This is a genomic window from Parendozoicomonas sp. 2304DJ65-17 (genome assembly GCF_058148445.1).
Genome location: NZ_JBYVJV010000001.1, coordinates 461,374 through 576,716 on the forward strand (window position 1 = coordinate 461,374; position 115,343 = coordinate 576,716).

Annotated in this window: 109 protein-coding genes (2 of these 109 only partly in view); 49 read left to right on the top strand and 60 right to left on the bottom strand. The window is 47.7% G+C overall.

Features of this window, described 5'->3' with window-relative positions; all coding sequences use genetic code 11:
* Together ACY2RR_RS02125 and ACY2RR_RS02130 are read left to right on the top strand one after the other, a co-directional pair.
* Positions 1-152 carry the 3' end of a flagellar biosynthesis protein FlhA gene (locus ACY2RR_RS02125; RefSeq protein WP_490106486.1) on the top strand. The gene continues 1,948 nt to the left of window position 1, outside the view, so only the last 152 of its 2,100 coding nucleotides appear in the window; its start codon lies beyond the left edge, outside the window; it ends in the stop codon at positions 150-152.
* 86 nt (positions 153-238) lie between these two features.
* Entirely contained in the window at positions 239-1,228 is a 990-nt protein-coding gene (locus ACY2RR_RS02130) for a DUF2608 domain-containing protein (protein ID WP_490106487.1), read from the top strand.
* Positions 1,229-1,239: 11 nt separating this feature from the next.
* Here ACY2RR_RS02130 and ACY2RR_RS02135 read toward each other — a convergent pair whose 3' ends face one another.
* The 13 genes from ACY2RR_RS02135 to flgB all read right to left on the bottom strand — a co-directional run bounded on the left by ACY2RR_RS02135 (position 1,240) and on the right by flgB (position 11,992).
* Entirely contained in the window at positions 1,240-1,707 is a 468-nt protein-coding gene (locus tag ACY2RR_RS02135) for a flagellar protein FlgN (RefSeq protein ID WP_490106488.1), read from the bottom strand.
* 36 nt (positions 1,708-1,743) lie between these two features.
* A complete protein-coding gene (gene flgM / locus ACY2RR_RS02140) occupies positions 1,744-2,157 on the bottom strand; it encodes a flagellar biosynthesis anti-sigma factor FlgM (RefSeq protein ID WP_490106489.1) in 414 nt (137 codons plus the stop codon).
* Positions 2,158-2,177: 20 nt separating this feature from the next.
* Positions 2,178-3,338, bottom strand: coding sequence for a flagellar hook-associated protein FlgL (flgL, locus tag ACY2RR_RS02145; RefSeq protein ID WP_490106490.1), 1,161 nt, complete (start codon positions 3,336-3,338; stop codon positions 2,178-2,180).
* A gap of 46 nt (positions 3,339-3,384) precedes the next feature.
* Positions 3,385-5,340, bottom strand: a complete 1,956-nt coding sequence (gene flgK / locus ACY2RR_RS02150) for a flagellar hook-associated protein FlgK (protein ID WP_490106491.1) — start codon at positions 5,338-5,340, stop codon at positions 3,385-3,387.
* Between the two features lie 23 nt (positions 5,341-5,363).
* The gene (locus ACY2RR_RS02155; protein ID WP_490106492.1) at positions 5,364-5,684 is read right to left on the bottom strand and encodes a rod-binding protein; all 321 of its coding nucleotides are present in this window, start codon (positions 5,682-5,684) and stop codon (positions 5,364-5,366) included.
* The gene (locus ACY2RR_RS02160) at positions 5,684-6,805 is read right to left on the bottom strand and encodes a flagellar basal body P-ring protein FlgI (RefSeq protein ID WP_490106493.1); all 1,122 of its coding nucleotides are present in this window, start codon (positions 6,803-6,805) and stop codon (positions 5,684-5,686) included. The genes ACY2RR_RS02155 and ACY2RR_RS02160 overlap by 1 nt, the downstream gene beginning before the upstream one ends.
* Entirely contained in the window at positions 6,802-7,500 is a 699-nt protein-coding gene (locus ACY2RR_RS02165; protein WP_490106494.1) for a flagellar basal body L-ring protein FlgH, read from the bottom strand. The genes ACY2RR_RS02160 and ACY2RR_RS02165 overlap by 4 nt, the downstream gene beginning before the upstream one ends.
* A gap of 16 nt (positions 7,501-7,516) precedes the next feature.
* Entirely contained in the window at positions 7,517-8,302 is a 786-nt protein-coding gene (flgG, locus tag ACY2RR_RS02170; protein WP_490106495.1) for a flagellar basal-body rod protein FlgG, read from the bottom strand.
* 142 nt (positions 8,303-8,444) lie between these two features.
* Positions 8,445-9,185 (bottom strand): flagellar basal body rod protein FlgF, encoded by a 741-nt coding sequence (locus ACY2RR_RS02175; protein ID WP_490106496.1) that lies wholly within the window; start codon positions 9,183-9,185, stop codon positions 8,445-8,447.
* A gap of 23 nt (positions 9,186-9,208) precedes the next feature.
* Positions 9,209-10,453, bottom strand: coding sequence for a flagellar hook protein FlgE (gene flgE, locus ACY2RR_RS02180; protein WP_490106497.1), 1,245 nt, complete (start codon positions 10,451-10,453; stop codon positions 9,209-9,211).
* Positions 10,454-10,479: 26 nt separating this feature from the next.
* Complete coding sequence (locus ACY2RR_RS02185) at positions 10,480-11,130, bottom strand: flagellar hook assembly protein FlgD (RefSeq protein WP_490106498.1); 651 nt, start codon at positions 11,128-11,130, stop codon at positions 10,480-10,482.
* Positions 11,131-11,152: 22 nt separating this feature from the next.
* Positions 11,153-11,581, bottom strand: coding sequence for a flagellar basal body rod protein FlgC (gene flgC, locus ACY2RR_RS02190; protein ID WP_490106499.1), 429 nt, complete (start codon positions 11,579-11,581; stop codon positions 11,153-11,155).
* Positions 11,582-11,608: 27 nt separating this feature from the next.
* Positions 11,609-11,992 (bottom strand): flagellar basal body rod protein FlgB, encoded by a 384-nt coding sequence (gene flgB / locus ACY2RR_RS02195; protein WP_490106500.1) that lies wholly within the window; start codon positions 11,990-11,992, stop codon positions 11,609-11,611.
* 226 nt (positions 11,993-12,218) lie between these two features.
* On the opposite strand from flgB, the gene flgA reads away from it, so the two are divergent.
* Complete coding sequence (gene flgA / locus ACY2RR_RS02200; RefSeq protein WP_490106501.1) at positions 12,219-12,932, top strand: flagellar basal body P-ring formation chaperone FlgA; 714 nt, start codon at positions 12,219-12,221, stop codon at positions 12,930-12,932.
* Here flgA and ACY2RR_RS02205 read toward each other — a convergent pair whose 3' ends face one another.
* From ACY2RR_RS02205 to ACY2RR_RS02245, 9 genes are all read right to left on the bottom strand, one after another.
* Complete coding sequence (locus tag ACY2RR_RS02205; RefSeq protein WP_490106502.1) at positions 12,933-13,886, bottom strand: flagellar motor protein MotB; 954 nt, start codon at positions 13,884-13,886, stop codon at positions 12,933-12,935.
* Positions 13,887-13,904: 18 nt separating this feature from the next.
* Complete coding sequence (motA, locus tag ACY2RR_RS02210; protein ID WP_490106503.1) at positions 13,905-14,756, bottom strand: flagellar motor stator protein MotA; 852 nt, start codon at positions 14,754-14,756, stop codon at positions 13,905-13,907.
* Between the two features lies 1 nt (position 14,757).
* The gene (gene fliA / locus ACY2RR_RS02215) at positions 14,758-15,483 is read right to left on the bottom strand and encodes an RNA polymerase sigma factor FliA (RefSeq protein WP_490106504.1); all 726 of its coding nucleotides are present in this window, start codon (positions 15,481-15,483) and stop codon (positions 14,758-14,760) included.
* A 15-nt stretch (positions 15,484-15,498) separates the two neighbouring features.
* A complete protein-coding gene (locus ACY2RR_RS02220; protein ID WP_490106505.1) occupies positions 15,499-16,002 on the bottom strand; it encodes a flagellar basal body-associated FliL family protein in 504 nt (167 codons plus the stop codon).
* A 17-nt stretch (positions 16,003-16,019) separates the two neighbouring features.
* On the bottom strand, positions 16,020-17,303 hold the full coding sequence (locus ACY2RR_RS02225) for a flagellar hook-length control protein FliK (RefSeq protein WP_490106506.1): 1,284 nt from the start codon (positions 17,301-17,303) through the stop codon (positions 16,020-16,022).
* 15 nt (positions 17,304-17,318) lie between these two features.
* Positions 17,319-17,630: a hypothetical protein gene (locus ACY2RR_RS02230; RefSeq protein ID WP_490106507.1), complete on the bottom strand. Its 312-nt coding sequence runs from the start codon at positions 17,628-17,630 to the stop codon at positions 17,319-17,321.
* On the bottom strand, positions 17,623-18,072 hold the full coding sequence (fliS, locus tag ACY2RR_RS02235) for a flagellar export chaperone FliS (protein ID WP_490106508.1): 450 nt from the start codon (positions 18,070-18,072) through the stop codon (positions 17,623-17,625). The genes ACY2RR_RS02230 and fliS overlap by 8 nt, the downstream gene beginning before the upstream one ends.
* A gap of 15 nt (positions 18,073-18,087) precedes the next feature.
* Positions 18,088-19,458 carry a flagellar filament capping protein FliD gene (fliD, locus tag ACY2RR_RS02240; protein WP_490106509.1) on the bottom strand — a complete coding sequence of 457 codons (1,371 nt, stop codon included), beginning with the start codon at positions 19,456-19,458 and terminating at the stop codon, positions 18,088-18,090.
* 150 nt (positions 19,459-19,608) lie between these two features.
* A complete protein-coding gene (locus ACY2RR_RS02245) occupies positions 19,609-20,850 on the bottom strand; it encodes a flagellin (RefSeq protein ID WP_490106510.1) in 1,242 nt (413 codons plus the stop codon).
* Positions 20,851-21,288: 438 nt separating this feature from the next.
* Between ACY2RR_RS02245 and ACY2RR_RS02250 the strand changes: the two genes are divergently transcribed.
* The 9 genes from ACY2RR_RS02250 to ACY2RR_RS02290 all read left to right on the top strand — a co-directional run bounded on the left by ACY2RR_RS02250 (position 21,289) and on the right by ACY2RR_RS02290 (position 30,346).
* The gene (locus ACY2RR_RS02250) at positions 21,289-21,558 is read left to right on the top strand and encodes a flagellar biosynthetic protein FliQ (protein WP_490106511.1); all 270 of its coding nucleotides are present in this window, start codon (positions 21,289-21,291) and stop codon (positions 21,556-21,558) included.
* 12 nt (positions 21,559-21,570) lie between these two features.
* Positions 21,571-22,347, top strand: a complete 777-nt coding sequence (gene fliR, locus ACY2RR_RS02255) for a flagellar biosynthetic protein FliR (RefSeq protein ID WP_490106512.1) — start codon at positions 21,571-21,573, stop codon at positions 22,345-22,347.
* Positions 22,340-23,476 carry a flagellar biosynthesis protein FlhB gene (gene flhB, locus ACY2RR_RS02260; RefSeq protein ID WP_490106513.1) on the top strand — a complete coding sequence of 379 codons (1,137 nt, stop codon included), beginning with the start codon at positions 22,340-22,342 and terminating at the stop codon, positions 23,474-23,476. Before fliR ends, flhB begins: the two co-directional genes overlap by 8 nt.
* A gap of 31 nt (positions 23,477-23,507) precedes the next feature.
* Positions 23,508-25,604 carry a flagellar biosynthesis protein FlhA gene (flhA, locus tag ACY2RR_RS02265; RefSeq protein ID WP_490106514.1) on the top strand — a complete coding sequence of 699 codons (2,097 nt, stop codon included), beginning with the start codon at positions 23,508-23,510 and terminating at the stop codon, positions 25,602-25,604.
* A gap of 150 nt (positions 25,605-25,754) precedes the next feature.
* Positions 25,755-26,735 (top strand): flagellar motor switch protein FliM, encoded by a 981-nt coding sequence (locus ACY2RR_RS02270; protein ID WP_490106515.1) that lies wholly within the window; start codon positions 25,755-25,757, stop codon positions 26,733-26,735.
* A complete protein-coding gene (fliN, locus tag ACY2RR_RS02275; protein WP_490106516.1) occupies positions 26,728-27,141 on the top strand; it encodes a flagellar motor switch protein FliN in 414 nt (137 codons plus the stop codon). The genes ACY2RR_RS02270 and fliN overlap by 8 nt, the downstream gene beginning before the upstream one ends.
* A 1-nt stretch (position 27,142) precedes the next feature.
* Positions 27,143-27,463, top strand: coding sequence for a FliO/MopB family protein (locus tag ACY2RR_RS02280; protein WP_490106517.1), 321 nt, complete (start codon positions 27,143-27,145; stop codon positions 27,461-27,463).
* Entirely contained in the window at positions 27,460-28,203 is a 744-nt protein-coding gene (gene fliP, locus ACY2RR_RS02285; RefSeq protein WP_490106518.1) for a flagellar type III secretion system pore protein FliP, read from the top strand. The genes ACY2RR_RS02280 and fliP overlap by 4 nt, the downstream gene beginning before the upstream one ends.
* Before the next feature lie 376 nt (positions 28,204-28,579).
* The gene (locus tag ACY2RR_RS02290; RefSeq protein WP_490106519.1) at positions 28,580-30,346 is read left to right on the top strand and encodes an N-6 DNA methylase; all 1,767 of its coding nucleotides are present in this window, start codon (positions 28,580-28,582) and stop codon (positions 30,344-30,346) included.
* A 47-nt stretch (positions 30,347-30,393) separates the two neighbouring features.
* Here the strand turns inward: ACY2RR_RS02290 and ychF are convergent, their stop codons facing one another.
* Entirely contained in the window at positions 30,394-31,485 is a 1,092-nt protein-coding gene (gene ychF, locus ACY2RR_RS02295) for a redox-regulated ATPase YchF (protein WP_490106520.1), read from the bottom strand.
* 171 nt (positions 31,486-31,656) lie between these two features.
* Between ychF and ACY2RR_RS02300 the strand changes: the two genes are divergently transcribed.
* The 7 genes from ACY2RR_RS02300 (at position 31,657) to ACY2RR_RS02330 (ending at position 39,671) form a co-directional block, all read left to right on the top strand.
* A complete protein-coding gene (locus tag ACY2RR_RS02300; RefSeq protein WP_490106521.1) occupies positions 31,657-32,811 on the top strand; it encodes a hypothetical protein in 1,155 nt (384 codons plus the stop codon).
* Between the two features lie 199 nt (positions 32,812-33,010).
* Positions 33,011-33,505, top strand: coding sequence for a (2Fe-2S)-binding protein (locus ACY2RR_RS02305; RefSeq protein WP_490106522.1), 495 nt, complete (start codon positions 33,011-33,013; stop codon positions 33,503-33,505).
* The gene (locus ACY2RR_RS02310) at positions 33,498-35,693 is read left to right on the top strand and encodes a xanthine dehydrogenase family protein molybdopterin-binding subunit (protein ID WP_490106523.1); all 2,196 of its coding nucleotides are present in this window, start codon (positions 33,498-33,500) and stop codon (positions 35,691-35,693) included. The genes ACY2RR_RS02305 and ACY2RR_RS02310 overlap by 8 nt, the downstream gene beginning before the upstream one ends.
* Before the next feature lie 11 nt (positions 35,694-35,704).
* On the top strand, positions 35,705-36,667 hold the full coding sequence (locus ACY2RR_RS02315) for an XdhC family protein (protein ID WP_490106524.1): 963 nt from the start codon (positions 35,705-35,707) through the stop codon (positions 36,665-36,667).
* A gap of 112 nt (positions 36,668-36,779) precedes the next feature.
* Positions 36,780-37,943, top strand: a complete 1,164-nt coding sequence (gene argE / locus ACY2RR_RS02320; RefSeq protein WP_490106525.1) for an acetylornithine deacetylase — start codon at positions 36,780-36,782, stop codon at positions 37,941-37,943.
* A 3-nt stretch (positions 37,944-37,946) separates the two neighbouring features.
* The gene (gene argA / locus ACY2RR_RS02325) at positions 37,947-39,263 is read left to right on the top strand and encodes an amino-acid N-acetyltransferase (protein ID WP_490106526.1); all 1,317 of its coding nucleotides are present in this window, start codon (positions 37,947-37,949) and stop codon (positions 39,261-39,263) included.
* Positions 39,264-39,308: 45 nt separating this feature from the next.
* Positions 39,309-39,671 (top strand): hypothetical protein, encoded by a 363-nt coding sequence (locus tag ACY2RR_RS02330; RefSeq protein WP_490106527.1) that lies wholly within the window; start codon positions 39,309-39,311, stop codon positions 39,669-39,671.
* 20 nt (positions 39,672-39,691) lie between these two features.
* Here ACY2RR_RS02330 and ACY2RR_RS02335 read toward each other — a convergent pair whose 3' ends face one another.
* Positions 39,692-40,591, bottom strand: a complete 900-nt coding sequence (locus ACY2RR_RS02335) for a LysR substrate-binding domain-containing protein (protein WP_490106528.1) — start codon at positions 40,589-40,591, stop codon at positions 39,692-39,694.
* A 101-nt stretch (positions 40,592-40,692) separates the two neighbouring features.
* Here ACY2RR_RS02335 and ACY2RR_RS02340 point away from each other — a divergent pair, with 101 nt between their 5' ends.
* Positions 40,693-41,559, top strand: a complete 867-nt coding sequence (locus ACY2RR_RS02340) for a DMT family transporter (RefSeq protein WP_490106529.1) — start codon at positions 40,693-40,695, stop codon at positions 41,557-41,559.
* Here the strand turns inward: ACY2RR_RS02340 and ACY2RR_RS02345 are convergent.
* From ACY2RR_RS02345 to ACY2RR_RS02360, 4 genes are all read right to left on the bottom strand, one after another.
* On the bottom strand, positions 41,556-44,585 hold the full coding sequence (locus ACY2RR_RS02345; protein ID WP_490106530.1) for a hypothetical protein: 3,030 nt from the start codon (positions 44,583-44,585) through the stop codon (positions 41,556-41,558). The genes ACY2RR_RS02340 and ACY2RR_RS02345 overlap by 4 nt on opposite strands.
* Before the next feature lie 73 nt (positions 44,586-44,658).
* A complete protein-coding gene (locus ACY2RR_RS02350; RefSeq protein ID WP_490106531.1) occupies positions 44,659-45,156 on the bottom strand; it encodes a dihydrofolate reductase in 498 nt (165 codons plus the stop codon).
* Between the two features lie 57 nt (positions 45,157-45,213).
* Positions 45,214-46,674 (bottom strand): tRNA uracil 4-sulfurtransferase ThiI, encoded by a 1,461-nt coding sequence (thiI, locus tag ACY2RR_RS02355; protein ID WP_490106532.1) that lies wholly within the window; start codon positions 46,672-46,674, stop codon positions 45,214-45,216.
* 102 nt (positions 46,675-46,776) lie between these two features.
* Positions 46,777-48,045: a hypothetical protein gene (locus ACY2RR_RS02360; RefSeq protein ID WP_490106533.1), complete on the bottom strand. Its 1,269-nt coding sequence runs from the start codon at positions 48,043-48,045 to the stop codon at positions 46,777-46,779.
* Positions 48,046-48,519: 474 nt separating this feature from the next.
* On the opposite strand from ACY2RR_RS02360, the gene glnA reads away from it, so the two are divergent.
* Complete coding sequence (gene glnA, locus ACY2RR_RS02365) at positions 48,520-49,926, top strand: glutamate--ammonia ligase (protein WP_490106534.1); 1,407 nt, start codon at positions 48,520-48,522, stop codon at positions 49,924-49,926.
* Positions 49,927-49,989: 63 nt separating this feature from the next.
* On the opposite strand, the gene ACY2RR_RS02370 is transcribed toward glnA, so the two are convergent.
* Positions 49,990-51,228 carry an SGNH/GDSL hydrolase family protein gene (locus ACY2RR_RS02370; RefSeq protein ID WP_490106535.1) on the bottom strand — a complete coding sequence of 413 codons (1,239 nt, stop codon included), beginning with the start codon at positions 51,226-51,228 and terminating at the stop codon, positions 49,990-49,992.
* A 63-nt stretch (positions 51,229-51,291) separates the two neighbouring features.
* Between ACY2RR_RS02370 and ACY2RR_RS02375 the strand changes: the two genes are divergently transcribed.
* From ACY2RR_RS02375 to ACY2RR_RS02390, 4 genes are all read left to right on the top strand, one after another.
* On the top strand, positions 51,292-51,861 hold the full coding sequence (locus ACY2RR_RS02375; RefSeq protein ID WP_490106536.1) for a DUF4124 domain-containing protein: 570 nt from the start codon (positions 51,292-51,294) through the stop codon (positions 51,859-51,861).
* A gap of 174 nt (positions 51,862-52,035) precedes the next feature.
* Entirely contained in the window at positions 52,036-53,259 is a 1,224-nt protein-coding gene (gene glnL, locus ACY2RR_RS02380; protein ID WP_490106537.1) for a nitrogen regulation protein NR(II), read from the top strand.
* The gene (gene glnG / locus ACY2RR_RS02385; RefSeq protein WP_490106538.1) at positions 53,256-54,722 is read left to right on the top strand and encodes a nitrogen regulation protein NR(I); all 1,467 of its coding nucleotides are present in this window, start codon (positions 53,256-53,258) and stop codon (positions 54,720-54,722) included. The genes glnL and glnG overlap by 4 nt, the downstream gene beginning before the upstream one ends.
* Positions 54,723-54,824: 102 nt before the next feature.
* Entirely contained in the window at positions 54,825-55,568 is a 744-nt protein-coding gene (locus ACY2RR_RS02390; protein ID WP_490106539.1) for a fimbrial biogenesis chaperone, read from the top strand.
* Between the two features lie 12 nt (positions 55,569-55,580).
* Here ACY2RR_RS02390 and ACY2RR_RS02395 read toward each other — a convergent pair whose 3' ends face one another.
* The 4 genes from ACY2RR_RS02395 to ACY2RR_RS02410 all read right to left on the bottom strand — a co-directional run bounded on the left by ACY2RR_RS02395 (position 55,581) and on the right by ACY2RR_RS02410 (position 60,533).
* Positions 55,581-56,432, bottom strand: coding sequence for a hypothetical protein (locus ACY2RR_RS02395; protein ID WP_490106540.1), 852 nt, complete (start codon positions 56,430-56,432; stop codon positions 55,581-55,583).
* 86 nt (positions 56,433-56,518) lie between these two features.
* Complete coding sequence (locus ACY2RR_RS02400) at positions 56,519-59,173, bottom strand: TcfC E-set like domain-containing protein (protein ID WP_490106541.1); 2,655 nt, start codon at positions 59,171-59,173, stop codon at positions 56,519-56,521.
* Entirely contained in the window at positions 59,170-59,769 is a 600-nt protein-coding gene (locus ACY2RR_RS02405) for a hypothetical protein (RefSeq protein ID WP_490106542.1), read from the bottom strand. Before ACY2RR_RS02405 ends, ACY2RR_RS02400 begins: the two co-directional genes overlap by 4 nt.
* A 149-nt stretch (positions 59,770-59,918) precedes the next feature.
* On the bottom strand, positions 59,919-60,533 hold the full coding sequence (locus ACY2RR_RS02410) for a hypothetical protein (protein WP_490106543.1): 615 nt from the start codon (positions 60,531-60,533) through the stop codon (positions 59,919-59,921).
* A gap of 79 nt (positions 60,534-60,612) precedes the next feature.
* Between ACY2RR_RS02410 and ACY2RR_RS02415 the strand changes: the two genes are divergently transcribed.
* Positions 60,613-61,059 carry a GNAT family N-acetyltransferase gene (locus ACY2RR_RS02415; RefSeq protein ID WP_490106544.1) on the top strand — a complete coding sequence of 149 codons (447 nt, stop codon included), beginning with the start codon at positions 60,613-60,615 and terminating at the stop codon, positions 61,057-61,059.
* Positions 61,060-61,143: 84 nt separating this feature from the next.
* On the opposite strand, the gene ACY2RR_RS02420 is transcribed toward ACY2RR_RS02415, so the two are convergent.
* From ACY2RR_RS02420 to ACY2RR_RS02435, 4 genes are all read right to left on the bottom strand, one after another.
* Complete coding sequence (locus ACY2RR_RS02420; protein ID WP_490106545.1) at positions 61,144-62,505, bottom strand: DUF1329 domain-containing protein; 1,362 nt, start codon at positions 62,503-62,505, stop codon at positions 61,144-61,146.
* Between the two features lie 12 nt (positions 62,506-62,517).
* Positions 62,518-64,308, bottom strand: coding sequence for a DUF1302 domain-containing protein (locus ACY2RR_RS02425; protein ID WP_490106546.1), 1,791 nt, complete (start codon positions 64,306-64,308; stop codon positions 62,518-62,520).
* A 276-nt stretch (positions 64,309-64,584) separates the two neighbouring features.
* Positions 64,585-65,790: an acetyl-CoA C-acyltransferase gene (locus tag ACY2RR_RS02430; protein ID WP_490106547.1), complete on the bottom strand. Its 1,206-nt coding sequence runs from the start codon at positions 65,788-65,790 to the stop codon at positions 64,585-64,587.
* A 54-nt stretch (positions 65,791-65,844) separates the two neighbouring features.
* The gene (locus tag ACY2RR_RS02435; protein ID WP_490106548.1) at positions 65,845-67,308 is read right to left on the bottom strand and encodes a carotenoid oxygenase family protein; all 1,464 of its coding nucleotides are present in this window, start codon (positions 67,306-67,308) and stop codon (positions 65,845-65,847) included.
* Positions 67,309-67,507: 199 nt separating this feature from the next.
* On the opposite strand from ACY2RR_RS02435, the gene paaN reads away from it, so the two are divergent.
* The 9 genes from paaN to ACY2RR_RS02480 all read left to right on the top strand — a co-directional run bounded on the left by paaN (position 67,508) and on the right by ACY2RR_RS02480 (position 76,951).
* Positions 67,508-69,193 (top strand): phenylacetic acid degradation protein PaaN, encoded by a 1,686-nt coding sequence (gene paaN / locus ACY2RR_RS02440; RefSeq protein WP_490106549.1) that lies wholly within the window; start codon positions 67,508-67,510, stop codon positions 69,191-69,193.
* Between the two features lie 18 nt (positions 69,194-69,211).
* Positions 69,212-70,450, top strand: coding sequence for a thiolase family protein (locus ACY2RR_RS02445; protein WP_490106550.1), 1,239 nt, complete (start codon positions 69,212-69,214; stop codon positions 70,448-70,450).
* Between the two features lie 3 nt (positions 70,451-70,453).
* Positions 70,454-72,016 (top strand): class I adenylate-forming enzyme family protein, encoded by a 1,563-nt coding sequence (locus ACY2RR_RS02450; protein WP_490106551.1) that lies wholly within the window; start codon positions 70,454-70,456, stop codon positions 72,014-72,016.
* The gene (locus ACY2RR_RS02455) at positions 72,013-72,468 is read left to right on the top strand and encodes a PaaI family thioesterase (RefSeq protein WP_490106552.1); all 456 of its coding nucleotides are present in this window, start codon (positions 72,013-72,015) and stop codon (positions 72,466-72,468) included. Before ACY2RR_RS02450 ends, ACY2RR_RS02455 begins: the two co-directional genes overlap by 4 nt.
* A gap of 49 nt (positions 72,469-72,517) precedes the next feature.
* Entirely contained in the window at positions 72,518-74,188 is a 1,671-nt protein-coding gene (locus ACY2RR_RS02460; protein ID WP_490106553.1) for a class I adenylate-forming enzyme family protein, read from the top strand.
* A 35-nt stretch (positions 74,189-74,223) separates the two neighbouring features.
* Entirely contained in the window at positions 74,224-75,150 is a 927-nt protein-coding gene (locus ACY2RR_RS02465) for a winged helix-turn-helix transcriptional regulator (protein WP_490106554.1), read from the top strand.
* Between the two features lie 52 nt (positions 75,151-75,202).
* Complete coding sequence (locus ACY2RR_RS02470; protein ID WP_490106555.1) at positions 75,203-75,667, top strand: tRNA (cytidine(34)-2'-O)-methyltransferase; 465 nt, start codon at positions 75,203-75,205, stop codon at positions 75,665-75,667.
* Positions 75,668-75,734: 67 nt separating this feature from the next.
* A complete protein-coding gene (locus tag ACY2RR_RS02475; RefSeq protein WP_490106556.1) occupies positions 75,735-76,145 on the top strand; it encodes a hypothetical protein in 411 nt (136 codons plus the stop codon).
* Positions 76,146-76,216: 71 nt separating this feature from the next.
* On the top strand, positions 76,217-76,951 hold the full coding sequence (locus ACY2RR_RS02480; RefSeq protein ID WP_490106557.1) for a fimbrial biogenesis chaperone: 735 nt from the start codon (positions 76,217-76,219) through the stop codon (positions 76,949-76,951).
* 30 nt (positions 76,952-76,981) lie between these two features.
* Here the strand turns inward: ACY2RR_RS02480 and ACY2RR_RS02485 are convergent, their stop codons facing one another.
* From ACY2RR_RS02485 to ACY2RR_RS02510, 6 genes are all read right to left on the bottom strand, one after another.
* The gene (locus tag ACY2RR_RS02485; protein WP_490106558.1) at positions 76,982-77,731 is read right to left on the bottom strand and encodes a M91 family zinc metallopeptidase; all 750 of its coding nucleotides are present in this window, start codon (positions 77,729-77,731) and stop codon (positions 76,982-76,984) included.
* A 220-nt stretch (positions 77,732-77,951) separates the two neighbouring features.
* Complete coding sequence (locus ACY2RR_RS02490; RefSeq protein WP_490106559.1) at positions 77,952-79,595, bottom strand: alkaline phosphatase D family protein; 1,644 nt, start codon at positions 79,593-79,595, stop codon at positions 77,952-77,954.
* A 120-nt stretch (positions 79,596-79,715) separates the two neighbouring features.
* Positions 79,716-80,741 carry a hypothetical protein gene (locus ACY2RR_RS02495; protein ID WP_490106560.1) on the bottom strand — a complete coding sequence of 342 codons (1,026 nt, stop codon included), beginning with the start codon at positions 80,739-80,741 and terminating at the stop codon, positions 79,716-79,718.
* 9 nt (positions 80,742-80,750) lie between these two features.
* A complete protein-coding gene (locus ACY2RR_RS02500) occupies positions 80,751-83,198 on the bottom strand; it encodes a TcfC E-set like domain-containing protein (RefSeq protein ID WP_490106561.1) in 2,448 nt (815 codons plus the stop codon).
* Positions 83,199-83,309: 111 nt separating this feature from the next.
* A complete protein-coding gene (locus ACY2RR_RS02505) occupies positions 83,310-83,873 on the bottom strand; it encodes a hypothetical protein (RefSeq protein ID WP_490106562.1) in 564 nt (187 codons plus the stop codon).
* A 55-nt stretch (positions 83,874-83,928) separates the two neighbouring features.
* Positions 83,929-84,912 (bottom strand): hypothetical protein, encoded by a 984-nt coding sequence (locus ACY2RR_RS02510; RefSeq protein ID WP_490106563.1) that lies wholly within the window; start codon positions 84,910-84,912, stop codon positions 83,929-83,931.
* A 270-nt stretch (positions 84,913-85,182) separates the two neighbouring features.
* Here ACY2RR_RS02510 and ACY2RR_RS02515 point away from each other — a divergent pair, with 270 nt between their 5' ends.
* Positions 85,183-85,917 (top strand): fimbrial biogenesis chaperone, encoded by a 735-nt coding sequence (locus ACY2RR_RS02515; RefSeq protein WP_490106564.1) that lies wholly within the window; start codon positions 85,183-85,185, stop codon positions 85,915-85,917.
* Here ACY2RR_RS02515 and ACY2RR_RS02520 read toward each other — a convergent pair.
* The 6 genes from ACY2RR_RS02520 to ACY2RR_RS02545 all read right to left on the bottom strand — a co-directional run bounded on the left by ACY2RR_RS02520 (position 85,895) and on the right by ACY2RR_RS02545 (position 91,433).
* Positions 85,895-88,369: a TcfC E-set like domain-containing protein gene (locus ACY2RR_RS02520; RefSeq protein WP_490106565.1), complete on the bottom strand. Its 2,475-nt coding sequence runs from the start codon at positions 88,367-88,369 to the stop codon at positions 85,895-85,897. The two genes, ACY2RR_RS02515 and ACY2RR_RS02520, sit on opposite strands and share 23 nt — an antisense overlap.
* Positions 88,370-88,404: 35 nt before the next feature.
* Entirely contained in the window at positions 88,405-89,292 is an 888-nt protein-coding gene (locus ACY2RR_RS02525; protein ID WP_490106566.1) for a hypothetical protein, read from the bottom strand.
* 55 nt (positions 89,293-89,347) lie between these two features.
* Positions 89,348-89,983 (bottom strand): hypothetical protein, encoded by a 636-nt coding sequence (locus ACY2RR_RS02530; RefSeq protein ID WP_490106567.1) that lies wholly within the window; start codon positions 89,981-89,983, stop codon positions 89,348-89,350.
* 222 nt (positions 89,984-90,205) lie between these two features.
* A complete protein-coding gene (secB, locus tag ACY2RR_RS02535; RefSeq protein WP_490107045.1) occupies positions 90,206-90,670 on the bottom strand; it encodes a protein-export chaperone SecB in 465 nt (154 codons plus the stop codon).
* A gap of 64 nt (positions 90,671-90,734) precedes the next feature.
* A complete protein-coding gene (gene grxC, locus ACY2RR_RS02540; protein WP_490106568.1) occupies positions 90,735-90,995 on the bottom strand; it encodes a glutaredoxin 3 in 261 nt (86 codons plus the stop codon).
* Positions 90,996-91,016: 21 nt separating this feature from the next.
* The gene (locus tag ACY2RR_RS02545; RefSeq protein ID WP_490106569.1) at positions 91,017-91,433 is read right to left on the bottom strand and encodes a rhodanese-like domain-containing protein; all 417 of its coding nucleotides are present in this window, start codon (positions 91,431-91,433) and stop codon (positions 91,017-91,019) included.
* Between the two features lie 258 nt (positions 91,434-91,691).
* On the opposite strand from ACY2RR_RS02545, the gene gpmM reads away from it, so the two are divergent.
* The 5 genes from gpmM (at position 91,692) to ACY2RR_RS02570 (ending at position 97,616) form a co-directional block, all read left to right on the top strand.
* Entirely contained in the window at positions 91,692-93,227 is a 1,536-nt protein-coding gene (gpmM, locus tag ACY2RR_RS02550; RefSeq protein WP_490106570.1) for a 2,3-bisphosphoglycerate-independent phosphoglycerate mutase, read from the top strand.
* A gap of 267 nt (positions 93,228-93,494) precedes the next feature.
* On the top strand, positions 93,495-94,688 hold the full coding sequence (locus ACY2RR_RS02555; protein ID WP_490107046.1) for a murein hydrolase activator EnvC family protein: 1,194 nt from the start codon (positions 93,495-93,497) through the stop codon (positions 94,686-94,688).
* A 61-nt stretch (positions 94,689-94,749) separates the two neighbouring features.
* Entirely contained in the window at positions 94,750-96,156 is a 1,407-nt protein-coding gene (locus ACY2RR_RS02560; RefSeq protein WP_490106571.1) for a S41 family peptidase, read from the top strand.
* A 22-nt stretch (positions 96,157-96,178) separates the two neighbouring features.
* Positions 96,179-97,015, top strand: a complete 837-nt coding sequence (locus ACY2RR_RS02565; protein WP_490106572.1) for a hypothetical protein — start codon at positions 96,179-96,181, stop codon at positions 97,013-97,015.
* A 40-nt stretch (positions 97,016-97,055) separates the two neighbouring features.
* Entirely contained in the window at positions 97,056-97,616 is a 561-nt protein-coding gene (locus ACY2RR_RS02570; RefSeq protein WP_490106573.1) for an LOG family protein, read from the top strand.
* Here ACY2RR_RS02570 and ACY2RR_RS02575 read toward each other — a convergent pair.
* Positions 97,596-97,988 carry a hypothetical protein gene (locus ACY2RR_RS02575; RefSeq protein WP_490106574.1) on the bottom strand — a complete coding sequence of 131 codons (393 nt, stop codon included), beginning with the start codon at positions 97,986-97,988 and terminating at the stop codon, positions 97,596-97,598. The genes ACY2RR_RS02570 and ACY2RR_RS02575 overlap by 21 nt on opposite strands.
* 96 nt (positions 97,989-98,084) lie before the next feature.
* Between ACY2RR_RS02575 and ACY2RR_RS02580 the strand changes: the two genes are divergently transcribed.
* The 4 genes from ACY2RR_RS02580 (at position 98,085) to ACY2RR_RS02595 (ending at position 103,667) form a co-directional block, all read left to right on the top strand.
* Complete coding sequence (locus tag ACY2RR_RS02580; protein ID WP_490106575.1) at positions 98,085-99,035, top strand: protein DA1; 951 nt, start codon at positions 98,085-98,087, stop codon at positions 99,033-99,035.
* A 149-nt stretch (positions 99,036-99,184) separates the two neighbouring features.
* Positions 99,185-101,911, top strand: a complete 2,727-nt coding sequence (locus ACY2RR_RS02585) for an autotransporter family protein (protein ID WP_490106576.1) — start codon at positions 99,185-99,187, stop codon at positions 101,909-101,911.
* 183 nt (positions 101,912-102,094) lie between these two features.
* Entirely contained in the window at positions 102,095-102,478 is a 384-nt protein-coding gene (gene grcA / locus ACY2RR_RS02590) for an autonomous glycyl radical cofactor GrcA (RefSeq protein WP_490106577.1), read from the top strand.
* Positions 102,479-102,584: 106 nt separating this feature from the next.
* Positions 102,585-103,667, top strand: a complete 1,083-nt coding sequence (locus ACY2RR_RS02595; RefSeq protein WP_490106578.1) for a sialidase family protein — start codon at positions 102,585-102,587, stop codon at positions 103,665-103,667.
* Here the strand turns inward: ACY2RR_RS02595 and ACY2RR_RS02600 are convergent.
* From ACY2RR_RS02600 to ACY2RR_RS02620, 5 genes are read right to left on the bottom strand one after another with little or no spacing between them, the layout of a single operon-like run.
* Positions 103,642-104,178 (bottom strand): DinB family protein, encoded by a 537-nt coding sequence (locus ACY2RR_RS02600; protein WP_490106579.1) that lies wholly within the window; start codon positions 104,176-104,178, stop codon positions 103,642-103,644. The two genes, ACY2RR_RS02595 and ACY2RR_RS02600, sit on opposite strands and share 26 nt — an antisense overlap.
* Entirely contained in the window at positions 104,175-105,416 is a 1,242-nt protein-coding gene (locus ACY2RR_RS02605) for a hypothetical protein (protein ID WP_490106580.1), read from the bottom strand. Before ACY2RR_RS02605 ends, ACY2RR_RS02600 begins: the two co-directional genes overlap by 4 nt.
* Positions 105,416-106,324, bottom strand: a complete 909-nt coding sequence (locus tag ACY2RR_RS02610; RefSeq protein WP_490106581.1) for a cyanophycin synthetase — start codon at positions 106,322-106,324, stop codon at positions 105,416-105,418. Before ACY2RR_RS02610 ends, ACY2RR_RS02605 begins: the two co-directional genes overlap by 1 nt.
* Positions 106,321-107,217, bottom strand: a complete 897-nt coding sequence (locus ACY2RR_RS02615) for a D-alanine--D-alanine ligase family protein (protein ID WP_490106582.1) — start codon at positions 107,215-107,217, stop codon at positions 106,321-106,323. Before ACY2RR_RS02615 ends, ACY2RR_RS02610 begins: the two co-directional genes overlap by 4 nt.
* 22 nt (positions 107,218-107,239) lie before the next feature.
* Positions 107,240-107,740 (bottom strand): hypothetical protein, encoded by a 501-nt coding sequence (locus tag ACY2RR_RS02620; RefSeq protein ID WP_490106583.1) that lies wholly within the window; start codon positions 107,738-107,740, stop codon positions 107,240-107,242.
* Positions 107,741-107,972: 232 nt separating this feature from the next.
* On the opposite strand from ACY2RR_RS02620, the gene ACY2RR_RS02625 reads away from it, so the two are divergent.
* The 4 genes from ACY2RR_RS02625 to parE all read left to right on the top strand — a co-directional run bounded on the left by ACY2RR_RS02625 (position 107,973) and on the right by parE (position 112,055).
* Positions 107,973-108,617 (top strand): YqiA/YcfP family alpha/beta fold hydrolase, encoded by a 645-nt coding sequence (locus tag ACY2RR_RS02625; protein ID WP_490106584.1) that lies wholly within the window; start codon positions 107,973-107,975, stop codon positions 108,615-108,617.
* 128 nt (positions 108,618-108,745) lie between these two features.
* Positions 108,746-109,597 (top strand): alkaline phosphatase family protein, encoded by an 852-nt coding sequence (locus ACY2RR_RS02630; RefSeq protein ID WP_490107047.1) that lies wholly within the window; start codon positions 108,746-108,748, stop codon positions 109,595-109,597.
* Between the two features lie 3 nt (positions 109,598-109,600).
* On the top strand, positions 109,601-110,047 hold the full coding sequence (locus tag ACY2RR_RS02635; RefSeq protein ID WP_490106585.1) for a hypothetical protein: 447 nt from the start codon (positions 109,601-109,603) through the stop codon (positions 110,045-110,047).
* Between the two features lie 118 nt (positions 110,048-110,165).
* Positions 110,166-112,055, top strand: coding sequence for a DNA topoisomerase IV subunit B (gene parE, locus ACY2RR_RS02640; protein WP_490106586.1), 1,890 nt, complete (start codon positions 110,166-110,168; stop codon positions 112,053-112,055).
* Between the two features lie 106 nt (positions 112,056-112,161).
* On the opposite strand, the gene ACY2RR_RS02645 is transcribed toward parE, so the two are convergent.
* The 5 genes from ACY2RR_RS02645 to ACY2RR_RS02665 form a co-directional block, all read right to left on the bottom strand.
* Complete coding sequence (locus ACY2RR_RS02645; protein WP_490106587.1) at positions 112,162-112,662, bottom strand: pilin; 501 nt, start codon at positions 112,660-112,662, stop codon at positions 112,162-112,164.
* Positions 112,659-113,492: a hypothetical protein gene (locus tag ACY2RR_RS02650; protein ID WP_490106588.1), complete on the bottom strand. Its 834-nt coding sequence runs from the start codon at positions 113,490-113,492 to the stop codon at positions 112,659-112,661. Before ACY2RR_RS02650 ends, ACY2RR_RS02645 begins: the two co-directional genes overlap by 4 nt.
* 181 nt (positions 113,493-113,673) lie before the next feature.
* Positions 113,674-113,877, bottom strand: coding sequence for a hypothetical protein (locus ACY2RR_RS02655; RefSeq protein ID WP_490106589.1), 204 nt, complete (start codon positions 113,875-113,877; stop codon positions 113,674-113,676).
* Complete coding sequence (locus ACY2RR_RS02660) at positions 113,870-114,799, bottom strand: hypothetical protein (RefSeq protein WP_490106590.1); 930 nt, start codon at positions 114,797-114,799, stop codon at positions 113,870-113,872. The genes ACY2RR_RS02655 and ACY2RR_RS02660 overlap by 8 nt, the downstream gene beginning before the upstream one ends.
* A 539-nt stretch (positions 114,800-115,338) precedes the next feature.
* Positions 115,339-115,343 carry the final stretch of an SDR family NAD(P)-dependent oxidoreductase gene (locus ACY2RR_RS02665; RefSeq protein ID WP_490106591.1) on the bottom strand. Its footprint extends 811 nt past the window's final position, so only the last 5 of its 816 coding nucleotides appear in the window; its start codon lies off the right edge, out of view — the gene reads right to left on this strand; its stop codon occupies positions 115,339-115,341.

Here is a 115,343-nt window from a genome sequence, read left to right on the forward strand (position 1 = left end):
CAAATACTCCTGCGGTTTTGCTGGTTACACCGCAACTTCGGCCAATGCTGGCAAGATTTTCCCGCCTGTCTGCTGTCAGAGAATTAACTGTGCTGGGATTAACGGAAATACCAGATGAATACCGAATAGAGATTATTGGTCAGCTTGGTTAGCCAAGAACGCAAGCAAAACTAACAATTACGGAACACTAAAGAGCCAACGCTCCCTAAGTAATATTGTGCATTAGGGGGAAGGAAGCATGGCTATATCATATCAACCGGGCTCATATACGTATCATCAAAACCGTTACCCACAACCCGGCGTTGAAGTCAGTAATGACTTTTATAACCCATCATTCAAAACTCGTTTAGTACAGGTTGAAGTTGACTGTCTATCACGCATTCCAGCAATGCTTCATGCTCGGGCGAAAAACGGTGAACGCGTTTTACCTTGTCTTGTACTGGTGGATATAGATGGAACATTTATTAATGAGCCAGGGTTTTCATCACGAATCCCACCGAAATCTCCCGAAACCGTGAAATGGCTTCTTGAGCAACGAGACATTCAGGTTGTTGCAGTAACCAGCCGGATGAAAGATTTAGCGGAAAGGACCGATCGGGAAACAAAGAGTCTTGGGGTTAAACTGGTCAGTGAAAACAACCCTAAATGCGTTGATGGCCTGGCAGGGGAAATCAAATCCCGTATCCCTCATGACCGCCAATCAAGCAAATTGTTTATCCAGAATAATGTTGTGTATACATCAGGTGAAGACAAAGGAAACTATGTAAACCAAGTGATTAAAGCTCTTGAGCGAAAGCAGGGGCAACCTTTTGGCTGCGTAGTTTTTGTAGACAACTTGTATCGTCAGGTCAAAGATGTTGCCGACGTTCTGTCCCAGTCAGAATTTGATCATAAAGACAAATGCCAGACCCAATTGTGTTGTTATTTCACCCCATCAAAACACTCAAAATCTAGTTGTACCTGTGAACTGCCAGAACATCTAGCCAATGTGGAACCTGTTAGACCAAAGCCTACGCAACCACAGTCGCAATCGACTAGAGGGTCATCTATGTCGAATGAAGCGCTACGAAAAATAAAAAAAGGGGATCGTTCAAGCTCAATGAAGCCGAAGCCAGAATCCTGCGAAACAGATTCAGGAGATGTTCGCCCAAGACCGATGCCCAGGCTAACACCTATTGATTATCCCGATAGAAGGCGAGGGAGACGTGTGCGCTGCTCAATTCTTTAGAAGAGTTGTAGCTAAGCATCCGAAATGCTTTTGGGGGTAGAAATTTTATCCATTTGCCCGGTGCGGTTATAGGCCCGCCCGGGAATCTGCCCCCAGATCATTTCCAGCAGTTTTGAGGTTACCGCGCGCAGACGTCCCTGCAGACGACCATTCACAATATTCAATTCCCGGCAACGACCGACTCTGGCTTCCAGATCCTGCCATAACTGTTCTGCAGTTTTCCTATGAGAACCTGATAGTGACGAGATGTAGTGGCGCATACCCGGTTCATCAGCAGTGAATCCGCCAGAAATTAATTTCTGGTTACGACGATGGGCATTCAGGCGAATTCTGTCCACATAAACTCTTAGTTGCTGGGCAGAGCTTTCCACTTCCACCATATTCCTTTCCAGCAGATGACGGTGCTGAGCCAGCAGAGAACTTTCCAGAGTTTCAAAAAGTGTACGGGCATCAAGAAGATTACGGGCAATAGCATCCATGCTTTTGGCTTCCGGTAATAGGATTGGAAATGGTTTTTATGAGTTGTCTTTATCTGCGGGCAGCTGGTTAAACAGCCACTGCATACGGTTGGCAAGCTGCTCATGATCTACAGGCATTTTTCCCTGCCGGATTACTTCCCGAACTTCTTCAACCTTTTCAAGGTCAACATCCTGAAGTTGCTCCAACTCTCCACCGAGAGCTTCGAGAAGTCGGGCACCGGTACTGAGTTCAACTTTGTCTGAATTGCCCTGACTTCGAGCCGCAGGCGCTGATGACTTGGAAGCAGAAGCAGAACCCGAAGCCGGTTTGCGTATCACTGACGCTGGCCCTGAGCGAGGCCTTATTCTGTCTGAATCACCCATGTCTGTTCCGGAGGTAGCACCCTTATAATTGCTCTTCGGACTATTTCCGGCAGGGCTTAAGCCTCCAGACAGATTTATTTCACTCATATGACAGATTTCCTACCGTTCTACAGGAAATTAAACAGGGACAACCCCTGAATTTTCACATAGGCCTGCTGGCTAGCCGTTAATGCTGTCTGCTGGAGGTTCAAGCGGGAAATAGCCTCACTGTAATCCAGATCTTCCAGTTCCGAACGCAAGACCTGATCCATCAACACAACATCGGAATGGCTGTTAAAGGTTGAGTCCAAGGTATTTAACCGTCCCCCAACTGCTGTCTGGGTCTGCCCTAAATTACCGATGGTTTTATCAATCACGCTGAGAGTTGTACTGATTTCCTGCTGCAAATTATCACTTCCGGATTTGAGAGCAGAGCTCAGCCGGGTAAGGGCTGTGAAGGTATCGAGATTTTCAATGGTGAATTGATCACCATTTGTAGGAGTACCAGTAAACTCTGCACTGACCAGCCCGCCAATATCTAGCTGATTACCTGAGGGCGTGACAGTAAGAGATGTTGTTGAGCCATCCCAGGCTGTAGCCGTTGCACTCCAGGTACCGGTGTTAAATGTCAGGGAAATATCGGAGTAGGCCTGAAACGCGGCCTTGTTTTCCACCTTTACACTGTTCAGCTCTGAACTATTGGACGGCAATGCCTCAGCTCGTATACCGGTGTTAAAGAAAAGATCTTGTCCGGAGTCATTGCTGGCTAGCTTTGTGGATGCGCTGATTGCAACAAACCTCTGCTGGTTATCTCCATCGTAGTAGAAGCGGTCAGGGGTCAGACTTTGGCGAACCGGCTCAACCAGAGTGTTACTTCCGGCAAACATATATTGCCCGTCAGCCAACCGGTAGTTAGCCAGACTCTTTAATTCCTGGATTTGCTCATCAATTTCACTGGCCAGCGATTCAAGATTGTTGGCATCGAAGGTTCCGTTACCCGCCAGCAGAACATTTTCTCTGGCCCGCTGAGTCACATTCACCATATTCGAGAGCAGGGTGTCTTCTTGCTGGAGCACGCCTTTCAACGCATTCACATTGGCAATGTATTGGTTGAGAGATGAAATTTCTTTGTTGAGATGCTGAATCTTTACAGTTGCCAGTGCGTCATCACTGGGCTGCTGAATACGTTTACCCGAACTGATATCACCAAAAGTTCTTGCCAGATCACTGCTCTGCCGCTGCATAACAGTCATCATCATATTACTGAACTGTGTTGTACTTACCCGCATGCGTCCGTGCTCCCGTGCAGTTCAACTGTTCCGGAATAACAATCTTTTAAAATAGCCTGAGCAATGTATCGAAGGTGCTCTGGGCAACGGAAATCACCTGAGCACTGGCGGCATAGGCCTGCTCTGCCCGCACCAGATTCATAGCTTCCTCATCCAGGTTTACACCACTGAATCCATCTCTGGCATCTCTGGCCTGCTCGTACAATGACTGACTGGTATCCAGTTCTGTTTTCACCTGAGAGGTCATAACAGCAACCCGCCCCACCAAACGTGTGTAGCCTTCTCCGAGGCTCACCCCGCCATCCACAACAGAGCCATTCACAACACCGTCACTCACCAGCCCTTTGTTCTGCAGGTCCACTATTTCCTGCAACTGTGTGTTGTCACCTGCGGAATCTGGGATAGATGCAAAAGCCAGAGCCCGAGCGTTATCAACGGCTACACCAATTTCATCGGCCGCTCTGCGGGAAGGCTGTATCAGATAGATATCACCATTCTGTAAATTGTTTTTGTTAACACTGATATCCAGCCCATCGAAACTCTGTAAATCACTGTTGGAACCAGCCGGAACCGCTGTCCAGGGAACAACCACTTTGCCATCACTTTCACGGGTTATCTGGTAATTACCACCATCAACCCTGAGTACATAATTGGTTGCCTGTAGTTTGCTGGAATCGTCCACAGCTACAAGCAAAGTTGCATCCCCCTGCGCAGCCAAAACACGGTCCGCAGCCGGAACACCGCTGAGAGGGAATGACACCTCAAAAGAATCGCCAGCGGCAAAACCTGCATCATGGACAGTAAATTCCAGCCCCTGAAATGTTTGCCCATTCAAAGAAGTCCAAGGCCCAGCTATCGTGGCGCCCGTGTCATCATGGAGAGTAAAGTTGGTGCCATCGTAACGAACTTCAAATGGATCACCGGTTAACGCCGCCATATCCGCAACATTGACGCTGAAACGAGCATTACCCGCATTACTGGCATTCGGGCTGACTCTGTCGTTTGCTGGCAACCAATTAATATCATTCATCAGCTGACTGGTTGCTTCTCCCTGATGACCATCCAGATCATATCCAGCAGCCAGTAACTTGTTCACATTGTCAGAGAAAACAATGGCAAGCCGACCAACTTCACTCTGAATCTGGGGAAGAACATTTGCCTGATAATCCTGCAAGCCACCAATAGCTCCGCCAAGATTACCGGCCAAAGGAATAGTTGAACTGGAGGTTTCCAGATACAAGCCAGCGATATTGGGATCAACGGGATGGTTGCCAACTTTCAAGGCGTTGGTCTGCGTACCAAGCACCAGAGGATGGCCGGACTGAAGATAAACATTTACCATACCGTCAGGCTGGGGAAGAACATTAATACCAGTCAGTGCCGCAAGATCCTGAATGGTTTTCTCCCGCTTATCCATCAGGTCATTGGGATTACTGCCACCGCTGAGAGCTTCCTGAATCTGTTTGTTATAGCCGGCAATTCCCTGGATATAGGCATTAGCCTCTGATGAGGCTGTTTCCATCTGTATGCTGAGCAATCGACTCTGGGAGTCCAGCTGTTCCTGTACCGTATTGAAGCGCTGGCTTAAAGAGACCGCTTCACTGATAACCTGCTGGCGGGCCGCCAGAGAAACAGGATCAACACTGGCTGCGTTGGCTGCGGCAAAGAATGTGTCTAGCCCTTTCGTTATTACCGAGCTTTCATTACCCAGGTAACTGTCTATCTGAGTCATGTACTGGGCACTGGTGGACTTTTGATTGTAGAGACTGGTGCTGTCCCTTAACTGTCCAATAAGAAAACTGTTGGCCAGTCGCCTGATATCGGTAACAAGCACACCGCTGCCAGCACTGGCTGATCCCGGAAAGTTTGTTGAGATAGACGTCAGTTGCACTTCCTGACGGCTGTAACCCTGAGTATTCACGTTGGCTATATTGTTACTGGTCACCGCCATAGTCTTCTGAGCAGCCAGCAGACCACTTATGCCAATATCAGTAAGACTCATAACACACTCCCTGTGTTATTGGTTCAGCTTTCTGTGTCCAGTAAGCTGCCTGTTTCACTTGTACCGCCCAGCTGTTTAACCAGCATATCGGCCAAACCAAATTTTCCGGAACTGCTCATTTCCTGTGCGATCTGACTGTCGAACAATGACTGGTACATATCCATTTGCGAGCTGCCCAGCAAACTGTTTTTTGCCAGTACCGCATTTGCTTCCCGAGCGCTCTTTAACATCATATTGATAAACAGAGATTCAAAAGCTTCTGCTGCTTCCCGCAAGTCTTTGGGATTATTTTTATTGCCCATTAAATCAACGCCTGATATCAGGGCACTGCTATCAATATTCATCAAATCACCACCAGTTCTGCCCGCAAAGCACCAGCTTCTTTCAACGCCTGAAGGATGGACATTAAATCTGTTGGGGAGGCGCCTACACCATTGATAGCGGTCACTATTTCCTGCAGAGACACACTTTCCGGAACATAGAACATCCGCCCTTTCTGCTCCTCTATTGCCACCTGACTTTCATCGGTTGTTTCTGTAGTACCCGACGCAAACGCATTAGGCTGACTGACATTCTTCGATTCCTGAATGGTCACAACCAAACTGCCGTGACTCACCGCAGCAGGCGAAACCCGAACATTCTGCCCCATAACCACGGTGCCGGTTCGTGAGTTAAATATGACTCGGGCGGGAGGAGCAGACGGAGTAATTTCCAACCTCTCCAGTACAGACATAAAAGTTACCCGCTGGCTGTTATCCACAGGCGCAGCAATAACTACCGAAGCCCCGTCGTGAGCCTTGGCTACATCTGGCCCAAAGTGTTCGTTAACCTTACGCACAATACGGCGGGCATTGGTAAAGCCGGGTTCTTTTAAAGTCAGAACAATTTCCCGGCCGCTGTTAAAACTGCTGGGAACAGTACGTTCGACAATGGCACCGTTGGGCACTCGCCCAACCGTTACAGTATTAATCGTCACCTTGGAACCACTAGCTCCACCTGCAGATGCCCCACCAACAACCATATTGCCCTGAGCAACGGCATAGATTTCACCATCAATACCTTTAAGGGGAGTCATCAACAGGGTTCCACCTTTCAGACTGGAGGCATCGCCAATTGACGACACTGTGACATCAATCTCCTGCCCCGGCCGAACAAAGGGAGGTAAAACTGCACTCACAGAAACTGCCGCAACATTTTTTAATGTCGGGTCATTAGCTCCCAATGTGATGCCAAACTCACGCAACATATTGACCAGAGACTGCGAGGTGAAATGGCCCTTCTTGGTTTTATCACCAGTACCATCCAGACCAACAACCAAGCCATAACCCAGCAATTGGTTGGTGCGCACACCCTGCACATCAACAATATCCATCAACCGTTCAGCTCTGGAGATTCCGGAGCTGAACAGAATAAAGAGGCCGAGTAATTTCAGGCATTCCTTGCCTTTCATAATCCCTCGCATCATAACGGAAACCATGGACTGTTCAGAGCTCGTGTCAACCAGCCCTGTCGGTGAAGATCCTGCTCTGGTCCCACGCCGGAATAAGTCACATTGGCCTGAGCCAGACGTTTGGAAGAAACTTCGTTATTGGTATCAATATCTTCCGGACGAATCAGGCCAGAAACCTGAACAAACTCGGCATCATTGTTAAGCCGAAGCCACTTTTCACCAGCAACTCTTAATGATCCGTTAGGTAGAACTTCAATGACCTGAACACTGATATAACTTTTTACAATCTCGTTCTTACGACTCAGATTTGATTTTCCGTTGAAGTTTCGTTGGGGTTGCAGGTTAAATCCCAGTGAACGCCCACCACCAAGTAATTGCGCTCCGGTCTTCCCGAAAATAGTCGGGTCGGGGATGGTAATGCCGCCATTCTTATCAAAGGTTGTACCAGAGTCCTTTTTGATTTCTGTTTTGTCTTCCAGAACTACAGTCAAGATATCCCCAACCCGGTAAGCCCTTCGATCCGAGAAAAGCTGCATGGAGTACGATTTCTGGAACAGGCTGTCTTTTACAGTCACTAATCCGCTTTTTACCGCAGGCATAGATGCCAATGGTGACTTATCAGTCACCGGCACTTTTTCCGGCTTATGATCCTGCATCACAGCGCAACCATTCAGCAGAACGATCAAACTTATCAACAGAGTGCGCATCATATTAGTGAGTCCTCTGTTAAAGGGTCTGGTTAGCGAATTGCAGCATTTCATCCGTGGCAGAAATCACCTTGGAATTCATTTCATAGGCGCGCTGCACGGAGATCATATTCACCAGCTCTTCCACAACCGTGACATTGGAAGTTTCCAGCGTGTATTGTTTGATATTGCCTAAGCCTTCAGCACCAGGAACACCTTCAACAGGGTCTCCACTGGCCGCTGATTGCACATAGGTGTTTCCACCTTTTGACTCCAGACCTGCCGGGTTCACAAAGCTCACCAGTGAGAACTGCCCCAATTCGAGAGGGTCAATCTGCCCGGGGATACTGGCCATAATCCGGCCATCCTCACTGATAGTGAGACTGGTTGCGTCGGGAGGAACAACAATATTGGGCTCTACCGGTTGGCCCGCAGCAGTAACAATGCTGCCATCGGTATTCAGGTGAAACTGTCCGTTACGGGTGTAACCTGCTGAGCCATCGGGCAGAGTGACCTGAAAAAAACCATTACCTACAATCGCCAGATCCAGAGCCTGACTGGTAGTTTGATAACTTCCTGGTGTAAATACTTTCTGGGTGCCGGTAATCCTTACACCACTACCTACCTGCATACCGGATGGCAGAGTATTCTGCTGATCAGAAAGAGCACCGGGTTGCTTTTCAATATGGTAAAAAAGATCTTCAAAACTCACCCGGTCCCGCTTAAATCCAACGGTATTCACGTTGGCCAGGTTGTTGGAAATGATCGACATCTGACGATCCTGTGCCGCCAGACCTGTTTTACTGATCCATAACGCCGGATTCATACGACCTCCTTGTCGTGTAATCCACATCGGTATTTTTCATAAGAATTGGAATGCTGTTGCTAATACCTGCCGCTCTCAGGTCATCCTGACCTTTGCAACAGCAACTCAATCCCTTTATACAACCACCGCTGTTCTAAAATTATTATTCGTCTCTAAGCATTCGATCGCCGCTGGCAGCCATCTGCTCTGTGCTCTGCATAGTCTTCAACTGCATTTCGTACTGACGAGTGAGGTTCATAAAATCAACCATCTCTTCCACCGCCCGAACATTGCTGCTTTCAAGGTATTCAGGCCGTAGCTGAACTGCTTCATCCTGATCGGCTTCTTCTCCGTCCAACCGGCGAAACAAGCCATCTTCACCTTTGGTAATTTCTCCAGGAGGAGGGTTAACCAGCTTTAACTGCCCGACCTGAACTAACTGATTGGTACCGCCACCAGCGGGCACAACACTTATCGTGCCATCACTGCCTATAAGAATTTTTCTATAGGGAGGAACATTGATGGCACCACCTGTTCCAACAATGTTATGACCTGCACCATTTTTTAAATCGCCTTCGGCAGACACTTGCAGATCACCAGCACGGGTATAAGCTTCATTGCCTTCACGATCTTCTACAGACAGCCAGCCTTCACCGGCGATCGCAACATCCAGACTACGGCCAGTGTGATCCACAGCACCGGCAGTCATACGACTGCCGACACCTTTAGGAACGGTCATTACCCGGCTGGTTAATCCATCGCCACCTAGATCTACATAATCGGAGATCACAAAGTCTGCGCGAAAGCCTGTGGTACTCATATTGGCAAGGTTATTGGCATGAACCAGCTGCGCCTTCATGGTGCGGCTGGCTCCCGACAACCCAACGTAAAGAGACTTATCCATTTATCCCGCCCTTAAATCGCTCATTAAATTATGTTCAGTAACGTCTGGGTCAGGTTGTTGGATGTCTCGATGGTTTTGGCGTTGGCCTGATAGTTTCTCTGGGCTTCAATCAAACGAACCAATTCAATAGAAAGGTCAACGTTAGATTGCTCAAGAGCTCCGGCCTGAAGTGCACCCAAGGTTCCGGCACCAGCCAGACCATAGAGAGGCGCACCGGACTCAAAACTGTTACGCCATAAACTATCGCCTATTGGAGTCAGCCCGCCTTCATTAGCAAAGCCTGCCAGAATCAGCTGTCCCTGAACACGAGTCTGGCCATTGGAATAGAGAGCACGTAAAGCACCGGATTCATCAACTTCAATCCCCGTTAACTTACCGGCCGGGTAACCATTCTGAAGAGCCTGGTTTACAGAAAACTCTGTACCTAGCTGAGTGAGCTTGCTGAGATCGAGATCAAAATCCAGATCAGCCACACCGCCAACAGTTAATCCGGTAATAGCGATATTACCACCGGATGCCAGGGTTCCATCGTTATTAAAAACCAATGGGCTTTGAGCAATGGCTGGAGGGGTTATCACCGAGCCACCAACGTTTGTTCCACTTGGTAAGTCAGTGCCATCAAACTGGTAATGCACATTCCAGTTGTTATCTGAAGTTTTGCCGAAATAGAGGCTGAGAATATGAGGATTACCCTGGCTGTCATAAATATTAAAAGCCATGGTGGAGTTATAAGATGCAGGATCGCTGGCATCAAACGGCGAGTTCGCAGGAACAGTATTCCGGGCATCAAGGTTTAACTGGCCAATCAATTCATTGGTTGCGCTGGCCTGCATATCCGCAGCACTAACCTGCAGATCCTGACGGGTACCAGTCAGAATGTTTCCGTTGGCATCAGCTGCAAAACCCTGCAACCTCAACCCTTGGTTGTTTACTAGATAGTTGGCCTGGTCCAGAGAGAAATAACCAGCCCGTGTATAAGCCTGCTGGCCATTGTCATTCAGTACAAAGAAGCCATTACCACTAATGGCCAAATCGAGAGCACTGTTGGTATAGGTCAGGTTGCCCTGACTGAATAATTGAGACGTGTTGGCAACCTTAACACCCGCTGCCTTACTGCTGCCTCCACTCAGGGAGGAAGCATACAAATCCGCAAACTCACTACGGGATGATTTAAAACCGACAGTGTTGGAGTTGGCAATATTGTTACTGACAACTTCCAGATCCTGCTTGGCGGCTTTCATTCCGCTCAAACCAATTCCGAATGACATAATTCAGCTCCTTCTGACTTCTGTCGTTATTCGCCAATCCTGGCAATCTGGGAAAGCGGCATGGCACCGATTCCAGCAATATTCACTTCAACTTCTGAACCACCTCCAGGAATTACCACACTTTCAACCTCTGAGGAGATAGCTACCGGTACTTTTAGCTGTTCGTCGCCATTACTGGCAATCGCCGAAATGGAATACACACCAGCATCAAGATCCAGGCTTGAGGTATCAAAGCTCACAAGACCTTTACTGGCTTTACCAAGATCAACTTCACCCACAATCTGACCATTGGCATCACTGACAATTACTCTCAGCTGGTCAGCATTAGAAGGTACAGCAACCTCACCAGATACAGACTTTCCTTCATCCACTTCAATAACACTGGTAGGAACAGTCACTGTTTTGCCAACCAGACCGGTCGCCTGCATAGCCTGGGAATACTGCATGGAATTCACCACACCGGTCATGGTTTTGTTCAGGCTTTCCAGATTTTCTACACTGGTGATCTGCGCCAGCTGGGCAACAAAGTCCGTGCTACTTTTTGGCTGTAGTGGATCCTGGTTATTCACTTCCGCCAGCAGCATCTGCATAAAGTCTTTCTGCTGGAGACCATTACTTTCCCCCAGCTGAACACCGCCGGTACTGGTTACGTTTTTGGAAATGCCGTTAACATCCATTTAACTGGCTCCGTTTTGATATTTATTGTCCAAGGGTCAGCAAACGCTGCTGCATCTTTTTGGCTGTGACCATAATTTCGATACTGGTTTGATAACTGCGAGAAGCAGACATCATGTCTGCCATCTCAGAAACAATGTTGACGTTGGGGTAATAGACATAACCATTCTCGTCAGCGTTGGGATGACTGGGTTCATACTGGCGCTGCTCTGTAGTCGCAGGAATGCGTTGGATATCGGAAACCTCAACCTGCATGGAAGTATTGCCCAGGCCACCACTTTGCAAAGCCTCGCCCTGAATCACAGAGAACACCGGTTTCATTACCTGATAGGCTTCTTCCGGTGTAGAGCCGGCACTGCTGGCATTGGCAAGGTTACTGGCCACAGTATTCAAACGAATTGTTTGAGCAGCAGCGGAAGAACCGGCTATTGAGAAAATCTGGTTTAACGACATTAAGCAATCCCTGCTTTGGTGTTCTTATCAGCGACCATTAATTGCCCGGGCCAGCCCCTGGAACTTCATATTTAAAAAGGAAAAGCTGGTCTGAAAGGCCAGTGCATTCTCTGAGTAATTAGCTTGCTCAACACCCAGCTCGACACTGTTTCCGTCGGTTGTTTGCTGCTGGGGAATACGGTATTTCACAGAACCATCAAAGCCCCGATCAATACTGCTAACGTGCTGCCCGGAGGTAGAAGCTATTCGACTGTTTTCCATTTCCAGTACTTCACCAAACTCAATATCTCTTGCCTTGTATCCGGGGGTATCCACATTAGCGAGGTTTCCCGCCAGCAGAGTTGCGCGCTGTACCCTGAACTCCAGCGCCCGCGGATGAATACCTAATGCATTTTCAAAACTGATCGCCACGTTCTCTTCCTTGAGTCACGTTACTAGCCGTTAACTATTTGCGATAACCGTGCCAGCTTTTATTTTTAGGATTTGTTTTTGAAGAGGTACCCGGCCAGAGCCTCTGATGACCTTGAAGAAACCCAGTGCTGGTTTAAGGTGAAGTAATAAACGACGAAAAGCGGAAGCCGCGTTCCGGTTTTAGCGGCATGACAATTCCGCCTCAAAAATAAGATTGGGGAAAGGGATGAAATATTGGGTTTTCAAATTAGCCGGAGCCTTTACGCTGGTTTCACTCAGCACCTTACTTCATGCGCAAACAGTCAATGAACAGGTCGAGCTGGCCGTTACCAAGCATTTAAACAAAGACGTAGCTGGTTATGCGAAGAGCCTTGGCAGTAAGAAATATTCTATTCAACTGGCTTCGCTTCCTGCCTTGAAACTCCCTTTATGCACTCACAAACCAGCCGTTAGCGCTATTGGTTCAAGCAGCAAAATAGCATCCAGAATGACGCGCAAAGTTTCCTGTGAAAGCCCGGTATGGTCTTTAAATGTCAGGGCAGAAGTTTTTATTTATCGCACCGTTGTGAAGAGCGTGAACAAAATTGAAAGGAACAGCAGGATTTCCGTAGCTGACCTGACTACCGAAGAAGAAAATATTCTGAAAGTTCGTGGCAAGTATTTCTCAAACCCTAGACAGGTTGCAGGGCTTAACAGTCGCAGACAGATCAGCCCCGGGAAAATTATCCAACCATCCATGACATCACAACCCGAGATGGTGGAACGAAATAAAGCCGTTCGCATTCAGGTGAAAAGTGCCGGGTTTCTTGTTTCCATGAAAGGACAGGCTCTGGAATCCGGCTCACTGGGAGATCAAATCCAGATTCGCAATACATCTTCCGGAAAAGTCATTACCGCAGAAGTGATAGGAAAGGGGTTAGTCAGCCTGGTTGGCCAGTAGTTACTCTGGCCTCAGAATTTTCGGGAGCTGATTGGAATGGGCTTCCTGATCTGCCGCATCAATATCTTCCTGAGGAATCAGGTTTTCTTTCGGTAAGCCATTGTCCTGAACCGGAGCAAAGAGTCTCTTAATCCGGGAAGCCATATTGTGATTCAGAACCATTAACTCAACCCTTCGGTTTGAGCCATCTTCTGGGTTATCAGGAATCCGCGGTTCATGGTCAGACAGTGCGGCAACCATGATAAACTGCTCATCAGTCACACCACCAAAACTCAGGATTTTCTGTGCAACCAAAGCCCGCTCGCCAGAAAGGTTCCAATTGCTATAGCGATAAATATTTGTTTTGGTTGCATCGGTATGGCCACTGACCATAATCGGGTTGCTGATCTTCTTCAAAACCCGAGCCAGAGCCAACAACAAATCTTCATAGAATGGATTCAGCCGGGCACTACCGCGTTCAAACATGTGCTCTTCATTATGATCCAGAATGACCAACCTTAAGCCTTCTGGAAGTACTTCCATAAACACATATTCATCGAGATGACGATCATCCATTTCACCACTCAACATCTGCTGAAGCTGTTTCACTAGCTCTTCAAAATCAGCTTTTTCTCCCCGCTGCGGAGCCTGTAAATCACCAATAACCTCAGTGCCGTCTTTCCCTTTCATACTGGGGCCAACGTTATCTACACGGCGAATAATATTGGGAGAACCACCCAGATCAATTGGGTGAGCCGAGCCCGCCTTCATAAAGGTGCCCGGATCTTCAAAGTAAGCGGCAATAGCGGCTTTCTGCTCATCATCAGTCACACTGAGCAGCCAGAGCACAAGGAACAAAGCCATCATTGCGATGGCGAAATCGGCAATCGCCACCTTCCAGGAACCGCCATGATGTCCACCATGTCCGCCCTTGGATTTTTTAACAACAATGATTGTTGGCTTGTCCTTGCTCATGGGGATTTATCCCAAAGGTTACCCTTCGAGAATCTTCTCCATTTCTTCAAAGGACGGTCTGCTCTCTGTGCAGAGGACTTTACGGCCAGCCTCAACGGCCATGGCCGGAGGTGTGCCATGACGATTACTGACCAAAGCCGCTTTTATGCATTCAAGGGCTTTGATCTCATAGTGAATGGAGTGGCTGATTGAGGAAGCGATAGGGCCAACAACACCATAACCTAAAAATACCCCCATAAAGGTTCCCACCAATGCCGCGGCAATGTGAAGACCAAGCTGATCAGGAGGTCCATCCAAAGATTGCATGGTAATTACGATACCCAGTACTGCAGCCATAATCCCAAATCCCGGCAAGGCATCAGCAATTTCCTGAAGGGCCACCCCAGGCCGTGAAAGCTCTGACTCGTAGGTTTCAATCTCATGTTCCATCAAAGCTTCGAAATTGTGGGTATCCAGGTTATCCACCAGCGACAGGCGAATGTTGTCGGTGATAAACAACATAGTCTGGGGAGTTTTGGTGATGCGGGGGTAGCTTTTGAAAATATCACTGCTGTCTGCATTTTCGATATGTTCTTCCAGCGCTTTACGGCCGCCTTGTTTACGGGACACTTCAAACAGCTGGTTCAAAAGCTGGAGCAAAGCTTCATAATATTTCTGGTTATATCCGGTGCCGGTAAGAGTAAAACGAATATGACGCCCGGAAGCCGCCACTACTTTCCATGGGTGAGCCAGGCAGAACGCACCAAAGGCACCACCGGCAATAATCAAAATTTCATAAGGCTGCCAAAGGCTGATCAATTTACCGTGGGCAAGTACGAACCCCCCAAGAATACTGGCGATCAGAATAATAAAACCGGCGAGCTTAAACATGTTACTGACTCCAGTCCTTGAGAATGGCTTTCAGCTTTTTCAGTCCCTGAGCGTGAAGCTGGCACACTCTGGCTTCTGAAATATCGAAAACCAAACCTATCTCCTTCATATTCATTTCCTGTACGTAATACAGGTTGAATAGCTGCTGGCTTCTTTCCGGAAGCTCTTTTAATGCATCGGCCAATGCGCCCTGTTCACAATGCTGAAAAATACTGGTTGCGAGCTCATCTTCGTAATCTGTGGGTTCACCACCAGATTCAAGAACTTCATCAAAACTGATCAAGCGGGCAGAATGGGTACTGGCGAGCATTCCCTGGTACTTTTCCAGGGACAGGCCGAGAGCGTCAGCAACCTCTCGATCATGGGGCGGACGCCCCAGAGTCTTTTCCAGTTCAGCTGTAGTACGGGAGAGTTTCTGGGTTTCTTCACGGGTGCGGCGGGGGCGCCAGTCGCCCTGGCGAACCATATCAATCATGGCTCCGTGAATGCGGTGACGGGCAAACTGTTCAAAAGAGGCTTGTTGAGTTGCGTCGTAACGGCCAGCGGCTTCGATCAAGCCCACCAGCCCGGATTGCATCAAATCATCAACAGAAGCCACATGACCGACTGTGCTGACCAGATGCAAAGCTATCTTTCGCACCAGCGGCAGATGCTTGCGAACCAGAGCATCAACAGAGTTCTGGCTCTGGTTCTTATAGGCCTGAATTCCTTCGCTGGCTGCTTTCACAGTCCGAGCCCAATGTTACTGAATCACAACGTTAACAATCAGTACATCTTCAATCAGCTCACCACCCTGCTCTTTTAACAACTCTCTAACCTTGACCAGAGCTGAAGCCCGGATTCGGTCTGGAGCATCAATCAGCAAAGCATCCTGATAGGCCATACCACTCATATTCTGGATCAGGGCATTGCGAATCAGGGGAGTATTTTCTTCCAAAACAGTGACCATAGACTGATCCCTGGTAAGAAGAGCAAGCTCAAGCTGCATATAATGGGACTTCCGCTCGCCAGTGAGGGACACCACAAAGGGTTCAAGCTCAAAGAAAAGAGCTTTAGCAACAACATTCTCTTCTGCGGTTTCATCCCCGGCAGGCTTCATTAGAAAGAAATAAGCCGCAGCTCCCCCACCAATCAGTAATACGCTGACTATGGCGATGATCATAATAAGCTTGGAAGAGCCCTTGCCTTTCTCTTTACCCGTTTCTTTCTCAGCGCTCTGGCCTTCTTCCTGATCTTCATCAGCCATTTGAAGCTCCCTGTCCTTTACACGTAAATATCAAGCAATCCCTGCTGAACACGTTCGGTGCCGGATGAAACCGAATATTCGAGATTCACACTACTTTCATCGGGAGAAGCGCTCGTTTCCTGAGCCATATTCCCCTGTTCAGAGTTCTGGAAACTGTTCTGGGCAAGACCACGGTCATGGGAAATATCCACATTCACCAGATTCATCTGCTGCTGTTCAAAGAACTGCCGCAGCCGGTCAACCTGCTGGTTGAGCATATCCCTGAGTTGGGAGTTGCCAGCCTGGAACTGAACAGAAACCTGATCACCATCAACATTCAGCATAACTTTCAGCTGCCCCAGCTCTGGTGGGTCCATTCGCAGAGTGGCGTTACGCTGATCCCTGTTCAGCATAACCATAAGCCTTTCCCCCATCTGATCCCCTTTCAGGGACTGACGGGAAAGTAGATCCTGAAACGAACGAGATTCGGTCAGTTCCAGTGCTTTTCTGTCTGAAGAGGTTTCGATACCTGCAGAGTCAGTCGGCTGGGAAGGTAAAACAGCAGTAGGCATCTCAATATTCTGAGCCTGAACAGTAGCGACCGGTGCGGATGACTGAGATGACGCAGAAACCATGGGAAGAGGTGAAGCTTCTACCTTTAAAGCGTTCAATGTGTTCTGCAACAGCTTCTGGTTAAGGGCAGACTCTGGTAGATCAAGACTGGATGTATCCGGTGTAAGTTGCAGAGGTTTTAGCTGCTCAGAAGCATCCGCCTTCTGTTGAAGCTCAGCTCTTTGCTGGACAACCCTCTGAAAATCCACAGGCTCAGCCTGCGGCCGGGACTGCTCAGGCATCACTGGTTTCATCTCTGCCGATGCTATGACCTGCTCTTTAAGTGGCGTTTCTCCCGCGAGCCTTAACACAGGTGTTTCAAAGCCTTCTGGTAAACTCTGGGCTTGTTGGCTTTGTGGTGAAATAGAAACATCATCCTGGGGAGAAGACGACTGAAGAGCCTGTTGAAAACTATTCAGTACATCACCCGAAACATAACCTGCCCGCAAGGTTGGAGCAATCTGCTGTAACGCTTCAGAATGAATATCCAAAGGCGCGGCAGTCAGCGCATCATCAAAATAGTCAGCAAATGAAAGCGCCTCAGAAGCCGTGCTATTTGCAGAATGAGGAAGAAAACGAAGCTCTGTGGATACGGTTCCACTGCCAGAAAATCCTATACCGCCCATACCCAAAGACACTCCCAACTGAGAATTCAGCGGAAGTGTCTGGGGTAAAACTGGCGCTACCTGCGCGGCTGGTGATCCATCCATGATCGGTATCTGTTCTTAACTGTTTTTCAGCTGTCCGGTCATTCGATACTGCTGAACCGCATTTAACCGATTTCCACTTTGAACCAGCAATTCTTTCAGCTGGGCTCGCTCTTTGTTCATCTCTGCAACAATGTCCAGATACTGCTGCTGCAACGAAAAGAGTTCTTTTCTCAACTCACCATCAGGAACCTGACTGGCAAAGATATCTTCTGCCAACAAACGAACACTCTTCTCCCGAGTCATCAGTTTGCTCCAGTCTCTGCTTTCCCAGGCACCCTGCAGCTCGACCCTAGCCTTCCGAACCTGCTCAACACCGATATCAGGCATGACCATTAACCCCACTGGATACAGATCCACCTTCAGCATTTACGGCTGGAATGTTCCCAGGAGCTTTTTGTCCAATGCCATTCCAGGCTTCCTGAATCTGTTTCATCAGATTGGTCACTTCATCCAGCTTCTCAAGGCTGTTTTCAGGGCCAGCAGCTAATAACTGACGCACACAATAGTGGTAAAGGCTGCGAAGGTTTTCGGCCATTTCACCACCAGCTTCAATATTGAGGGATTCATCGAGCGCCAGAATAATTTCCACGCAGTGAGCAATTAAGTCCCCTTTCTCAGAGAGCTGCCCACGTTCCATGCAGCCTTTTGCCTGAAAAAGGGAGGTCATCAACTCTTTAAACAACAGCTGAATCAACTTATACGGATCAGCCACTTCCGCCTGGGCATTGTTCTGAACCTTGCGATACGCTGCGAGTCCACTGGTGTCCATAACAAGCAGTTCCCATTAATTATTACTGTTGTTGCCAGAAAGGCTATTCAAGTTGTTCGTAAGCCAACTACTAGTTGAATTAAACTGCGACAGTGCCTGCTCCATAGCAATGAACCTGTCTTCCCAGTACTTACGCCTCTGCTCCATACGGGCATCCAGATCTTCCAGTTCCAGGGTCAAATCTTTCAGCCCTGCATCCAGACGATCCATACGCTCCTTTACAACACCATTGGTGGCATCATAACGATCAAGAATTGTAGTCACTTTCCCGCCTAAACCAGTGTCATTGCCAAAAAATCCCTGCAAAGATGAGAAGTTCTGGCTAACGGCCTCACTCAGCTTGGTATCATCAACTTCTAAAGTGCCATCTGTTGCCGTTTTAATACCAAACTCGGCCAGTTGCAGTGTTTGGCCATCAACCTCAATGCCATCACTGAATGCTATACGTAAAGAGTTGACCAAAGAGCGCACCGTGGCATCCCCGGTTAAAGCTGACCCGCCCTGCCCTTCCGTAAACCTGGTCAGACTATTCACTGTTGTTGTCAATTCGTTATAGGCCGAGACAAAGTCCTTTATCGCCTTTTCTGAAGCGGTGTTATCCAGGGAGATATCCACATTAACGGCAGTGGTACTGACTTCTTTCAAATTCAGCGTCACCCCGTCAATCACACCTTCAACGCTGTTATCACTATGGTTGATAGTTATACTGTTTGGGTTTGCCGGATCACCAATAATAACTCTGGCATCAGCCGCAGCCTGAAGTTCGGTGAGACCAGTCGTCAGATTTAAATCTCCGGCTCCCAGAGTCAGACCTGAGGTATCAATCGTTACACCATAATCGGCACCGGTTTTGGTACTGTTAATTAACAGCCTCTGTTCAGTTCCATCTTTAACAATGGTCGCAGATACACCGGGATTATCATCAGCGTTATTAATAGCATCCCGAATACCAGCCAACGTGTTGTTTTCACTGTCGAGGGTGAAGGTCAGGCTTTCACCATTAACAGTGAGAACCAGATCTCCTGTACCAAAGGTGGCCGCTTCAGCGAAACTGGCAGTGGCCTGTTGTTGATTGCTGGCCAGCTGCTGAACAGTAAATGAGTAGCTTCCCGTCACGGCAGCGTCCGTTAAAGACATAGACAAAGCATCGGTATTGCTAACGGATGCTTTGCGATCACTGAAGACCTCTGAATTCCCCAGTTTCTCTGCGGCAGAGTTAAAGTTATTAATCGCTGATTGCAGCTGACCAAGAGCGGAAAGCTCAACGGTGTCCTGTTGCTGCTGGCGCTGGATGGATGACTGGCGCGGAGCCCGCTCTGCCTGAACCAGAGTATTCACCAGAGACTGGGTATCAATGCCTGAAACTAAACCGGATAACTGTAACATGGCCGTACCTGGCGTTTATTACTGTGAATGCGTTACGAAGCGCTGGAGAGATACGGCTTCCCCAATAAAAGAATAGACGAGGAATGTACTTCCTCGCCTATTCTGAGCCAGCTGAAAACTAACAAAAGCTGACTTTTTATCTCAAAGCTATTAACGCAGCAGAGACAATACGTTCTGAGTTGTAGCGTTAGCCTGAGATAAGATTGCAGTACCAGCCTGCTGAAGTACCTGGAACTTAGCCAGCATCGCAGTCTCTGCAGCAAAATCAGCGTCCTGAATCCGGCTTCTGGAAGCGGATACGTTTTCACTGATATTGGAGAGGTTAGAGATGGTGGATGTCAGACGGTTTTGAACAGCACCAAGGTCTGCACGCTGGGTATCGACCTGCTGAAGGGCACGGTCAATAACAGTTACTGCATTTCTAGCATCAGCAGCAGTCGTTACGCCTATACCAGTAATATTATCAAGGGCAGAGCCTGAAGCCCCCGTCAGAGCGGCATTTTGTACAACTTCACCCAAGATACCGTAGTCACCAGCAGTGGTGTTATCAGTGGTCAAGCTAAAGTTAGCTGGGGTAGTGAAAGCTGTGGTAGCAACGATATCAACACCACCGCTGGAGTTTACAATGGCACTCAGATGACCGGCTTCCAATGTTGTATGGTCAGAGTGAGCAGCAGCAGCCCCAAAAGCATTATTCAGCTTACCGGCAATGTCACTGGCAGTATCCGTTGTAGCAATGCTGACTTCAAAAGTCTGACCAGTACCAGAGCCATCAACGTCCAAAGTCAGTACTTCGGCAGTTCTAGAAGATCCCAGCTCTATAAAGCCACCTTCGATTGAACCAATAACAGATGCGCCAGTTACGCCAGAACCGGTACCGAGCAGATCCGCTGTTGCACCAGCAATTGCAACATTAATTTGATCCGCACTAGTCACAGAGCTACCAACTTGGAAAGTTCTAGAACCAAAGTTACCATCCAACAGCTTGATACCACCGAAAGAAGTGGACTGGGCGATTCTGTCCAATTCCGCTTTCAGCTCAGTCACCTCAGAGTTCAAAGCTGTACGCTGAGCGGTTTCGTTGGAGCCGTTAGCAGACTGAAGCGCCAGCTCACGCATACGCTGCAGAATATTGGTAGATTCCTGCAGGGCACCTTCAGCAGTCTGAGCCAGAGAGATACCATCGTTAGCGTTACGAACACCAACCGCCAGGCCTCGAATCTGGGAAGTTAACTGGTTAGAAATCTGCAGACCTGCCGCATCATCCTTGGCACTGTTAATACGGGAACCTGAAGCCAGACGCTGCATAGCTGTCTGCAAGCCTGACTGGGATGTCATCAGGTTCCGCTGAGCATTCAGCGAGAAAATGTTTGTGTTTACCGAAAAGGCCATTTATTCACTCTCCATCCATGGATTGGGGCTTTGGTTACCCCTTGTGATAATTCAGGCCCAGAACAAGACATCAATGCGCACCAGGCCCAACACTTAACTGTTCGGTTAGATTTCTACGGGGCTTAATAGGGTTATTTGTATTTATTTCTAATAAAGACCGCTGAATTTGCGTAGTTTTTTGACCGTTAGTTGGTTTAGGAAAGCAGTATTAGTGTGCCTTGTTGCAGATTTTGGCGCGGGTTCTAGATTTAGAATGGAGGGAAATTAAAAGACTTATTTTTTGTTTCTTTTTGAAATAACACTGCCTCCTTATTTATGGGCCACTGTTTGTCGGGTCTCACTTCGCTCGACACCGACCTACGTTTGCAAGCTGGTTTAAATTCGTAGGTCGGGTTGAGAAACGAAGCCCGACAACCACGAAGCGACGGAACAACAAGAATGACTCCAGAAACCGTTGTCGATCTTCTCAGGGATGTCCTGACCCTGATTGTTATCACCGTCTCAGTGATTATCGGGCCGGGAATGCTGCTGGGTCTGGTTGTGAGTATTGTTCAGGCCGCCACCCAGATAAATGAACAGACTTTAAGCTTCCTGCCCCGACTCCTGGCAACCCTTGTCACTATTGGTTTGGCTGGCCACTGGTTGATTCGGGAATTTATGGAGCTGTTCCAGCGAATGTATACCGTGATCCCGGAATTAATTTATTAACAGGCATTCTCAATGGAATTAACCACTGCACAACTGACAGGATGGATTGGACAATTTGTCTGGCCACTGTTCCGTGTGGCTGGGTTATTGATGACTATGCCGATTATTGGTTCTGCACTGGTGCCCGCCCAGGTACGCCTGCTTCTTGCTGCGGTGGCCACACTGCTAATTGCTCCTCTTTTACCAGCCATGCCCACTGTTGAGCCTTTTTCACCAGAAAGCCTACGTATAACCCTGCAACAGATATTTATTGGCGGGATGGGAGGATTATTGCTTCATGTGTATTTCAGTATTTTCGCCATGGCCGGGCAGATAGTTTCTCTGCAGATGGGGTTAGGCATGGCAATGATGTATGACCCGGTTAACGGTGTGAGCATTCCAATCATTGCCCAGATTTACCAAGTGATGGCAACGCTGATGTTTCTGGCTGTAGATGGCCACCTGATAGTCATTAATGTTCTTGCCAGCAGCTTTACTGCTATTCCTGTTGGCCCGGTTACCAGTACAACGCTTGATCTGCATACTTTGACAATGCAGGTGAGCTGGGCATTAGGAGCGGCCATACTGATTGCCCTGCCTGCCATCACCACCATGTTGCTGGTGAATATTGCCTTTGGTGTGATGAACCGTGCTGCACCACAATTGAATGTTTTCTCCTTGGGTTTCCCCATGAGCATGATGGCAGGTTTGATTGTGTTGGCAGTATCAGTTTCCGGTTTACCTGGATTATTTACCGAGCTGACTGATCAGACTCTTTCAAAACTCTCTGCGATGATCGCCCATGGCTGAAGATCAGAACAGCTCACAGGAGCGCACAGAGGAACCCAGTCAACGAAGACTGGAGAAAGCCAAAAAAGATGGTGAAGTTCCCCGATCCAGAGAACTGGTAACTACCTGTATGTTTTTGGGGGGCGTATCAGCCATGATGGCTTTCAGCCCGTTTATGTCTGCCCGATTTCAGCAGCTGTTCACCCAGAACCTTGAACTTCGCCCTGAGATTGTTCTTGATACTTCCCAGATGGCCAGACATCTGGGCGATAGCGTTCTGACTGGTATAGGTGCTTTGCTACCGGTATTCGCTGTGATTCTGTTTTCTGTTGTTGCCGGCAGTTTATTAATGGGCGGCTGGGCATTTTCCCACAAACAGTATCAGCCGAAGATTTCACGCCTCAGTCCCATTCAGGGCATTAAGCGAATCTTTTCCATTCGCTCTTTAGTTGAACTGTTTAAATCCATTCTGAAGGTTTCACTGGTTGTCGGAACATTGGTGCTGGTGATTGTGAATGAATGGCCGGAACTGATTTCTCTGAATCGTCAGTCAGTTCGCCCGGCACTCATGCACAGCCTGATGCTGGCAGGGCTAGGAGTTCTCACTTACGCCTTTGCTCTTGCCCTGATTGCCGCAATCGATATCCCTTTCCAGAAGTGGCAGCACATCAAGAAACTGCGCATGACCAAGCAGGAGCTGAAAGATGAACAGAAAGATACTGATGGTCGCCCGGAACTGAAAAGCCGTATCCGTGATATTCAACGGGAACAGGCTAATCGCCGGATGATGCAGGAAGTTCCCAAAGCCGATGTGATCATTCGAAACCCTACTCACTACGCGGTCGCTTTGAAATACGATACAGAGAGAGCCAAGGCACCTTTTGTGGTTGCCCGGGGCGTGGATGATATCGCTATGAAAATCATTGAAGTGGCCAATGCTCATGACCGCCCGGTTGTTCGTTCGCCCGCTTTAACCCGTGCAATTTATTACTCGACAAAATTGAATCAGGAAGTAGCGGCTGACTTGTATATGGCAATCGCCCAGATACTCGCTTACGTGTATCGACTGCGGCAGTTCAGTAAAGGGATGGGGCCTGAGCCTACACCTTTACCCAATGAGTTTGATATTCCGAAACATTTAAGACGATAAAAAAACAGAATAATTCTCACGGAACGAGAACATGGCAGAGCAAGCAGCAACATCAGGAATGATGTCAAAACTCGGCAAACTTCAGGTCGGCATACCTATTATGGTGCTGATCCTGATGGCAATGATGACATTGCCGGTTCCGCCCTTTCTGCTGGATATGTTTTTCACCTTTAATATTGCGCTGTCTTTGCTGGTGCTACTGGTGAGCATCTATGCCAAACGTCCCCTCGACTTTGCTGTATTCCCCACACTGTTGCTTGTAGCAACTCTGCTGCGCCTCGGGCTGAATGTGGCATCCACTCGTGTTGTATTGCTCCAGGGTTACAACGGCAGTGATGCAGCCGGTAAGGTGATTCAGGCTTTTGGTGAAGTGGTTGTTGGTAACAGCTATGTGGTGGGTATTGTGGTGTTCGCCATTCTTGTGATTATCAACTTTGTGGTTGTCACCAAAGGTGCTGGCCGTATTTCTGAAGTGTCTGCCCGTTTTACCCTGGATGCTTTGCCCGGTAAGCAGATGGCAATTGATGCTGACCTGAATGCTGGCCTGATTAATCAGGAACAGGCGCTGGAACGTCGGAAGCAGGTAACCAGTGAAGCTGACTTTTATGGTGCCATGGACGGTGCCAGTAAGTTTGTTCGAGGCGATGCCATTGCCGGACTGTTGATTCTCGGCATAAACATTATTGGCGGTTTACTGATTGGTACCATCAAATACGGCATGACTTTTGGTGATGCCTTTAATGTTTTCTCTTTGCTCACCATTGGTGATGGTCTAGTTGCCCAGATTCCTTCACTCCTGCTCTCAACCGCTGCCGCAATTATTGTGACCCGTGTTTCTGAAACAGCGGAAATGGGAGACCAGATTGCAACGCAGCTGTTTGCATCTCCCCGTGCGCTGTCCGTCACCGCTGGTATTATTTTGATTATGGGCATTGTTCCTGGCATGCCTCATCTTGCCTTTATCAGCTTGGGCAGTGCTATGGCCGGTGGCGCTTGGTGGATTTATAGAAAAGGTAAGGCGAAAGAAGAAACACCGGAAATAACGCCAGCCAGTACCCAACCAACAGGAGATGCACCGCTTACCTGGGAAGATGTTCCTTCCATTGACCCTCTTGGTTTAGAAGTTGGGTTTCGCCTGATTCCACTTGTGGATAAAAATCAGGGGGGGCAAATGCTTGGGCAAATCAAAGGCATTCGTAAAAACCTTTCTGCACGGTTGGGCTTTCTGATTCCCAGTGTACGAATTCGCGACAACCTCTCGCTGCCTGCCAGTGGTTACAGCATTACTTTGCAGGGTGTTAGTGTTGCAGAAGGAGAAGTTGAACCGGGGAAATATCTCGCTATTAATCCTGGGCAGGTTTATGGCGACTTGGAAGGAAACCCTACAACCGACCCAGCCTACGGGCTTGATGCCATCTGGGTAACAGAAGAACTGCAGGAACAAGCCACCAGTCTTGGTTATACCGTTGTTGATGCACCGACAGTTATCGCAACTCATGTCAGCAAAATTATTGAAGAGAATGCCTGTGAGCTGCTTGGTCACGATGAAGTTCAGCAACTTCTGGAAAATCTTGGCAAACAGTCTCCGAAAATGTCTGAAGAACTTGTTCCCAAACGTTTATCGGTCAGTCAGTTGCAACAGGTTCTGCGTGAACTGTTAACCGATAGAGTTTCTATTTCCGATATCCGTACCATTGCCAACACCCTGCTGGCAACAGATGAAAATATCAAAGATCCTATTTTGTTATCTGGAAGAATCCGTGAAGCTCTGCGCCGTAGCATTGTGCAAAACCTGATTGGTTCACAACCCGATATGCCCGTTGTCACTCTTGATGAAAAGCTTGAAGAAATTCTTCTGAAAGCCCAGCAACAGGCTCAACAAGCCGGGAACATTGCGCCAGACAATATTGCACTGGAACCAAATATTTCTAACCAGCTGCAAACCAACCTGCCGGATATCACTCGCCAGATGCAAACCGACGGCAAGCAGCCAATCATTATTGTTTCACCGTTGTTACGGCCACTGCTGGCACGCTATGCAAGATTGTGCACCGACGGCTTACAGGTTCTGTCGTTTAATGAAATTCCTGACAACCGTAATGTGCAAATTATTGGCAAGGTTGGTTAGCAAACAACGAACACAACGATATAGAAAAAGCTGCTAATAAAACTGGCAAGAATTCCGGTTGGTTTTATAGTCAATTAGATACCCTCTTTTGTTGTAAGCAGTTTTTAAAGAGTGAGAGCACCGAGCTGCAAGGATTGCAGGAGAGAAGCTGTGAACAGTGAGAAAATTGAAACGCTGCTGAACAGAAGTCGCAAGAACGAACGGATTCATATTGGTGATCAGTTCGATAAGCTGCAGCGCTTCGACCTGACAAACCCAGATTACAAGATTCACGATCTGGTACCGACTCTGTCGGTGCTTTATAAGCGTTATGCGCAGCTGCTGCGGTTCAGTCTCTACAACCAGTTTCGTAACAATCCCGAAGTAGAGTTTACCGGCGTCGATTCCGTGAAGTTTGTGAACTTCAATACCGAGTCACCTGACCATAGCCTTCATATTTTCAAAGTGAACTCTCTGAAATCGGTTGGCTTTGTCACTGTGAGCAATCAATTGATTGGCGCATTGATTGATCTGTTCTTCGGTGGCACCGGTAAAACAGAAATTACTCCAGACCGGGAAATGTCCACAACGGAAACCCGGATGCTGAACAAGTTTCTGAGTGCGGCAATGGACAACCTGAAAGAAACCTGGGAAACCATTCTTCCTTTTGATATTGAATTGCAGGACAGTCAGTCCAGCCCAATCTCCACACTGTTTTCCAACGATACCGAACTGATATTGGTTAGCCGTTTCAGTATCAAAATGGCCGACACTGAAGGCACTCTGGATATTGTTCTTCCCTACCGAGCGCTGGAGCCGATTCGGGAACGTATTCAGGCCTACCGCCATACCGACCAGGACCCTCACTGGGAAGAAAATCTTCGTGGCAATGTTTTGCTGGCCCCGGTCGAGATCAGCGCCACCATGTGTCAGGTTGATCTGGTTCTGAAGGATATTCTCAACCTGAAATCCGGAGACATTATTCAAACCAATATTCCCGGCCAGGTGACGGTAAAAGTTTCTGGCCTGCCGTGTTTGAAAGCCACGGTTTGCACTATTGATGACAGTCTTGCACTGAAAATTGTACGCCGAATGAAGCCCGGAAGCCGTGGGCAACAATATAACTCAAGGATGAGGACGGATAATGAGTGACGAAGAAAACACTCCCTCCCAAGAGGGAGAGCAAAACCCTCCACCTCAAAATGGCGGGGAACAGATAAGAGATCTCGGCGTTGAAGAGCTGGCCAAAGCCCATGGCGGCGGTGATGCCGTTCAGGCGGAAGGCAGTGAATCAACAAGCCCGGATCTTGGCCTGCTTCTGGATATTCCAGTCACTTTGTCATTAGAGCTAGGCAGCACCCGCATTAACCTTGGGGATTTATTGCGGCTTAATAAGGGCGCCATTGTTGAGCTCGAGAAAGAAGCTTCTGAACCATTGGAAGTAAAAGTAAACGGAACACTTATCGCCTATGCCGATGTGGTGGTTGTGAATGATCGTTACGGCATTCGCATGATTGATGTCATCAGCGAATCAGAACGCCTGAGGAAGCTTTCCTGATATGACAAACTATTTGATTCAGATTGGACTTCCTCTACTGGGCATTGTTGGTTTGATCCTAACTTTGGGAATACTGGGCAAACGCCTGAACCTGAATAAAGTGCAAAGCCAAAGCCCGATTAAAGTTGTTGCCAGTTCGCCGCTCTCCTCGCAGGTGAAACTTTGTCTGGTGGAAGTTGGTGGTCAGCAGCTTTTGCTCAGTGTTTCTGCCCAGCAAACCACTTGTCTTCATACTCTTCAGGAAAGGCTCCCGGCAAATAAAGTTGGTACAACGGAGTTTTCCGATTACCTGACTAACCTGCTGAACCGGAACAGCGCATGATCCGAGCCGTTTCGCTGCTGGCAGTGTTTGCCGCTGCCAGTTTTACCGAAATAGCCTTTGCGGCCCCCCAGGGAATGGATGTACTGACTGTGACTAATGATGGTGACAGTCAGCAATACAGCGTAACCCTGCAGATTCTGCTGTTAATGACAGCGCTGAGTTTTCTTCCGGCAGCGCTGCTTATGCTTACCAGTTTCACCCGAATTATTATTGTACTTGCCATTCTTCGTCAGGCCCTTGGTCTTCAGCAAACACCACCTAACCGTGTTCTGATTGGTATGGCTTTGGCACTAACGCTACTGATTATGATGCCAGTGTTTGAATCTATATATGCTGCAGCTGTAACGCCTTACCTGAATGAAGAACTTAGTTTACTGGACACCATGAAGATTGCCTCTGAGCCAATCAAAGGATTTATGCTGTCCAACACAAGAGAGTCAGATCTTGCTCAGTTTCTTGGTATTGCCAATATGGCAGCTCCGGATAAGCCGGAAGATATTTCTTTTTCAGTTCTTATCCCTGCATTTGTCACCAGTGAGCTGAAAACTGCGTTTCAGATTGGTTTTATTATTTATCTGCCTTTCTTGGTGATTGACCTGGTGGTTGCCAGCGTTCTTATGGCCATGGGTATGATTATGCTCTCCCCTCAGATGATCTCTTTGCCTTTCAAACTGATGCTGTTTGTTCTGGTTGATGGCTGGGCTCTGACTATGGGGACTTTGGCTAGTAGTTTCTTTTAGTTATTCTTCCCTTGGGAAACTCTGAAGCCCCTTCCATCCGCATCAATCTCTTATGCTCAGCAATACGCCTTGTGTTGGGTTACGCTTCGCTAACCCAACCTACGGTTTTACAACGCTTCAGAGCTTTCACTTCATAGAATCTGGTGCAACAAAAAGAGTTGCAGTGCTTTATTTGTATCTACAAGGAAAGTAACGACGAAAATAAAATAATCACAGACTGATTATTTTATTTTCATACAACTAATGTTTTCCGCCTGTAATTATTGAAAGAAGCTTCTTATATTTATTTTATTACTCATAATTTTCGGTCAGAAACGCCTGTGACTTAAGCCGTGCCGCTGCGCTTTTTTTGGCAGATTGCTGAAAGAGAAAAACAATGAGCAGGGATGTCATACTTCGTATCACTCAGGGGCTGGATACTTCGCAACAGTGGTATTCCAACGCGTTGGAATTTGTTGGTCAGATAAGCTGCTGGCTAAAAGATCTGGAACTCGATCAAAACGAAATGGATGGTTTTACTGAGGCAGAGCTTAAAAAGTGCTTTGAGGCTATTGGCAATACCCCAGAGACAGAGCCGCTCAAGCATCGAATCTTTCAAAAACCCCCCATAGATCATATTCCCAGCGACATAGCCCAGCAGCTGTTAAACAGCATGCTTCAGGCCTGGCAGCGGGAGTTGCTGGATTTTGAACAGATTCCTGATGCTTTGATTAGCTGTCAGAACCAAGCTAACCCCGGAGAAAGCTGCTGGTTTTTACCTTCTGAGGTAGCAGGGCTGGCAGCTGAACTCTTGGATATTCCTGAGGGTGCTTCTGTTTACTGCCCGTTTGATGAAAATATAAATATTGCTTCGGAAGCATCTCAGGCCGGGAACATTGTTGCGGAAATAACCGGCGACTCACTGCTTGCTCTAATTGCTCTCTATTTGAAAAATCAAACCTGTAAAATTGCTTTTGGTAATCCATTAACTAACCCAACCCAAACAACCCCCGGCGGATTAAAACGATTTGATTACAGTGCCTGCTGTCCCCCTCCTAAAACACGTTTTCAAATTAGTACTCTAAACGACCTTTATGGACGTTTTCCTGAACAGCCTTTGTACGGAGATGTGATTTATATCCGTCATCTATTAAGCCAAACCTTAAAACGCACGGCAATTGTCGTATCTAGCGCCATGTTGCAAAGAACCAAAGGCAAGGAAAGAGAATTTAAGCAGTGGTTGTTGAATAATAGAATGGTTCAGGCTGTGGTAAAGCTTCCATCAGGCTCTATTCCCGGTTATCGCAATACGGCCTCGTTGCTTTTGCTGGACAGGCAGGAGAAAACGTCAGAAGTCTTATTTTTTGATTCCAGCAGCTCCTATTTCAAAACTGCAGGAAAGAATGGCCTGGCAGTTTTAAAAAACAGAGACGCTATTGTCGAAACAATTCTTGGAGGAACAGTAAGCCATTACTGTTGCAGTGCTGATATTGAAGATGTACTGGCTAACGATACCAACCTTGATGTTGGTCGCTATCTGCCGGAGAAAGGATCGAAGAAACACGCTTCATCTACAGAGCGACAGTTCTCTACTCTTGAGAACCTGTGCGAATTAATTAGAGCTCAGGCTATTCCTAATGCGGGAAACGATTCCAGTGAACATGCACTGGAAGTGGCACCAGCAAACATTAACGCTTCGGGTGAAGTTCAACAGCCTGAGAAAGCAGTGCTTGTTGGAGCAGAACATCAACGAAGAGCCAGAACTCAGAAGCTTAAGCCTGGTGATATTTTGCTGGTTATAAAAGGCAATACTGGTCGTACAGCTCTGGTACCAGCTATATGTGGTGACAACTGGATTGCCGGTCAGGCTTTTCAGATTATTCGCCTGAGGCCCGGTTCGCCAATGCAAGACTCGCGCATTCTATTTCAATACCTGAACTCTGTGGCAGGAAAGCAATATCTGGCCAGTATTCGTTCAGGTACAGGTGTCGCTTTTTTACAGACCCGTGATATTCGCAAAATGCCGATTCCACTTCTCACCAGTGAAGAACAAAGTCTGGTATTACAGTCCTGGCATGAGATCAAGAAGATTCACGCTGAGATATCCTATCTGCAAGAAAAGATATCAGCCCAGCAGAGCCAGATTTGGGAAGCAGAACATTAAGAGTGGGATAAGTGACCTTCCGGACGGAAGGTCACTGTAAGATTGCTTTAAACGTTAAAGCGGAAGTGCATAACATCGCCATCCTGAACGATGTATTCCTTACCCTCCAGACGCAGGCAGCCAGCCTCCTTCGCGCCTTTTTCGCCCTGATATTTGATGAAGTCATCGTAGGAAGTGACTTCTGCACGGATAAATCCACGCATAAAGTCTGTGTGAATCACCCCGGCAGCCTGTGGAGCGGTAGCACCAATCTTCACAGTCCAGGCGCGAACTTCTTTAACGCCCGCGGTGAAATAGGTCTGTAGCTTCAGCAGGTCGTAGCCAGCACGAATTACACGATCCAGACCAGGTTCTTCCATGCCCAGATCAGCCAGGAATTCATCACGCTCTTCGTCATCCAGCTCAGCAATTTCTGCTTCCAGCTTGTTGCATACAGGCACAACTACAGCGCCTTCTGATGCTGCCAGTTCACGAACCTTGTCCAGATGAGGGTTATCTTCAAAACCGTCTTCATCAACGTTGGCTATGTACATGGTCGGCTTGGAAGTCAGCAGGAAGAGCTGTTGCATTAGCTTCTTCTCGTCGTCACTCAGATCAAGGGCACGGGCTGGCTTGCCTTCTTCAAAGGCCGGGATCAGCTTTTCCAGCAGAGCGATCTGGGCCTTGGCTTCTTTATCACCACCTTTGGCAACACGAACCAGACGCTTCATCTGCTTCTCACAGCTGTCCAGGTCAGCCATAACCAGCTCCATATTGATGATTTCAATATCAGCAATAGGATCAATGCGGTTGGAAACGTGAATCACGTTCTCATCTTCAAAGCACCGCACAACATGGGCGATGGCATCGGTTTCACGGATATTGGCCAGGAACTTGTTACCCAGGCCTTCACCTTTGGAAGCGCCTTCTACCAGACCGGCAATGTCCACAAATTCCATGGTCGTGGGCAGCACGCGCTCAGGGTTCACAATGGCAGCCAGAGCGTTCAGACGCGGATCAGGCATAGGAACAATGCCTGCATTGGGTTCGATAGTGCAGAACGGAAAGTTCTCGGCATCAATACCCGCTTTGGTCAGAGCGTTGAACAGAGTGGACTTACCCACGTTCGGCAGACCGACGATGCCGCAATTAAAACCCATGATGTTGTCCTGTCAGGAAGTCGAAAAATCAAAGGCGAAGATTATACAGAGGTTTCAGGGAGCGCAAAACGGAGAGAAGGCCTTCAAATGCCTGTTATGCGCTAGGCAGGCAGGTTTTCCGATCACATATACACTTTCCTCATAAGGATGAAATTCAGGGAGGAAATAACTATGACGGTCGGAAAGCTGGATGTCGGCACTCTTGTTCAGAATCTAACCCAACTTGAAGCCGCACATGGCGATCTCAGCAGGCTGAAGTTTGGTCATGACTCTCAAGGACGGGTTGTAGTGGAAGCCACTCCCAACAAGTCAACCTGGCGGTTTCTGGTAAATTTTCTCTTTCACAGAAAAGCCAGCAATATTCTCTACGCTCAGGCCAGGCAGGCCATGACTTCATCTAAAGCCGATACTCCACTAAAAGAACGAATTATCCGGAATTTACAGAGTGGAGTATTCCCCTTCCACCGCCCTGATGAAAAAGCTGCTTTCCATAAAGGCGGTACAGAAGAATTCCCCATGGCGGATCTCAACGCCAAACCTCAACTGAAAGGAGAAGGGGTGGCTTACCATCGGGATGCCGCGGAAGCTGCAGCTGTTGACCTGTTTCATACGGAAGATCCCGTTGAAAAGGCGAAAGAAACCAAATTTGTAAACCAATCAGGCATTGATTTCCAACTACTGGAAGATGTCCTTCCTGAGAAAACAGAAGAGACCGAAATACTGCATAACCGTTTTAATACTTATGTGAGAGTTCTGGAAGGCATTGATGATCACAAGGCCATTCTCAATGATGAGAGATTAACACCTGAACAGAAGCAGGCTGCGCTGCTTGAAGAGTCGGGTATATTCTTTCATCTGACAAGAGATCCAGATCCAACCACACCAGGTGCAGCAATCCTGGCTATCGACAGCATGGCTTATATGTTGAGAGAGCTCACTAAGCCTGAGAATGCTGATAAACGAAAGGAGGCTTTGATTGGTATTTTATCAAGCCAAAAGCCATGTCATGAAGCTCAAATAGGCCACGCTCGGATTGCATTTGAACTGGTCATAAATAATGTTGAGATTCCAGAGGATGAAGATAACACTCTGAAAGATCATGACCTTCAAGATAACGTGACTATAGAGACAAACCTCCAAAAACTTGTTCTTGAGTATGGGGAACAATGTGCGGCTTCAGGTGAAGACGCTACTGTTGCAAAGTTTGTAGAGTGGGCCACAGAGCTTGATGGTGTTGTGAATTTCAAAGCTAAGGACGGCTACATTAAGCCAGCCAACATAGAAGCGTTTGCACTACAGGCAAAAGACTGGGGAATGCTTGAATAGTAATCCCCCATACCCTCACTGCGAAAACTCAAACCAACAAGCTGCAGACAATTATGTCTGCAGCTCTGTATCACAGATTCCCACCTAAAACATTTCGCTCAAACAGAAAAATCTTCCAAAGCCCCATTTAGAGTAATTGCACTAAAAAAAGAAATCAGAGATAGTACCTTCCAATAAAAACAACGTTTGCCTGAATAAAATGATTAACCTGACCGTGAATGGTAAACAGCATCAGCTGGATGTTGATAGTGATACGCCCCTACTGTGGGTTATTCGTGATGAACTTCAACTCACTGGTACAAAGTTTGGGTGTGGTGCGGGTTTGTGTGGCGCATGCACAGTTCATTTAAATGGCTCTCCGATTCGCTCCTGCCTTACTCCTGTTTCCGTTGCCAATAACCAGAACATCACCACCATTGAAGGCATCGGTTCTATTGAGAATCCACATCCACTTCAGGAAAGCTGGATTGAAAACAATGTTCCCCAGTGTGGTTACTGCCAATCCGGCCAGCTTATGAGCGCTGCCGCATTACTGGAAAATAATCCCAGCCCAAGTGATGACGATATTAACGCTGCCATGAGTGGCAATATCTGTCGTTGTGGCACCTATCCCCGTATTCGTGCCGCTATTCACCTAGCGGCTGATGCCATGGCTGACCAGAAAGCCCAAGCGGGAGAAACCAACAATGAGTAATGCAATCTCTCGCCGCAATTTCCTGAAAACATCGGTAACTGCCAGCGGTGCTCTTATCGTTGGTTTTACTGTCCCAAGCGTAACCCGAGGAAAACCTGAAGAAAGCCAAAAAGACTGGCAGGTTAATGCCTGGCTGGAACTGGATAAAAACGGCCAGCTTACATTTGTCATCGACCGGGTAGAAATGGGCCAGGGCACCATGACTGGTTTAACAACACTGGTTGCGGAAGAACTGGATATTTCCCCGGAAAGTATCAAAACCCGTTTTGCTCCAGCAGGAACAGATTATCGCAATCCTCTTTTCGGTTTACAGATGACCGGCGGCAGCACCAGCATAGTCGCGGCATGGACTCCTATTCGTAAAGCAGCCGCAGGCTTGAGAGCCGTACTGGCATCGGCCGCGGCAGAAGTTTGGCAGGTTCCTCAACAAGAGTGCAGCGTGAGTGAGGGGATGGTGTTTCACACCAGCAAAGAACCTCTTAGCTGGAGCAAGTTGATCTCTGTTGCTGCGGATAAACGCCTGCCGGGAAACATTCCTCTTAAACCGACCAGTGAATTCAAATATATCGGCAAGCGAAATCAACGGACTGACAGCCAACCAAAATCCTTTGGTCAGGCAGACTATGGAATCGATACCCAGATTCCAGGCATGGTTTATGGCTTGGTTATCCGCTCTCCTTATATTGGCGGCTCGCTGAAAACCTTGAATGGCGACAATGCTCGTTTATCAAAAGGTGTTATTGATATATTCCCAATAAGCCAGGGCATTGCTGTTGTCGCTGAAACTTATTGGCAGGCACGCAAAGCTTCGTTGCTTATTGATGCTGAATGGGAACCCGGCCCAGCAGGCAAGATTTCATCGGATGATGTTTTCGATCTTTATGCGCAGGAGATGGATAAAGATGATGCCAAGGTTGTTAGGGAAGTTGGCGACTATGACGCAGCCAAAAACAGCGCGACCACAATAACAGCGGAATACAAAGCGCCTTTCCTGGCTCACGCAACAATGGAACCCCAGAACTGTGTTGCTCATGTCTCTGAATATGGCATAGAAATCTGGGCTCCCACACAGGCACCCGATCTTGCTCAAGTGGCAGCCTCAAGAGCTTCAGACTTTTCAACATCTGATGTATTTATTCACACAACCTATCTGGGCGGTGGTTTTGGTCGTAGGCTCGTACAGGACTTTGTCGCAGAAGCCGTAGAAATATCCGATAAGGTTCGTAAACCAGTAAAACTGGTTTGGTCCCGTGAAGACGACACCCGTCACGATCATTACCGCCCAGCGGCTTTGCACAGAATGACCGGCACTCTGGATGAGCAGGGAATGCCACAGTTATGGCGCCACAAAGTTGCCTGCCCCACTCTGATGGACTGGATCATCAAAGATGCTGCTCCCGCTATGTTTTCCATTATGCCAAAGTGGAGTTATGGCACTTTGGCAAAGATTGGAATTGCCGCACAAGGAACGTTAGCGCCAGAAGATTATTCTCCATGGGAAGGCGCAGATACTATTGCCTATGATTTTCCAGCCATAAAGCTTGATTACGCAAAAGCTGATCCGGGCATTCCTGTGACCTACTGGCGTTCCGTTGGCAACTCTCATAACTCCTTTGCCATCGAAAGCTTTATTGATGAACTGGCTCATGCGGGCAAACAGTCTCCGCTGAATCTGCGCCAGAAACTTCTGCACAATCATCCTCGTGCCCGCAATGTGCTTGATACTGCTGCAGATAAAGCTGGCTGGGGTAAACAGCCCGCAGAACGTTTTCAGGGCATTGGTTTCCACTTCAGCTTTGATACCTGGGTGTGCCAGATTGCTGAAGTCAGCGTGTCCGGTAACAGCTTTAAAGTTGAAAAGGTTACCTGTGTCGTAGACTGTGGCACTGTAGTGAACCCGGATATAGTTCGTGCCCAGATGGAAAGCGGAATTATCTTTGGCCTCACTGCTGCCCTGCACGGTGAAATCACCCTGAAAGATGGTCAGGTTCAACAAAGTAATTTCCATGATTACCCGGCTCTGCGGATTCATGAAATTCCAGAGATTGATGTCCATATCGTTGAGAGTCGTGAATCACCAACCGGCGCTGGTGAGCCTGGACTTCCGCCAATAGCACCTGCAGTGGCTAATGCAGTGTTTGCGGCTACCGGACAACGGTTGCGCAACCTTCCGCTGAAACTGGCCTGAGGCGGTAAACCATGCATAGCAGTAACTGCAGGGTTATAGAGCAGGTTTGCCAGTGGCTGGCCAATTCAGAACAAGTCTGGCTGGCCACAATTGTGGAAACCTGGGGCTCTTCTCCAAGGCCAGCAGGATCTTTGCTGGCTTATTCACCGGGCAAAGGGATTGCGGGTTCCTTGTCTGGTGGTTGTATTGAAGAAGATCTGTTGCGTCAGCTAGCTAACAATAATATTGAAACAACGCCGTCTATTCACAGTTATGGATTAACCAAAGATGATCAGGTGAAACTCGCTCTTCCTTGTGGCGGTGACCTGAACATACTTTTGGAAAAGCTTGAAAAAGAGTCTCACCTTTCCCACTTTCTGGAAATTAAAGCCACTCTGCAGCAGGGGCAGCTGATTTCCCGGCAGGTATGCACTCAAACAGGGTTTTTGACTCTGCAATCAGGATCAACACCCTCCATAGAACAAAGCCAAGCATCGGTTAAACATACACTTGGCCCAGCATTTAAACTTCTGCTGACCGGCGCAGGAGAAACTACCCGCTGTGTTGCCGAGTTGGCTCAGGCCGTTGATTTCTCAGTCACAGTCTGTGATTTCCGGGATGAGTTTATTGAAGGTTGGTCTATGGATGGCGTTGAACTGGTAAAAGCTTTTCCTGACGACATTGTCCGAGAAGGCTTTATGGGAGCCAATGACGCCATTATTGCACTGGCTCACGATCCTCGGGTTGATGATATGGCACTGATGGAAGCCTTTCACGGAAATGCATTTTATATAGCTGCTATGGGTTCTTCCCGAACCTCCGAAAAACGCAGGAAACGCTTAATTGAGTTAGGCGTTTCCCAAGAGCAACTATCCAGACTCTTTGCTCCGGCAGGTATTCCCACCGGCAGTAAAACTCCCTGGGAAATAGCCATTTCAGTGGTTGCCCAGCTCACAGCTAAAAGAAATAAGCTCCTTCGAAATAAGCTCAGCTAAATGCGGCTGAGTTATTTTCATGTGAATACCGTGCTCCAAGACTTCTGAATTCTATAAGGTATGTTTATTATTTGAAGAAACTTATAAGCAATGAAGTTCAGGTATCGCATTCATGTCACAACTCTTACTTCCCGCCATCCGGCAGCTGATTGCAACATCTTCAATCAGCAGCACCCGACCGGAGTTTGATCAGGGTAACCGGGAAGTAATCGAACTTCTGGCCAACTGGCTGGGAGATATGGGCTTTGCCTGCGAGATAATCCCTATTCCGGGCTCTCCACATAAAGCCAACCTTATTGCCACCTTGGGTAAAGGTTCCGGAGGACTTGTGCTGTCCGGCCATACCGATACGGTTCCCTGTGATGAAAGCCTCTGGAGCCAGAGCCCTTTTGAGCTGACTGAACGAGACAACCGGCTTTACGGCCTCGGCACCTGTGATATGAAAAGTTTTCTGGCTCTGGCAATGGAAGCTGCTCGTGGGCTTAAGCCTGAAGATATGAAACAGCCTTTGATTATTCTTGCGACGGCTGATGAAGAGTCAACTATGAGCGGCGCGAGAGAGCTCACCCGGTTAGGCCAGCCAAAAGCCCGTTACGCGGTTGTGGGAGAGCCAACCGGCCTGACTCCGTTAAACATGCATAAAGGCATTATGATGGAACGGATTACCCTGACCGGTAAGTCCGGCCATTCCAGCGATCCATCAAAAGGCCGCAATGCCATGGATGCTATGCACAGGGTTATGACTGAGTTAATGACTCTGCGGGAAGAGTGGAAAACCCAGTACAACAACCCCGGTTTTACTGTGCCAATGCCAACCCTGAACCTTGGCTGCATTCATGGCGGTGATAATCCAAACCGAATCTGCGAGAGCTGCTCACTGGAATACGATGTGCGTATGCTGCCGGGTATGGAGTCGGAAACCATTCGCCACAGTATTCGGGAGAGAATCAAACCTCTTGCTGAAAAACTTGGTGTTGGGTTTGACCTTTCTGCCATCACCCCCTGCATTGAATCATTTGCCAGCCAGCCAAACAGTCAGCTGGTTGAAGCTTGCGAAAAGCTCACAGGTCATACCAGTACCAGCGCCGCTTTTGCCACTGAAGCGCCATTTCTAAGTCAAATGGGAATGGATACTCTGGTTCTTGGTCCAGGGGATATTGCTCAGGCTCACCAGCCGGATGAATTTATCGCGCTGGATACACTGGAACCAACCATAGAACTGCTGCGCGGGCTCATTAAAAAATTCTGCCTGACAGAAACCGGAGAGGAGAACTGATATATGGATATCAACAGCGAAGACTATGTAAAGTTCTTCCGCCAGACCTCTCCTTATATCCATGCGCACCGTGGTCGCACTTTCGTCTTGATGCTTCCTGGGGAAGCACTGGATGACGATAACTTTGCCAATATTGTTAATGATATTGCCCTTCTCAATAGCCTTGGTGTTCGACTTGTTCTGGTTTATGGCGCCCGTCCACAGATCAGCGCCCGCCTTGCCAAAAACAATATCGAATCTGATTTTAGCGACAGTTATCGCGTCACAGATAAAGAGGCACTTTCTGCAGTTATCGAATCAGTAGGAAGTCTTCGGGTAAAAATTGAATCGCAACTGTCTATGGGGTTAGTGAATTCTCCTATGCACGGTGCTCGCATTCGGGTTATTGGTGGAAACTTTATAACTGCACGACCTCGTGGTGTTGTTGATGGTATTGATTTCCAGCACACCGGTGAAGTCCGCCGTATTGATCGCAAAGCCATCACTCAGCAGCTCGACGATGATTATCTTGTACTGCTTTCCTGTATGGGGTTTTCACCCACTGGGGAAACCTTCAATATGGCTGTGGAAGATGTAGCAACCCGTACAGCCATTGCCCTGAAAGCAGAAAAGCTGATTATGTATAGTTCAGGAACCGGGCTGAAAGATCATGATGGCAATATGGTTCGTACCATGCGCCCATCAGAAGCCCGCAGTCGTTTACGGGATCACAACTCTGCGGAAGATTATCGTTTGCTGGAGGCGGCCATTACCGCCTGTGACGGTGGCGTTAACAGAACCCATATAGTGACCCACTCTACAGATGGAGCCTTACTGCAGGAACTGTTTACCCGCGAAGGTTGTGGAACCCTGATCACTCAGGATATGAGTGCTTACGAACAGATGCGTCAGGCCACCATCGAAGATGTTGGTGGTGTACTGAACCTGATTCAGCCCTTGGAAGAGAAAGGCGTTCTGGTTAGACGTTCCCGCAAACAACTGGAAAGAGATATCAGCCTGTTCACCGTTATTGTGCGTGACGGCATGATTATCGGCTGTGCCTCAATGCACGCTTTTCCGGAAAACAATTGTGCGGAGCTGGCCTGTCTGGTTATTCACCCAGATTACAGAAATGGCTCTCGGGGAGATGCCTTGCTGGAAACCATTGAGCAACAAGCCAGACAGCATGGATTAAAATCCCTGTTCGTGCTGACAACCCGTACTGCACACTGGTTTATTGAAAGAGGCTTTAAAGCCAGCAAAACCAGTGAGCTGCCAGATGAAAAACAGGAAGCTTACAATCGCCCGCGAAATTCCAAGGTTTTCTCAAAGCTGTTGTAAACAGTAACAATCTTGAATGCCTTCATGGTCTATCCTGTATCTGCTTTGCAGGATATGGCCATGAATAGATACACAAATAACGCCTTTAAAGTGCAACCCCAGTTAATTCGCGCTCTTTTATTGATAATTTTTTGCGGCATTTCTTTTGGAGCTTTTTCATCAGAAGCAGCAGGCTCCTCTTCTCAAAATGACAAGGGACTGCCTATTTTCCATTTTAATGATAATCAATGGTTTGAACTGACTATTCCCAACAGAGGCCGCCCGCACAGCGCCATTGATATTCAGGATCAGATTAACCGGGAAAATGCTGCAAAGAATGCAGAAAAAGAAGGTAAAGAACCGATATTCCCGGAAGAACTTGATGTATTGAATGAAATCCAGCTGCGCTACCAGTTAAAGTTCAAATAAACACCATCTGCATTCAACGATTACTGCCGCATAGAAACTTCCCGGTACAACCAGTCTGCAAGAGCCTTAATCGCCGGTTCCCGCAGCCGGGAACGTTTGCAGCAGAAATACACATGAAAGCCAGTCTCCCAACCGTCCAAAGGCAAACGTACCAGTCTCCCGGATTGAATATCCGTTTCCACCATATAATCACTGGCAAGAACTATCCCCTGTCCACTGGCAGCAGCTTCAATACCCATAACCTGATGGCTAAAAGAATGAAGCTTTTTCTTCACTGGCATCCGCAACCCCAGCTGAGCGGCCCAGATCTCCCAGTCTGCCCCTGGTTCTTTATCGATTTCCCGCTCACAACTCAGTAACGGGTAATTCCAGATTACATCTTCAATAGAGCTCTCCAGCATTTCCTGATACAGCGAGGGTGAACAGACCGGTACAACAATTTCTTTATGCAATAACTGTTTGAAGTAGCCGGGTTTATCGGGCTGCTCAGTAACGAAGGCATCCCCGGCACGATCAGAAAGTGTTGGTAAGTCAGAATCCATCTGCAACCGAAGATCTATATCCGGATACAGGCAATGAAATCTGGGTAATGCAGGAACCAGCCATTTAATCGCAAAAGAACTGTAAACATGGAAACGAATATGGGTGTGAGCTTCACCGGTAATCTGCCCTGTAGCGACGGATAGATCCCTTAAAATACGATCCACCTCAGAGAAATAGTTACGACCAATATCAGTAAGCTCAAGCTTTCTGCCACTCCGAAATAGAAGGGATTCCCCCAGATAATCTTCCAGCTGCCGCAGGCGATGACTGACAGCACTCTGGCTAATATTTAACTCCTTTCCGGCAAGGGTCACACTGCCATTGCGCGCAACGGAATCAAAAGCTACCAAAGCTCTCATGGGTGGAAGAGTACGCATTACCAATACATCAAATTAATTCATGAGTTGTCAAAATTTATCATTTTTTTCATACGACGGCATTCAAATAACATCGCTTTGCTAACGTGAGGTGAGTTGCAATGAGAGGAAAAAACCCGACCCTGTTTGCGATTATTTTATTAATTGCAGGAAACCAGTTTGGTGTTTTGTCAGATGCTCTGGTGAAAGGGCTTGGCTTTGAAGGTCCATTAATACAGCTGTTATTTTATCGTCAGTTGATGTCTGCAATTATTCTGCTGCCACTCTGGTTAAAGTTTTGCAAAAACCGTACAACCAATATGCATATTCATTTTATACGGGCGAATGTTGGTACCGTAGCAGCCCTCAGTATATTTTTTGCTCTTAATACATTGCCGTTAGCAACAGCTCATGCCGTTTTTTATTCGCTGCCTCTGCTTACTCTGCCTATTGCCTGGCTAATACTTGGCACCAAGCCTACACAGAAACAGTCTACTGCAGCAGCTATTGGTTTTATTGGTGTGTTGATTATCATTCGCCCCACCAGCATTAATTGGGGAGCAATTGCAGCCCTGATAAGTGCACTGGCTATAGCTTTTAATGCCGTCATTGTTAAAAAGATGACGGCGGAAGAATCTGTGCTCAATTCCCTGTTCTGGCTTAATACGCTTGCATTGCCTGTAACCTTTGGCCTTTATTTGTCAGAAAGCGTTTCCTGGGACTTTGAGTTAATGATGTGGGCCAGCTTAAGTGCAATTCTGGTATTTGGATTCCATGGTTGCGCTATTGCGGCATACAGGCTGGCCGAAGCGGGATCTATCTGTAATGCAGAATACACGGGGCTTTTGGGATCAATGATTCTTGGATTAGCTCTTTTCCAGGAATGGCCAGACATCTACACCGTGGTTGGCGCCATGCTGATTATCCTGCCCTTAATCTATGCAGGGAAGTCTCGAAAAACAGAGCTACCACAAGGAGAGCTGGCTTAAGCCGCTGCCGCTGCGACAGGGATACCATGACTAAAATCATCCACTTCCTGACGTCGCAGCCACTCCCCTCTTATGGTCTCTTCGTAGAAGGTTCCAACTGAACCACTCATCAGTTCCTGCATTTGTTGTTCAAGATGCTTACGTTCCAGAATCAACATTGCCGTTTTAATCAGCTGTTCTTTCTTATCCACAAACATCGCCTGAGGATCTGTGAGAGCTTCAACATCTTTTTTCAAGCGGTTGTGAGCGGCCCGCAATTTTTTCAATACTCGGGGAATCTGTTTCAGGTGTTCACAACCTTCACTACGCAGAGCCCGAAAATCCTCAGCCCCCAGTTCGTCAACTTTGGCATCAAATGTAACCTGCTCACCGAGTTTTTCCTTATTTGTACCCAGAACCTTGGTAACCTTTTCTTTAAGCTTTTCCGCCTTTGACTTGTTCCTGGCAGCTTCTTCCTGCCTTTCAAGCTCTTCTTCAGAAAGAGGCTTCCTCCGGCTTCTGATTATTTTCTTAACCCGTAAGCGGTTACGGCAGTTGTTAATAAGGTTCAGCGTCTGCCCACCAATAAATGAAGATACCCAGTAAGTAACAATCGCTGCAGTCGGGACGGGAAGAACATCAACCTGTCGCGGTAAGATTCCTTTCATAATCCACAAGGCACCAGCTTTAAGAATCTTGCTGGTGTTCATAACAATGCTTGTATAAATAAAGTGCCCAACGACTTTTGCCGTATGTTTAGCAGCATCAACCGCATGGGATGTTAGCCAGTTGATTCGCCCTGCAGCGGCTGAAGCCCGGGCATCTGTTTTGGAAAGAGCTTTCAGCTTACCCAAATCCCTTAGTAATAACTTCCCTGACCGTCGGCCATCTTTTGCGCTGCTATGAACAAGATCCTTCATCCATGTTCTCTGGTCTTCCTTGGCAACTCTTGTGGTTCCTTTCAATAACAACCGATTGGCAGCTTCGTTAAATATTTCAGCTTTTTCTGCATCAGTCATATAAGGCTCACCAGCTTTTCTGGCTCTGCGCCTTTCGGTTTTCGAAAAGGGTCGCCATAAAGTCAGGAACTGCTTTTCAAACTCATCTTCAAACAGGGAGATGTCGGTGACAACTTCCATCATCATTCTTCCCATATCTTTATAACTTTCACCCAGTTCTGCTGTTCGCAACTGCTGCACAACCTGGTAGCGGCGATACTCAATCTGCTCGCTCGCACTTTTATTAGCTTTGGCCTTTAATTTCTCTAATCCCTGAAGATCTTCCTTCATATTGAAATAAGCGTTGTAACAATCAACCAGGCTGTTTTCAGAAGCCACATGGGCAAGACTGTCGTAGAAGCTGTCGCGCTTAGTGGCATGATCCGGCTCTCCGGCTTCGTCATACTTCCAAAGCTTTCTTCTGTGCCACAATTCCTGAACTTTGTTTAAGCCAAGCTTGGCTCCAATAATCACCGGCAAACACAGAACAGCACATCCCAGATAGGTTGCGCCGGCAATACCTCCCGACATCAAGCCGGTCACTATTGCCGTCACAACTTTGGATGTAGCCTCAACTGCAATAACCCGTTTATTTCTCGCAATCCAGCGAGAAATGCGCTTGTACATATCCTTGGTCCAGCGCAATTTCCAGCCACGATCAACCTTAGCCTGAATAGCCCAGAGTTCGTCATAATCACAGGTATAAGTCGTGTCCGGACTGGGTGGTTCCAGCTTTGGTGGATTAATCACTGTCAGTAGTTCTTTGTGCTCACTGACGGCAAACTTTTCATCCTCCTTCATACCGGCCTGCTGCAACAGAAGGGTACGACTGCCCGGCACTGTTTTCTGGGTTTTGTCGATAAGGGTGACAAGGTTCAGGTAATTACGAACAACATCACCCTGCCGCTGTTCGTCGTAAAGCCCAAGAACACCGACAAGCTCCTGAAAAGTATCAATTGAAAGTGTTTTACCGACTTTAACACCCCGGCTGTTCAGGGCGGCTACAACCATCTCACGGGCTTTTTCCTGGGTTTCGCCCTTCTTCCTCAACTCTCGAATCAGAAAGTCACGAACTTCTCCTCTAGCCGCACGTCCCTGATCCAGTATTCGCCCAACAGTTATTTTTTTAACTTTTCTTGGTAGCCCATCTCTTTCCAATACGCTGCCGCCACCTGGGAAGTGCCCGCCATCTCCGCCACCTGCGGCACTGACTTTACGCTTATGTGTTTCAGCCAGCTTATCGATCGCGTTTCTTATCTCCATCATGGGCTCAAGATCGACACTGTCTTCCTCAAGCATTCCATGGGTACTTTGCAGCGCCTTCAAATACTGGATGGCATCCGCTTCTGACATTCCTGCTTCTGTTACCAGTCGGTCCACATAAAAAGGAACAAGAACCCGGTCCAGGTAACCGTTTGGCAGTTTGCGATCATCAGCGATGAATTCGTAGGTCAAGCGAACCGGGGAAAGATTCACCAGATAATCAATATGGGAAATCGTTTCATCATCCAACTCGCCGCGATTTTTAGTTAGTCCTACCTTGCCGGAATCATCCTTCCTTAAAGCGCAGGCACCAGCAAAGTCCAATGCGGAAGCAATTCGAAAACCCAAAGGGGTATCCAGCTCATCACCTGTTCCTGAGACACCTGCTTCTTTGAGAGAGAAAACAGTTTTGACAGCTGAAGGGGGTTGAACAGTCAGTTTATGAAAGCCATCGATATAGGCGGCAAGAAGTTTGTAATCAACCGTTTCAGTCGTATGCAGGAAGGAAGACAGTTTATTGACGGCTTTCCTAGCGTACTTCTTTACATAATCATATTTCAGGAAGCCTATGACACGGCCTTTCCAGGAAGATTCAGTGACTTTGATTGCCCAGTCACCGCTGGAGCCAGAAATATCTGAGATGCGAAACTCGCCGCCTTTCAGCTTATTTCGTTCTTCCTTACCAATAATTTGGGACAAAGAAACTCTGTCAGTCTTGGGAAGACCAACGGGAGAAATAGGGTTTGTTTCTGCTAACCCTGCAGTACGTCGACTTGTAGTCGGCACTCCCTGCTCCTGTTTTGTATCCCTTTAAAATAAAAAGGGATACAAAACAGTATAAGAAGAGAGTGCTGACTCTTCAGACTCGATCCAGTACCAAATAGCTGTATTTCAGACCTTCGTCGGTTTCATGGTCTTCGCGGGCAGTTTCCTGCCACTCGCGGTCATCCAGCGTCGGGAAAAAAGCATCTCCCTCAAAGGATTGGCCAACCCGGGTCAGATACAAACGATCTGCCTGAGGCAGTGTCTGACGGTAGATCTGTTCACCACCAATAATCATCAGCTCGGTCACACCATCAATCATGGCCACGCTCTCGGCCATAGCGACAGCTTCTTCGAGATTACCAACAACTTTTACGCCGTCGTGGTTCCAGCTGGAATCACGGGTCATCACGATATTGGTACGGCCGGGCAGAGGCTTACGCAGGGAGTCAAAGGTTTTGCGGCCCATAACGATGGGCTTGCCCATGGTTACGGCCTTGAAGTACCGCAAATCCCCCGGAAGGTACCAGGGCAGTTTATTATCGATTCCAATGGCATTGTTTTCAGCCACTGCGGCGATCATCGCTATTTTCATTATGTGTCCCTGACGAGATTTAGGCAGGCACAACTGAAGCTGTGCCTGCCATTCTGATTATTTATCTTCAGGCTGGAAAACGGCCACATTGGTGTAGCCTTCATCACGCAGATGCATAGCGTGAAGCTGGCTCATCACACCCTTATCGCAATAGAGCAGGTAATGACGCTCACGATCCAGTTCCGGGAACTTGCTCATCAACTGGTAGAACGGAATCACCTCTATCTCACGACCTTCCATGACCAGGGGTTTCAGCTCTTCTTCCGTTGGATGGCGGATATCAATAATCACGTCACCCTGAGCGATGGTATCAACAACCTCAACCTGCTCACGGGTCAGGTCATCGGCAATTATATCTGCGATAGAAACAGAACGGCGATTCTCTACGGCAGCATCCAGCACGGAGAAATCGAAGAAGCTCTCTTCCTTTTCAATTTTCTCAGGCTTAGCACGGGTTGTAGGCTTTTTGGAGATGACCGCGCAATACTCCGGAATGCTCTTGGCAAAGTCTTCCGTTCCGATCTTTCTGGCAACAGAAATAATATCCTGTTTATCCATAGCGATCAGAGGTCGCAGAGTCAGAGTGTCAGTTACGGAATCAATCACTGCCAAGTTTGGCAGAGTCTGGCTGGAAACCTGGGCCACTGCTTCACCGGTTACCAGAGCCTGAATATCCATCAGCTCTGCAGTTTTGGAAGCCGCACGCAGCATCATGCGCTTGAGAATAACGCCCATCTGGCTGTTATCAATCTTGGTCAGAATCTCTTCCACCACGCCTTCAAAAGGAATGGTGACAAAACGTACCCGATGGGATGCGCCGTAACGGTTCCACAGGTAGAAAGCCACTTCTTTTACCGCCAGCTCATGGGCATGACCACCCAGATTGAAGAAACAGAAGTGAGTATTCAGACCACGTTTCATGGTTAAGAAGCTGGAAACTGTGGAGTCAAAACCACCGGAGATCAGAGACAGTACAGGCTCCTGAGAACCCATGGGATAACCACCAAGGCCAGTATGACGACGAGTTACCAGGAACCAGCGGTTGTGCTTGATCTCAATCTCAATCTTAACGTCCGGGTCTTTCAACTTGACCCCAGAAGCGCCTGTTGTCTGGTTCAGTTCACCACCGATAAACCGCTCAGCATCTCCGGAGGTAAAGGTGTGGGAACCATTACGCTTTACCCGAACACAGAAGTTTTTTCCTTCCAGCTGATCAGCAAAAATCGGGCGTACGATTTCCAACATGTCATCCAAAGAAGTCAGCTCATATTCAGAAACTTCCAGTGCCTGATGAATACCAGGGATACATGTGAGGCGATCAGCAAGGGTGGCAATATCAGCAGGCTCAGTCAGGCTGGTTTCAACCTCAACCATATCCCACTTGCCGGTGACTTCGAGAGAGTCATCCAGAGGGCGGCAGACCGTACGGATATTTCTGCGTAACTGCTTCACCAGTTGCTTACGAACCGGAGCACTCTTGATAGTGATCTCCGGGAACAGCTTGATTATAAATTTCATGGAGGCTGAGTAGATCGGGCCAGATACAGATAGATTAATCGGACATTATACAGAACTGCTCCGGAAACCAGCCAGCGGGAACGATACCAACACAGCTGTTTCTTACTCGTCGAGGGTTCCTTCATCAATCTGGAAGTCCAGATACTTACGAATCATACCTGCGGTAACAACCTGTCGCCCCTTCAGTAAACCTCTGGAAAACTCTGACTGTCCGAAAGTGTCTCCAGGGCCACCGTAAAACCAGTATCCGACAATATCCTGTGAAATAATCCAGGCTTCGGCATCAACAGAAGTCGGTGGATCTGATACCGGGTGCTCTTTGAACCAGTCTGTCATGAAGTGGCCCATATGCTCATCAAGAATTTCTTCCAGTGAAGAGGAGTGGTTATATTGAGTGACCCGACCAGTTATATAGTCTTGGAGGGTACGGTTTCGCGCTTCGAAACAGATGTCCCCAGCCCTGATAGCATCGGTAAAGAAATCTTTCAGGGTTCCATTTGCTTCAGCCTTAGTAAACTCATTCCGGAAGGCCTCCAGATATTCATGAATTCCTCGGATCAGGCTCTCTGGGTTAACGTTATGGGGATGAAAAAGCCAGCCAGTTTTAACCGCAAAGTACGGCCCCGGACTATCTCCTTCTCTCAACCGCCTCTCAATTTCCGGCAAATTATTTTCAATATGCTGAATGCTCTCCAGGGTTAACACGCAAAATTCATACTGACTCAGCGCCCCGTAGGTTTGTCCCGCCCGCTCAACCTGCCCTAAAGCTTCGCTGAGCCCTTTCCAGAATACAGTCGGAGGCCACTTTCGGGTAATAGCTTTACTGACCCAGTTACGCACTGGCTCCCAGGCATGACCAAAAAGTAATCGACTTCGTTTTAAAACCGGTTTGCCATCAGGATAATTGGGCGCTCCGCCCAATTGTTGTTTGTATTCATACAGTTTTTCCCGGATGTGGTGATCATTTGGCCTTTCAATTTTTGGTTCATCGAGTAACAGCTCCGGACTATCAACCACACCCTCATCAACAATTTGGTTTATCTGCTGTTGAGACAATGATTGAAGGGATTCAGGAACAGCCTTCGGGGGAGCGTCGAGATCAGTTTCAGCCATTTCCACAACCCAATTCTGGAACTCTCCGGCAATACCAAACAAATCATCAAACTCGTCAGCATCAACCCTGCGAGAGTTCAAAGGCATCTGGTTATCGGCCCCCAGTTGTTCTGCTTTCTTTTTAGTGATCACCGAAGATTGGGCCTGAACCTTTTGCAGAGTTCTATTAAAAGCCGGTACACGAGACGTAACAGCCGGCTTAAGCATCTCCAGAGGAATGGCTTCACCACCTGTTTTTCCAATTCTTCCAGTAGGCATTAGCTGCTCGGATTATTTGCACTCTTCCAGAAGTTATCGACAGCACTTTCCAGAGTTTGCAATCAAAGCAGCATATTGAAAATAAAGGGTGTAAACTGGCTGCGGCTTGCCGCAGCCAAATGCGTATTTGCGCTGAAAGGGAGCAGCCCAGGCAGTCCGGGTTACCAATTGCACCATATTGGTGCAACTGAAAAACCGAAAGGCACAGGAATGGTGCACTTATTAGAAGAACAAAGGGTGCACTGACCGTGCATCGGGCGAAAACACGGGCTTAGAGGGCGCCATTAATTTGGCACGCAGCTTGCTAATAGTTCTGTCGACGACAGTGATTGCATAACGTGAGCTTAAATGGTCTGCCGGATTGGCCCGAGTTGACCGGAACGAACTGACAAAACCGCATATCCAGCACCACGCGACCAACGTCAGGAAAACGTGGATTCAAGCGGTCGAGACAAACCCGAGGAATAGACAAGAATGTCCAACAAGACTCTTTCCCTGATCAAAGAACACGACGTCAAGTGGGTTGACCTGCGCTTTACCGACACCCGCGGTAAGGAACAACACGTCTCACTGCCTATCAGCGAAATCGACGGTGAGTTCTTTGAAGCCGGCAAAATGTTTGATGGCTCCTCCATCTCAGGCTGGAAGGGCATCAACGAATCCGACATGATCATGATGCCTGACGACGAGTCTGCAGTCATTGACCCGTTCACTGATGAAAACACCTTGAACCTTCGCTGCGACATTATCGAGCCTGCCACCATGCAGGGCTACGAGCGTGATCCTCGCTCTGTTGCCAAGCGTGCTGAAGAATACCTGAAGTCTACTGGTATCGGTGACACTGCTTTCTTCGGCCCTGAGCCTGAGTTCTTCGTATTCGACGATGTGAAGTGGAAGATCGACATCTCCGGCGCATCTTACGAAGTTAACTCTGAAGAAGCTGCCTGGGCTTCCAACGAAATGTTTGAAGGTGGTAACACTGGCCACCGTCCTGGCGTAAAAGGTGGTTACTTCCCAGTACCTCCAGTCGATTCCCTGCATGATCTGCGTGCTGCTATGTGTGGCGCTACAGAAGCCATGGGTGTTGCCGTAGAAGTACACCACCACGAAGTAGGTACTGCTGGTCAGTGTGAAATCGGCACTCGCTTCAACACTCTGGTTCGCAAGGCTGACGAAACCCAGATTCTGAAATACTGCGTACACAACGTTGCTCACGCTTATGGCAAGACTGCGACCTTTATGCCTAAGCCTCTGGTTGGCGATAACGGTTCCGGCATGCATGTTCACATGTCTATCAGCAAAGACGGCAACAACCTGTTTGCTGGTGACGGCTATGCCGGTCTAAGCGACACTGCTCTGTACTACATCGGTGGTATTATCAAGCACGCTAAAGCAATTAACGCTTTCGCTAACGCTTCTACTAACGCCTACAAGCGTCTTGTTCCAGGTTTCGAAGCTCCAGTTATGCTGGCTTACTCTGCCCGTAACCGTTCCGCTTCTATCCGTATTCCTTACGTGAATACTCCTAAGGCACGTCGTGTAGAAGTTCGCTTCCCTGACCCAACTGCCAACCCATACCTGGCGTTTGCGGCTCTGATGATGGCTGGCCTGGACGGCATCAAGAACCAGATTCACCCTGGCGATGCTGCTGACAAGGATCTGTACGATCTGCCACCAGAAGAAGCTGCTGAAATTCCAACAGTTGCAGCCAGCTTTGAAGAAGCTCTGGATTGCCTCGACAAGGATCGTGAATTCCTGACTGCTGGCGGAGTATTCACCGACGATATGATCGATGCATACATCGAACTGAAGCGTGACGAGTGCATCAAGGTTAGCCAGACTACTCACCCAGTTGAGTTTGATCTGTACTACTCCTGCTAATACACGCCGACAAAATTCTTACTAAAACCCGAAAGGGCTGCCAAATGGCAGCCCTTTCTTTTGTCAGTTATCTAACTTCAGTAATCGTTTGAGTTCCGCACTGTCTGGAACAATACCCAAAGGCTGCTCTTCAACAATCAACTCATACAGCGTTTTTACTTTTTTCCTGTTGAAGCCGGAAGGCAACTGGCAATCCGTCCAATATCCCGCAAGCCCCGCTATAACACACATATAGGTTGCAACATGCTCGTGGGTTCGGGTTGTTGGGTGCATGGAGTCCCAGAAAAAATATTCATCAGGGTTACTGCAAACCGTCATACCGCCAGCATTCTCGATTGAAACTCCTCCCGGCGCAGGGCAACCAGCGATATTAATATTTGTGCACCCCCGGTCCGTCACCGTGAAACCAAAACTATCCGCATGTTTAAAAAACAGCTTCATGGCAGAATAACCATCAATGAAGGTAATTTTTACCTGTGGGTAGCGAGCCTCAAGAGCTCTCTTGGCAGCAGTCACTCCACGATTATGCTGCCTCACCAACTCTTCAATCTCGCCAATATCATCACTTCCACGAAAGCAGGGAGTGAACGTCAGATCCGGCAGAGTTCCCCAACCAATATGCAGCGCACCGGCATTGATTAACCGTTGGATCATCAAGATCTGCTCATTCACAAGAGCATCGACATCCCAATAGCGGTTCTGGTAATCGTTAGCACCAGACTCAACAACGTACATAGTTTCACTATCAAGGGAACGGTGCTGACTCAAATACCAGTCCACCACTTCCGAAGAGCTGGGCAACAACCACTTGCCAGCTCCACCAGTAAGGTGACTAAACCACTGAAACATGGATACGGAAGAGTCCCGCCCCAGAGACACCCAGGAACTAAAGAAATGATGAGAGGAAACCGTCCAGCTTCCTCCAAATGCAAGATTTACCATTTCACTGGGGTTGTTGGCGTCCATTCCCAACATATTCATCACCAGCTCCCCAGCGAGAGGGCCATTACTGAAACGGCCATGGTCATAACCGGCTGGAGGGATAACAGCAACCAGGCGCTTCATAGGCAGCCATTCCCACCCTGCGCCGAAGAGTTCATCGTAAAACCAGGGCTTTTCCCCAACACCATTGAGGTAACGAGTGAGCTCCCAGGTATTGCCTGTATCGGCCAGACTATCCCCAAAGACCACAACCCGTTTTAGCCGAATAAGGCTGCTCTCCCCAGGTTCATTCCCATCAGCACTGATACAAAAAAAGCAAAAACCGAGAACCCCCAAATACCTCAACCAAATATGCCCCATTGGCGAACCTGCTTCTCAACCATTACCATTGGGAGAAACAGGATAGAAAAATAACGAGATATTATGAGCGGGTTAACAAAAGTTATTACAGCTAGTGCTGTTGCCGCATTCATGGTTTTAACCCCAGTTCAGGCTGAGATTTACAAAACTGTTGATGAAAATGGCAATGTTATATTTACAGATAAGAAGCCCAAAAATGAACCATCTGAGACTGTAGAGATTGGCCCGATTCTCACTCTTCCTGCTACTCCGGTGAAACCCCGCCCTCTCACCAAGCCCAAAAAGCAGGAGTCCGCTGTTTACAAGTCTGTGGTAATTACATCTCCAGAAAATGAGCAGTCTTTTCAAAACCCGGTGAGCATAACCATCACCGCTAAGGTTTCTCCAGGCCCACAAGGTGGCCACAGATTCCGCCTCCTAGTGGATGGCCAGGTTGAACAAGACAGCGATTCCCCATCCTTTGAAATCAAACAGCCCACCCGGGGAGCTCATTCTATCAAAGTTCAGGTTATAGATGCCCAAGGTAAGGCCCTGATCTCAAGTGAAACCAGCACTATTTATGTGCATCGCCACAGCGTGCTCTTTAAAAAGCCAAAACCACCCGGCGATGTGACCATTCAGCCCGTAGGGTAAATTTTCCGAAAATCACGATGCACCAATTTGGTGCGCACATCAATTCTGTGCAACAATCTCCGTACCAATAAGGGGCAGCAGTCTCATCGCCGCCCTTCTTTCTACCTGGCCTATAACAATTCTAAGCACCATTTCGTGCAACCAACGTAGGTCTGGTTTGTTTCTTGCATTTACATGGACAGAAACATAATGACTCTTCCAGACTTCGAATCCGGACAGGTAGCAAAAAGAGAAACCATGCAGGATAAAATCCTTGAGAACCTGACAACTGCCGTATTGGTTTTCGATCAGAACCTGAAAGTCCGGTCTATGAACTCTGCTGCCGAGGCAGCACTGGCCATCAGTGATCGACGGGTACATGGTCTTTATCTTGATGAATTGTTCCAGGAAGATGCGTCCTCTCTGGAAAACATCCGAAATGCTCTGAAAACCGGAGCCTGTTACAACAAGCGGGAAGCCCAGCTGCTATTGACCAATGGCAACACACTGGCAGCCGATTACTCAATCACCCCGATTACTACTGGTGGCGAAACCAACCTTTTGATGGAGCTTCAGCCCCGTGACCGGTTGTTGCGCATTCGCAAAGAAGAAACCATCAAAGCCAAACAGGAAACAGCCCGAGTCTTGGTGCGGGGATTAGCTCATGAAATCAAGAACCCGTTGGGAGGCATAAGAGGCGCAGCCCAACTTCTGGCCCGCGAACTCCCCAACGAAGAGCTGCAGGAATATACAACGGTCATTATCGAAGAAGCCGACCGATTGCGGAACCTTGTGGACAGAATGCTTGGGCCAATCAAACCACCGACCATGAAGCCGGTAAATGTTCACGAGGTACTTGAACGTGTCTGCAGCCTGATTCATGCCGAAACTAACGGTGCTCTCCAGTTGGTCAGAGACTATGACCCCAGCATCCCGGAAATGACTATTGATGCCGAGCAGATGATTCAGGCGACCCTGAATATTGTCAGGAACGGTATGCAGGCCATCTCACAGACCACGCCTCTCAGTGACGGCACCATTACTTTACGCACACGCATTCTTCGCCAGTTCACCATTGGCAATACCCGGCACAAGATTATCTGCCGTGTAGATATTGAGGATAACGGCCCCGGTATTCCTCCCAATATCATGGAAAACATTTTTTACCCAATGATCAGTGGGCGAGCCGATGGTTCAGGTTTAGGGCTTTCCATCGCTCAATCCATTCTCAGTCAGCACAGCGGCATTATTGCCTGTGAGTCAGAACCAGGGAAAACCCAGTTCTCACTGTTCATCCCCTTCGAAAACAAAGCTAACCATGGCCAGGAAATGCCAACCACTAATAATAAAAATGCAGGTATTTCACGAGTTGAAAACGGCAATAATAAACAGAAATCTGCAGGAGCACTCTTGTCATGAACACGAGTATCAGTGGAGGCAATAAACCTACCGGGCACGTCTGGATAATAGATGACGACCGTTCTATTCGTTGGGTATTGGAGCGTGCACTCACTCAGGATGGCGTTAAAACCACCTGCTTCGAAACCGCAGATGATGCTTTATCCCGCCTGAGAACCCAGCAACCCGACGCAGTTATCAGTGATGTGCGTATGCCCGGCACCGATGGCCTGGCTTTGCTGAAAAAGCTGAGCGAAGACTTTCCCGGTTTGCCAGTCATCATTATGACAGCTCACTCCGACCTTGATAGCGCTGTTGCTTCCTACCAGGGTGGTGCCTTTGAATATCTGCCCAAACCTTTCGATATTGATGAAGCCGTCAGCCTGGTTAAAAGAGCATTAAGCCACGCCCGGGAACAACAGATACAACACCCTGAAGGCAGCAGCTCTGCAACACCGGAAATCATTGGTGAAGCACCAGCTATGCAGGAAGTTTTCCGGGCTATTGGACGACTATCACAGTCTAATATCACGGTATTGATTAACGGTGAATCCGGCACAGGTAAAGAGCTGGTTGCCCATGCTTTGCACCGCCACAGCCCAAGAGCAGCAAGCCCATTCATTCCACTGAATATGGCTGCAATCCCCAAAGACCTGATTGAGTCAGAACTGTTTGGTCATGAAAAAGGCGCCTTTACCGGCGCAAACCAGCAGCGCCGGGGACGTTTTGAACAAGCTAATGGCGGCACACTGTTTCTGGATGAAATCGGTGATATGCCTGCTGACACCCAAACCCGATTGCTGCGGGTATTATCAGATGGTGAGTTTTACCGTGTTGGTGGTCACACACCTGTATCCGTCGATGTTCGTATTATCGCCGCAACCCACCAGGATCTTGAAAACCTTGTACTGGAAGGCAAGTTCCGGGAAGACCTGTTCCATCGTTTGAATGTTATCCGTGTGCACCTGCCTCGCCTGGCCGATCGCAGGGAAGATATTCCTTTGCTGGCCCGTCACTTCCTGGATAAGGCCGCAAAAGAGCTGGAGGTTGAATCCAAAATTCTTCGCCCGGAAACCGAAGAGTTTATGTGCAGCCTGGACTGGCCCGGCAATGTTCGTCAGCTGGAAAACACCTGTCGCTGGTTAACCGTTATGGCATCAAGTCGGGAAGTGTTAATCGCCGATATGCCACCGGAGTTGATGGAACAACAGAATGAACCTGCTGCCGGCAATAATTGGGAACAGGCTTTACGCAACTGGGCCGATCAGCAATTAGCCAGAGGGGAAACAGCCCTGCTTGATCAGGCAGTTCCGGCGTTTGAAAGAATCATGATTGAAACCGCTCTCAAGCACACCTGTGGTCGTCGGCGAGATGCGGCGAATCTTCTTGGCTGGGGACGCAACACCCTCACCCGTAAGATCAAAGAACTTGATATGGGTGGCGACAAAGTCGATAGCGAGGAAACTCTTGAGGAAGCCATTTAAATCACACATCGTTTCTGTCCAACTCTGTGGGCAGAAACGCCTGCTCTAGTTACTATCTCTGTCTACACTGATCGGCTTTAATGGTGTAGCCGGAGATACTTCATGGTTCGCAGCCATGTGCAGTTCACTTTCCTGTGTTCCCTGTTCATTCTTAGCTGTTCCACCAAGGCAACCATGTCGGTCAATCGTATGGTGGTCTATTTCGAGGCTGGGCAGTTACCTCGCCAGGATATTCAAATCACAAATCCGGATAATGAAATCCTGTATCTGGAAACAGAAGTATTTAAAGTCACCAACCCAGGCTCTCCCGATGAGGTTTTGCAAAAAATAACCGAGACCGATCAGATTAAACTTCTTGCCACACCACAAAAAGCCGTGATTCCGGCAAACACATACAAATCCATCCGTTTAATCAGCCTTGAAACACCGCTAAACCTTGAACAGGTTTATCGGGTTACCTTTCGCCCGGTATTAGGAGACGTTAAAGCCACGCGAAGCGCTATTAAGGTTTTGGTGGCTTATCAAGCCTTGGTATTTATTCGACCAGCCAAAACACGAAAAGAAGTCACACCAGTGAGAGAAGAAAACACTCTGGTATTCAACAACACGGGTAACATTAATGTTGTTTTGCGAAATACGCGTTTTTGCAAAAAAAATGAAAAACGAGATTGCTCTCCCTTAAAGCAAAGTGGCCGAATCTACCCGGGGCAGGCATTTCATCTAACGCTTCCAGAAGAAGCAATAAAGCTGGGAGGCTCTATCCAGTATGGGCTTTTTGATGGTCGCGATGAAGTCTCAAAAACCTTTCGACTAAACTCAGGAGCCCAACCTTCAAAAGCCCTGTAGAAAAAGTTAGTGCTAACCCGCACGCACAGTAACAGTTAATACATCGGTATAGGTATCTGTAGGAACAGAATATAAATCGCGGTAGTTAATCTCTACCCGAATAGTCGCGTTTCGATTATTACCACAATCAAGATACCGGCTGCCCTGATACCAATAGGGAAGTTGTCTGGCCTTCTCTGTTGGATACCAACCACTTCGTTCATCTTTGAAGCTGATACGATAATCCATTCTTCGATTAACTGAACTGCTTAGCTGGAAACGCCCACCAGGATTATTTTGACCATCCAGCTCTAATCGATACCAACCTCCATGACTGGCAAAGACACAGAACTTTGTTTCTTTCCATAGCCAGCTGCCGGATATATCTCGATAGTAAAGATCAACATCATCAAGGGCACTGATTTTCACGGTCTCAGGTATTTCGATTCTCACCCTCACTTCTATACTGTCAAAGTGCCTGGTGTTATCAATATCCTCTCCAGCAATCCAGAAAGAAATTGAGTGACGGCCTGCTTCAAGGCGTTGCAGTTCGCTTTTCACAAAGTTAAAAATCAATTGCCCGTCAGTATTTCTATTTGTATTTGTTGATAAGTAACCTGTGCTCCATCGACCAGGAACCAGATTCGCCTGCTGGCTACCCTGTCGCCACTCAACGCGATCTCCAACATAGCGACGAAGAATGCCTGCCGGAAAATTTTCTGGTACAGAATAAGCACCATCATTTTCACTTTGCTGTGACCCAGGGTAAGTATCTGAAAGTGCCAGACGATATCGTTGACCAACACATCCTGACCTGCACCAGCTTCGAAAACGCACCTGTACGACAAGTCTGAGGCTGTTGTCATTTTCAGGGCTCCAGTTCATCCGCGGAGCATTCACAGATTTAAAATCAAAAAACGCGAAAGCTACCCATGGGAAGCATAGGGAGGAAAAAAGGCATAAACGCCAGATCAACCTTTTCTCCTCATTCCAACCTTATACACACATGGCCTGAAGAAATGAGGATTGGTTCGTGATGCGGCAATACAGACCAGAACGTTAGCCATCATGGCATTGCCATAGAAATCAGATAGAGCCTTATCTGAAGTCGTTTTTGGAGTCTTTTTCATTCCGGTTAAATAGGGAACTGAAACGACCACACTCCCCATATTTACCACATCTCTTAACTCAGTACTTTTTTTACTAGATTGCGGGATGTGGAGCCTTTGAGCTGGAATGCCTGGTATATCAACTTCCAGTTCTTTGATCTCAACGGGCACTTCAAGCTGATAGATACCGGATTGATCCGTAACTGTCCGTTCATGGCCGCTTCTTACCACTGCTCCCACTATAGGTATGCCCTCTTTAGAGAGAAGCTGTCCAAACAGAACTTTTGCAGGCTGAACATTAAACGACTGCAGGTTCACATTACCTGGATATAAAGTGACCTGACGCTCTTCTTCAAGGAACTCATAAATTCCCAGGTCAGCTCCATGAATTCCTATACGGTAGGTTGCATAAGGTTCTAGCGGTATAACTGTGGCGGCAGGGCCTTTGGTATAACCTCTTTTCTGCCCATCAACGGACACACTAAATACAGCGTCACTATCAACACCATCTATCTGCACTACGATTGCACTTCGGCCGCTGTAGTCACCGCCAATGGCATAATATCCTGACGTCCAGGTAAAGCTTGTCGCAAGCCCCATAACCCATGACGAAGTCGAACCGCTGTCTTCCCAGCTATGATCCACTGCTCCAGTCAGCTCTCCAAGACGCGAGCGAACACGAAGGTTGCCACCAGCCAGCTGTTCACCGGAGCGTGTTTCTCCCCAAAGGCTGGATTGAATATTATAACGATCCTCCCTGTCATCATTGTAAGAGAGGTTATAGCGTGCCGAGCCCGAACCACCCCATCCACTATCACTGTCGCGATTACGTTCGTACTTTGGTGAAAGCGTGTGATTGATACGGTTCTGGCGCAATCGAAAATCAAGCCCAGCCAGTATTCGATGATCACTGCCAGCCTTGGTGGCTTCAAATCGCCCTTCAATGCTGTATCTATTGTCCTGAACAAGTCGTTTTAAATAGCTGAGAGTGTGGTTGTTGTCGCCTTTAACAGCCTCTGTTGAATACTGGCTAAACCGGTATTGCAAATGCCCCTGCCAAAGTTGCGTTGATAAAGTGCCATAAAGGCTTTCGCTGTTTCTTCCAAACAGAACAGGGTCGGGAGTTTGACCACCTTTCGAATGAAGTTTCCTGTAGATCAATGATGCGAGCCATCTATCGAGCGATAAACGTATATCCACATTGATTCCATAATCTCCGTGATCACTGACCAGAAGAGAAGGCATTAACTCCCAGGCTTCACCAACATACTGTGCTCCGGGCTCAACCAGCGCAGCATGACAACTGACTGCACTACTGACAGTGATACCATAACTATTACTGAGCCTTCGGCTTATTCCTGCTCTTGCCAGCCAGTTGTCGGCACTTTCCGGCCACAAGTCACGCTCACTCCAATTCATTAGCCTGCCTGCTTCAGCAAACCATAAAGTGACACCTTCTGGAGCAAGACCGAAGTGACTCACGTAAAACCGACTTTCATCACTGATAGTCTGATTGCCCTCGCCGTACACCTTAACGTTGATGGTGTAGGCACCAGATGGGAAACCGTCAGTGTTTAGCTGATGGCTGCCCGCATCCAGCAACCAAGATCGCAGCAATATGCCATCACGAAAAACATCAACACGACCACGCACAGGGAGATATACATCTAAAGGCGTTGCGCGCCCGGAATTCAAATCTGTTCGCGTATTATCAGAAATACTTGCATGAACGCCGACAATAGGGCGATCAGGAGTGAATGAAAAACCGAAGCCTGATGTTGAAAGATAACCAGCCCGTATATCCTGTCCTTGAAAATCTCTTTCGAAATATAAGGACGCAATACGGCCACCTTCTCCACTGGCGACATCCCATTCAGAAGCCAATGACAACTCACCAGCTCCCACAGAGGTAACGCCATATAGAACTTCTCTACGACTTCCCTGGCTTGAACCAGATACAGATACATTCAAAGATTGAACGATTCCCGGAACATCAGATGACGCAGCAGGAAGATACTGTTTTGTAGCTGCACCATTTTTATCAAGAAACTCTGGTGCAATAAAAACCCTGACACGAAAGCTCTTTTCATCAAAAATAACTCCCGCTACTTTTGGTTTGAGCCAGCCACAGTGTTCTTCTCCCGCATACAGACAAACCTTATCTGCATTGTTTCTTAAACGACCAGTCAGTGCAGCCAGCACCATCACTTTGTTACTGATATTTGGAATTTTATCTAATGCGAGCTGAGGTTCTGAAAGTGTTATTGTTTCTGGTGAAATGGTCGCCATCATGCTGACCAGATGACGATCTCCATAATAAATATCCACCATGGTTTGCCATGGCCTGATTAAGGCTTCAAAGCCTTTTGGCGGCCCTGCAGCAGCGATAAAAGTTTCACTGCTATAACTTCGCTGGGTCTCTGAAAAGGCAGCTAAAAATAAAATCCATAGAAAAGTAAAACGATAAGGTGCTCTCTCGATCTGAAACCCATCGCAGCTCACCAGAAAAACAATCACCCAGCTTTAACCGTTAGCATCAGGGTATCTGTATATACACCTTGATTGGCATCTTTAAATGACCCGGAGTCAAGAGTCACCTTCGCAGTCACATTTGCTCCTGCACAGGCAACAAAAGGGTCTGGTGCACTTCCTGAGGCCGGGCTGAATACCTGGCTTGTTCCATATTGTGAGAAGGTTGCTGTAGTCCCTCCAGTGGTCGCCACTTCCAGCGTATAGGTCACATTCGTTGCGATGGTGCCCGCGCTAGCCTCCCTTAAAGCCAGATTGCCACCTGCACCTGAAGCAGAATCAACTGCCAGAGTAAATTTCTGATCATCCTGATTCGAGTAAACACAAAAAGACATTGAGGACGGGGATGGTACACTGGAACTGGGAGTCAAATTTCCAAGATCAATATTATTCAGCCCCCATATCCGGTAGGAAGCACTGATATTCATGCAAACCTGAAACTGACCGCTGGATGTTGCCCCCAACTCACATTTATTGTCGGCAGAATTATCACAGGGGGTAAACGAGCAATCTGCCCACAAAAAAGCAGGCATAACCAGAACAGCGCTCATCAGCCAACGAACAACATATCTGAGATCACCCATAACCGCCTCCCGGAATCAATCAGCCCAAGCGGAGGGAGATTAGCAAAAGAGTGGTCGCTGTAAGAAAGACGAGAAAGAACTACATGTCTGAAAGTAAATAACCTAAAAGAATATTAATGCTCTTTTAAACGACGAAATACTTTCATTAACTATTCAGGGCTAAGAGTAACGGTCAAAATATCTGAGTAATTTCCGGCCACTAAATCTGCACCGTTCTCCAACAAAAGCGCCCATAACCGTATATTGGCATCACTACCGCAACCGCTATCCGGCTTTATTGGTTCATCCAACTTTATATTCAACAGCTGTCCGGGAATAAGATCATGCCAAATGGGATCACTGGAGGTTTTACGAAGCCGCAGCCGATAAGGTACCAGAACACCTCCCGGGCCACTGAGATTCATATTGTTCTGGCTCTGTACAGACACCCTCCCCGCCTTAACAGAACTGTATCCGCACACCTGCTGCTGGGCTCCATAAACGCCCCCTGAACCTTTTACCAGTTCAAGGTTTTTTAGCCCCCAGATCCTTAATTGCTCATCAGGGTGCAACGTAATTTGCACATCACCCGATGACCTGGTTCCCTGCTGACAGGTTTGCCCGGAACAAGACGAATAAACACAGTGAGGAATAAAGCACAGCAAAACTAATAACCATCTGTACATGTGCACCCAACCTTCCTGCAGGTTCAGAGCAATGAGAATAGCTTTCTCTGTATAAACATCTTGCAGAATGCGAACCTGTGCCTGAGGCCTGATCAGCATCAATAAAGCTTCCGGGTGATATATCCAAAAGCTTTACCAGTCCTTTAGAATGGCTGAAACGGTTTATATGAAGAACATTATGAAGTGGCTCTGCCTTCCCTTCTCTGCGTTATCCACAGAACAACTTTACGACCTGATGAAGCTACGGGTTGATGTGTTTGTTGTTGAACAAGAATGTGCCTACCCCGAGCTGGATAATCACGACCGCCACAAAGACACACGCCACCTGCTGGGCTATCAAAAAGGTCAGCTGGTAGCCTATATGCGTCTGTTACCGCCCGGTTTAACTTATCCTCAGGTCAGCTTGGGAAGAGTTGCAACTTTGAAGGAAGCCCGTGGCGGTGGTTTGGGGTACCAGCTTGTTGAAGAAGGGCTGAAGCAGGCCAGGCAACTTTGGCCGGGCGAAACAATCAAGATTGGCGCTCAGTCTTACCTGGAAGGGTTTTATCAGAAGTATGGTTTTGAGAAGGTTTCTGAAGAGTACCTGGAAGATGGCATTCCCCATATTGATATGATTCTTAATTAATAAAACACGTCCATAAAAAAGGGCTGCGCTGTATAAAACAGTGCAGCCCTTTTTGTTTTTCAGCTCTATAAAACAACCAGTTCTTTACTTACCTGCACGACGCAAGGCTGCAGGAGTAAAGGTACGGCGCTTAGGACTGAACTCATAGTTCACAGGCTTGGTTTCTTCGTTCACTAAGCCCATGGCAATGTAGCGACCAGACTGCAGATCATACAAAACTTCTGCAGACATACCTGTTGTCCGTGGACCACTCACAAAGGTGTGGTGACCTTCAGCGACGCGCCATAACTGGCCGCGGCCATCATAGTGATCAACAAGAACGGCCTGCCAGGAGTCTTCATCCAGGAACATCACCCGCTTGCCATACACATGGCGGGCATCGTCCTTCAGAGTAGCCTCAACCTCCCAAACACGGTGTAACTCATAACGTGTAGTCGCTGGGTTAAGGTGTCCTTTCTTGATCATCGAATCATATTTAACGTCTTTACTGGCCAGGCGATAAGCGTTGTAAGGAACAATCATTTCCCTCTTGCCTATCAACTTCCAGTTATAACGATCCGGCGAACCATTAAACATGTCCACATTATCGGAAGTACGGGTGCCTTCGGCAGCGAAACCAGGACCATCATAGGCAACTGTTGGAGCACGACGCACACGACGCTGACCAGCGTTATAAGCCCACGCACGACGCGCCTCTTCAACCTGGTCAATTGTCTCATGAACCAGCAGAACATTACCGGTCATACGCGCTGGCGACAAAGCCCTGCGCATAAAGTAGAACAGTACGTTATTGTCTTGGTCTGCATCGAAACCTTCTTGCAGGTAAGAAGGGAACACCTGATAGTCATGCAAGCGCACCGGCATATAATCGCCACTGTTCTGCACAACCATTTGCATAGTAAAGGCTTCATAAGCTCCGCCCTTGAAGCGAGTCAAATGATTCCAGACAGCTTCCAGTCCGTTCTGGGGAACAGGGAAAGGTACTGTCTCATCGAACTTAACTAATCCGTTACCGCCAGGTTTTAACTCAGCCGTCAGTGCATTCTTCTTGGCTGAGCTATAAACCTTTTCGGGATAACTAACTGTACGACGGCTCTTGAACACCGGCACTTTATAAGTTTCAGGATACTTTTTAAGCATCGCCTTCATACCAGGCGAAAGCTTGTCTGCATACTGATCCATATTGGCCGCAGTTATAACATAAAGCGGCTTGTCAGACGGAAATGGATCAATCAAAAAGCCATTGGCGTCCTGAGTCTTGATCAGCTCTCCCGTCCAGGCTGGAATAGTGCCATCAGCATTACCGGCAGTAATAGCGCCAATTGGGGTTAGCTCTTTACCTAACTTTGCAGCTTCCTTTTCTGATACTGCAGCATGGGCACCAAATACCGACAGCCCACCAGCAACAGCCAGAGCAAGAGTCAGTTTTGTCATTGTTCTTTTCATCTGACTTTTCCCTTAGAAACTCATACCAAGATTAAAGGACGCAAAATCCCGGTCTTTTGTTGTGTTGTACTTACCACCCCAGTATTTAGTCACGGAAAGGCCAGCCGTGTATTTGCTCAGATAATCAGCATTCAGAGCTACAGTCAGGGCCTGACGACCTTCAAGGAAAGTACCATTAGCGGAGAAACCATTAACATCATGGGAATAGGCAACACGAGGCTTCAGGTTTATACCGGCAAAGACATCGTTGTATTCAAGCTGACCCAGGATGCGATAGCCCCAGGAATCAGTGGTCACGAAACCTTCATCAGTACATACACTGGCTGTGAGGTTTAACGCTCCATTCGTGCCACATGCAGGTTTTTCACCCAAACCATAGGCGAAAGCCCGGCCATAACGATGTTTGTCAGTAGATGGCAGAGAACCTGTATGTGAGAAACCGACTTCACCCAGCATTGTTAAACGGCTTGCTCCCATAACCTGCTCAAAGAAACGTGCAACTGTAACTTGAGCTTGCAACAGCTCCATCCGGTCATAGCCAGCGACTTTGTTACCAGGCCCTGCTGCTGCTGCACGCTCATTCTCAAGACTTAATCCAGGAACAGCGCCGTTGGTCAAACCAGCCAACAGGCCTTCAACAAGATTGAGCTGAACAGGTGCATTCGGTCGATAACTGATTTCACCAGATACCGAATAATCACCAGCAGACGTAGCAAAACTTAAACCATAAAGGCGAATGTCTTCCGGATACTCTGCCAGGTATTGCCCCCGGTAAAGAGGATTACTGCTGGGCACGTTAAATGCGCTAAGAATTGGTGTACGGCTGTGATAATTAATAAAGTAAACACCGAATTCTGTGTCATTTAATTCGGGAGAATAATATCTGGCAGATACACCAAACTGACCGCCATCACTGGGTGTTTCATCAGCTAAACGATTCAACCTTGTTGTTGGTGTAGCAAAAGCAATCTGGTCTGTTAAACCAGGAGTGTTACCACCGATAGTTGCAAAATCACATCCACCGCCAATAAGGTCACCGGAAGAGAAAAATGTGCCGCAACCATCAAGAACAGTTTTTTCCCACTCCAGCTGATAGAAAGCTTCCACACTGAGGTTATCGGTCAGTGCAAAGTTGCCGTAAACCATATTCACCGGCATAAGGCCTTCTTTAATTTCTGCGCCTGGACGCCGGAATGCGCTCACATCAACAGGGTTGATTTCGTTAATACCGCCACGAATAAATGTACTCTCACCCCAACTGACGACCTGACGCCCGAGACGAAGATCAGTAGGAACATTGCCTATCTCAAAAGCCCCGTAAACGTAAGCATCAAGAATTTCTGCACCAGAGAACTTGGCCAGGTCATCAAAGTGGGAATCATCCAGTTCCTTTGATGTGCGGGTGCTGCCATAACCTGTGGGAAAATGGCCATGCTCAACATTCTTATTCTTCAGGCGGTTGTCGTACCAGTACTTTCCTCGCAGGAAAACGCCGTAGTTTTCATAGGTCAGCGACAGGTCATGAACACCTTTAAAGATTTCAGAAAAGGTTTCACCCTTTTTGAAGTTCAGCTTGCCATCATCACTGGAACTACTGTAACCGGTACCACCATTACCAACAGCAATATTAGTAGAGCTTGGGTCTTCCAGGCTCCAGCTGGCACCAATAGAAAGCTGGGAGTTAAAACTTCCTTCAATATCTCCATGACTGAACTCAATAGCCCCGGCCTGTTGGGCTACCGCCAACGCGACGGCAGACGAGAGCATCAGTGGGCGAACGCCCCTGAGTGTGGTGTGTAACATAGAGTTTTCATCCCCTTGTTTTTATTTTTATGGGGTGTCTCTGGACTAAGCCAGAACTACGACACGGAAATCACTCCGAGGCGGAATGTTTCGAACGCTTTATTATTTTTGCAACAACCTTAGCCTGTTCTTGTTTTTATAAAATGGCCAAACTTGTTAGATATGACTTACAAAATATGACTTTTTAGACAAACCAAACAGTCATTTCCGTCAATACAAAACCTTTTTCTGAACGAAAAGTCAAATTCTGACGATGCTTTACTTTGTGTTTTTTCGTTACTCGCTCAGCCTCTCTACAAGAATTGCACTCCCGGCACCAGCGGCACCACTACTGGCGGCCACTCCCCAACGTAAACCTTTTCGTTCCATTTCTTCTAACAATGTTCCAGCCAATATTGCACCGGTTGCACCTAATGGATGCCCCAAAGCAATACAGCCACCATTCACATTGAGTTTGTCATCTGGAATGTCCAGATCCTTTTGAGCTTTCAGAATCGTGGCTGCGAATGCCTCGTGAATTTCAAACAGATCAATATCGCTGACACTCATGCCCTGCTGATCCAACAGTTTCTTGGTAACAGCCACACAACCGCTAACCACCAAATTGCCATCGTCATTCACATTTGCGAGAGAGACTATGCGAGCTTTGGGCTTTCTGTTCAGCAGTTTTCCAGTCTCTTCAGAACCCACTACCACCAGAGCTGCGCCATCGGCCATCGCTGGAGAGTTACCCGGTGTATGAACATGATTCATTTCATCTAGTTTGTAGACCTTTTCGAACAATGCATCCATCCCTGCTTTTCCAAGCTTTTCAAACGATGGAGATAATGCAGACAGTGCATCCTGAGTCACATCCGGACGATTCACTTCATCCTGCTCAAGAGTGATTTCTTTCACCGGATTAGTCACAGGAACAATGGAAGTAAAACGTTCTTCCTTTTGAGCTTTTGCAGCCTTCCTCTGACTGGACAGGGCAACTTCATCCACATCCTCACGGCTGACGCCGTACAGTGATGCAATCAAATCCGCCCCTATCCCCATTGGAACCATACCCACCTTGGTTGCCAGTGCGATATCCACAAACGGTGCAGGCTTGTCAGACATCATGGGCACTCTCGACATCATCTCAACACCACCGGCTACAACCAGATCATCGACACCAGACATAACTTTCATCGCAGCAATCTGAATCGCATCCATACCAGAGGAACAGTAGCGGTTCACAGTAAGGCCTGGGATCAGGCCTGGCCAACCGGCATTCAGCGTTGATGTTTTGGCTATATTGCCAGCCTGCTCCCCGTGTTGTGTGACACAGCCCAGCACAACATCATTAACATCCTTCGGGCTTACGCTCCCTCTGTTTTCCAGAGCTTTATAGAGCGTCGTCAGGAGATCCAGCGGATTGATATCATGCAATCCGCCACTTTCTTTGGCGATACCTCTTGGTGTTCTTACCGCATCGTAGATATAGGCTTTTTTCATATTTTTATTCTTTTCATTAATCAAACAATTCAAACTGCTGTGCAGCTTTGAAAATCACCAGTCTTCCATGGTTTCAGAAAGAATATCTCCGGGTGCCCAGCATCCGTGGAAACCACTGGGAACCTGCTGAGGAAGAATAACTCTTGCCAACGGCCCCTTTTCCATATCCTGAGCATCGTAAATCTGAAACTCCCCGCGCTTTTCCTGAAGGTCATTCACAAGGGTGACAACATAACCATCATCTTCACTTTGAGAATTATCTCTGGGAGCAAAAGCAGGTTCAGAGCCAAAGCGGTAATCGCCAAACTTGGTACGCTGAACAGTTCCCTGCTCGATATCGTATTTCACAATACTGTCGAACATGGTGGTTGGCGCATCAGCGAAACCTACGTGATAACTGAAGCGACTCTTGCGGCCATAGTAACGACTATTAATAACCGGGAATTCCGTAAGAATGTCGTGCATCGGTTCTTCTGTCGCCTGACCGGTTTTCAGATTAAAACGGTAACGCACGTAAGTCGGATCAATCTTCAGCCAGGCCAGCAAGTTCCCGTATGGCCCAGGCATTGAACTGGTTGGTTCTGGCGTATGGGTTTTGCATGCATCCATAACAATTTCATCGCCTTCTTCCCAAGCGTTGATCATGTGGTAGATGTAGGTTGGATCGCACTCAAACCAGCGAATAGCACTTCCATCTCCATAGCGTGGAATAACCCCAAACCGTGAAGACAGCTCAGGATAGAACTCCACTTTCTGAATATCCTTCTTCAACAGTTCCGGATTCCAAAACAAAGGGAGGTCCATCAGAACGGTATAGTTTTCCGTTATCGCTAGAGTGTGAGGCAGGCGAGGCCCGGGAAGATCAATCGCAGTGAAATGCTTTAACTCACCAGTTGGTGCCAGCACACCGTAAGTCATATAGGGAACCGTGGTGCCGTAATCGAAGAAGATCAGCTCACCAGTATGTTCATCCACCATTGAGTGAGCAGAAAGACTTCTGGCTCCCATGCCTTTTAAATCGATCTTGCCGGTTGTTTCCAGCGATCGAGGGTCAAGCTGATAAGCCTCCCCACACTGGTAAAACATGCTCAACAATTTTCCATTGAACAAAACCACATCAGTGTTGGAAGAGTCCTTCAACCCTCCATTCGAACCCCAGCCCTGAATATTCCGATCCGGGCGATCAATCAATCCTGGCCAAATCGCTTTTTCAGCTTCAGCTTCCCGCTTCAAACCATCAGTTTGCACCCAGCGATTCCGGTAGGTTGCCTTGCCATCACGGACTTCTACGCCGTGCATCATGCCATCACCATCAAACCAGTGATAAACGCCCTGAGGCTGCCAGCGCTGGTTAGGGCCATTGCGTAAATACACACCGGTCATGTCTTTGGGGATTTCGCCAATCACTTCCAGTTCATTGGCTACAATTTCCCGGGAAACGGGAGCATGGGTATTTTCAAGATATGGGTTTCCGTGGGTATCCAGCACCCGGGAAAGTTCACTCAGAACATTAAGCATGACGATGCCTTCTTATTTTTATAGATCTACGAGTACACATCACGTCGAACAAAAGCAGCTTGCATTAATAGACTAATATGAATTTCAAAAAAAATTCAACACTTAAGAAAGTCGAAGGGTCTATATTTTGAAAGCTTGAAATTCCATATATGAATATTTAGTCTTTTAATGAAAGCTATCAATCAAAAGAATAATAAGAATGTCTGCCTACTTTACTAAGCACCAGCAAACACTGGAAAAAGCGCTTGACGCCTGCACCAAGCGCTACGCGTGGACTGCCTATCCAGAAAGTCCCAGCAGCAAAATTCATGGCCATGAACCTCCGGCTGCAGGTAAGAAAAACTTTCAGGAGAAACTGAATCGTTCTTTTCCATTTACCACTCCAATGCCAGGAACATCCGGCGAAACTGGTGCCGAACTTTCCCCCTATACCCGCGAACCTTTAGGTATCACCTATCCCAAAGTTGATCCCGAAGAGTTGTTCACTGCAGCCACTTCAGCAATGAAAGAGTGGAAAAAAACCAGCACGGAAACACGTGTTGGACTCTGCATGGAAATTCTGGACAGGTGCGCAGAACAGCTCTTTGAAAATGCCCACGCCACTATGCACACCTCCGGGCAGAGCTTCATCATGGCCTTTGCCGGCAGCGGTGCGAATGCTTTAGACAGAGGACTGGAAGCTCTGGCTTATGCCTACAAAGCGATGAAAGATATTCCCGAATCTGCCAGCTGGGAGCGACGCTTTGGCAGCGATGGCACAGCAACTCTGGAAAAGGAGTTTCGCCTTATGCCGGTTGGCGTGAGCGTAGCGGTTTGCTGTGCGACCTTCCCTCTCTGGAATGGTTATCCGGCACTTACGGCCAGTCTGGCAACTGGTAATCCGGTGATTATGAAACCTCACCCTTCAGCTATTCTTCCGGTTGCTCTTGTTGTTGAAGCCGCACGCTCTGTTTTGAAAGAAACCGGATTTGATCCAAACCTTGTCACTATGGTGGCAGATACCCGCGAGCAGCCAGCAACCCTACCTCTACTACAATATCCGGATACAGCCATCATTGATTTCACTGGCAGCCCAACCTTTGGCCAGTGGATAGAAGACAATTGCCGCCACGCCCAGGTTTATACAGAAACCGCTGGCTGCAACTCCGTGGTGATTGAATCCACAAACGACTTCAAAGGGATGACCAAAGCCATCGCTCACTCGCTTTGCCAGGCCTCTGCACAGATGTGTACCAGCGTTCAAAACATCCATATTCCTGAGCAAGGCATTCTGGTGAATGGTGAACAAGTCCCCTTTGATGAAGTTACTGATATGTTGGTTAGCGCTGTTAACGAACATCTTGAAGATCCAAAGATGGCGGCATTCCTGTGCGGAACCCTGGTTAACGACGAAATTTACGCAACCCTTGACCGAGTAGAGGGGCAGGGAAAACAGAGAGGCAAAATCCTGCGGGAATCCGGCCCCTATAATCACCCGGAATTTCCCAATGCCAGAACTGCCACGCCTTTGATGATTGAGGTGACACCAGAAGAAAAAGACCTTTACCGGAGCGAACTGTTTGGCCCGGTATCTTTTCTTATCAAAGGCAATAATGCGGATACATGCCTGCAGGAAGCCACAACCGATGCCAAAGAGTGCGGAGCCATCACCTCACACGTTTATTCCATCAACGATGATTTTCTGGAAAAAGCACAGGATACCTATAACGATGCGGGAGCCTCTGTTGCCTGCAACCTGATGGGTATGCCTATCAACTTTGCTGCTGCATACAGCGATTTCCATGTTACCGGCCTTAATCCAGCAGGCAATGCCTGCCTGACTGACCTGGCTTTTGTTACCCGGCGTTTTCGAGTCGTACAAAGAAAAAAGCCTGTTATTAAATAAAAAGCTGTAGGTAACGGAATGACAGATGTATTTATTGCAGGCATAGCCCAGACACAACTGGGCAAGTTTCCTGAACGGTCTGTAAAAAACCTGACCGGAGAAGCCGTTCTGGGTGCATTGCAGGATGCCGGTGCAGATATCACCGATATTCAGGCAGCCTGGTTCAGTAATACCCGTCAGGGAGCATTGGAAGGCCAGAATACAATTCGCGGCCAGTGTGCTCTTCGCCCACTTGGCATTCAGGGCATTCCTGTGACCAATGTTGAAAATGCCTGTGCTTCTGGCTCTACAGCATTACTGCAGGCAGTGGCACATATCAAGGCCGGCATGTGTGATGTTGCGCTTGTTGCCAGTGGCGAGAAAATGTATTTCCCGGATCAACGGGACAAGATGTTTAAAGCCTTTACCGGTGGCACAGATATTTATCGCCTTGAAGAATTTCGTGAGTCGATCTCTGGCATGGGGAGTTCGTTAATTCCTCCAGAGTTTCGAAATCAAGATACCGGCCAGCGCAGCTTTTTTATGGACAGTTATGCCGCTCTGGCACGACTGCATATGGAAACCTTTGGCACCACCCAAAAACAAATCGCACATGCCGCCTCTAAAAACCACCAGCACTCAACACTCAATCCTCTTGCTCAATACCAGCATGCGGTGAGTGTTGAAGAAGTGCTCAATGAACGATTAGTCAGCTGGCCTCTGACTCTACCCATGTGCGCACCGATTTCAGACGGTGGTGCTGCCACTATTGTTTGCTCAGAAAAACAACTGCACCGATTCAATAAGAGCCGGGCTGTTCGTATTCGCGGTATAAGCCTGGTCAGTGGCTCCAGTCGCCCACCAGCAGACTTCCATAATCATATTGGCCGTATTGCCAGCCTGCAGGCTTATGAGCAGGCTCAACTCGATCCAAAAGATATTGATCTGGCAGAAGTGCATGATGCAACGGCCTTTTCAGAAATCCAGCAGATCGAAAACCTGCAACTTTGCCCTATTGGCGAAGGCGGTGCTTTCACAGAGCAAGGTCATACAACTCTTGGTGGGAAAACACCGGTCAATACATCTGGCGGATTGGTTTCCAAAGGCCACCCTGTGGGTGCTACAGGCATCATTCAACTCTATGAGCTGGTGACTCAGCTGCGTGATGAAGCTGGCGCAAGACAGGTTGAAAATGCACGTATTGCTGTGGCCGAAAATGGCGGCGGTTTTTATGAGTGTGAAGAAGCTGCCACCGTTGTCACTGTGCTTGAAAGGTGAACGATGAATAACTTCTCAAGCCCTATTGATGCTCTGTACCAGGGAAACAAAATAAACCCTTACGGCATTGCCGTTCAGGATTCCCAAGGGCAACTCACCTACTCAGAACTTGTCTTGCAAGTTGAAGCTCTGGCACAAGGCTTACAAGCCATTGCCCCAAACAACTCCCGAGTTGGGCTTTGTGCTCAGAATCATAACAATCATGTAGTCGCCTATCTGGCAATTCTGGCTGCAGGGCTGGTTTGGGTTCCCATCAATCCCAAGAATGGTTTATCGCTGAATAAAACTCTGATTAAAAAGGGCAATGTTTCACTGATTATTGCTGATCAAAAAAGTCTTAAAGAATTACCTGATGGCCAGCATAAGATCTTACATTTGGATTCTGCAGAGCAACCCAGCTGTCAGGGGCTGATTCAGCAGTATAAAGAGACACCGTTTCAACCAGTTCAGGTTTCCCCTGAAACAATTATGGCCATCAAATTTACCGGCGGCTCAACAGGAGAACCCAAAGGAGTTATGCAAAGCTGCGGCAATATGCTGGCCGTTATGCAGGGACTACATGAGCTGTACGCTTTTCAAAGTGTTGACCGAAACCTTGCTGTTGCACCTTTAACTCATGGTGGATCGCATTATGTGTTGCCTGTGCTGGCTGCGGGTGGCAGCCATATCTTGTTGGAGCAGCCTGACATTCGCAGCATTCAGCAAGCATTCCAGCAACAGAAAGCGTCCGTTTGTTTTATGCCGCCGACGCTGATTTACAAACTGCTGGACGCACCGGGAACAACTGCTGAAACCTTCCCTTATCTGCGGCATTTAACCTATGGTGCAGCTCCCATGTCTGGCAAGCGTATTGAACAGGCTATAAACCTGTTTGGCTCCAAACTCTCAACCGTTTATGGACAGACAGAAGCGCCATTGCTGATAACGGCACTTCCTCCTGAGGATATGGCTACTCCTGCTCTACAGGCTTCGGTAGGCAAGGCAGCGGCCAACTGCAAAATAGCTGTTTTCGATAAACAGCATCAGCCAGTATCTTTGGGAGAAACCGGAGAGATAGCCGTTAGCGGAGATATCGTTATGCTCGGCTATTTAGATCAACCCGAAAAAACATCTCAAACTTTTGTGGACAAGACATCAGAAAAGCCGTGGTTACTTACCGGAGATCTGGGATACATCAACAAAGATGGCTATCTGTTTATAAAAGGGCGAGTCAGTGACATGATTATTTCCGGTGGTTTCAATATCTATCCCGCTGAAGTTGAGAACGCACTGACCGCTATCCCCGAAGTAAGCGAAGCTGTCGTATTTTCTGTTGAAGATGATTACTGGGGTGAAAGGCTCGAAGCCACTGTTTGCTTCATAGCAAACGCCCAGCTTAACGAACAGGAAATACAGGCAACCCTCAAAGAAAATCTTGGCGCAGTCAAAACACCCAAGTGCATTCATATTCTTGAATCATTGCCAAGAAATCCTGTTGGAAAGGTGGTTCGCAGAGATATTCAGCAACTGATTTATCCCCTGCGTAAACAAAAGCCAAAACAAGAACAACTCAAGGCAAACGGATGATCACCGAATCGACTGACACGCGACGCTTAATTAAAGAGATGTCTGGCCTTGAGCGGCTCGAATATTTTGAATCTCTGGAACAGCGCTTTGGCATGGCCGACAACCTTGGCTATAAAGTCCTTAACTACAGAGAGGGCTACTGGTCATGCACTTACACACCGCAAGAGCACCATGTAAATCTGATTGGTTCCCTGCACGGTGGCATTATTGCCAGCCTGCTGGATACTGCGATGGGCTCAGCGGTGATGACCACTCTGGCAGTTGGTGAAGGCCATACCATGACGGACTTAAATGTGAAGTTCATACGCGCAGTGATGGACTCAGAAGAGCCACTGATTATTGAAGGCCAGATCGATCATGCCGGGCGACGCATGTTTACCACAGAAGGAACAATGAAAACCTCAGATGGAAAATTAGTTGCCAGAGCTATAGCAAACGCGATAAGGCTATGACTACGCAAAACAAACAGCCGTACCTACAAAAATAATAAAAGGCATTACTATGATTACTTCCCCTCAGGAGAGTATCGAGAAGTATTACGCGCAAGGCTTTTGGGACCAGAAAAAGATCCATGAGTTTTTCTACGACAATGCAAAGTCATACCCAAATGCTATTGCACTTGCTGATCCACTGAACAAACCTGCTCTGGTTGGCACACCACCTCAGCGCCTGACTTACGCCACTCTTTCTGAGTCTGTGGATAACCTTGCAACAGTGTTGCTGCAACAGGGTATCCAGCAGGAAGATATTATTCTGGTGCAAATGCCCAATACCGTAGAACTGGTAACGCTTTATCTGGCCTGTTCCCGTATTGGCGCAATTATCAGCCCGGTGGCTATGCAATACCGGGAACATGAACTGGAATCCATCATTACAGCGTTGCAACCTAAGGCCATTATCGGCTCTGCTGTTTTTGCTGAGAAAGACATGCTTGCCCATCTGAAAGCCGCTGTTAGCAATGTAGATGCAGCGTTAACACAACAACCACTTATGTTGTGCTGGTATGGCAAAGATACCGATGTAACTCCTATAGAAGAGCTGTGCGAACAACAAAGTGACTCAGAAATACTGAATACCTATCTCAGTACGCTCAACCAGTCTGCCGATGAGGTGTTCACCATTTGCTGGACATCGGGAACAGAAGCCAATCCTAAAGGTATTCCCCGCTCCCATAACCAATGGAAAGCCATCGGCAGAATGACTTACGAGAGCTCCGACATTCTGCCTCAGGAAAATCTGCTTAACCCATTTCCGCTAATTAATATGGCAGCTATTGGTGGGCTCTTTATGAGCTGGCTGCTGTGCAGAGGAAAGCTGGTTCTTCATCACCCTCTCGATTTACCGGTTTACCTCAAACAGATTGTTGCTGAACAGGTCAGCTATACCCTTGCGCCTCCAGCCCTGCTGAATACCATTCTTAAAAATGAGCAGCTGTTTAATGCTGTAGATTTTTCCGGATTAAGAGCCATAGGTTCAGGCTCTGCGCCGCTGGATGACTGGATGGTTGCCGGATACAAAGAACATTTTGAAATCGAAATTATTAATCACTTTGGTTCCAACGAAGGCACTTCCCTGCTTTGCGGGCCACTTCATACTCAGGATGCACACTGCCGGGCACGTTTATTTCCAAGGAAAAATTCCATTCTCGAATCCAGGTTAGTAAACCCTGAGACCGGCGAAGAAATCACAGAACCAGGCTTAGCAGGAGAACTGCAAATTAAAGGACCTGGGGTTTTCGACACCTATTTTGGAGTGGACGACAACGCTACCACATTATTTACATCCGACGGATTCTTCCGAACCGGCGACCTGTTTGAAATCGATAACCAGCAAACTGACTTCTATCGTTTTACCGGCCGATGCAAGGAGCTGATTATCAGAGGAGGGATGAATATCGCTCCGGCAGAACTCGAAGCATTACTCAATGCTCACCCGGATATTAGCGAATCAGCGATTACTGGATATCCCTGCCCGGTTATGGGCGAGCGTATAGCCGCACATATCGTTTGCGCTCCTGATAAAGAGATATCCGAATCCGATATCACTACATATCTGGAAAGCTGCCATATCGCGAAATACAAACTGCCTGAAAGAACACGGTTTATTGCGGCGCTTCCAAGAAACCCTGTAGGAAAGATTGTTAAACGGGCACTGGCTGACGAATGTAAATGATGGTAGAAATGGCGCTCGCAGGAAACAGAGCCGCTATGAAATCACCTTTGTCTTTGATTACAGCCAGTGCAACGGCAAAGTCTCTTAATGTTGTGGGAGATCAGTGGAGCTATCTGGTATTGCGGGATATGTTTCTTGGTCGCCATCGCTTTGAAGAGTTATTAGCGAGCACAGGCGCTTCCCGGGGAACTCTCACCAAGCGCCTGCAAAATCTTGTTGAACAAGGGGTTCTTTACCGGAACCCTATCAGTCAGTCTCGCCGGTTTGAATACCGCCTGACAGATAAAGGTTTATCTCTGTATCCGCTAGCCATTGCTGCCTGGCTGTGGGAATTAAAATGGGCCAACGAGGAAGCAACACCTCTTCCCCGTACCTTGATTCATAAGAACTGTAATAAAGCCACCCAGCCAATTTACTCTTGTCGGTTCTGCCACAAAGAAATCTGCGCCCACGATGTTCATTACACGACGAATGAACAGCAATCAGCTGTTGAGATTGATCTTCCTGCCCAGCAACGAAGAAGCCGAAATACCAAAAGCAAAGGCACCATTGATAAAACCCTGTTTCATGTAATCGATGCCGTGAGTGACCGCTGGACATCATTGATTCTAGCTGGCGCATTTATGGGAGCTGACCGGTTCGATACCTTTCATAAAGAGCTGAATATTGCCACCAACATTCTGGCTGACCGGTTAAAGAAGCTGGTTCAAAACGATATTCTCAACCGTGTGACCTATCAGGAAAGCCCGCCACGCTACTCCTACAAGCTGACGCCTAAAGCGTATGATCTTTACCCATTACTGCTTTCCCTGCACCAATGGGGCAAACGCTGGCTTGAAGCGCCTAATACACCCAGCGCCATAGAACTCACCCACAAATGTGGAAACAACCCGCTGACCCCAGAGTTGCTTTGTAATTGCTGCCATCAGCCGCTTCGCAGTAGCGATATCCTGTTTAAATAGCGCAATACGCTTATAATGCGCAGTTCTGTGAATTGAGATTGACCTGCTCAGCATGTTTCATATCGCCCTGTACGAGCCTCGCATTGCCGCCAACACCGGTAACCTGATTCGGCTGGTCGCCAACAATGGCTGCCAGTTACACCTGATTGAACCTTTAGGCTTTGATCTTGAAGAGAAAAAACTGCGCCGGGCAGGGCTGGATTACCATGATCTGGCACGGGTAACCGTTCACAAAAACTATGAGGCTTTTCTTGAAGCCGTACCCAATAGAAGGGTTCTGGCCTGTACGACCAAAGGCAGCCGGCCTCATGATCAGATTGATTATCAGGAAGGAGATATTCTGTTGTTTGGCTCAGAAACCAGTGGCTTACCTGATGATCTGAGAAACAGTTTCCCACCGGAACACCGATTGCGCATACCTATGCTGGAAACCAGCCGTAGCCTGAATCTGTCTAATGCTGTAGCTATTGTCAGTTATGAAGCCTGGCGCCAGCAGGGATTTGTTGGAGGCCTGTAAACTTTCTTAATTCCAGCCAAAAAGTGTCGATAGCTACTCTGGTGATCGGCACTTTCAGGTTGGCCCCGTGCGAATTCTTCTTACGTGTTTACTGCTTGCCAGCTGGAATATTTCCTTCGCAGCCAGTCAGGGTTCGCTTGGCACAACTTCATCAGCATCCTTCACCATCAAACTGGTTATTCCACCAAAGCTGGAAGTTCAAGCTCCTCCAGATACCCTTAGCAACACACCAGAACCATTTTGTATTACCGGTCGAGGCGTTGATTATTATTCAACTTCAGTGCTGCCGCTGCGTGACAGTGAACTCCACTCTCCACACACTGTTACTTTCTCTGGGTACGCCCTAACTCCTAAAGCTAAGAACAAAAACTCCGTTACCTACCTGGCCTCTTCTGACTGTGATAAACAAACAGTCGCAATCACCCCAAACAGCACGCCCTCAAGGCATCCAGCCACAATCCTTATCGCTCCGGAGTAAAATCTTCGTTGAGTCGTTCCGGAAATCCGGTTATAACCTGCCTATGTAGATGACCGAACATGCAGTAAATAATGAAAATAATTACCGCAGCACTATCCGCCTTCTCGTTGCTTTTTACCTCATCAGCGTTTTCCGGTGTTCAACTTGATCGCATGATCGTTTATTTCGATGCGGACAAACTACCACGCCAGGATATTCTGGTGACCAATCCAGATAGAGAGAACCTCTACCTGGAAACCGAGATCTTCAAGGTTGATAATCCAGGTTCTGAAAACGAGGAAAGAGTCAGAATTACAGACCCGGATAAAATGCAGCTGCTCGCCACTCCTGGAAAAAGCATCGTTGCTCCCGGCGGCCGAAAAACTGTGCGTTTGGTAAGCCTGAACCCTGCTCCAAAAGTGGAAGAGGTTTACCGCATTACTTTCCGTCCAGTCGTCGGTGAGTTGGAAGCCACACAAACGGCGGTAAAGATTCTTGTGGCCTATCAGGTTCTGGCTTTTATTCGCCCAGAAAATCCATTCTTTGAAGTTTCTGCGAAGAGCAAAGGTACAGAAATGACTTTCTCTAACTCTGGCAATGTGAATGTGGTGCTGCGTAATGGCCGCTTCTGCCCGAAAGGTGTTTCTCAAACAGCCTCTCGTGAGACCAAAGAAGAGAAGTGCTCAGACCTTGAAGAAGGCAGCCGGATTTACGCTGGCCAGAGCTGGACTCTCGATCTGCCAGAACAGTTCCAGAATCAGAAAGGCTTTGTCGAGTACGGCTTATTTGATGGACAGAACGAAAAAGCCAAACAGTTCAGCCTTTAAATCAAGGCCGGACTCAACCGGCCTTTTCTCTTAGTTACCTGCTATTTGCTGCAGGCAACTGCAGAACCAATAACGCTGACAATGAGCGTTTGAGTGCATCAAGGAGTGAATAGCAGCATGATCGTTTGGAAAAGTGTAATACTCACGCTCAGGTAACCCAGCCTCTCTGCGAATCGCATTTTCACTGATTCTGGTATTTCGGTAGGCACCTATTCCTGTTGTATACATCTCTTCCCTTCGCACTTCCCCCTGCCCCGGGGCGTGAACAGATTCGCTGTAACTGGTACCACTTAAATGATGCCAGGCATGTATTAGTTCATGAGCAAGTACAATCCATGTCGGTGTTTGCTTTCCACATAGCCGAGTATAGATTTGAGCACTATCCGCATCATTGTGCATATCAACAAATGTTCGACTGCCTTTTCCTGCAAAATGAAAAGTGCGGCTACCTATTGCTCGTTCATTACGAAACCGGTCATTAATGCTCCAGGCAGAAGTTGAAGCACCCGGGCTCTTATTACTTGGGCGGAAACGAATAGTTACCGCTCTCTGGCTCCCGCTTCCAGAGGTACCAATACCCATATGGCGTTTATGGATTAAATCAAGCAGCTCTGCGCCAATTTTGGTCGCAGCAATAAGACGCAGGTCTCTCTCAGTATTTGCAAAAAACTGATGTTTTTGAATTCCGTATTCGGTACCAGAAAATCGTGGTGTTCCTGTAATCTGATTAACAGGATTAGGTTCTATTAAGATACCTGCGAAAGATGATTGTCTGGCCATAGAGCTCTCCATTTCTTTTTATTCAGGCGTCCGGTTTGCACCTTACATCCTTAATAACGCACATCGAAAAGAAATGGTTTCATTAATCGCAAAGAAAATAGAAAAATAGGTTTCTATTTGTGAGTTGATGGTGCCCCAATAATTCAGGGCACCATCATTAAGGAGGGGGATCATTTATTCAGTCAACGGCTTTTGAATAGGACTTAAATCACGAGCATGTCTAAACCATAAAGCGACTGCGTAGATTATCCAAAGCACTGTACATAGCCGGTGCTGGCGGATCATAGTCACTGGCAGAACTCTCTCTCCAGGCTCGATGGATATGATTATCCCCCGCCTTCTGTTTGTACATACGAGCCAGGTATGCCGAGTAATAAGGACTCTTCACTGTATCCACATGATACCAGTGGGCTTTGGAACGAGAGTGGCTGATATCCAGAAGCACATAACCCCGCTCGGAGATATTGGCCCACTTCAGGTTCCGGAGAATACCATCAACCGCAAGACCAGCCGCTTCTGTTAAGCCGGATTTATCACCCAGCCCCGATGTAACTCCTGGCGTTACAAATTCACCACCAATCGCACCCCGCCCGGTAAACCGGCTGTAGCGACTGATCCGGTGAGGATCTTCTGCCAGATCAAAAGCCCAGGAGGTGTGAATATCTCCGGTTAGTACCATCAGGTTATCAATCCCTTGTCCGGTAATATGGTCAAACAACCGGTCACGACTTCCCTGATAGCCATCCCATTGATCCATATTGATTGGAAGATCAGGATTAATAGTTAATTGAGACATCATCACCTGTTGCCCCAAAACCCGCCAACGCACGCCATCCCGTTGAGATTGGCTCAGCCCACTATGAAGCCAGTTCTCCTGCTGTTCACCAAGCAGTGTCCGAGAAGCATCTTTGGCAGTACGGGCATCCAATGGTCTGGCCTGCTTGTCCCGACCAAACAGGCGGGTATCCAGCATAAACAGGTCCATAAGATTGCCGAAGCGGAAGTTCCGATAAATGGATCGACTGCCAAACTGATCAACAATGCCAGTCTCCCGAATTGGCATCCAGTCAAAATAGGTTTGTATCGCCGCTGCGCGACGATCTTCCCATGAGCCTTCACCATCATCGTGATTCTGCGCCCCACCTTTCCAGGCGTCATTAGCTGATTCATGATCATCCCAGATACAGATAAATGGATGCTGGCGGTGAACCTCCTGCAGATCTGGGTCAGTGCGATACTGGGCGTAACGCAAATGGTAATCCTGCAGCGCAGTAATTTCCTTGGCCGGGAGTGGGTCACGACCTAAACCATTTCCAGTGCCAAAACCCCCGGGACCATACTCATAGATGTAATCACCGAGATGAAGAACAACATCAAGTTCGGGACGGCGAGCGATCTCTTTATAGACGTTGAAATATCCCGCTGGATAATTGGAGCAGGAACAAAAAGCTAAACGCATGCGGTTCAAATGACCGACAGGCAAGGTTTTGGTACGACCAATAGGAGACTCAATACCATTGGACAGGAAACGGTAATAATACGTAGTTCCTGGCACCAGCTGATCAGCATCAACCTTCACGGTGTAGTCCACCTCAGGGCCAGTCACACCTGAGCCAGTACGGACAATCGATGCCATTCCCGGATCAAGAGCAATCTGCCACTCATAGGGCACGATAGCACTGGCAAACAATGGATCCTGATCGGGAGTAACACGTGTCCAGAGGATGACTCTGTCGGCCAGAGGATCACCACTGGCAATGCCATGCCGGAAAGGTTGATGGGCACTTGCATAAGTTTTCAACAGGGGAAGCGCAGCGATCCCCAAAGCCGCGCCCTGAAAGAAGCGTCGTCTTGTTATTGTCATTGTTTTCTCGTGTTGTCACTTAAGGGGGACTACTCAAGAAAAGGTATCGTTATTTGTTTTCAGAATGAAGTCAGTTGCATGACAAGGAAAGATAAGAACAGTGCAAGCTTATTAATTAATCTATTCCGGACCTACAGTCACTTCCATAGTATCCGTGTAAGTTCCAGCCATCAGTCCATCTAACTGCGCTTTTGGAAAATCAATTCTTATTCGTGAATTCGGGCTACCACCACAATTCAATGCGCCGCTGCCTGTTAATGTGCCAGCTGATGTTGAACCGGCCTGAGTAAAATCATCCCAGGTACCGTTATCTAATTCGACTCTGGCTCGATACGGAATGGCATCATCTCCGCTACCCTGCAATTCGAAAGATGAAGAAGGCCTTATCTGAGAACGCAACGACATTTTGTATTTAATAGCGCCCATAGCAAACACGCAGAAATCCAGATCTTCATAAACCCGATTATCTGCTGTGGTTTTGTTTTTATCCAACACTACATCCTGCAACTGGTTAACCTGATAAACAGGAATCACATCCAAAGTGACAACAAAATCTTCTGTTACTGTCTGGCTGAATCCTTCCGTTGAATAAGCAACCAGAGTAAATATACTTTGATATTGCCCAACTGCTGTACGGTCAAGAATTTCGCTACTGCTTACTTCTGCAATAATCGAAAATTCATAATTCTTACATTGGGATTCCGAATTAATGCCATCCACGGAAATAATGCCATCCGCCAGAGAGTCATCAATATAGGAGTTGGCAGGTTTCTGCCCTTTTAACGTCAAAGTAATCGGAAGGCTCTTACTCCCTTGCCTGAGAACATAGGAGGAGTCTTCGAAAGGCCCGGTTACATAAACATCGTAGTCCCGAACAAACCGCCCCCCCCCTTGTGGTCTGTAAGCAAGAATGCAAAAGCGACGCCCATCTGTTGCCGGTTGGGTTGAACCATCAAGTATGGTCTGTCCACTCCACTGTCCCATATCAATATCGTACAGGCGCTTCAGTTTCATCTCCCAGGAACCATCTTTTGCGCAATCGGCAATATCATCAAGAAGGCAATCATTATCAGCCAAAGCGGGAAAAGTCTGGAGAATGAAAAGACAACCTAAAAGAACCCTCAGCAAAACATCACTCACACCCATTTATTATTGTTATTCCTTCTTGCTGATCGCCAGCTCACCTTCCAACCAAGGCTTACAATCAGCTTCGGAGAGTTTGACTGTTCCGAGTCGTAAAATATCTTCACCACTGTCTTTGGGTAGCTGAATCCGGCAAGCCCAGCCATTATCCAGCTCAACACGAAGCTCTGGTGTATTGGCCTGAATTTCCAGTTGGAACAGTCCATATTCGTCCAGGGTCACAGGAGCGATACCACCAGTAATGCGGGCGCTGGTTTCACCAAAACCGGTAAACTGAATTCGGCCAAAAGCTAATTGCAGAGGCAGAGCTTCCACCTCCATTCGCACAACATTGCCAGGGTAAAGCGTTATCTCTTGAATCTTTTCATCAAACCGATACATGGCCGTGCCCGCAGGTTTGAGGGAAATTCGATACTGCTCGTAAGGTGTAAGAGGAATCAGGGTTGGTTGACCGACTACCGCATAGGTTTCACGACGACCGTCAACCATTACATCAAACCTATCCCCATCCCGACCTTCGATATAAACAACTACAGCACTCTGCGCCCGGTCTTCACCACCAACAGACACATAATCGCCATTGGTCATCAGGCTGGTGCCCATATTCAAGCTATAGCTGGTCGCTTTATTATCTCCGGCACGGGTATGAGCCAAAGCCAGATTGGCAGCACCTAAATGATTGGCATAACGAAGATTGGTATTGAGGCGATCCTGATCTGAACCTTTGGAAATACCGGCATCAAATCTGACATCAGCATCATAAAGATCATCATCATTCCAGCTGGCGTTGAGTTGCAGCCTCTCATCACGTTCTTTGTTATTGCCAGTTTTGCTCCACTCCGCAGAAGGAGATGCGCGGAAGTCCCAGCGATCCTGACGCAGACGGAAATTCAAAGTCGCCAGAATCACTTCATTATCACCGGACTTACTCAACCCAAGATCAAAATCCAAATCGTAATCATTGGTACGCCACAACTGGCTGCGCCAGTTAATACCGTGAGATTCGGTCGCATCATTCTGACGTTTGTTATAACTGTAACGGTAACTCACACTGCCGGAGTAAAACGGCAAACTTATAGAGCTGCTTATCTGCTCAAAGCTTTCTCCAAGCAAATTATTGTCATTGCTATCCGAAGTATTCGCCGGGGTATTACTCCACAACCTGCGATAGTTGCTATTCAGGGAAACATCCCAGGCACGGATACGCATATCCATACCTACGCCATGATTACCGTCGTCATCAAACATGGCGTAAGGCGAAAGATCATAGAAACTGCCAACATGAAACAATCCCGTTTCCAGCAAGGCTTCATCATTGTCTGCCGCCATCGCCAATGTGCCAGACCAGGTGTCTCCCAACCTTCTGCCAACACCAGCACGACTCAGCCAATTCCCAGTAGTTTCGGGCAAAGTCTTGTTGGCAGTCCGGTTTAAGATTTTCCCTGACTCAACAAACCAGTCCCACTCTCCAGGAGCAGGCAAACGGTTTTGCTTGGCAAAGAAGCGGGTCTCTTTGCTGACCTGATTACCCAGATCATCAACAATTCGAATCTCCAGATCATAAGCGCCATCAGGGAGATAAGAAGTATCCAGCTCCTGATTACCGGCTTCAAAAAACTGAGAGGTGAGAAGCTTGCCATCTTTGCGAAGCTCAACACGCCCACGGGTTGGCAAGAACACATCCAGAGGAACACCGCCGGTAAAATCGGTATCCAATCGAGTGTTATCGGAGGTCGCAACCCGACCACCTAAAAGAATTTGATCAGAAGTAAAATTCAATCCGAAGCCACGGCTGGAGAGCATACCGCCCTGCCAGGCAACACCTTCAAATTCCCGTTGCCCATAAAGTCGATCAACAGTTAATTTCTGATTCTTGGTGTAATCCCAGCTGCCATACAGGCTGTTCTCTTTCCACGACAGCAAGCTGACACCATTGACCGTATAGTCGGAGTTATTATTGCGACTGCGGCTCGAAGTATTCCCAGATGCAGTCGCAGAAAAATTCTGTAAAAAAGCAAAGCCACCATCAGAAGGCGGTAAAAACCGCTCGACATCCGCTTGTCGTGTGGTCAGGTAATTGCGGTTAATAAATACATCCAGCCGAAAACGGTTTTCATCAAAGATCACTCCCACAACTTCAGGGGATAAACGACCACAACCACGGGTTTGCCGTGGAGCACAGACTTCCTGCGAGTTACCGAGAATTTCTCCCGACAATAGGCGTGTTATTAACTCGGGATCAGTGATATCGCCGATACGTCGCACCACATCCTGTGGTGAAGTCAGTTTGACTGTTTCGAAAGTAAAGGTGGCGACCTGAGACGTGATATACCGGCCGCCATAGTAGATATCCACCAGCGAACGCTGGGGGCGATTTAGAGATTCAAAGCCAGATGGGACTTTATTGCTGGCAATAAAAACTTCTCCACTAGCATTTACAGCTAAAAGAGAAACTATCATTACCAGTAAGTAATCCCAGCACTTATTCATTGACAATAAATAACAAAAAGAAGTGCTACAGATTGGATGGCTTTGGTCAACATCCAACCTGCTTCACTTAACAACATGCAATTACTTAGGGGTAACAACAAGTGTCACTAACTGAGAGTAATCACCTGCAGGGTACGTTGTATTTGCTGCAGGATCTGGGTCAATTTGCACTGTCAGGTTTTTGCTACCATCCGCACAAGCTGCCGTATTTGGATTTGCAGTATTGCCCACCTGTGCTGCGGTGAAGCTCGCTGTACCTACGTTGCTGAATTCAGCTGAAGCAGTGGTTCCTGCTACCAGTTTTACTTTAAAAGGAATTGCGTCGGTACCTTTATCTAAGTCAAAAGCGCCATCACTATCATCAACACCGCTTACAATAGAGGTTGCAGAAACAGCAATATCTACGTTTGGTGAGTTGATATAGAGACATGCTTTGGCTGTATTATCAGTAAAAGAAGACGTCAAACTACTGATAGTAAGGTCGCTGGTAAAACCCCAAATCCTGGCCTGTTCATCTTGAGTGTATTTGATATCAATTTTTCCTGTCGACGTATCGCCTAAAGTACCATTCTCAAAAGCTGAAGCCCCTGCTGATACTCCAGCCAGTACGGCCACCGTCAACGCTTTGCGTATTATTGTTTTCATGGTCCAACCCTTGTTGCTTTCTTGTTTTAGTATTCACTCTCTGGAGTGAGCGCCTTCAGGCTGGCTCCACCGTCAGATAGAGTGTTCCGCTATAGGCTCCAGCGGGTTTGCCCGCTGCTGCCGAATCTGAAATTTGTATCTGTGCCCGGGCATTGTCGCTGTTACTACAACTCAGAGATGAGCTCCCCCCTCTGGCTGTCAGGGCTTGCCCAGGCTGTACAGACACAAGCCTGTTACCATTATTTCTTGTAGACAGAAGCACTTTATATGCCAGAGCTTCATTACCATTTTTTAATACAAAATCATCACTCTCTTGCGGGTCTCCGGTGGCAGAAATCAGGTAGTCACCACCACCCTGAACGAATACACAAAATCGTTCGTCTTGCTCGTAGCCATCATTTGCTGCATTGCGCTGGGTAATGGTCATATCATCCAGCCGGCTTATTTTGGTTTGTGCAGGCAACGTGATAGCGAAGTTAACCGGGGTAAATGTTCTGCTGGAGAAGAAGGTTTCCACCTCCGGCTGCATTCTCAGTGTTGCGTTATATGTTCCCGGTTGTGCATTGCGAAGATCACTTCTTGCCACCGACACTCTTATAGCTGCCCCTGAGTTTGCGCAGCTTGTAGCCCCCGTGACTGTGTTGCTCGACGTTCCCGCATCAAATGCCTCAAAACCCGAGTTAGTACTCCCTTTCCACTGAACATTGACAGGTAAAGGGTTTCCTGAGGATGACGTCAGTCGATAGTTGCCATTACCCAGATCGACTACGCCACTCCCGGCCTGAAAATTCACATGAAAATCCCAGGCTGAACCATTACGTGTAGAGGTGTGACAGTAACTCTCATTAACGATCAGATTTCCTCCTGCGTTGTCCTGCAGATCGGATTCCAATGGCCTGATCACAATGTCATCCAGCTCTTTGACCTCATGGCAATATTCGCCACGAAACCCCAAAAAGCTGACCGTTTTACATTCGGGAGCGGTATAGCCAAGCTGAGCCCACCCCAGAAACAACAGAGTCACAGCCAGTTGTCGCATCACAGATATTTTTATTTTACTACTCAAGATTGGCTCAAAAGACAAATCGCAAAAGTCATGCCAGTCAATAGTAACAAACCGAACCCCCACAAACGACAACTGTTTCACAAAATAAGGTGAAAAAAATTGATGTGCCATTGACAATCTGGAAAGTCACCAAGTGACACACTGCGTCACCAGGTAACACTTTTCTAACACTCTGAAAACATCTGAGAGGGGATGATCTATGCTTCCTCTTAAGCCCTTTTCATAACGCTAGAATCAGAAAACATGGGTTACGGACGCCTGTTTACAAGCCTGTTGGCAACAATGACTTTCCATGTGCTGGCAGATATTTCTGTGGATCGCGCCATCATTGAATTTCAGCCTGACGGCGAGTACTACACAGATATCAATGTGCAGAATGGTTCATCCGATAAAGCTTATGTAGGAATATCGGTTTACGAAGTGATCAATCCCGGGCGGGAAGATGAGTCCAGACAGCCACTGATTGACCCGGACAACGCTCTTCTTATCGCCACTCCCTCCCGTATGGCCCTTGAAGGTAATCAGAGCAATCCTGTTCGCCTGCTTAATCTTGATGAAGAACAGAAGAAAGAGCGCATCTACAGGGTAATCGTAGAACCTGCTACCGGCCGCCTGAAAGGGGATCAGGATATGGTGAAGGTATTAGTGTCTTACGAGCTGCTGGTTATTGTTCGGCCTGTAAAACCAATCTTCAGTATTCTTGGCAAACGGGAAGGAAAAACTCTCACTCTTTACAATGACGGCAATAGCAACGTGTATCTGGAAAGTGGCCGCCAATGTAATCCTGCCAAACCTTCTGAATGCCAAAAGCTGACAGGTGAACGCTTGTACGCAGGAGCCAGCTGGCAGATTCAGCTTCCCTGGGAGGGAGATGCCGAATTTGTTATGAATACTCAGGATGAAGATACTCTCAAGAAAGTCTTCAGCGGCAAAGACACCTTACCCAAATACGCGCCTACTCCCCGGAAGGCTCAATAGGATTACAAGTCAGACGCCCCAACAAAGCCACTCCTCGCCGTAAACGCCTTTGCTCTGATTCTGGTAACGCAGCTTCACAATGTGTTCCATCAGCTTTCTGAACTTTTAGAATTTCTGTTGCAGGTCGAACTCTGGCCTGAAAAACACCATGTCCATCCGAAAGAACCGGCTCCTGAACATTTTCCACAATAGCGCTATCCAGAATATTTCCATCTGGGTCACACAAGCGCCCCAACACTGGAAGAACCTGAATAACTGAGAAGGAAACATGAGCCACATTACCGGGATAGAGTGTCACACTTTGCTCGGTATCATCATAATCCGAGAAGTTATTGCCTCTGGCTTTAATAGAAAGCCCATACTTACGGAAAGGTGCTAGCACAACAGGCACAACCTCCCCTGCCCGACCGTAAGTTACTGCTTTACCATTCACCAGAATATCGAAGTACCCCGGCCCATCACCTTCAAACGATACAAGCACAGCACTGTCACTCAAGCGGCCACCGCCAATAGAAACATTGTCAGGCCGAGCCAGAGCACTGGTGCTGAAACTGCCGGTATAGTTGGTTACAGCATGCCCCTGTTCAGGAAGGGAACGGTTAAGAGCAACCTGTCCTCCCAGCCATTTACCGGCAAAGTAAGCATCTCCACCTAATATTTCCTGCTGCCGCTGTTTTTCCAGATAACCTCCGGCAGTGATGGTTTGCCCGGAAACTTCCAACTTTTGCCAGCGGGCAGATGCCCGGGTTGAAAGAGAGATATTTCGATTACCCGGAGTTTTATTTTCCTGCCGGCTCTGTTTCAAGGTTGCGGTACGAACACCTTCCCGGTGAGTCAGGGTAAGACTGGCCAACACTTGGGAGCTTCTGCCATCAACTAACTGAGTACTGGAAGCATCGAGAGAGAGGCGCATATCAAAGGAAGAATCTCTCAGTAACGGCCACTCAAAACGAATATGGTCAGTAATTTGTGTTCTTTTCTGGGACTGGCTTCTCTGCCAATCCCGTCCTACTTCCACACTGGCAAAACCAAAACTCTTGGATACATCCAATTGCCCAGTGCGAAAACCATCTCCCAACAGGGCATTGTTCGAATTCGATTCTGCTTTTTGCTTCTTCTCAGAGAGCTCACGATAGCGGGCCTGTAGCTGCCAGTTTTCCCTGTGAAAAACCGCATTACCGAAAAAACCTTTGCGGTTTTCTCTAGCAGCCATTACACCACCAGAGAATTCAAAGAATTCACTCAGGTTGAGAATTCCCAACTCAGCCAGAGCATCGCTGTTTTCAACAGTCGCTGCCACAGTAAACGAAGATGTTTCTGTGAAAAGCTGTGTATAACCGCCACGAGCCACCCAGCCAGCGCCAGTTTTAGGCCACCAGGCTTCACTGACATTTTCCATAGGGCGACCAATTTCGAAAAAGTATTGAGGATCATCTTCACCGGGCAAGCTATTACTTTTCACATACAACACCCGCTGTTCGTTAAGAAGCTGGGTACCGTCATAAACACGAATGGTCAGGTTATAAGCTCCCTGCGGAAGACTGCGGGTATCCAACTGTTGACGACCGGCTTCTAAGAGCTCGGCCTTTAACAACTTCCCATCCCGATAAATTTCCACCCTGCCGCGCACAGGCAGATAAACAATAAGAGGCGTGTTATTAACCGCGCTCTGGCTGCTTAAAGAATCCGTAGAGTGAGCCAGCCTTAATCCAAGCAATTGCGGATCAGCAGAAAACCCCAGTCCAAAACTGCTGGCACCAAACAGTCCGCCAACAAACTCCTGCCCCTGCCAGTCTCTCTCCAAATAAAACGAAGACACACTAAAGTGTTCTTTCTTGTCATAACTCCAGTCTGTGAACAGATGATTTTCTTTGAAAGCCATCAACGAGCGACCATACCAGGAGTAATGATCTGTGGAATCTTTCGAGCGAGCTCCGGAAAGGTTAAGACTTAGCCCCTGAACGGCAGAGATATGACTACTGGATTCATTCAGGTAACGCTGCTGAGTCAGCGTTCGCACCTTCAGGTGTTCAGGATTGATAAATACAGTGGCTCGAAAGCGGCGATGGTCAAAAATCACGCCAGCGATCTTTGGATGCAGGATGCCACAGTTATTCCTGTTTCTTCCCCGGCAAACCAGTTCGCCATGGCCAGCCAGCTGGCCAGTGAGAGATTTGGCAATAAAGGCTTTATCCCGAACGCTCGGAATCATATTGGCAACGCTTTGGGGCTGGTGAAAAGTCACCCACTGGGAAGTGAAACGGGCAAAGGCTGTGCCTCGTTTTTTACCGGCAAACCAGATTTCAATCTCAGTTTCTTTGGGAGCATCAAGGTTTTCGAAGCCAGCAGGAACCTCATCCATATCATCAGCGAATACCGCACTTCCGCTACAAAGCAGAAGCAGCATAAACAGCCACTGCAGGCAGACAGAAGGCCGGACATTCCCTGTCATGGCATCTAACCGGATATCAGAAAGGTATCTAAGATTTATCGGGCTTGAACAATGATTCTCAAGCGCCCCTGATAGCGGCCACTGGTGGCCCTTTGCGCCTCATGGGCAGGCAGGTTCACTTCAACCCGACCATTAAAGCCGCCCAGGCAATCGGGATAGGAAGACCCTGGATAAATACGGCTGTTTTTCCCTGGCTCCATAACCTCAGCAGGCATACCTTCTCCCCGCCAATTTGCAGTGAAACTAAGCTCTTTCTTACCCTGGAGTACAAATTCTCCATTGGCTCCATCCCCCTGCAGACGCACAGAATAATCACCACCACCATTACGGAACAGACAAACACGCGCCTCTCCAGTTGAAGCGGATGCGCCTGTCGACTTGAGCAACTGAATGGAATCCAGAACCCGCGCCCCAACGCGCTCGGGAACCGTCAGGCGAAGATCAAGTTCCAGATCCTGAATAACACCGTCAGAAGTTGTAAGCCGCACCGGCAAGCGCTGCCGATAGATATCACCAGGAATAAGGTTTGGCTCTCCCGAAGGCTGGATATGCACCTGAAAGGAAGAAGAACCTGGCTCGCAATAACTTGAGAGCCTGTTCCCCTGAATCAGGGTTTCATTACTGCGCACTCTCCGAAATGGTGCACCGGGGGCTGATTGAACACGCACTTCAAAAGGAATGAAAATGGAAGGATGATTAGAGCTACCGAGCTGCATTCCGCCCGGTGGAACCAGCAGTTTTAATTGCCAGCCAACAGTTCGGTTGTCAGCATTTTCCTGCCAGATGCAATACTGGCCGCCACCACCCTCTTCAATAGAAACCAGTTCAACTGAACGGTCACCACCGAAAACAAGGCCATTCGCCAAGACCTTGCTGGTGAAAAGGAAGATGAACCCCAGAAGGGGTAACAGAAAATTAAGCATTCCATTGCTTTGAATTAAACACTCTTAAAAGAGTGTAGATGTGATCCGGCGGTATTTAGAGGGCAACAAATTTCAGATGAAGTTTTGTATGGTAGGTACCACTCTTTTTCAAAATCTTTGAAGAGTCCGCCTCAACAGTGAGGGTTGTGGTGGTTTCATCACAGGTTTTTTTGTTATCGCCAGGGTCAATTGCTGAGATTGGATGTTCATCTCCAGGCTTAAATACTATTGCAGGGTCTCCCTTCTTTTCATCTTTGATTTTAACCGTAAGAGGAATCTTGCTGCTTTTGTCGGTCTGATTAACTAGCTGGAAAGCTTTATGCTCAACGTCATCACCAGTAATTTTCAGTTTGACATTACCGTCATAGTTCTTAGCAACACAGTAAGTTTTTGAGTCTGTCATTACGCCATCAACAGTATTTGTCGTAAGAAGAAGATCTTTTGGATGAATATCTTTAACGACTATTAACTTGTCGAACTTTATGTAAACGTTAACGTCTTCTTTCGCTTCGTATTGCCCATCACCCGGATTAAAAACGTAGGTTTTTCTAGCCGGGTCAGCCAAAACAAGAGAGGTTACAGTCAAAAGAGCTGATACCAGGCATACACCCAGCCAACGAATTGAACGGTTTAAATAAACTCTGGATTGCATTATCTCAGCTCCCAATATTCCAAATTCAACTGATTTCAATGTCAGTCACTCACCACGCTCCCTGTCATTTCTTTGTTTTACAATCACTTACGTGATCCGGCACAAGTAACGGAATGTGGAATTACGTGTATTGGATGGAATTGGAGCTATCTGGTTCCCAACCAGAGGTCACCATTCCTGACCGGCCTGTCAGGGTAGGAGAAAATGAAAAAACCGCCAGAAGGCGGTTTTTTCAAAGAAAACTGAGAAACAGCAGAGGTATTACTGCTTGGTTTGCTCAGCCTGAGCCTGCTGCAGCGCCTGAGCGTACAGAGCGTCAAAGTTAACCGGAGCCAGCATCAGCGCAGGGAAGCTGCCACGAGTAACCAGGCTGTCGATAGCTTCACGAGCATAAGGGAACAGCAGGTTAGGGCAGAATGCGCCCAGAGTGCGGTGCAGATCACCTTCTGGCAGGTTCTTGGCCAGGAAGATACCGCCCTGATGAACTTCAGCAACAAAAGCAGTCTCTTCGCCGTGCATAACAGTGGCAGTCAGGGACAGAACCACTTCGTACATGCCTTCCTCTTCCAGCTTGGAGTTGGAAGTGTTCAGGTCCAGCTTAACTTCTGGCTGCCACTGGCCTTTGAAGATTGCAGGAGCCTTTGGGGACTCGAAAGAGATATCTTTAACGTAGATACGCTGCAGTGCGAATTGTGGCTGTTCCTGGTTAGACTGAGCTTCAGGCATCATGTTTTCCTTTAACTATTTATAAAGTTCAAGACTGCTTATCAGTACGAGACTGTTCTTGGACTCAGGACTGACCCGCGAGCAACTGATCCAGTTCACCCCGGGCTTCCAAGGCGTAAAGGTCATCGCATCCACCCACGTGGGTGTCGCCGATCCAGATTTGTGGAACAGAAGTTTTCCCGGCTTTTTCCGTCATTAACCGACGGACATCGGGCTTTCCATCCACAGAAATTACTTCAACGGGAGCACTCTTTTTAGCCAGCAGCGCAAGAGCACGCTGACAGAAGGGACACCACGATGAGCTGTAAACAACGACTTCCTGCATTGTTTGGTTATTCCGCTTTGTTTAGCTCTTTACCAGAGGCAGGTTATCCCCCTGCCAGGAACCGATGCCGCCACTCAGGCGAACAACGTTTTCAAAACCTGCTTCTTTCAGCTGCTTTCCAGCCATGCCACTGTGCTGGCCCATGGCATCCACCAGAATAACTGGAACAGTTTTGTACTTTTCCAGTTCCCCTGCACGGCTTTTGATGCTGGCATGAGGAATATTGATGGAGTCAGTAATGGCGCCACGGGCAAACTCTTTCTTGTCGCGAATATCAACAACAACAGCATTGTCCTGGTTAACCATTTTGGTCAGCACCTGGGTAGTGATGCTCTGGCCACCTTTGCGCAGCTCAGTAAAGACCAGCAACCCCAGCATAACGGCAAAGGCGCCGGTCAGTGCCGGGTGATTGATTACAAATTCTATGAATTGTTCCATTGGGAAAATCAGGCAACCAAAAATTACGATAAGTCGGCAAGTATACAGACTGGTAAGACAATTTCATCATACACCGGAGAATACTCCGCGCGCTGTTGAGCTGGCACAGGCTACAGGCTGAAAACACACTGTTATTGTTCGCTTTTAAGCCTCTGCAGAGACCTGCAATATTATGGTATTTCCCTTTAGCGTGGAGTTACTTACCGCAAGTCGCTAAAATTGCCCACCATTATCCCCCGACACGATATCCGGAACAGTATGACTAAGCGCACTACGACCGCCCTGTTAATTCTCGATGGCTGGGGCTACCGGGAAGAATCCGATGCCAACGCTATTCTGGCGGCCAAGACACCAGTCATGGACGGACTCTGGGCAAATAACCCTCACACTCTGATTTCCGGCTCCGGTGGCGATGTTGGCCTGCCGGATGGCCAGATGGGTAACAGTGAAGTCGGCCACATGAACCTTGGTGCCGGCCGCATTGTTTACCAGGATCTCACCCGCATCAGCAAAGCCATTAAAGATGATGACTTCCAGACCAACCCAGAGCTGGTAAAAGTTGTTGATGCCGCCGTTTCCAAAGGCAAAGCCGTACACCTCATGGGGCTTATGTCTCCCGGCGGTGTTCACTCCCACGAGAAACATATTCATGCGATGATCGAAATGGCTGCCGCTCGCGGCGCCAAAGAAGTTTACGTTCATGCATTCCTGGACGGCCGCGACACACCACCACGCAGTGCTCAAAACTCTCTGGAACAAACTGATGCTCTTTTGAACAAGCTCGGTGTTGGCCGTGTTGCCAGCCTGATTGGTCGTTATTATGCAATGGATCGTGACCAACGCTGGGAACGCGTTGAAGACGCCTGGAACCTGATGACTGCAGGTAAATCTGATTTCACCGCAGAAACAGCTGTAGCCGGTTTGCAGGCTGCCTATGAGCGAGATGAGAATGATGAGTTTGTAAAAGCCACTACCATCGTTCCAGCTGACGGTAAGCCTGCGGTCATGAGTGATGGCGACGCGGTTATCTTTATGAACTTCCGTGCTGACCGTGCCCGCCAGTTGTCTCGAGTATTTGCGGAAGATGACTTCAACGGTTTCACCCGCCAGCAGCGCCCAAACCTGGCAGGATTTGTGATGCTGACCCGCTATGCCGACAGCATTCCTGCTCCTTGTGCTTTCCCACCAGCAACTCTCACTAACACTCTTGGTGAATATATGGAGAAACTGGGCAAGACTCAGCTCCGTATTGCCGAGACTGAGAAGTATGCTCACGTAACATTCTTCTTCAGCGGTGGCCGTGAAGAACCATGGACAGGTGAGACCCGTATTCTGGTGAACTCTCCCAAGGTTGCGACTTATGATCTGCAGCCAGAAATGAGCGCTCCGGAAGTAACCGATAAACTGGTTAACGCTATCGAAAGTGGTGAATACGATCTGGTGATCTGCAACTATGCCAACGGCGACATGGTTGGCCATACCGGCGTATTTGATGCAGCAGTGAAAGCTGCCGAGTGTGTAGATACCTGTGTTGGTCGCATTGTTGAAGCTCTGGAAAAACAAGGTGGCCAGTGCCTGATCACTGCAGACCACGGTAATGCCGAGCAGATGATGGACCACACAACTGGTCAGCCACACACTGCCCATACCTGTGAGCATGTTCCCCTGATTTATTCCGGTCCACAGCAGATCAACCTGAAAGAAGGTGTTCTGTCTGACATTGCCCCAACTCTTCTTAAACTGATGGATCTCTCCCAGCCAGAGGAAATGACTGGAAACAACCTGGCCAGCTAACGACCAGTTAAGAGCACCAGCTCTTGCCAGCCGGGTTTCTTACTCCCGGCTGGCCCTCCCCTAAAAACCACTTTCGTCGTATAGTTGTTCTCTAGGCTCTGTTGGCATAAGTTCCAGCCATTGAACACACTCCAATTCCGTCCATACTGTTTTAACACCCTGAAAAAACTGTATGAGAAGCCAGATGTGTTACGGGCTTCACGCTTCTCTGTCAGATCGTGGTTTCTGGATAGAAATACTCTGGGCATAATGGATTCATATGACGTGATGCAAGACTCAATGAAAATCACTCCCACCGCCCATAGAAGAGCAGCTCTGGCACGGATTGCCCTGACTGCACTGATTATGCTGATGCCTTTCTCTGTTACGACTCAGGCAGAAGGCAATGATCAGAAGGTCAGTAACTCTGCTCGTCTGGAGACCGTGAATCAGGATATAAAAACCCTGAAATCCCTTCTGGAAAAGATTAAGAAAGAGCGCTCCGCTATCGAATCCCGTCTTGAGAACACTGAACAGGAAATCAGCCGAGTTCAGAAAGAGTTAACGAAAACCGAACGGGATTTAAGGGAGGCGAAAGATGCCGCAAAAAAGCAGAGAGTTCAGCGGGAAACGCTGAAAAAGGAACAAAGTAGTAGACAACAGGAAGTTTCCAAAGCGCTTAAGGCTGCCTATGTGGCTGGCAAAAACCCTCAGATGAAACTGCTACTGAATCAGGAAAATCCAGCCAAAGCCAATCGTATGATGGTGTATTACAGTCACTTTGCCCAAGTTCAGTCAGATTCTTTAACCGCCCTGAAAGAAACCGACCGCAAACTAGCCAACGCAGAGGCCAACCTGCTAAAGGCCAATGAATCCATTTCCCGACACCAACAAACGCTTGCCAGCCGGGCACAAAATCTGAAGACGAATCAGAATAACCGTCAACAGACCCTTGCCAAACTGTCAGCTAACGAAAAACAGAACAACTCCCGATTGAGCAGGCTGCAAACAGAGCAGCAGGCGCTTCAGGAACTTCTGGCCTCCATTATTTCCATTGCCGATGTTACTGCTGTTGATAAGCCCTTTAATAAGTCCCGAGGGAAGATGCCCTGGCCGGTAAAAGGTAAGCTTCTCTACAAGTACGGGGAACGGCGGCAGGACACCAAGCTCACCTGGAATGGCGTATACATTAAAGCCAGCCAGGGAACGGTTGTGAAAGCTCCTCATCACGGTCGCGTGGTATTTGCTGACTGGATGAAAAGTTTTGGCCAACTCCTGATTCTGGATCACGGCAATGGCTATATGACTTTGTATGCCCACAATCAGGATATGATGAAAACAGTTGGTGACTGGGTTTTACCCGGTGAGGCTATCGCCCGAGTGGGTGACAGTGGCGGACAGCCACATTCCGGCCTGTACTTTGAAGTACGCTATAGAGGCAAGCCATCGAACCCAATGGCGTGGCTGGTAGCATCCCGTTAGATGCTCGGGATATACTCATTTAATAAATAATTTTCGGGATCAGTCTCAGCAGGAGCAATGCATGCCCACCCGTACCACTTTTTTTTCCTGGTCCCTGACAGCCTTTCTGGCATTGTCACCATTGGCTTCCACGGTTTCTGCCGAAGAAAAGAGCGCACCGGCGGAGTCAGCGGCTAAGCCTGAGAAAGTTGAAGCCAAGCAGGAAAAAGGTCGGTTACCTCTTGATGAGCTGCGCGCCTTTACCGAGGTGATGCAACGCGTCAAGAGCTCCTATGTGGAGCCTGTTGATGACAAGACTCTTCTGGAAAATGCCATTCGAGGCATGCTCGACAATCTCGACCCTCATTCCGCTTACCTGCAGCCTGATGACTTCAAGAATCTTGAAGAAAGCACCTCCGGGGAATTCGGTGGTCTGGGCATTGAAGTGGGCAGTGAAGATGGCCTGATCAAGGTTATCACCCCAATAGATGATACTCCTGCCAAACGCGCGGGTGTTCAGGCTGGAGACCTGATTATCAAGCTGGATGACACTCCTATTCGTGGACTGGGTCTGAAAAAATCTGTTGAGATGATGCGCGGCAAAACCGGTGAACCTATCAAGCTCACCATTATCCGCGAAGGTGCCAGCCAGCCTCTGGAAATCACCATTGTTCGTGACATTATCAAAGTCGATAGTGTTCGTCAGAGAACACTGGAGCCAGGCTTTGGTTATGTTCGTATCAGCCAGTTCCAGGTAGATACCGGCAAAGAGGTGAATGAGTCCCTGGAAAAACTGCGCAAAGAAGAGAAAGACGGCAAGCTGAAAGGCCTGGTGCTTGATTTGCGTAACAACCCCGGTGGCGTGTTACAGGCTGCTGTGGATGTTTCTGATGTGTTTCTGAAAGATGGCCTGATTGTTTACACCAAGGGACGCATTCCTAACTCAGATATGAGCTACAGCGCGAACGGTAAAGATCCATCCACCAATATTCCTTTGGTTGTATTGATTAATGGTGGCTCTGCATCCGCATCCGAGATTGTTGCCGGAGCTCTGCAGGATCACCGCCGCGGCATTATCGTCGGCACCAAGAGTTTTGGTAAAGGTTCTGTGCAAACTGTTCTGCCACTTACCTCCGACAGTGAACGAGGCCTGAAGCTGACTACTGCGCTGTATTATACCCCCAGCGGTCGCTCCATTCAGGCTGAAGGCATTATGCCGGATATCAACGTAGACAATGCCAGTGTTACCCGGGTCAAAGAAAACAATGGCTACCGTGAAGCCGATCTAAGAGGTCACCTGGACAGCACCACTGAAGCCAAAGGCAGCAAAGCTAACAAGGGCGACAAGAAAACTGACGAGCAACCTCTGGATGTCAGTGATTATCAGCTTAACCAGGCTTTGAACATTCTGAAAAGTCTGCACCTGTCCCGCCAAACTGGTGTTACAGAACCCGCTCCAACAGCAGAACCTGCAAAGCACCAACATTAATCTTCTCCTGCGGGCAGTCAGAATGGCTGTCCGCAGAGTTATACCTTCCGCCAAAACCTCCATTTACCCTGCCCGGCTGAACAGATCATTATGGGAAAGGGTTATGGCTTCTCGATACGTACCACCACCCAGGCCTCACCAACCTCTGCGGCACGCTGTTGGCTTCTCTTTTAAGTCACCGTCCGATAGGCCGTGTGAACCTTTAACGGTAGAACAACCATCAACCACAAAGCATTCAGGTAAAGAGAAAGCTAAAAAGGTTCCAGTTAAGCGTAAGACACCTAAGCACGTTGTTATCACGACTCCACCCAGCCCTCCTGTTGTTGAGAGGCCTGTTCACAAGGTAAAAGATGCCGAGTCGATACTGGGGCTATCCATAGGTGAGTTAACCCGAAAACCGATAGATGCTCACCACAGGAAAAGGCCAGCTGAAGAGTTACCACAGGCTTCAGGTTCATCAGCTCCTGCTCCCAAACGCAAGCTGCGCGAATTTACAGTCAATACCACCGAAAGCACTTCATGGATTCGCTTCCCCCAAGACAGACCTGTTGACCGGCGGATTCTTACGCATACGATTTCCACCCCGAAAAAGATCGAAAATCTGGAGACAGAATTTTGCTTTCAGGAAATTTTTCCAGATGATAAAATAGGTGAACGCTTTGCCAGAGCCATCACTGTTGCGGCACAGCAGGATATTCGAATCAAGCTGAAGAAAAAGGCTAATGGAAAGAAAGAGTTTATCTTTAATCCGGATTTGCCAGCCATCACACCCAAGCAGAAAACCATTCCTGAAGATCACTGGGAAAACCTCAGAGAACAACTCCACCGTTATAATATTCCTATGGACGACGATTCCTGAATAATGCCAATATCAGAAGACATCTTTCAGGAATAAACCAATGCAATCAGTGTGTGTGTTTTGCGGTGCCCGCCCGGGTAATGATCCCGATATTCTAACCAGTACTCTACAACTGGCAGATACACTGGTTACCCACAACAAAGCCCTTGTTTATGGCGGTAGCAGCACTGGACTGATGGGAACTCTGGCCGATCGTGTTCTGGAAGGCGGTGGCAAGGTTATTGGCGTGATTCCCAATGCCATTGTCGATATGGAAATTGCCCATACATCACTGACAGAACAACATGTTGTAGACAGTATGGCTTCCCGCAAGAACAAAATGATGGGTATAGCCGATGCCTACATTGCCCTGCCCGGAGGTTTCGGTACTCTCGATGAGCTGTTTGAAGCGCTTACAAACGCCCAACTCAAACTCCACTCAAAGCCTGTGGGTATTCTTAATGTGAACGGCTACTACGACAGCCTGATCAACTTTCTAGATCATGCCTGCGAAATGGGATTACTGGCTCCCCAGAACCGCCAGCTTCTCCATATTGGCAGCACGCCTGAAGAGTTGCTGAACAGCCTGGAGAGCACAGATTTAGACCGGCTTAGGGCCTGAGCTTAAATACTTTTCCAGATTCAAGGGTTCTGAACCACTGTGAAGCTTCTGGATGATGGTATCGACAAAATCCATCACCATAGGTGAACACCGGCCTGTTGAGGTTGTCAGCGGGCTGGTCAGGTCATCCGCTTCCAGGTGTGCCTCTTTCAAAATATTACGAAGATAATGGGGCATGTTGTAGCTTATACCCGCAGGAAGAACGAAATGGCGTGACGTTCGCAAACCACCTCTCTGGGAGATATCGACTTTTACGTCCAGAGCCTTTTCTGGAGTCTCTGGTGTGATGACACACTCGACATCCATATTTGCCACTATCCGCTCATCAGGGATATGAGCGATAACGGCATGCCGGTGAATACTGCTGGCCATGACTGGCTCCTTATCCGACACATCAACTCCAATTATAGCCCTCGGCATCAAATCCAACCGGCAGCTAAGCTGAAAATATTCAGAAATAACAAGGATATGGACTTCGTGCGCTGCAACCATTGCCAGAAGCCGATTTCAGGGAAGTTCGTGCGAGCCTTTAATAAGGTCTGGCACCATAAGTGCTTTCTGTGTGCGGGGTGCCAAAAGCCGGTTCTGGGGCAGTACATTAAGAAGGACGGAAAGCCCTGGCATACTCCCTGTTACCAGAAAGCTTTTATCCCAAATTGTGATGTTTGCAGTAAACCTCTTGTTGGCGGTTATCTTCAGGATTACTGGGGCAATAAGTACTGCATGTCCCATAAAAAATACGCTACCTGTACCAGCTGTGGCCGTATTGTTTGTGGACCGGTCACCAACGGCGGCATGCGCTTCCCTGATGGCTTAATGATTTGCCATCTGTGTACGGAAACTGGAGTTACTACACAGACAAAAGCCATAAAACTGATGACGGAAATGCGTGCAGCTTTAAAATCTCTAGGGCTAAATCTTTACAACGCGGACACCCCCACACGATTAACAAATCGAGACGAACTCCACGGCAACAGTCGCCACGACAATCATGATGAGCACCCTTTGCTTGGTCTGGCGAAATGGAGCACCACATACGTTGGCAAGCGTATAGTTTCAAGGCAGTTCAATGAAATACTAATCCAGACAAATTTACCCGAAGAACATTTCCGTACAGTTGTTATTCATGAACTTACCCATGCCTGGTTTTTTTATAACAACCCAAAAGGTGAAAAGCTGCCGCTGCAAGTAGAAGAAGGTATGTGTGTACTGGTTGAATATTTATGGTTAAAACAACAAAAGACAGATGACGCTCGTTATCGAATGAAAATTATCAAAGAGTGCCCCGACCCTGTTTATGGCGATGGTTTCAGAGCTGCCAATAAAGCTTTAAGAACTATGCGCCTATCCTCTCTTGCCCGTTATGTTATTGAGAAAAGAAAATTCCCTTCCGCTCTTGCTGCTTTCTTTTATGACTGATCACTAAATGTGATCAACACATACAATAAATTCACGCCCTGCTGAACAGCTCTTGACTCAAATCACAGAAGCACCATATCCGGAGAGGAAAATGAAATATGCAGTAGAGAAGTAAGAAGAAAAACAGGCATTACAAAGAGGGGGGAGTTATGAAACTTCGTAAGCATGCGTTGGCATCCGCCATTTCCGCAGTGATTCTCAGTTCCCTGTATCCAACAATCTCTCACGCTGAGTTAATAACGAGCGGTCTGACTGTTCAGGCCAGTGAAACACATAATCAATACGATCCTGAATCAGCCGACGACGATACTATTGATGATTGGGGAGCCATCTCCATTATTCAGGAAATAAACGGCAACATTATTAATTACGGCACCATTAGTGGCGACACAAAAAATGGTGGCATCTATATAGATGCGCAACACGAATATCCTGATGAAGGAAAAACCAACGGTGAATTAGTAGGACGAATCATTAATAAGTCCGGGGGCACCATTAAAGGTTTCGCTGGGCTGGTTATTGAGGGTGACGGTATTAAAGGCAGCATTATCAACGAGCAAGGCGCAGTCATTACCGGCACCGAACAAGCTGTTTTTATTGGCGCTGGAGATGATGCCGACGATGATGTGAAAGAAGGTGATCCCGGAATTGAGATACCAGATGGGGCAGATGAAAACACCTTTATTGCTTTTGATAATGCCGGCGAGATCAGAGGCACCGGCCAGATAAACGAAGGTGACAGTGATAACAAGGGTATTGCAATCTGGCTGGAGGGTCCTGTGGAAGGTGACTTTGTAAACCGCTCCACTGGATCCATTATCAGTGATCACAATCACGCCATTCTTATAGATGAAACAGATGAGAGTGAAGAAGACAGCCCATTCAAAGTTCCTGCACTGGAAAAGAACCTGAAAAACAGCGGGTTAATTCAAGGTCAGATTGATGGCATTCGTATTGAAGGCAATATTGAGAAAGATATCGTCAATGAATCTGGCGGGGTAATAAGAGGCGTTACCGGCCGGGGCATTCTTATTTCAGGCGAAGGCATCAATGGTCTGATTAACAATGGCCTGATTGAAGGCATAACCGCTATTGATGTGAAAGACTCCGACATCGACATCTATCTGATTAACAGCGGGACAATTCGTTCAATAGCCAATGATGAAGCGGCCATAAAGGTACGAGACAATATCGGAGAAGCAGATGTTGAAGGCGCCGGCTTTATTAATAAAACCGGCGGTTTAATTGAAAGTAAAAATGGCACAGCCATTCGGCTAAAGAGCGGTGCCGATATTCAGGGAGCCTTCAGCAACGCAGGTACAATTCGTGGCCTTAATGCTGTACGTGCCGACGATGATGTTTCTGCACATACCTTATCTAACCTGCAGGGTGGCCTGATAGATGGGAAGATGTATGGCCAGAACCTTAGTTTAAATAACGCCGGAGTTTTTCGGACCAAGGCAGGTTCTGAGTTATCCAACTATAGCGGCACGGGTTCAATCATTACGGTATTAAATAATGATACCGATCCAAATGAGGCCATCATTGAAGTTCACGACTCGGCTACTCTGAATTCAGGCTCCGGTATTCTGGTTGAAGGTGAAAAGGATAGCTTCACCGCAACAACTCAAGGGCAGGAATATAAAATTCTGGAAGCAAATACTCTGTCTGTTGCTGATGATGTGAGTATTGGAAGTACTTCCGTATTACTGGCTGTTTCGCTGGCCAGCAAAGACGACACCACCCTTACGGTTCTGGTAAAAGCCAACGACGCTGGAGAGATAATTGCCGATGCAGGTGCGACTCCAGAACAACAGGCCACCATCACCAGCTTCCAGCAGGAAGTTCTGGCTGACATGCCGGAATCTGATCCAGTCTATCAGCTGTTTAAAGATGCCAGCAGTGATCCAAAAGCATTGGCTCAGCTCGCACAGGCTCTGCAACCTGAAACTTCTGGCTCAGACAGTGCCGGTGCTACAGCCACACAGTCTGCAACCTTTGTCAGCGTATCTAACCGTACCAGTGCCAATCGTACAGGTACCAGCAGTGGTGATATGTTCCAGTCAGGCGGAGTATGGGGGCAGCTGCTTCACAGCAAAGCCGTTCAGGATGACCGCGATCAGGTTAACGGTTTCACATCCCGAGTCAGTGGTCTTACCTTAGGAACGGATGCAGACCTTAATGACAACTGGACAGTTGGTGTAGCGTTAACCACTGCTAAAGGCACAACCAATAGCAAAGGTTCCAGCAATACCACAGATACTGACAGCATCATCGGAACCATCTACGCCAGCTGGCAACAACAAAGATGGTTTACAGATATTATGGCTAGCATTGGCCGCAGTAATAATGAAGGTGAGCGTCTCAATGGGCTGATGAAAGCTGACTATGACGCTGACCAGCTCGGCTTCCGGACAACAGTGGGACGGGACATTCTGTTTGGTAAACAGGATATTCTTCTGCAGCCAACGGTATCCTTTAACTACGGTCGCGTTGATATAGACGCCTACAGGGAGAAAGGTTCCGCAGCTGCCTTAGTTATGGAAGAACAGCGCTATGAAGTGATTGAACTGGGTGCTGGCCTCAAAGGAACAAAAACCTGGGAACTCGACCGCAGCCTGATTCAGGGAACAGCATCTCTCAATGGCTGGCATGACTTCGCCGCAGATCAGGTGAAAACCCAGAGCCGCTTTATCACTGGCAACACTATTTTAGTGAGCACCGGAGCAGAGCCAGAAAAAACTACCTGGCAGGCTGAACTTGGGTTTAGCTACCTGTCAGATAATAACCTGACTCTGTCTGCTACCTACGCTCATACTTGGAAGTCTGACTTTAAGGCCGACACTGTGAGCGCTAAGGTGCGCTACGACTTCTAGAAAAAGTGTGCTTCCAGCAGTACCAGAAGCCCGGATTATTCCGGGCTTTTTTTGTTCACTCCTTAACCTATTCAGGACAATTTATTGACTTGGGTCAATTGCCACGCTCAACATGCGAGAGTAAATTTCAACTCAAGTTGAACGAAAGCAGTCTTTCACCACTCAGGTGAAAAGGGGTTTAGCATGAGCGTCAAAGGTATTCAGATCACTTCCGCCGCCAACACCAGCCTGGAGCATTCCTTCTGGTTGCTGGACGCACAACAAAACAAGGCGCGTTGTATCTGTGTGAAGGATCAGCTCTTTGCTCAGGACGAGATTGTCAGCCTGGATCAACTGGGCGAATTTGAATATCGGGAAGTGTCCCTGCAGGCCAAACCTAAGCGAGAAGGCGGCCAGCACCTGAATGTAAACGTAATGTCCCGGGAAATGCTGGAAGATGCCGCAGCGCATCCAGAGAAGTACCCTTCCCTGACCATCCGCGTATCCGGCTATGCTGTGCGCTTTAACTCTCTGACTCCAGAGCAGCAGCAGGATGTCATCACCCGCACCTTTACAGAGTCCATGTAAGATTCAGGTGAGGCGGTTATGAAACCGCCTCCACTTTCACAGAGTCACTCTCAAAAACCAGATAGATACTACTTTATTCCCACCTCTCCTCTATCTGATTTTCTATATGCTTCCCCTGATAGCAGAGCAATCCGTTGTTCTGGAAGAATTTATTTATACAACCAAAGCTCACCAGCAGTGTCATGCATCTACAGTCATAGAGCTTTCAAATAGTGATCTGCTTTGTGCATTTTTTGCGGGTTCCCATGAAGGCCACCCGGATGTCGGCATCTGGCTTACACGTAAGCAGCCAGGCTTTTATTGGGATGATGCTCAAGAAGTTGTGAATGGGAAGTTAGCGAACCAAACACAGCACCCCACCTGGAATCCTGTTCTGTTTCAACCAGAGCACGATCTGCTCCAGCTTTACTACAAAGTAGGTCCCAGCCCCAGGCAATGGTGGGGGATGGTGATCACCTCTGAAGACAACGGTTTTAACTGGTCATATCCGAAACATTTGCCCGATGGAATATTTGGCCCGATTAAAAACAAACCCGTACAACTCAGTGATCATTCCATCATTTCTGGTTCCAGCACTGAGAATCCAAACTGGAAGGTTCATATAGAACGCAGCACAGATTATGGAAAAACATGGTTCAGAAGCGAACCTCTTAGTGATCCTGCCGAGCTTGAGATGATTCAGCCAACCCTTTTGGTACACGACAACAGCACTCTTCAATTGCTCTGCCGCAATAAAAGTAACCACGGGCATATTGCTGAGAGCTGGTCTGCTGACAATGGTGTGTCATGGTCTCCAGTCAAAGCGACTCTTTTACCAAACAATAATTCAGGTATTGATGCCGTCAGTCTGAAAGATGGCAGACAGCTTCTTGTTTATAACCATTCCACAAAACTTCAGGCTGGATTGGGGAGGCAGGGGAGAGGAGTACTCAATGTTGCACTCAGCGCTGATGGGAAAAACTGGGAAGCAGCAATGGTACTCAACTATTCAAATCATCCAGAAGCCGAGTTTTCTTACCCGGCTGTTATCCAGACCCGCGACAACCTTGTTCACATCACTTACACATGGCACAGGAAAGGGATAAAACATGTGGTGATAGATCCAGACAAACTGACCACATACTCCATCATCAATGGTCACTGGCCAGAAGACCAAATGCCTTTTAACCAGCCAATGCAACCTCATTAGCCTGCTGGCTTCGCACAAAGCTTGCTGTAGCGGGAGCCAGGCCGACATTCTCACTTACATCACAACCAGCCAGTTTTGCTGAAATAGCCATTAAGGCCAGGTGATGAGTCAAGTGACTGGACACAAAACACAGTTCTCTTTGCACAGTCGACTCTGCTGTCACCGAAGAAGAGTCCGACAACATAACTTCCGTTTTCACGGTGCAGGAACTCTCCAGTTGCTGACCGGTGAGTTCAACAACCCACTGTCGTATCGCCTTTAACTCAGCAATGCCTACTAACTTATCAGTTTCAAGGGCAGCGCCACGTCGACGAATATCGTAATCCACCAGTTCAAAGCCGGTCGAAATCATCAACGAATGGTAGAGATCAAGGATGTGGCGCAAGTGCTGGCCAATAGAGCTACTCAGCACTGTTCCATGGGTGTAGTTGTACTCTTCCTCTGATAATCCGCCGATAAAATCAGAAAGCTGATCAATGGTTTCAAGATTTCCTTTTATGACTTTATTCATTGTTGTTTACCCGTAAAGGCGTTTAATTGAAGAAAAGGAATCCGCAAACCAAATGAAGGGAAAGTCTGACGGATATAAAAGAGATAGGGCACAGCCAGCAAGGCGCTGAACCAGTAAACATATTTGATAACGTCGGGCTGGCTACCCTGCACCCAGAAGATAAGAGCAAGAACGCCAAAGAACACTGCGACACCGGCTTGGGTAAACCAGCTTTTGGCTAAAATAAACAGCTGCGCCTGCTCCGGTTCGATTCGGTCAAAAAACAGCTTATTAAATGCCAGCCTGAAAAAGCTGGTCATAAACGCAATCGAAATAATAAACACGGAAAGTGTCGTCGAAGTCATGCCCTCATCAGCAAAACCTCTTAACACCCAGGACAACGCATACAAACCTACAGCAAGTATAAATACACGACGTGAATCAGCGGCATCTATACGGCGCTTAATCACAAGAAACAGCAATGAAAGAATTATGGCAAGGCCAACAACAATAACGCCCAAACGAGTAAAACTTTGATTACTGAGCATGTACAGAGAAAGAACCCAGAAATAACTTTCCAGAAACAGGAACAGCCCATCAAGAAAGAAGACTGAACGGGAGAAGTTCCCAGGGTTAAAGCGTGCCACCTGTTTAAAACTTACGGCAGGGCCACTCAGAGAAAAAGAGATTGAATTATGATTTCTGGAGCTGAAAACATTGGCAATGCCAAAACCAGCTGTAGCCAGAGTTAAAAGCACCAACCAGATGTCCAGCTTTGCTTCCAGCAGGAATGCACCGGCCAGAATACCGACCTTCAGCAAAATCCCCACAACCAACTGAAAGTTACCGAAGCGGTCTCCTGTTCTCTGCTCCTGCCCTTCTTTTGGTTGTTTGATAAATAAGGCGCGCAGGGTCAGCCAGTAAAAGCAGCCGTAAGCTCCATTGATCAAGGCCAGAACAGATGCGCCCCATACACCGATACCCATAGTCAGCTCTTCACTGATCAATAAAGAAATCAGCACAGCTTCAGCAATAAAGGAACCAGCAATCACCATTTTGCTGAAACGGCTACTGCGAATATTTTCCCAAAGCATCAGGCAGGCAAGAAAACCAACACCCGACAATGAAATAAAGCCGGAGATCAACGCCAGAGAACCAGTTTCCCGCCAGAGAATTACTGGCAGATAAAACGGTATCAGCCCGGTAAGAAAGGCATGCATTCCCGTGAATTGATAGAAATACCCCGGCAGCCTGATCATCAGAATATATCCGCCTGAGCAATGTCCAGTTTATCCAGCTCTTCAAAGTAGCCGGACAGATCTTCCTTCTCACCGTAGCGAGGGTAGTCATGCATCTTCACATAGGGGCGTGAGTTCACCTCCAGCAGAATGCACTTCTGATCTTTGTAGCTGTGCTCAATTCCCTTTTCCAGAATCACATCAATACCAAGAATATTGGCATTAAAAATATCCAGAACCTTTTCCATCAGCTGAACATTCTCAGCCGCCACCGTATTCTTTTTGATGGTTTCTATTACTCCACCTGGAGCCAGAGCAATGCGGTGAAAAAGCTTCACTTCAACACTATCGGGAGGCACAGAATCCAGCGTGTAACCATGCTTACCAAGAAAAGACCTGGTCTCTTCTGACTTATTCAGAGGGTAAATACAGGGGAACAGCCCCATCTCTTCACGTACTTTATTTTCACGATCAATAAGCTCATTGATCGTGTTCTGTCCATTTCCGGTAACAAATGGAGAGTAGCGACGAATGACAGAAATCACCCGGCCATTGGCCACCAGAACCCGGTAATTCCGACCTTCCAGATATTGTTCAACAACGCTGACCGGCCACCAGATTTTGGCCAGCAAAATCGCTTTCCAAAGTTCCTTATAGTTTTTAATCGGGAAGTAACTGCCCCGAGAAAAACCACCAACATTCGGTTTCACCACCAGCGGAAAGCCATGCTCTTTGGCAAAACGAATAGCCCGAAGAGGGTTTATAAAAATATCACCACGGGCATGGGGAATGTCATGGGTCTCAAACGCGTCGCGGGCCTGCTCTTTTGAACGACAGCTTTTACGTACATCCAGTGAGTTATAACTGGTACAGCCATCCATAAAGGTTTTGCTGATCCATGCATAGAGAGCTTTTTTCATCGCCTTCATAGTGACACTCCTTTATGGGCAACTCGTTTACGAATAACAGCTTCCTGAAGCGCTGGTTCCTGAGCTGCCAGCCTGCTTGCCATGGTTTGGTTTTCCCGGTGAGCAACCATCTTTCTAAAGAACACGGATGCGTATTTTTCTTTTTCCGGCAGAGTGTTGGTCATTCTGGCGAACTGAATAGTCATCCGGTTCATAATCTTGAGCTTTCTCTTCAAAGAAACATTCTCTGCCAACAACACCAGAGGCATGGGAATAAACAGGTTGATTTCAAAGATGTTGAAGTCGCCGGAAACCAGGCTTGCTAAATCGTCAGCTCGAATACCGAAGCGGGCAATACGGAAAGGGCCAACGGTTTTCAGGTGTTGCCAGATTTTCTCCAGCTGCTCTGTGGAGAGAGAACCAGTCATATCCCGATAACGGGTTTCGCTGTTGTGAATCCCATTCACAGGGAACTTCTCACCCGTGGTATTCAGTGTTTCGATCACCGACAAAATGGAATAAGTTTCTTTGCCCGCACCTGGTACCAGATACACTTCGAATTCCCGCTCACCACTGGCGGCTTCCTGAATAAGGTAGGGCATATTGCCGCCGGGCCGGGTAGAGCGAATCTGATCGAGCTGAACCTGACTTCCAGCTTTTCGAATGCCAACAGAGTTCTGCCCCCACTCTGGTTTCACAAATACTGGAAATGTTTTCGGCCTTTCTCTGCCGGTATCCCGATACTGGGCCAGCCTCCAGCGGGTTGGAATCAACTGATCAATATCCAGCTTGGAGAAAATCCCCTTGCCTTCATTGAAGTATTCCGCGTTAAGCTGAAAGAACTTCCAGGGTTTCGCACCCAAGCGAAAGCAGTGGAAAATGTATAACAAAACCTGCAGAGAACGGATCAACATAACAACAGCTTCCCTACCCGAATCAGGCTTTACTACGCAGTTGAAGCAGATTAACGACACCCATTACCAGTCCAAGAACCAGAATTGAGCAGGCTGCGTAGAACAAAGAACCACCGTCGCTTTTACCCTGGTGGAGCACAACAATGCCCAACGGGGTAGCAAGGTGGAAGAAAACAGCACCCGCCATAACACCGGCAGCAGCCAGGCCACCTAACCCATGAATCAGTGTACGGTTCAGAAACTGAGGAAGTTGGACAAACTTGCTCACAACAAACAGCAAAGCAGGAGAAAGAAGCAGCAGAGAAACCAGCAACTCAACGGTACCAACGGCAACGGCACCATGGGCACTGAACCACTGGCCAACTGATGTACCAAGAACACCTTCCATCCACTGACCAATAGTTCCGAAAATGTGCTGGGTGTCAGGGTGGTTAGTGAATTTATACGGCAGAGAACTCAGAAATACTTTGGCCGTCCAGAGAGTGACTAACCAACTGAAGACTGCGACTAGCTGCTTTTTCATAGTTTTATACCCGCAAAAATAATCTGTCTTTAACCCATCTACGCCAGGTTCCAAATTTCAGATTCAGAAAAATCTCGTTGTAGATAGACGACTATTTGCTCTTTATGGGATTAGGGTGTGTTCACCCTGGTAAGTTTGGTAGGCTGAAACGATACTGCCGTAAGTATATGTGCCACAATATTCACAAATGCTAGTATGGCAGGCCGATTTTTCCGAATATGCAAGGATAGTTATGGCAGCTGCCCAACCACTGCTTCTGTATATCCACGGTTTCAACAGCTCCCCCCAATCACGCAAGTGCACTGAGTTTGGGGTTTACCTCAAGCAAAAAAGAATTTCCTGCGATTACATTGTTCCGGAACTGGGTCAGTGGCCCGGTGAGAATGCCCACATGCTGTTATCTCTGGCATCCGAGGCTTTGAATGAAAGAGCTGTTTACATTATCGGCAGTTCTCTAGGTGGCTACTACGGTACCTGGTTGATGGAGCGCTTGCTGGAAAGTGATCCAAAGTATCCCGTTAAACTGGTACTGATAAACCCGGCAGTTCGCCCTTATGAACTGTTTGAAGACTATCTCGGGCCGCAGAAAAATTACTACAACGACACCAAGTATGATCTGACTCAGGAACATATTGATCAGCTCAAACATCTGGAAGTGACTACACTTCACCGGCCTGACAATATCCTTCTTCTGGCTCAGAAAGGTGACGAGACCTTGGATTACCGCAAAGCCGAACAGCGCTATCAAGACTGCCCCCAACGCATTGATGAAGGGGGAGATCATGGCTTTGAAGGATTTGAGGACACGATTCCGGTGATTCTTAGCTTCTGCAGCCCTCTGCTGGTACCTGCAATATCACCTTCTCCTATCGAATAAAACTGTAGTGAAGAACAGGTAGTTCATACCTTTATGAACAAAAACTGTTCGGTATTGGCCGTTGTGGCTTGGCTGTGCTTGTTAGGTTCAACCTATAGCTATGCGCGATCAGTATTCTGCTGATTTCTATTGATGGCCTCAGGCCGGAATTCTGGCTTAACCACGATCAGTACGGCCATTTAAAACTACCCAACCTTCGCTCTTTTCTGGGCGAAGGTGTCCATGCCTCTGATGGTATGAAAAGTGTTTTCCCCGCAAATACTTACCCAGCCCATGCATCCATGATGACAGGTACTTACCCTGCCACTCATGGAATTGATGCCAACAACCCTTTTGATCCGGCTCATAAAAAACCACCAAGCTACAACTTCAAAGCGACAGAGAAAGTACCAACACTGTGGGAAGCAGCCAGTAGTGCCGGATATCTCACCATGAACGTGATGATTCCAGCCTCAACTGACGCTACTGCAGACTTTAATCTGGTGGATTTTTACCATCTGGATGAACCAGAAGAAGGGGCTAACCATGCGGCTCTTGTGGAAGCCTGCCAACCCCCGGGCATTGTGCAAGAGATAGAAAGCCAGCGAGGTATCACTCTCAGCGCAGCAGATTGTTTCACATCCGGAGACTCCGCCCGTTTTGAAGCTGCAATGTATCTGCTGGAGAGAAAGGCGGCCCAAAGTTCAAAACCTTTCTTTATGACCGCGTATTTTCCTTCTTACGATGAAAACGCTCATTGTTGTGTATCCGAAGGTTGTGGCCCCTTCGGAGAAAAAACACTGGAAGCTCTTGAGCATATTGATCACTGGATTGGTGAATTGATTACCAAGGCGAAAGAGGTTTCCAACAATCATCTCGCTGTTTTTGTGGTGTCAGATCATGGTTTTACCGAGGTGAAACATGTTTTCAGCATTAACCGCTGGCTGATCCAATCTGGACTCATAAATGTTGGAGCCATGGGCCAGATGACCAGCAGGTAGGCTATGGGCAGAGAAGAACGTGGTTCAGCTCCCATTCGGGTTCAAAACCCCGAAGATCCAGATCTTGTTGAGAAGGTCTATCAAGCTCTACTGGCGGCTCAGCGAGAGTATTCCGCTCACATAGCCGCTGTTTATACCAAGCCAGACCTCATAAATATGGGCGCTTACCCGCAGGATCACTTTGCTGTTGAAGGCGCTCTGCACACCCATTTAACAGCAACATATACAGGAGAACTCCTGAAATCAGTCCCGCCCTATGGGCTCCACGGCCATTTTCCGGGCCGAGCTGCCATGCGGGCAACATTTCTGGCCAAAGGCACAGGAATTCCCGAAGGAGAGGAAGTCACCAATGTTCGTCTTGTAGATATTGCTTCAACTATTACTGAGTTAATGGGAGTCCACTTACCCCACAGTGAAGGAAAAGCCCTGTTTTCAGGCGATCACAAGTAAAATCCTGCTCTCCTTCACATATCCAGCTTTGAACAAAGCCCCCAAGACGTTTTACACTTGTCCGATTCATTTATCCGCTGAGAGTCGATGCGGTTTACACCCGCTTCAGAAGGGAAACATGCAGAACGAATATACTGCCGAAGCTATTGAGGTCCTGTCAGGGCTCGACCCGGTGCGCAAACGCCCGGGCATGTACACCGACACTACCCGGCCCAACCACCTTGCCCAGGAAGTTATCGACAACAGTGTTGACGAAGCCCTGGCTGGCCATGCGACAGAACTGAAGGTTCTTCTGCACCCGGACAACTCCCTTGAGGTAACGGACAACGGCCGTGGTATGCCTGTGGATATTCATCCCAAGCATAAAGTCTCCGGTGTTGAACTAATCCTGACCCGTCTTCACGCTGGTGGTAAATTCTCTAACAAAAATTACCAGTTCTCCGGTGGTCTGCACGGTGTAGGTGTTTCGGTTGTTAACGCACTGTCCACCCAATTGGATATTAAAATCCGTCGTGGCGGACAAGTGTACGCCATTGGCTTTGCTGACGGTTTCAAATCCTCCGAACTGGAAGTGATTGATACCTGCGGCAAACGTAACACTGGTACTACTGTTCGCTTCTGGCCTGATGCCAAATACTTCGACTCCGCAAAGTTCTCCATCATTCGCTTAAAGCACGTTCTGCGTGCCAAAGCCGTACTCTGCCCCGGTCTGAAAGTAACGTTCCAGGAAGTTGCCAGTGGCGAAACAGAAACCTGGCATTACAAAGATGGCCTGCGTGACTACCTGCAAAGTGCAGTTGAAGGTTACGAACTACTGCCCAAGGAGGCCTTCACCGGAAGCCTGAAAGGTGAGAAGGAAGCCGTAGATTGGGCCGTGATCTGGTTGCCGGAAGGTGGTGAACTGATTACCGAATCCTATGTAAACCTGATTCCAACCGCTCAAGGCGGTACCCATGTTAATGGTTTACGTACTGGTCTGCTGGAAGCCATGCGGGAATTCTGTGAGTTCCGTAACCTTCTTCCCCGCGGTGTAAAACTGGCTCCTGATGATATCTGGGAGCGCTGCGCTTATGTTCTGTCTGCCAAATTGGCTGATCCTCAGTTCTCCGGCCAGACCAAAGAGCGGCTCTCTTCCCGTGAATGTGCAGCTTTTGTTTCCGGCGTTGTGAAAGATGCTTTCAGTCTCTGGCTGAACCAGCACACTGATCAGGCAGAAGTTCTGGCTGACCTGTGTATATCCACTGCTCAGCGTCGTATGCGCAAAGCCAAGAAGGTTGTGCGTAAGAAAGTAACTCAAGGCCCTGCCCTGCCCGGTAAGCTTGCCGATTGCACCAGCCAGGATATGAAGTACACCGAAATCTTTTTGGTGGAAGGTGACTCTGCCGGCGGCTCTGCTAAGCAAGCTCGGGATCGAGACCATCAAGCAATCATGCCTCTGCGAGGTAAAATCCTGAATACTTGGGAAGTGGACTCTTCCGAAGTTCTGGCTTCTCAGGAAATTCACGACATTTCCGTTGCTTTAGGCGTTGACCCTGGATCCGATAAACTCGATGGCCTGCGCTACGGCAAAGTCTGCATCCTTGCTGATGCAGACTCCGACGGACTGCACATCGCTACTCTGCTCTGTGCTTTGTTTGTTCAGCACTTCCGCAAGTTGGTTGAAGCAGGCCATGTGTATGTAGCTATGCCGCCTTTGTACCGTATCGATATTGGTAAAGAGGTTTACTACGCACTGGATGAGGCTGAGAAAGAAGGCGTACTTGATCGCCTGAAGGCTGAAAAGAAACGTGGCAAGATTGGCGTGCAGCGCTTTAAGGGTTTGGGTGAAATGAACCCTCTCCAGCTTCGTGAAACCACTATGTCTACAGACACTCGTCGTTTGGTTCAGCTGACTGTTGATGATGCCATCGCAACCAGTCAGGTGCTTGATATGATGTTGGCGAAGAAGCGGGCATCAGATCGTAAGCAATGGTTGGAGACTAAAGGCAATCTCGTAGAGATTGCTTAAGCTTGCTCTAGGCTGTACCAGTCAAAGCAATCGAAGAGTAAGCAATGAACTCACGCGAAATGTACTAGGGTATGCCTGTTTGGGTATACCCCCATACAATACAGGATCACTGTGCGCGTGACGTATTGCTTAAACAATTCTTCGGCAAAAGCTCATTGGGTATCGATGTTAAATTGTCACCAACGGCTTTCATTCCAGGCACGGGTTGATCATAGCCACAAAGCCATGAGATTGGACTAGTTGGGCTATTGGTGACGACAGCCGGTCGAAAGCTCAATATTTTTCCGTGAAAAATAGGAGCAGACTTGTTGCCCATAGTGATGTGAATGGCACCGTTAGCAATATCGACAGATGTTATGCGATTCCCTATGAGATAGTCTGCCTTTGGAACCCCAAGATCCGTATTATCCTTTGGAAACTCAAAAGTTTCTAAGTAATGGTTCGTCACCTTCTCCTGCAGAAAGGTTGCCATACTTAAAGCATCTACCATTTCACTCTTGCGGATGTAGTTCCCATAGTGGGGAATAGCTACGCTGGCTAGAATTCCAATAATGGTTATAACAACCATCAGCTCAATGAGTGTAAAGCCGGATTTTCTTCTGTTCATAGATTGGCGCCAGTTGAGAAGATGGGGTGATAGATGCTTTGAACAAGCATGAATATGGAGACCACAATCAATATGCCCAGTGCTGCTAGGTTTATCTTAATGAGATTCTTTATTCTGCCACCTAGCACTGCAGCCTCTTGATTGAGCAAGGCAGAAATTTCCTCCACATACTCACTGCTACCGGTTTCAAAGGTATTCAAATAACTGGTTACTAAGTCTTGGTCGCCATTCTTACCAAATGGGTGCATCAGAAGGTGTTCTATTTTTCTATAACTTATTTTGGCTGGTGCCGGAATCAGAAACTTGAATAGCAATGAGCCCCTACTGTTTAACTCGATAGAACTCATTTGCTCTAAAAGTCGTGAATAGAAAAGCGAAAGTATGACTATGATAAAGATCACCGCTACATGGACAGGCCAACTCCCTATGTACCACAAGAGATACTCTGGTGGGGTGACATCCATTGTGGCGTACAGGATCAGAAAATTTGGAGCAACTTTTCCCACGTAAATACCCGAAAGAAGAGTATAAAACAATGCGATGAGTGTGAGGTAAATCTGCACATTTTTGACGTGCTTGTGTGTGTCTGTGGCCCCAACAAAACGAATTTTAGAAATGGAACGAATGACATTTTGACCAGTAGCATCTCTTTGAATTGACACCAGCTCCTCTAGCAATGTCTCTGGCAGAGAGTAAGCTTTAATAGGGCGACTAAAGAGTTTGGCGTAAGGGCTGTCTATTGCCTGACTGATCGCATCCCTGAAGTGCAAACCACCACTCATCAACTTATTGGTGTAGCGACAAGTAAATTGCAATCTATCCCACGACATGAATTTTTCCTGAAAAGCAGATACTCATTTTTTAGGTATTAATAATTCTTAATGCTGTACTAACAAAGGCAAGGAGAGTCCCCTAGTGACAAGGTGGTGCTCCATGATGTAAGGCAGCTATTGAGCTGTGCCTGTGCCCAATAGCTCAAAATTCTGAAGCGATTAGTTGACTGATACGATATCACTCCTGTTCTTCAAGAAAGTGATGAAGCGTGCTATTGGCACGCTGTAGCGTCTGACCAACTTTAGAACCTTTGATCTTCACATCCCATGTGCCATTTGCATTGAGGTGTTTTTCAAAGTCACACCCTTCACTCATTAAATCTTGAAGTATTTCGTCAATGGCATTACCGGGGATGGACCTGAGGAATTTTTCATTACTCATTATTAATCACCTTTAAATCTTTAACTGCTTTTACTCGCAGAGCTTCTTGTTCTCTGGCGTTAAGGAACAGAGTAATTGAACCTGCTCCTGCATCGAGACCGTTTTCAACCATCCAAGTCTTCAATTTTGTCTCGTTATCGGTATTAATTGTTTTTCCGTCAGGTTTCCAAAACTCTCTTAGCCTTACACTATTGATATCTTTTCCAAAGGTCTGGACTTGCTGCTGGAGCTTTTCACCTGCCCCTGGTTTCGCTTGTTTAATCGCAACAACATGCGGTGTGATGTCAATGTCGTCCCACAGCTTTGATTTAATGGAAGCTAATGCCTGCAATGCAGCCTGAATAGAGGTTTGATTGATTTCGGAAGTCAGCGGTATCAGGTTGGTAACGTCTTTGGAGTCAATGCCAATGATGTCAACGGATATACCGCCTTGCAAATTACCATTACTGGCCTCAACACCTATATTGGCGAGACTACCTAGGTTAAGGTTGGCTTTAGATGTTACGACCACAGCCCTTATTCTAAGGCCGACACCTATACGGCTTGTACCAAGAAACTCTCCGTTTGGTTTATAAACCTCTTCTACTCTGTACTTCATGTAGTCCATTATGACTTCATAATTGCCCTTTTCCTGACTGATCGCACCGTCCAAATATTTAATTGCACCAGTACTGTTGGATTCCGTCACAGATACCTGGGCGGACTGCAGAGGAAGCAATTTTCTTTTTTCTTCAGGCTTTTTTATAGAGTCCCAGTAAACATCCTCCAACATTCCACTGCTGTAGTACTTAACAATATGTGCAGGTGTCGGATCAACTGGCTTGTAACCAAGATAGTTTTCGGTTGGAACGATGTTAGCGCCTTTATTCTGGCAGCCGCTTATGAGAAAGACAAAAGTAATGAGAAGTGTTTTTTTTAGCATTATGTGTGTCCATTTATCACATTATTTTCAGGTCGCTTTATTACTTCACCACGACTCCGATTATGATTGGCCCAAAAGAAAAGTACATCCCTGTCATTAAGAGGCACGTAGCTTCCTTGAACCTCAATCTTTTTGTAGGCCGACATAAAACCAGACACTCTCCGGTCTAGCATCTTTCAGGCCTTCCGTACTTCTTTGGAAAACTTCATGTGCTTTATTCATGCGATCGACTCTTTACATCGTCAGACCTCATTGAATGCCTATTATTCTTTTGTTATTTCAACGACAGGTGACATTCTACACTTAGATATGCTCTTGGAAAGTTTAGGTGCCTTTTATTTCGAAAAAATAAACGTCCATATATGAGTGGTATGAGAACGGCTGTTAAGAGGTATGTAATTTCCGGACAGACATCTGTAACCCTTAGATCATAGTCCGATAAATAGGTAAATTGAGAAAAACAGATTATGATTCTTCCAACATAGATTTTCGGTTAGAGCATTTACTTGAAAGCGAATACTCTAACCGACAGTTTAAATCTACG

What these genes read in the sequence shown, in the direction of transcription:
- ACY2RR_RS02130 (WP_490106487.1), top strand. Translation starts at nt 239, where the DNA reads ATGGCTATATCATATCAACCGGGCTCATATACGTATCATCAAAACCGT.
- ACY2RR_RS02135 (WP_490106488.1), bottom strand. Translation starts at nt 1,707, where the DNA reads ATGGATGCTATTGCCCGTAATCTTCTTGATGCCCGTACACTTTTTGAA.
- flgM (WP_490106489.1), bottom strand. Translation starts at nt 2,157, where the DNA reads ATGAGTGAAATAAATCTGTCTGGAGGCTTAAGCCCTGCCGGAAATAGT.
- flgL (WP_490106490.1), bottom strand. Translation starts at nt 3,338, where the DNA reads ATGCGGGTAAGTACAACACAGTTCAGTAATATGATGATGACTGTTATG.
- flgK (WP_490106491.1), bottom strand. Translation starts at nt 5,340, where the DNA reads ATGAGTCTTACTGATATTGGCATAAGTGGTCTGCTGGCTGCTCAGAAG.
- ACY2RR_RS02155 (WP_490106492.1), bottom strand. Translation starts at nt 5,684, where the DNA reads ATGAATATTGATAGCAGTGCCCTGATATCAGGCGTTGATTTAATGGGC.
- ACY2RR_RS02160 (WP_490106493.1), bottom strand. Translation starts at nt 6,805, where the DNA reads ATGATGCGAGGGATTATGAAAGGCAAGGAATGCCTGAAATTACTCGGC.
- ACY2RR_RS02165 (WP_490106494.1), bottom strand. Translation starts at nt 7,500, where the DNA reads ATGATGCGCACTCTGTTGATAAGTTTGATCGTTCTGCTGAATGGTTGC.
- flgG (WP_490106495.1), bottom strand. Translation starts at nt 8,302, where the DNA reads ATGAATCCGGCGTTATGGATCAGTAAAACAGGTCTGGCGGCACAGGAT.
- ACY2RR_RS02175 (WP_490106496.1), bottom strand. Translation starts at nt 9,185, where the DNA reads ATGGATAAGTCTCTTTACGTTGGGTTGTCGGGAGCCAGCCGCACCATG.
- flgE (WP_490106497.1), bottom strand. Translation starts at nt 10,453, where the DNA reads ATGTCATTCGGAATTGGTTTGAGCGGAATGAAAGCCGCCAAGCAGGAT.
- ACY2RR_RS02185 (WP_490106498.1), bottom strand. Translation starts at nt 11,130, where the DNA reads ATGGATGTTAACGGCATTTCCAAAAACGTAACCAGTACCGGCGGTGTT.
- flgC (WP_490106499.1), bottom strand. Translation starts at nt 11,581, where the DNA reads ATGTCGTTAAACCAGATTTTCTCAATAGCCGGTTCTTCCGCTGCTGCT.
- flgA (WP_490106501.1), top strand. Translation starts at nt 12,219, where the DNA reads ATGAAATATTGGGTTTTCAAATTAGCCGGAGCCTTTACGCTGGTTTCA.
- ACY2RR_RS02205 (WP_490106502.1), bottom strand. Translation starts at nt 13,886, where the DNA reads ATGAGCAAGGACAAGCCAACAATCATTGTTGTTAAAAAATCCAAGGGC.
- motA (WP_490106503.1), bottom strand. Translation starts at nt 14,756, where the DNA reads ATGTTTAAGCTCGCCGGTTTTATTATTCTGATCGCCAGTATTCTTGGG.
- ACY2RR_RS02220 (WP_490106505.1), bottom strand. Translation starts at nt 16,002, where the DNA reads ATGGCTGATGAAGATCAGGAAGAAGGCCAGAGCGCTGAGAAAGAAACG.
- ACY2RR_RS02225 (WP_490106506.1), bottom strand. Translation starts at nt 17,303, where the DNA reads ATGGATGGATCACCAGCCGCGCAGGTAGCGCCAGTTTTACCCCAGACA.
- ACY2RR_RS02230 (WP_490106507.1), bottom strand. Translation starts at nt 17,630, where the DNA reads ATGCCTGATATCGGTGTTGAGCAGGTTCGGAAGGCTAGGGTCGAGCTG.
- fliS (WP_490106508.1), bottom strand. Translation starts at nt 18,072, where the DNA reads ATGGACACCAGTGGACTCGCAGCGTATCGCAAGGTTCAGAACAATGCC.
- fliD (WP_490106509.1), bottom strand. Translation starts at nt 19,458, where the DNA reads ATGTTACAGTTATCCGGTTTAGTTTCAGGCATTGATACCCAGTCTCTG.
- ACY2RR_RS02245 (WP_490106510.1), bottom strand. Translation starts at nt 20,850, where the DNA reads ATGGCCTTTTCGGTAAACACAAACATTTTCTCGCTGAATGCTCAGCGG.
- ACY2RR_RS02250 (WP_490106511.1), top strand. Translation starts at nt 21,289, where the DNA reads ATGACTCCAGAAACCGTTGTCGATCTTCTCAGGGATGTCCTGACCCTG.
- fliR (WP_490106512.1), top strand. Translation starts at nt 21,571, where the DNA reads ATGGAATTAACCACTGCACAACTGACAGGATGGATTGGACAATTTGTC.
- flhB (WP_490106513.1), top strand. Translation starts at nt 22,340, where the DNA reads ATGGCTGAAGATCAGAACAGCTCACAGGAGCGCACAGAGGAACCCAGT.
- flhA (WP_490106514.1), top strand. Translation starts at nt 23,508, where the DNA reads ATGGCAGAGCAAGCAGCAACATCAGGAATGATGTCAAAACTCGGCAAA.
- fliN (WP_490106516.1), top strand. Translation starts at nt 26,728, where the DNA reads ATGAGTGACGAAGAAAACACTCCCTCCCAAGAGGGAGAGCAAAACCCT.
- ACY2RR_RS02280 (WP_490106517.1), top strand. Translation starts at nt 27,143, where the DNA reads ATGACAAACTATTTGATTCAGATTGGACTTCCTCTACTGGGCATTGTT.
- fliP (WP_490106518.1), top strand. Translation starts at nt 27,460, where the DNA reads ATGATCCGAGCCGTTTCGCTGCTGGCAGTGTTTGCCGCTGCCAGTTTT.
- ACY2RR_RS02290 (WP_490106519.1), top strand. Translation starts at nt 28,580, where the DNA reads ATGAGCAGGGATGTCATACTTCGTATCACTCAGGGGCTGGATACTTCG.
- ychF (WP_490106520.1), bottom strand. Translation starts at nt 31,485, where the DNA reads ATGGGTTTTAATTGCGGCATCGTCGGTCTGCCGAACGTGGGTAAGTCC.
- ACY2RR_RS02300 (WP_490106521.1), top strand. Translation starts at nt 31,657, where the DNA reads ATGACGGTCGGAAAGCTGGATGTCGGCACTCTTGTTCAGAATCTAACC.
- ACY2RR_RS02305 (WP_490106522.1), top strand. Translation starts at nt 33,011, where the DNA reads ATGATTAACCTGACCGTGAATGGTAAACAGCATCAGCTGGATGTTGAT.
- ACY2RR_RS02310 (WP_490106523.1), top strand. Translation starts at nt 33,498, where the DNA reads ATGAGTAATGCAATCTCTCGCCGCAATTTCCTGAAAACATCGGTAACT.
- ACY2RR_RS02315 (WP_490106524.1), top strand. Translation starts at nt 35,705, where the DNA reads ATGCATAGCAGTAACTGCAGGGTTATAGAGCAGGTTTGCCAGTGGCTG.
- argE (WP_490106525.1), top strand. Translation starts at nt 36,780, where the DNA reads ATGTCACAACTCTTACTTCCCGCCATCCGGCAGCTGATTGCAACATCT.
- argA (WP_490106526.1), top strand. Translation starts at nt 37,947, where the DNA reads ATGGATATCAACAGCGAAGACTATGTAAAGTTCTTCCGCCAGACCTCT.
- ACY2RR_RS02335 (WP_490106528.1), bottom strand. Translation starts at nt 40,591, where the DNA reads ATGCGTACTCTTCCACCCATGAGAGCTTTGGTAGCTTTTGATTCCGTT.
- ACY2RR_RS02340 (WP_490106529.1), top strand. Translation starts at nt 40,693, where the DNA reads ATGAGAGGAAAAAACCCGACCCTGTTTGCGATTATTTTATTAATTGCA.
- ACY2RR_RS02350 (WP_490106531.1), bottom strand. Translation starts at nt 45,156, where the DNA reads ATGAAAATAGCGATGATCGCCGCAGTGGCTGAAAACAATGCCATTGGA.
- thiI (WP_490106532.1), bottom strand. Translation starts at nt 46,674, where the DNA reads ATGAAATTTATAATCAAGCTGTTCCCGGAGATCACTATCAAGAGTGCT.
- ACY2RR_RS02360 (WP_490106533.1), bottom strand. Translation starts at nt 48,045, where the DNA reads ATGCCTACTGGAAGAATTGGAAAAACAGGTGGTGAAGCCATTCCTCTG.
- glnA (WP_490106534.1), top strand. Translation starts at nt 48,520, where the DNA reads ATGTCCAACAAGACTCTTTCCCTGATCAAAGAACACGACGTCAAGTGG.
- ACY2RR_RS02370 (WP_490106535.1), bottom strand. Translation starts at nt 51,228, where the DNA reads ATGGGGCATATTTGGTTGAGGTATTTGGGGGTTCTCGGTTTTTGCTTT.
- ACY2RR_RS02375 (WP_490106536.1), top strand. Translation starts at nt 51,292, where the DNA reads ATGAGCGGGTTAACAAAAGTTATTACAGCTAGTGCTGTTGCCGCATTC.
- glnL (WP_490106537.1), top strand. Translation starts at nt 52,036, where the DNA reads ATGGACAGAAACATAATGACTCTTCCAGACTTCGAATCCGGACAGGTA.
- glnG (WP_490106538.1), top strand. Translation starts at nt 53,256, where the DNA reads ATGAACACGAGTATCAGTGGAGGCAATAAACCTACCGGGCACGTCTGG.
- ACY2RR_RS02390 (WP_490106539.1), top strand. Translation starts at nt 54,825, where the DNA reads ATGGTTCGCAGCCATGTGCAGTTCACTTTCCTGTGTTCCCTGTTCATT.
- ACY2RR_RS02395 (WP_490106540.1), bottom strand. Translation starts at nt 56,432, where the DNA reads ATGAACTGGAGCCCTGAAAATGACAACAGCCTCAGACTTGTCGTACAG.
- ACY2RR_RS02405 (WP_490106542.1), bottom strand. Translation starts at nt 59,769, where the DNA reads ATGGGTGATCTCAGATATGTTGTTCGTTGGCTGATGAGCGCTGTTCTG.
- ACY2RR_RS02410 (WP_490106543.1), bottom strand. Translation starts at nt 60,533, where the DNA reads ATGCTGATCAGGCCTCAGGCACAGGTTCGCATTCTGCAAGATGTTTAT.
- ACY2RR_RS02415 (WP_490106544.1), top strand. Translation starts at nt 60,613, where the DNA reads ATGAAGTGGCTCTGCCTTCCCTTCTCTGCGTTATCCACAGAACAACTT.
- ACY2RR_RS02420 (WP_490106545.1), bottom strand. Translation starts at nt 62,505, where the DNA reads ATGAAAAGAACAATGACAAAACTGACTCTTGCTCTGGCTGTTGCTGGT.
- ACY2RR_RS02425 (WP_490106546.1), bottom strand. Translation starts at nt 64,308, where the DNA reads ATGTTACACACCACACTCAGGGGCGTTCGCCCACTGATGCTCTCGTCT.
- ACY2RR_RS02430 (WP_490106547.1), bottom strand. Translation starts at nt 65,790, where the DNA reads ATGAAAAAAGCCTATATCTACGATGCGGTAAGAACACCAAGAGGTATC.
- ACY2RR_RS02435 (WP_490106548.1), bottom strand. Translation starts at nt 67,308, where the DNA reads ATGCTTAATGTTCTGAGTGAACTTTCCCGGGTGCTGGATACCCACGGA.
- paaN (WP_490106549.1), top strand. Translation starts at nt 67,508, where the DNA reads ATGTCTGCCTACTTTACTAAGCACCAGCAAACACTGGAAAAAGCGCTT.
- ACY2RR_RS02445 (WP_490106550.1), top strand. Translation starts at nt 69,212, where the DNA reads ATGACAGATGTATTTATTGCAGGCATAGCCCAGACACAACTGGGCAAG.
- ACY2RR_RS02450 (WP_490106551.1), top strand. Translation starts at nt 70,454, where the DNA reads ATGAATAACTTCTCAAGCCCTATTGATGCTCTGTACCAGGGAAACAAA.
- ACY2RR_RS02455 (WP_490106552.1), top strand. Translation starts at nt 72,013, where the DNA reads ATGATCACCGAATCGACTGACACGCGACGCTTAATTAAAGAGATGTCT.
- ACY2RR_RS02460 (WP_490106553.1), top strand. Translation starts at nt 72,518, where the DNA reads ATGATTACTTCCCCTCAGGAGAGTATCGAGAAGTATTACGCGCAAGGC.
- ACY2RR_RS02465 (WP_490106554.1), top strand. Translation starts at nt 74,224, where the DNA reads ATGAAATCACCTTTGTCTTTGATTACAGCCAGTGCAACGGCAAAGTCT.
- ACY2RR_RS02470 (WP_490106555.1), top strand. Translation starts at nt 75,203, where the DNA reads ATGTTTCATATCGCCCTGTACGAGCCTCGCATTGCCGCCAACACCGGT.
- ACY2RR_RS02480 (WP_490106557.1), top strand. Translation starts at nt 76,217, where the DNA reads ATGAAAATAATTACCGCAGCACTATCCGCCTTCTCGTTGCTTTTTACC.
- ACY2RR_RS02485 (WP_490106558.1), bottom strand. Translation starts at nt 77,731, where the DNA reads ATGGCCAGACAATCATCTTTCGCAGGTATCTTAATAGAACCTAATCCT.
- ACY2RR_RS02490 (WP_490106559.1), bottom strand. Translation starts at nt 79,595, where the DNA reads ATGACAATAACAAGACGACGCTTCTTTCAGGGCGCGGCTTTGGGGATC.
- ACY2RR_RS02495 (WP_490106560.1), bottom strand. Translation starts at nt 80,741, where the DNA reads ATGGGTGTGAGTGATGTTTTGCTGAGGGTTCTTTTAGGTTGTCTTTTC.
- ACY2RR_RS02500 (WP_490106561.1), bottom strand. Translation starts at nt 83,198, where the DNA reads ATGATAGTTTCTCTTTTAGCTGTAAATGCTAGTGGAGAAGTTTTTATT.
- ACY2RR_RS02505 (WP_490106562.1), bottom strand. Translation starts at nt 83,873, where the DNA reads ATGAAAACAATAATACGCAAAGCGTTGACGGTGGCCGTACTGGCTGGA.
- ACY2RR_RS02510 (WP_490106563.1), bottom strand. Translation starts at nt 84,912, where the DNA reads ATGCGACAACTGGCTGTGACTCTGTTGTTTCTGGGGTGGGCTCAGCTT.
- ACY2RR_RS02515 (WP_490106564.1), top strand. Translation starts at nt 85,183, where the DNA reads ATGGGTTACGGACGCCTGTTTACAAGCCTGTTGGCAACAATGACTTTC.
- ACY2RR_RS02520 (WP_490106565.1), bottom strand. Translation starts at nt 88,369, where the DNA reads ATGACAGGGAATGTCCGGCCTTCTGTCTGCCTGCAGTGGCTGTTTATG.
- ACY2RR_RS02525 (WP_490106566.1), bottom strand. Translation starts at nt 89,292, where the DNA reads ATGCTTAATTTTCTGTTACCCCTTCTGGGGTTCATCTTCCTTTTCACC.
- secB (WP_490107045.1), bottom strand. Translation starts at nt 90,670, where the DNA reads ATGCCTGAAGCTCAGTCTAACCAGGAACAGCCACAATTCGCACTGCAG.
- grxC (WP_490106568.1), bottom strand. Translation starts at nt 90,995, where the DNA reads ATGCAGGAAGTCGTTGTTTACAGCTCATCGTGGTGTCCCTTCTGTCAG.
- ACY2RR_RS02545 (WP_490106569.1), bottom strand. Translation starts at nt 91,433, where the DNA reads ATGGAACAATTCATAGAATTTGTAATCAATCACCCGGCACTGACCGGC.
- gpmM (WP_490106570.1), top strand. Translation starts at nt 91,692, where the DNA reads ATGACTAAGCGCACTACGACCGCCCTGTTAATTCTCGATGGCTGGGGC.
- ACY2RR_RS02555 (WP_490107046.1), top strand. Translation starts at nt 93,495, where the DNA reads ATGCAAGACTCAATGAAAATCACTCCCACCGCCCATAGAAGAGCAGCT.
- ACY2RR_RS02560 (WP_490106571.1), top strand. Translation starts at nt 94,750, where the DNA reads ATGCCCACCCGTACCACTTTTTTTTCCTGGTCCCTGACAGCCTTTCTG.
- ACY2RR_RS02565 (WP_490106572.1), top strand. Translation starts at nt 96,179, where the DNA reads ATGGCTGTCCGCAGAGTTATACCTTCCGCCAAAACCTCCATTTACCCT.
- ACY2RR_RS02570 (WP_490106573.1), top strand. Translation starts at nt 97,056, where the DNA reads ATGCAATCAGTGTGTGTGTTTTGCGGTGCCCGCCCGGGTAATGATCCC.
- ACY2RR_RS02575 (WP_490106574.1), bottom strand. Translation starts at nt 97,988, where the DNA reads ATGGCCAGCAGTATTCACCGGCATGCCGTTATCGCTCATATCCCTGAT.
- ACY2RR_RS02580 (WP_490106575.1), top strand. Translation starts at nt 98,085, where the DNA reads ATGGACTTCGTGCGCTGCAACCATTGCCAGAAGCCGATTTCAGGGAAG.
- ACY2RR_RS02585 (WP_490106576.1), top strand. Translation starts at nt 99,185, where the DNA reads ATGAAACTTCGTAAGCATGCGTTGGCATCCGCCATTTCCGCAGTGATT.
- grcA (WP_490106577.1), top strand. Translation starts at nt 102,095, where the DNA reads ATGAGCGTCAAAGGTATTCAGATCACTTCCGCCGCCAACACCAGCCTG.
- ACY2RR_RS02595 (WP_490106578.1), top strand. Translation starts at nt 102,585, where the DNA reads ATGCTTCCCCTGATAGCAGAGCAATCCGTTGTTCTGGAAGAATTTATT.
- ACY2RR_RS02600 (WP_490106579.1), bottom strand. Translation starts at nt 104,178, where the DNA reads ATGAATAAAGTCATAAAAGGAAATCTTGAAACCATTGATCAGCTTTCT.
- ACY2RR_RS02605 (WP_490106580.1), bottom strand. Translation starts at nt 105,416, where the DNA reads ATGATCAGGCTGCCGGGGTATTTCTATCAATTCACGGGAATGCATGCC.
- ACY2RR_RS02610 (WP_490106581.1), bottom strand. Translation starts at nt 106,324, where the DNA reads ATGAAGGCGATGAAAAAAGCTCTCTATGCATGGATCAGCAAAACCTTT.
- ACY2RR_RS02615 (WP_490106582.1), bottom strand. Translation starts at nt 107,217, where the DNA reads ATGTTGATCCGTTCTCTGCAGGTTTTGTTATACATTTTCCACTGCTTT.
- ACY2RR_RS02620 (WP_490106583.1), bottom strand. Translation starts at nt 107,740, where the DNA reads ATGAAAAAGCAGCTAGTCGCAGTCTTCAGTTGGTTAGTCACTCTCTGG.
- ACY2RR_RS02625 (WP_490106584.1), top strand. Translation starts at nt 107,973, where the DNA reads ATGGCAGCTGCCCAACCACTGCTTCTGTATATCCACGGTTTCAACAGC.
- ACY2RR_RS02635 (WP_490106585.1), top strand. Translation starts at nt 109,601, where the DNA reads ATGGGCAGAGAAGAACGTGGTTCAGCTCCCATTCGGGTTCAAAACCCC.
- parE (WP_490106586.1), top strand. Translation starts at nt 110,166, where the DNA reads ATGCAGAACGAATATACTGCCGAAGCTATTGAGGTCCTGTCAGGGCTC.
- ACY2RR_RS02645 (WP_490106587.1), bottom strand. Translation starts at nt 112,662, where the DNA reads ATGAACAGAAGAAAATCCGGCTTTACACTCATTGAGCTGATGGTTGTT.
- ACY2RR_RS02650 (WP_490106588.1), bottom strand. Translation starts at nt 113,492, where the DNA reads ATGTCGTGGGATAGATTGCAATTTACTTGTCGCTACACCAATAAGTTG.
- ACY2RR_RS02655 (WP_490106589.1), bottom strand. Translation starts at nt 113,877, where the DNA reads ATGAGTAATGAAAAATTCCTCAGGTCCATCCCCGGTAATGCCATTGAC.
- ACY2RR_RS02660 (WP_490106590.1), bottom strand. Translation starts at nt 114,799, where the DNA reads ATGCTAAAAAAAACACTTCTCATTACTTTTGTCTTTCTCATAAGCGGC.